General features: G+C 71.4%; 69 protein-coding genes and 3 pseudogenes. 42 read left to right on the top strand and 30 right to left on the bottom strand.

The window, feature by feature from the left end:
- The first annotated feature begins 51 nt into the window (after positions 1–51).
- The 3 genes from BCD48_RS42845 (at position 52) to BCD48_RS42835 (ending at position 3,909) form a co-directional block, all read left to right on the top strand.
- The gene (locus BCD48_RS42845) at positions 52–1,095 is read left to right on the top strand and encodes an acyl-CoA dehydrogenase family protein (protein ID WP_071054236.1); all 1,044 of its coding nucleotides are present in this window, start codon (positions 52–54) and stop codon (positions 1,093–1,095) included.
- Between the two features lie 79 nt (positions 1,096–1,174).
- Positions 1,175–2,725 carry a class I adenylate-forming enzyme family protein gene (locus tag BCD48_RS42840; RefSeq protein WP_071054256.1) on the top strand — a complete coding sequence of 517 codons (1,551 nt, stop codon included), beginning with the start codon at positions 1,175–1,177 and terminating at the stop codon, positions 2,723–2,725.
- Positions 2,725–3,909: an acyl-CoA dehydrogenase family protein gene (locus BCD48_RS42835; protein WP_071054234.1), complete on the top strand. Its 1,185-nt coding sequence runs from the start codon at positions 2,725–2,727 to the stop codon at positions 3,907–3,909. Before BCD48_RS42840 ends, BCD48_RS42835 begins: the two co-directional genes overlap by 1 nt.
- Positions 3,910–4,033: 124 nt before the next feature.
- On the opposite strand, the gene BCD48_RS42830 is transcribed toward BCD48_RS42835, so the two are convergent.
- Together BCD48_RS42830 and BCD48_RS42825 are read right to left on the bottom strand one after the other, a co-directional pair.
- Entirely contained in the window at positions 4,034–4,735 is a 702-nt protein-coding gene (locus BCD48_RS42830; RefSeq protein WP_071054231.1) for an EthD domain-containing protein, read from the bottom strand.
- Between the two features lie 107 nt (positions 4,736–4,842).
- On the bottom strand, positions 4,843–6,462 hold the full coding sequence (locus BCD48_RS42825; protein ID WP_071054229.1) for an ABC-F family ATP-binding cassette domain-containing protein: 1,620 nt from the start codon (positions 6,460–6,462) through the stop codon (positions 4,843–4,845).
- Positions 6,463–6,624: 162 nt separating this feature from the next.
- On the opposite strand from BCD48_RS42825, the gene BCD48_RS42820 reads away from it, so the two are divergent.
- A complete protein-coding gene (locus BCD48_RS42820; RefSeq protein ID WP_071054227.1) occupies positions 6,625–7,671 on the top strand; it encodes an aldo/keto reductase in 1,047 nt (348 codons plus the stop codon).
- A 97-nt stretch (positions 7,672–7,768) separates the two neighbouring features.
- Here BCD48_RS42820 and BCD48_RS42815 read toward each other — a convergent pair whose 3' ends face one another.
- Positions 7,769–8,623, bottom strand: coding sequence for a helix-turn-helix domain-containing protein (locus BCD48_RS42815; protein ID WP_071054225.1), 855 nt, complete (start codon positions 8,621–8,623; stop codon positions 7,769–7,771).
- 151 nt (positions 8,624–8,774) lie between these two features.
- Here BCD48_RS42815 and BCD48_RS42810 point away from each other — a divergent pair, with 151 nt between their 5' ends.
- Positions 8,775–9,872 carry an NAD(P)/FAD-dependent oxidoreductase gene (locus tag BCD48_RS42810; RefSeq protein WP_083420073.1) on the top strand — a complete coding sequence of 366 codons (1,098 nt, stop codon included), beginning with the start codon at positions 8,775–8,777 and terminating at the stop codon, positions 9,870–9,872.
- Between the two features lie 51 nt (positions 9,873–9,923).
- On the opposite strand, the gene BCD48_RS42805 is transcribed toward BCD48_RS42810, so the two are convergent.
- Both BCD48_RS42805 and BCD48_RS42800 read right to left on the bottom strand, forming a co-directional pair.
- Positions 9,924–10,901 (bottom strand): alpha/beta fold hydrolase, encoded by a 978-nt coding sequence (locus BCD48_RS42805; RefSeq protein WP_071054221.1) that lies wholly within the window; start codon positions 10,899–10,901, stop codon positions 9,924–9,926.
- Between the two features lie 152 nt (positions 10,902–11,053).
- A complete protein-coding gene (locus BCD48_RS42800) occupies positions 11,054–11,788 on the bottom strand; it encodes a TetR/AcrR family transcriptional regulator (RefSeq protein WP_083420072.1) in 735 nt (244 codons plus the stop codon).
- Positions 11,789–11,913: 125 nt separating this feature from the next.
- Here BCD48_RS42800 and BCD48_RS42795 point away from each other — a divergent pair, with 125 nt between their 5' ends.
- Together BCD48_RS42795 and cynS are read left to right on the top strand one after the other, a co-directional pair.
- Positions 11,914–13,512 carry an MFS transporter gene (locus BCD48_RS42795; RefSeq protein ID WP_071054252.1) on the top strand — a complete coding sequence of 533 codons (1,599 nt, stop codon included), beginning with the start codon at positions 11,914–11,916 and terminating at the stop codon, positions 13,510–13,512.
- Between the two features lie 178 nt (positions 13,513–13,690).
- Complete coding sequence (gene cynS / locus BCD48_RS42790) at positions 13,691–14,134, top strand: cyanase (RefSeq protein WP_071054218.1); 444 nt, start codon at positions 13,691–13,693, stop codon at positions 14,132–14,134.
- 106 nt (positions 14,135–14,240) lie between these two features.
- Here cynS and BCD48_RS54645 read toward each other — a convergent pair.
- Positions 14,241–14,461: pseudogene (locus BCD48_RS54645) on the bottom strand (LLM class F420-dependent oxidoreductase); the annotation flags it as partial.
- A gap of 113 nt (positions 14,462–14,574) precedes the next feature.
- Between BCD48_RS54645 and BCD48_RS42785 the strand changes: the two are divergent.
- Positions 14,575–16,599: a prolyl oligopeptidase family serine peptidase gene (locus BCD48_RS42785; RefSeq protein ID WP_071054216.1), complete on the top strand. Its 2,025-nt coding sequence runs from the start codon at positions 14,575–14,577 to the stop codon at positions 16,597–16,599.
- 1,087 nt (positions 16,600–17,686) lie between these two features.
- Positions 17,687–22,927: a protein kinase domain-containing protein gene (locus BCD48_RS42780; RefSeq protein ID WP_071054214.1), complete on the top strand. Its 5,241-nt coding sequence runs from the start codon at positions 17,687–17,689 to the stop codon at positions 22,925–22,927.
- Positions 22,928–23,092: 165 nt separating this feature from the next.
- Here BCD48_RS42780 and BCD48_RS42775 read toward each other — a convergent pair whose 3' ends face one another.
- On the bottom strand, positions 23,093–24,109 hold the full coding sequence (locus tag BCD48_RS42775; RefSeq protein WP_071054212.1) for a CobW family GTP-binding protein: 1,017 nt from the start codon (positions 24,107–24,109) through the stop codon (positions 23,093–23,095).
- 388 nt (positions 24,110–24,497) lie between these two features.
- On the opposite strand from BCD48_RS42775, the gene BCD48_RS42770 reads away from it, so the two are divergent.
- Positions 24,498–24,887, top strand: coding sequence for a VOC family protein (locus tag BCD48_RS42770; protein WP_071054210.1), 390 nt, complete (start codon positions 24,498–24,500; stop codon positions 24,885–24,887).
- An 879-nt stretch (positions 24,888–25,766) separates the two neighbouring features.
- On the opposite strand, the gene BCD48_RS55255 is transcribed toward BCD48_RS42770, so the two are convergent.
- Together BCD48_RS55255 and BCD48_RS50345 are read right to left on the bottom strand one after the other, a co-directional pair.
- Complete coding sequence (locus BCD48_RS55255; protein WP_274536638.1) at positions 25,767–25,889, bottom strand: hypothetical protein; 123 nt, start codon at positions 25,887–25,889, stop codon at positions 25,767–25,769.
- Positions 25,890–25,894: 5 nt separating this feature from the next.
- A complete protein-coding gene (locus tag BCD48_RS50345) occupies positions 25,895–26,041 on the bottom strand; it encodes a hypothetical protein (protein WP_241842424.1) in 147 nt (48 codons plus the stop codon).
- A 167-nt stretch (positions 26,042–26,208) separates the two neighbouring features.
- Here BCD48_RS50345 and BCD48_RS42765 point away from each other — a divergent pair, with 167 nt between their 5' ends.
- Entirely contained in the window at positions 26,209–26,562 is a 354-nt protein-coding gene (locus tag BCD48_RS42765; RefSeq protein WP_241842423.1) for a VOC family protein, read from the top strand.
- 31 nt (positions 26,563–26,593) lie between these two features.
- On the opposite strand, the gene BCD48_RS42760 is transcribed toward BCD48_RS42765, so the two are convergent.
- Positions 26,594–27,370: a helix-turn-helix domain-containing protein gene (locus BCD48_RS42760; RefSeq protein ID WP_241842422.1), complete on the bottom strand. Its 777-nt coding sequence runs from the start codon at positions 27,368–27,370 to the stop codon at positions 26,594–26,596.
- A gap of 82 nt (positions 27,371–27,452) precedes the next feature.
- On the bottom strand, positions 27,453–28,100 hold the full coding sequence (idi, locus tag BCD48_RS48190; RefSeq protein WP_083420071.1) for an isopentenyl-diphosphate Delta-isomerase: 648 nt from the start codon (positions 28,098–28,100) through the stop codon (positions 27,453–27,455).
- 508 nt (positions 28,101–28,608) lie between these two features.
- Between idi and BCD48_RS54640 the strand changes: the two genes are divergently transcribed.
- Positions 28,609–29,073: a SpoIIE family protein phosphatase gene (locus BCD48_RS54640; RefSeq protein ID WP_071054206.1), complete on the top strand. Its 465-nt coding sequence runs from the start codon at positions 28,609–28,611 to the stop codon at positions 29,071–29,073.
- 308 nt (positions 29,074–29,381) lie between these two features.
- Here BCD48_RS54640 and BCD48_RS42750 read toward each other — a convergent pair whose 3' ends face one another.
- Entirely contained in the window at positions 29,382–30,416 is a 1,035-nt protein-coding gene (locus tag BCD48_RS42750) for an ankyrin repeat domain-containing protein (protein WP_071054204.1), read from the bottom strand.
- A gap of 451 nt (positions 30,417–30,867) precedes the next feature.
- On the opposite strand from BCD48_RS42750, the gene BCD48_RS42745 reads away from it, so the two are divergent.
- Positions 30,868–31,935, top strand: a complete 1,068-nt coding sequence (locus BCD48_RS42745) for an NAD(P)H-dependent amine dehydrogenase family protein (protein WP_071054202.1) — start codon at positions 30,868–30,870, stop codon at positions 31,933–31,935.
- A gap of 207 nt (positions 31,936–32,142) precedes the next feature.
- Here BCD48_RS42745 and BCD48_RS42740 read toward each other — a convergent pair whose 3' ends face one another.
- A complete protein-coding gene (locus tag BCD48_RS42740) occupies positions 32,143–32,790 on the bottom strand; it encodes a flavin reductase family protein (protein ID WP_071054200.1) in 648 nt (215 codons plus the stop codon).
- Positions 32,791–33,325: 535 nt separating this feature from the next.
- Between BCD48_RS42740 and BCD48_RS42735 the strand changes: the two genes are divergently transcribed.
- Positions 33,326–35,446, top strand: a complete 2,121-nt coding sequence (locus BCD48_RS42735; protein ID WP_071054198.1) for a hypothetical protein — start codon at positions 33,326–33,328, stop codon at positions 35,444–35,446.
- A 229-nt stretch (positions 35,447–35,675) separates the two neighbouring features.
- Here BCD48_RS42735 and BCD48_RS42730 read toward each other — a convergent pair whose 3' ends face one another.
- Positions 35,676–36,101 (bottom strand): TetR-like C-terminal domain-containing protein, encoded by a 426-nt coding sequence (locus BCD48_RS42730; protein WP_198543632.1) that lies wholly within the window; start codon positions 36,099–36,101, stop codon positions 35,676–35,678.
- Positions 36,102–36,631: 530 nt separating this feature from the next.
- Between BCD48_RS42730 and BCD48_RS42725 the strand changes: the two genes are divergently transcribed.
- From BCD48_RS42725 to BCD48_RS42710, 4 genes are all read left to right on the top strand, one after another.
- Complete coding sequence (locus tag BCD48_RS42725) at positions 36,632–36,850, top strand: CbtB domain-containing protein (protein WP_083420074.1); 219 nt, start codon at positions 36,632–36,634, stop codon at positions 36,848–36,850.
- A 15-nt stretch (positions 36,851–36,865) separates the two neighbouring features.
- Entirely contained in the window at positions 36,866–37,741 is an 876-nt protein-coding gene (locus BCD48_RS42720; protein ID WP_071054195.1) for a CbtA family protein, read from the top strand.
- A gap of 163 nt (positions 37,742–37,904) precedes the next feature.
- Positions 37,905–38,423 carry a flavin reductase family protein gene (locus BCD48_RS42715; protein WP_241842421.1) on the top strand — a complete coding sequence of 173 codons (519 nt, stop codon included), beginning with the start codon at positions 37,905–37,907 and terminating at the stop codon, positions 38,421–38,423.
- A 210-nt stretch (positions 38,424–38,633) separates the two neighbouring features.
- Entirely contained in the window at positions 38,634–39,383 is a 750-nt protein-coding gene (locus BCD48_RS42710) for a GntR family transcriptional regulator (protein ID WP_071054191.1), read from the top strand.
- Between the two features lie 136 nt (positions 39,384–39,519).
- Here BCD48_RS42710 and BCD48_RS42705 read toward each other — a convergent pair whose 3' ends face one another.
- Positions 39,520–40,887 carry an LLM class flavin-dependent oxidoreductase gene (locus BCD48_RS42705; RefSeq protein WP_198543631.1) on the bottom strand — a complete coding sequence of 456 codons (1,368 nt, stop codon included), beginning with the start codon at positions 40,885–40,887 and terminating at the stop codon, positions 39,520–39,522.
- 341 nt (positions 40,888–41,228) lie between these two features.
- On the opposite strand from BCD48_RS42705, the gene BCD48_RS42700 reads away from it, so the two are divergent.
- On the top strand, positions 41,229–43,487 hold the full coding sequence (locus BCD48_RS42700) for a ribonucleoside-diphosphate reductase subunit alpha (RefSeq protein WP_241842420.1): 2,259 nt from the start codon (positions 41,229–41,231) through the stop codon (positions 43,485–43,487).
- The gene (locus tag BCD48_RS42695) at positions 43,484–44,593 is read left to right on the top strand and encodes a ribonucleotide-diphosphate reductase subunit beta (RefSeq protein ID WP_241842419.1); all 1,110 of its coding nucleotides are present in this window, start codon (positions 43,484–43,486) and stop codon (positions 44,591–44,593) included. The genes BCD48_RS42700 and BCD48_RS42695 overlap by 4 nt, the downstream gene beginning before the upstream one ends.
- Before the next feature lie 188 nt (positions 44,594–44,781).
- Here BCD48_RS42695 and BCD48_RS52805 read toward each other — a convergent pair whose 3' ends face one another.
- Positions 44,782–44,946 carry a hypothetical protein gene (locus BCD48_RS52805; RefSeq protein ID WP_241842418.1) on the bottom strand — a complete coding sequence of 55 codons (165 nt, stop codon included), beginning with the start codon at positions 44,944–44,946 and terminating at the stop codon, positions 44,782–44,784.
- 567 nt (positions 44,947–45,513) lie between these two features.
- Here BCD48_RS52805 and BCD48_RS42690 point away from each other — a divergent pair.
- Positions 45,514–46,215, top strand: coding sequence for a cysteine hydrolase family protein (locus tag BCD48_RS42690; RefSeq protein WP_071054189.1), 702 nt, complete (start codon positions 45,514–45,516; stop codon positions 46,213–46,215).
- A gap of 190 nt (positions 46,216–46,405) precedes the next feature.
- Entirely contained in the window at positions 46,406–48,061 is a 1,656-nt protein-coding gene (locus tag BCD48_RS42685) for a SulP family inorganic anion transporter (protein ID WP_071054188.1), read from the top strand.
- A gap of 150 nt (positions 48,062–48,211) precedes the next feature.
- Here BCD48_RS42685 and BCD48_RS42680 read toward each other — a convergent pair whose 3' ends face one another.
- The 3 genes from BCD48_RS42680 to BCD48_RS52800 all read right to left on the bottom strand — a co-directional run bounded on the left by BCD48_RS42680 (position 48,212) and on the right by BCD48_RS52800 (position 52,604).
- Positions 48,212–49,432: a sensor domain-containing phosphodiesterase gene (locus BCD48_RS42680; RefSeq protein ID WP_071054186.1), complete on the bottom strand. Its 1,221-nt coding sequence runs from the start codon at positions 49,430–49,432 to the stop codon at positions 48,212–48,214.
- A gap of 636 nt (positions 49,433–50,068) precedes the next feature.
- Positions 50,069–51,742, bottom strand: coding sequence for a GMC oxidoreductase (locus tag BCD48_RS42675; RefSeq protein WP_083420069.1), 1,674 nt, complete (start codon positions 51,740–51,742; stop codon positions 50,069–50,071).
- Positions 51,743–52,457: 715 nt separating this feature from the next.
- Positions 52,458–52,604, bottom strand: a complete 147-nt coding sequence (locus BCD48_RS52800; protein WP_198543630.1) for a hypothetical protein — start codon at positions 52,602–52,604, stop codon at positions 52,458–52,460.
- A gap of 2,936 nt (positions 52,605–55,540) precedes the next feature.
- On the opposite strand from BCD48_RS52800, the gene BCD48_RS42665 reads away from it, so the two are divergent.
- From BCD48_RS42665 to BCD48_RS42640, 6 genes are read left to right on the top strand one after another with little or no spacing between them, the layout of a single operon-like run.
- Positions 55,541–62,899, top strand: coding sequence for a type I polyketide synthase (locus BCD48_RS42665; RefSeq protein WP_071054180.1), 7,359 nt, complete (start codon positions 55,541–55,543; stop codon positions 62,897–62,899).
- Between the two features lie 3 nt (positions 62,900–62,902).
- Entirely contained in the window at positions 62,903–67,894 is a 4,992-nt protein-coding gene (locus tag BCD48_RS42660; protein WP_071054178.1) for a type I polyketide synthase, read from the top strand.
- Positions 67,891–68,199, top strand: coding sequence for a phosphopantetheine-binding protein (locus BCD48_RS42655; protein WP_071054176.1), 309 nt, complete (start codon positions 67,891–67,893; stop codon positions 68,197–68,199). Before BCD48_RS42660 ends, BCD48_RS42655 begins: the two co-directional genes overlap by 4 nt.
- Positions 68,200–68,201: 2 nt before the next feature.
- Entirely contained in the window at positions 68,202–69,017 is an 816-nt protein-coding gene (locus BCD48_RS42650) for an alpha/beta fold hydrolase (RefSeq protein WP_071054174.1), read from the top strand.
- Positions 69,014–70,264 (top strand): glycosyltransferase, encoded by a 1,251-nt coding sequence (locus tag BCD48_RS42645; RefSeq protein ID WP_071054172.1) that lies wholly within the window; start codon positions 69,014–69,016, stop codon positions 70,262–70,264. The genes BCD48_RS42650 and BCD48_RS42645 overlap by 4 nt, the downstream gene beginning before the upstream one ends.
- Positions 70,265–70,323: 59 nt before the next feature.
- A complete protein-coding gene (locus BCD48_RS42640) occupies positions 70,324–72,396 on the top strand; it encodes an ABC transporter ATP-binding protein (protein WP_241842417.1) in 2,073 nt (690 codons plus the stop codon).
- 159 nt (positions 72,397–72,555) lie between these two features.
- Here BCD48_RS42640 and BCD48_RS42635 read toward each other — a convergent pair whose 3' ends face one another.
- Positions 72,556–73,632 (bottom strand): alanine racemase, encoded by a 1,077-nt coding sequence (locus BCD48_RS42635; RefSeq protein WP_198543629.1) that lies wholly within the window; start codon positions 73,630–73,632, stop codon positions 72,556–72,558.
- Between the two features lie 449 nt (positions 73,633–74,081).
- On the opposite strand from BCD48_RS42635, the gene BCD48_RS42630 reads away from it, so the two are divergent.
- The 3 genes from BCD48_RS42630 (at position 74,082) to BCD48_RS42620 (ending at position 77,199) form a co-directional block, all read left to right on the top strand.
- Complete coding sequence (locus BCD48_RS42630) at positions 74,082–75,812, top strand: flavin-containing monooxygenase (protein ID WP_083420066.1); 1,731 nt, start codon at positions 74,082–74,084, stop codon at positions 75,810–75,812.
- Positions 75,813–75,875: 63 nt separating this feature from the next.
- A complete protein-coding gene (locus BCD48_RS42625) occupies positions 75,876–76,709 on the top strand; it encodes a mycofactocin-coupled SDR family oxidoreductase (RefSeq protein ID WP_071054170.1) in 834 nt (277 codons plus the stop codon).
- 58 nt (positions 76,710–76,767) lie between these two features.
- Positions 76,768–77,199, top strand: a complete 432-nt coding sequence (locus BCD48_RS42620) for a PPOX class F420-dependent oxidoreductase (RefSeq protein ID WP_071054168.1) — start codon at positions 76,768–76,770, stop codon at positions 77,197–77,199.
- A 301-nt stretch (positions 77,200–77,500) separates the two neighbouring features.
- Here the strand turns inward: BCD48_RS42620 and BCD48_RS42615 are convergent, their stop codons facing one another.
- On the bottom strand, positions 77,501–78,790 hold the full coding sequence (locus BCD48_RS42615; protein ID WP_071054166.1) for an ABC transporter substrate-binding protein: 1,290 nt from the start codon (positions 78,788–78,790) through the stop codon (positions 77,501–77,503).
- A 652-nt stretch (positions 78,791–79,442) separates the two neighbouring features.
- Here BCD48_RS42615 and BCD48_RS42610 point away from each other — a divergent pair.
- Entirely contained in the window at positions 79,443–82,511 is a 3,069-nt protein-coding gene (locus BCD48_RS42610) for an ExeM/NucH family extracellular endonuclease (RefSeq protein ID WP_241842416.1), read from the top strand.
- Between the two features lie 291 nt (positions 82,512–82,802).
- On the top strand, positions 82,803–84,755 hold the full coding sequence (gene htpG / locus BCD48_RS42605; protein ID WP_071054162.1) for a molecular chaperone HtpG: 1,953 nt from the start codon (positions 82,803–82,805) through the stop codon (positions 84,753–84,755).
- Positions 84,756–84,881: 126 nt separating this feature from the next.
- Here htpG and BCD48_RS42600 read toward each other — a convergent pair whose 3' ends face one another.
- Positions 84,882–85,619 carry a TetR/AcrR family transcriptional regulator gene (locus BCD48_RS42600; RefSeq protein ID WP_241842415.1) on the bottom strand — a complete coding sequence of 246 codons (738 nt, stop codon included), beginning with the start codon at positions 85,617–85,619 and terminating at the stop codon, positions 84,882–84,884.
- An 80-nt stretch (positions 85,620–85,699) separates the two neighbouring features.
- On the opposite strand from BCD48_RS42600, the pseudogene BCD48_RS42595 reads away from it, so the two are divergent.
- The 3 genes and pseudogenes from BCD48_RS42595 (at position 85,700) to BCD48_RS42585 (ending at position 88,618) form a co-directional block, all read left to right on the top strand.
- Positions 85,700–87,102 (top strand): annotated as a pseudogene (locus BCD48_RS42595) (MFS transporter).
- Positions 87,099–87,431, top strand: a complete 333-nt coding sequence (locus BCD48_RS42590; protein ID WP_071054158.1) for a nuclear transport factor 2 family protein — start codon at positions 87,099–87,101, stop codon at positions 87,429–87,431. The pseudogene BCD48_RS42595 and the gene BCD48_RS42590 overlap by 4 nt, the downstream one beginning before the upstream one ends.
- Positions 87,428–88,618, top strand: coding sequence for an SGNH/GDSL hydrolase family protein (locus BCD48_RS42585; RefSeq protein ID WP_071054156.1), 1,191 nt, complete (start codon positions 87,428–87,430; stop codon positions 88,616–88,618). The genes BCD48_RS42590 and BCD48_RS42585 overlap by 4 nt, the downstream gene beginning before the upstream one ends.
- A gap of 40 nt (positions 88,619–88,658) precedes the next feature.
- On the opposite strand, the gene BCD48_RS42580 is transcribed toward BCD48_RS42585, so the two are convergent.
- The 5 genes from BCD48_RS42580 to BCD48_RS42560 all read right to left on the bottom strand — a co-directional run bounded on the left by BCD48_RS42580 (position 88,659) and on the right by BCD48_RS42560 (position 95,055).
- The gene (locus BCD48_RS42580; protein WP_071054154.1) at positions 88,659–89,627 is read right to left on the bottom strand and encodes a thioesterase II family protein; all 969 of its coding nucleotides are present in this window, start codon (positions 89,625–89,627) and stop codon (positions 88,659–88,661) included.
- A gap of 252 nt (positions 89,628–89,879) precedes the next feature.
- Complete coding sequence (locus BCD48_RS42575; RefSeq protein WP_071054151.1) at positions 89,880–91,088, bottom strand: beta-1,3-glucanase family protein; 1,209 nt, start codon at positions 91,086–91,088, stop codon at positions 89,880–89,882.
- 232 nt (positions 91,089–91,320) lie between these two features.
- Positions 91,321–92,832 carry a cellulose binding domain-containing protein gene (locus tag BCD48_RS42570; protein ID WP_071054149.1) on the bottom strand — a complete coding sequence of 504 codons (1,512 nt, stop codon included), beginning with the start codon at positions 92,830–92,832 and terminating at the stop codon, positions 91,321–91,323.
- A gap of 103 nt (positions 92,833–92,935) precedes the next feature.
- Positions 92,936–94,351, bottom strand: a complete 1,416-nt coding sequence (locus BCD48_RS42565; RefSeq protein WP_071054147.1) for a sensor histidine kinase — start codon at positions 94,349–94,351, stop codon at positions 92,936–92,938.
- Positions 94,348–95,055 carry a response regulator transcription factor gene (locus BCD48_RS42560; RefSeq protein ID WP_071054145.1) on the bottom strand — a complete coding sequence of 236 codons (708 nt, stop codon included), beginning with the start codon at positions 95,053–95,055 and terminating at the stop codon, positions 94,348–94,350. The genes BCD48_RS42565 and BCD48_RS42560 overlap by 4 nt, the downstream gene beginning before the upstream one ends.
- Before the next feature lie 30 nt (positions 95,056–95,085).
- On the opposite strand from BCD48_RS42560, the gene BCD48_RS42555 reads away from it, so the two are divergent.
- A complete protein-coding gene (locus tag BCD48_RS42555; protein ID WP_071054143.1) occupies positions 95,086–95,700 on the top strand; it encodes a hypothetical protein in 615 nt (204 codons plus the stop codon).
- A 518-nt stretch (positions 95,701–96,218) separates the two neighbouring features.
- Positions 96,219–96,980 carry an aminoglycoside adenylyltransferase domain-containing protein gene (locus tag BCD48_RS42550; RefSeq protein WP_198543627.1) on the top strand — a complete coding sequence of 254 codons (762 nt, stop codon included), beginning with the start codon at positions 96,219–96,221 and terminating at the stop codon, positions 96,978–96,980.
- A 231-nt stretch (positions 96,981–97,211) separates the two neighbouring features.
- Here BCD48_RS42550 and BCD48_RS42545 read toward each other — a convergent pair whose 3' ends face one another.
- Both BCD48_RS42545 and BCD48_RS42540 read right to left on the bottom strand, forming a co-directional pair.
- On the bottom strand, positions 97,212–99,185 hold the full coding sequence (locus tag BCD48_RS42545) for an acetoacetate--CoA ligase (RefSeq protein WP_071054139.1): 1,974 nt from the start codon (positions 99,183–99,185) through the stop codon (positions 97,212–97,214).
- Between the two features lie 38 nt (positions 99,186–99,223).
- Positions 99,224–100,090 carry a helix-turn-helix domain-containing protein gene (locus tag BCD48_RS42540; protein WP_131804233.1) on the bottom strand — a complete coding sequence of 289 codons (867 nt, stop codon included), beginning with the start codon at positions 100,088–100,090 and terminating at the stop codon, positions 99,224–99,226.
- Here BCD48_RS42540 and BCD48_RS42535 point away from each other — a divergent pair.
- The 3 genes from BCD48_RS42535 (at position 100,050) to BCD48_RS42525 (ending at position 103,050) form a co-directional block, all read left to right on the top strand.
- Complete coding sequence (locus BCD48_RS42535) at positions 100,050–101,543, top strand: hydantoinase B/oxoprolinase family protein (protein ID WP_131804232.1); 1,494 nt, start codon at positions 100,050–100,052, stop codon at positions 101,541–101,543. The genes BCD48_RS42540 and BCD48_RS42535 overlap by 41 nt on opposite strands.
- A gap of 13 nt (positions 101,544–101,556) precedes the next feature.
- Positions 101,557–102,075 (top strand): acetone carboxylase subunit gamma, encoded by a 519-nt coding sequence (locus BCD48_RS42530; protein WP_071054135.1) that lies wholly within the window; start codon positions 101,557–101,559, stop codon positions 102,073–102,075.
- Between the two features lie 213 nt (positions 102,076–102,288).
- Positions 102,289–103,050 (top strand): SDR family NAD(P)-dependent oxidoreductase, encoded by a 762-nt coding sequence (locus tag BCD48_RS42525; RefSeq protein WP_071054133.1) that lies wholly within the window; start codon positions 102,289–102,291, stop codon positions 103,048–103,050.
- Between the two features lie 254 nt (positions 103,051–103,304).
- Here the strand turns inward: BCD48_RS42525 and BCD48_RS42520 are convergent, their stop codons facing one another.
- Positions 103,305–104,486: a sulfotransferase family protein gene (locus BCD48_RS42520; RefSeq protein WP_071054131.1), complete on the bottom strand. Its 1,182-nt coding sequence runs from the start codon at positions 104,484–104,486 to the stop codon at positions 103,305–103,307.
- A 1,490-nt stretch (positions 104,487–105,976) separates the two neighbouring features.
- Here BCD48_RS42520 and BCD48_RS42515 point away from each other — a divergent pair.
- A pseudogene (locus BCD48_RS42515) lies at positions 105,977–106,401 on the top strand (HNH endonuclease signature motif containing protein); the annotation flags it as partial.

Below are 106,401 nucleotides of genomic sequence, written 5' to 3'. Positions count from 1 at the left end.
CCAGCGAGCCGCGTGCGGTCGACCCTAGCGAGGCAGAGGGAGGCGTCACGTATGGACTTCCGTCTCAGTGACGAGCAGCTTGCCCTGCGCGACACTGTCGTGTCGTTCTGCAAGGGGCATTCGGACGTGGCGGCAGCCGCGTCGCGCGAGGGCAAGCCGGCGGACGCCGCGGCCTGGTCGGAGCTGGTGGGTATCGGCGTGCTCGGCATGCTGGTCCCCGACGAGACCGGCGGCGCGGCGCCCGGCGGCGCCGCCGAGGTCGCCATCGCCTTCGAGGAGCTCGGCCGGTACCTGTGCGTGGGGCCGTTGCTGTGGTCGACGATCGCCGCCCCCCTCGTGGCCGGTGCTGGTGACGGGGAGGTCCGGGTGGCGGGGGTGCGCGTCGAGCCTGGCCTGCCCGTCGGTCCCGTCGCCGTCGAGCACGCGGGGGAGAGCGATGTGCTGATCGCGCTGTACCCGGACCGCGTCGAGCGGGTCGAGACGGCCGACCTGCCGGTCTCCGTCGCCGGGGAGCCGTTCGACCCGTTGACGCCCACGGCGGTGTTCGAGACGCTGCCCGCCGGCACGGCGATCGGTGGTGCGCGGGAGGCCGCGCGGCTGCGGCTGCTCGGTACGACGCTGTCCGCCGCGCTGCTGACCGGTGTCGCGCAGGGGGCGCTGGACACAGCGGCGGGCTACGCGGCCGGGCGCAAGCAGTTCGGCGTGCCCATCGGCTCGTTCCAGGCCGTGAAGCACCTGCTCGCCGACATGTACGTGCGGGTCGCGCTTGCCCGCAGCGCGACCTACGCCGCCGCCGCGATGATCGACGATCCGCGCGCCGGGGACGCTGTGCGCGCCGCGAGTGCCGCGAAGCTCCTGGCGGGCGAGGCGGGCATCGGCAACGGCCGGACCGCGGTCCAGGTGCTCGGTGGCATGGGCTTCACCTGGGAGATGCTTCCGCACTACTTCCTCAAGCGGGCGTGGGTGCTGGAGCAGGGCTTCGGCTCCGCGGGCGACCACGCGCTCGCGCTGGCTGGCGCGCTCGCGGCGGAGGCCACGGAGACCACGGAGGCCGCGAACAGGGCCGGCAGGACAACGAAGGCGGCGAGTGCATGATCTCCACACGTCCGCGAGACCCGATCGGCGTGGCCGAGGTCAAGGCCGGCCCTGGGCCCGAGTGCCAGGCGAGGTCGCGGTGACCCCCAGCGAGAGGACTGACCGGGCCACGCTGTCCAACCGGATCGCCGACACCCTTGTCCTCGACCCGGGCGCGCCGTTCCTGGAGTTCCACGGTGAGTGGCGCACCTGGGGCCAGCTCGCGGTGACCGCCGAGGCGGTCGCCGCCCACGTTCCCAGGCCGGGCACCCGGGTCGGGGTCCTGCTGCGCAACCGGCCGGCGCACGTCGGCCTTCTTGTCGGCCTGCTGCGTGCCGGGGCCTGCGTCGTCACCATCAACCCGAGCCGCGGCGTAGACCGTGTCCGTGCCGACCTCGCCGGCCTCGGCCTGCCGATCCTCGCCGGCACACCGGACGACATCGCCACCTTCGCCGGCCGTGCCGACGGTGCCGTGACCGGGCTGGTGCTCACGACGACCGACCTTGGCGAGCCGGTCAGCGCGACGGGCGGACTCCCCGACGACCTGGGCGTGCCGCGGCCAGAGGTCGCTGTGGAGATGCTGACCAGCGGTACGACCGGGCCGCCGAAGCGGATCCCGCTGGGTTACGAGATGCTCACCCGCGGACTCGTCGGCGCCAAGCACTACGAGTCCAACCAGGACGACACCCCTCGGCTGCGGTCGGGTGTCGCGATCGTGAACGCGCCGCTGGTGCACATGGGCGGCCTGTTCCGGGTCCTGCAGTGTCTCTACGACGGCCGCGCGCTGTGCCTGCTGGAACGGTTCGCGCTCGACCCATGGGCGGACGCGGTGCGCAGGCACCGGCCGCGCACGATCAGCCTCGTCCCGGCGGCGCTGCGGATGGTGCTGGAGGCCGATCTCGACCCGGCGGTCTTCGCCAGCGTCCGTTCGGTGATTTCGGGTACCGCCCCGCTGTCTCCGGACGACGCGGACGCCTTCGAGGCGAAGTACGGCGTGCCGGTGCTGGTCTCGTACGCGGCGACCGAGTTCGGCGGCGGCGTGGCGGGCTGGAACCTGGCCGACCACCGGAAGTACGGGGCGGCGAAGCGGGGCAGCGTCGGGCGGGCGCACGCCGGCTGCGAGCTGCGCGTCGTCGACGCGGAGACCTTCGAGCCGCTGCCGGCGGGCGCGGAGGGACTGCTCGAGGTCCGCGCGCACCAGTTCGGCGACGGCGCGGGCTGGGTGCGGACCACCGACCTCGCCCGGCTCGACGCCGACGGCTTCCTGTGGATCCTGGGCCGGGCTGACCAGGCGATCATCCGCGGCGGTTTCAAGATCCGCCCGGATGACGTCCGGGTCGTGCTGGAGCGTGATCCGCGGGTGCGGGGTGCCGCTGTCGTCGCCCGGCCCGACCCGCGGCTGGGCGCCGTTCCCGTCGCGGCCGTCGAACTGCGAACGGCCACCGGCGGCGCTGCCGGCGCGACGGCGGGCGCCGACGCGCGGGAGGTGGTCGAGGTGCTGCGGGCTGACGCGGCCCGCGTGCTCGCCGCCTACGAGCTGCCGGCCGAGATCCGCGTCGTGGACGCGCTGCCGCGTACCCCGTCGGGCAAGGTCGACCTTGGCGCCGTCAGGGAGCTGCTCGCCGTACCCGTCATCGACCAGGAGCACTGATGGACCTGACCTACAGCGAGCAGGACGAGCGCTTCCGGGTCGAGCTGCGGGCGTGGCTGGCCCGGGAGGTGCCGGCCCACGGCGCGCCCCCGCCGCCTGGTGACTGGCCGGCCCGGCGTGCCTATGACACGGCCTGGCAGCGCAAGCTGTACGACGCGGGCTACGCCGGGCTGCACTGGCCGACGGCGTTCGGCGGCCGGGGTGTGGCGGTCAGCCAGCAGCTGGTCTACCTGGAGGAGTACGCGGCGGCGAACGCGCCCTACATCAGTGTCAACTTCGTCGGCATGATGCACGCCGGGCCGACGCTGATCGCGGAGGGGACCGACGAGCAGCGGGCCTTTCACCTGCCGCGGATCCTGCGCGGTGAGGATGTGTGGTGCCAGGGCTTCTCGGAGCCGGACGCGGGTTCGGACCTGGCGTCGCTGCGGACCCGCGCGGTCCGCGACGGCGACGAGTACGTCATCCATGGCCAGAAGATCTGGAGCACCCGGGCGCACGTCGCGGACTACTGCGAGCTGCTGGTGCGCACGGACCCGGACGCGCGCAAGCATCGGGGGATCAGCTGGCTGATCCTGGACATGCACCAGCCGGGCGTCGAGGTCCGCCCGATGCGCACGATCGACGGGGAGAGCCATTTCTGCGAGGTGTTCCTCGACGGCGCCCATGCCCCCGTCAGCAACCGGGTCGGCGAGGAGAACGACGGCTGGCGGGTCACGAACGTGACGCTGCGCTTCGAGCGCGGCACGGCGTTCGCGCAGCACATCATCACGCTGCGCTCGCAGGTCCGGGCGCTTGTCGAGGTCGCGATGACGACCCCGACCGGCCCCGGCGGGCAGACGCTGTGGGACGACTCGGCGCTGCGCACGCAGGTCGGGCGGCTTTCGGCGAGCGTCGACGCGCTGTGGCGGCTAACCCAGATGGGCATCGCCGAGGCCGAACGGACCGGCCTGCCCGCCCCGACCGGCTCGGCGGTGAAGCTGCGGTTCTCCGAGCTCGCCCAGGAGATCACCGAGCTGACGCTGCGAATCCTGGGCCGCCCGGTGCTCGGCGGCGCCGCCGGACGCGCCCGGGAAGCCGCGCGCGACTACCTCTGGTCGCTGCAGTACACCATCGCCGCCGGCACCTCCCAGATCCAGCGCAACCTCGTCGCCGAACGCATCCTCGGCATGCCCAGAAGCGCCTGAACCAGATTCCCCGGGCTGGATTCCCTACGTAAACGCCCTTACGTTGGGGCAGTACCTCCGACTGGGTGATTTTCGCCCAGGCCGCCGCGGCGTTCGCGTGGGCACGATCGGAAAGAGGTCCGGGTCATGATGGCGGGACAGGCCACAGAGTCTCCTCGCGGACCGCGACGAACCAGGACTTCCGGACCAGGTCGTCTTCGTTCTGGTCAAGGTTCTCGGCGAACCAGGATATCCGCTTGCGCATGTCGTCAAGGTCGTCGAAGTAGACCTCGTTCACGGCGTCGTACGGCCAGTCGGCGTCGGCGGTCAGCAGCGGGTGGTTCTGTATGTATGCCTGCCCGCGTGCGTCGGCGGGAATCGGCACGGTCCCGACCTTGCCGGCACGGTTCTTCCAGCGGTCGAAGAACTCCGCCGGTGTCAGGTCCGCCGCCCGCCGCGCAAGCGCCATGTGCTTCAGGCTCGTACCACCTTCTCGGCGCCGGTGGCGGAGCCACTCCTCGCCACGCATCACGTGCTCGTGTGCCACCACGATGCTGACGCTTCCCGGCTCGACCGCGCGGCCAAGGAGATCGTTCGCGGCTTTTGCGTCTGACGAGGCCCACCATGCTTCGAACCGCTTCAGGTGAGTGTCGTCCGCGAACCACTCCAGACCGATGCCGTCATGAGGCGGATCGGGCGTGACAGCATCCAGCACGGTGCACGCGGCTAAGCCAAGTGGTCGGGCGTCCGGCGGCGCGGTCAGCGCGGCGCCCACGCAGGCGCGCCACTCGGCGGCGAACCCGTCCCGCGCACACGCGCGGGTGACCAGCAGTATCCGCTTGATCATGCCTCTCCTCGCAGATCTCACTCCCCGAACAGCACCTCCATCACTACCAGCCGAGGGCTCTTCGGGTCGGGGAGGCGACAGGGGCAGCGGATTGCTCCGCGTTGGAGCTATCGGCTGCGCCGCACCCGTCGCTCGTCCCAGACCGGCTCGGTGGTCTCGCGGACCTTCCCGTCCGTTCCGAACACCAGGAAACGGTCGAACGACCGGGCGAACCAGCGGTCGTGGGTGACCGCCAGGGTCGTTCCCTCGTACGACTCCAGACCCTTCTGCAGGGCCTCGGCGGAGGCCAGGTCGAGGTTGTCCGTCGGCTCGTCCAACAGCAATGCGGTCGCGCCGCCGATCTCGAGCAGGAGAATCTGGAAACGGGCCTGCTGGCCGCCCGACAGCCGGTCGAACGGCTTGTCGCCGTGGCCATCGAGCTCGTAGCGACGCAGCGTGTTCATAGCCGGTCCCCGGCTCTTCGCGTGGTCGGCCCACAGGATGTCGACCAGCGTGCGCCCCACGAGATCCGGCCTGGTGTGCGTCTGCGCGAAATGGCCTGGCACGACGCGGGCTCCGAGTTTCCACTCGCCGCCGTGGGCGACGTCGCCGCCCGCCAGCAGCCGCAGGAAATGGGACTTGCCCGAGCCGTTCGAGCCGAGCACGGCGACCCGTTCGCCGTAGAAGACCTCCAGGTCGAACGGCTGCATGAGACCGGTCAGTTCCAGCCCCGCACAGGTGAGGGCCCGCATGCCCGTGCGCCCGCCCCGCAGCCGCATGGTGATCTTCTGTTCGCGCGGTGGCTCCAGCGGCGGGCCGTTCTCCTCGAACTTGCGCAGCCGCGTCTGGGCCGCGTGGTAGCGCGAGGCCATCTCGTCGCTCCGCGACGCGTACTGCCGCATGTCCAGCACGAGCTTCTTGAGCTGCGCGTGCTTCTCGTCCCAGCGGCGACGCAGCTCCTCGAACCGCTCGAACCGTTCGGCGCGCGCCTGGTGGTAGGTGGCGAAGCCGCCGCCGTGCACCCAAACGACACTTCCCGACGGCCCCGGTTCGACACTGACGATCCGTTGCGCCGCCCGCACGAGCAGCTCGCGGTCGTGGGAGACGAACAGCACGGTCTTGCGGGTGGCGCGCAGCTGCTCCTCGAGCCACTGCTTGCCCGGCACGTCCAGGTAGTTGTCCGGCTCGTCGAGCAGCAGGACCCCGTCGGGGCCGCGCAGCAGAGCCTCCAGGACGAGCCGCTTCTGCTCACCGCCGGAAAGCGTCCGCACGGCGCGCCACTGCGCCTTCTCGTAGGGCACGCCGAGCGCGGACATCGTGCACATGTCCCAGACGGTCTCGGCCTCGTAGCCGCGCGCGTCCGCCCAGTCGGAAAGGGCCTGCGCGTAGCTCATCTGCGCCGCCTCGTCGTCGCGTTCGACGAGCGCCATCTCGGCCTCGTCGACGGCGCGCGCGGCCTGCTGGATGAGCGGCACCGCGACCGAGACCAGCAGGTCACGCACGGTCCGGTCGTCGCGCACGGAGCCGACGAACTGCGGCATGACACCCAGGCCGCCGCTGACGGTCACCGTGCCGGCGTGCGGCGTCAGCTCGCCGGTGATGATCCGCAGCAATGTCGTCTTGCCGGCGCCGTTGGCCCCGACAAGCGCGGCGATGGTGCCGTCCGCCACCCGGAACGAGGCGTCGTCGAGCAGCACCTGCCCATCCGGCAGGTGGTACTCGACATGCGCGACTTCTACGTGGCTCATCGGTCCAATCCAAACCCACGGGGACCTGCCCCAGCCCGACGAGCGTGCCCACAGGCTAGCTGACCGCCCGCCATGCCAGGCGTCTGGCCATTCAGGCCATATCCGGGAGGGCGGGCGCCGGGGCCCGCCGCGATAGTGTGCCGACTGACCTGGGGAGTGTGCATGAAGTACCGCAAGTTCGGTCGAACCGGCGTCGAGGTCAGCAGCCAGTGCCTGGGCGCGATGATGTTCGGGGTCATAGGCAACCCCGACCACGACGAGTGCGAACGCATGATCGGCCGGGCGCTCGACGCCGGGATCAACTTCATCGACACCGCCGACATCTACTCCCGCGGCGAGAGCGAGCAGATCGTCGGCCAGGCGGTGAGGGCGCGGCGCGACGACGTGGTCATCGCGACCAAGTGCTTCAACCCGATGGGCGCCGATCGCAACCAGCGCGGCGGGTCCCGGCGATGGATCATCAAGGCCGCTGAAGACAGCCTGCGCCGCCTCGGCACCGACTACATCGACCTGTACCAGGTCCATCGGCACGACTGGGACACCGATCTTGAGGAGACTCTCGGCGCGCTCACCGACCTGGTCCGTCAGGGCAAGGTGCGATACATCGGCTCGTCGACCTTCCCGGCGGACTGGATCGTCGAGGCGCAGTGGGCCGCCCAGCGTCGCAACAGCGAACGTTTCGTCAGCGAGCAGCCGCAGTACTCGATCTTCGCGCGGTCGGTGGAGAAGGCCGTGCTGCCGACCTGCCTGCGGCACGGCATCGGGGTGATCCCGTGGAGCCCGCTGTCCGGCGGCTGGCTCACCGGCAAATACCGGCGCGGCCAGGACGAGCCGGCCAGCTCGCGGTACGCCGCCGGCAGCGTGTTCGCCCGGGGCCGCACGATCTCCGGCGACCCGGACTCCGAGGCCAGGTTCGACGCGGTCGAGGAGCTGTCCAAGATCGCGGCGACGGCCGGCCTCTCGCTCACCCACCTGGCGCTCGCGTTCGTCGACCGCCATCCGGCCATCAGCTCGACGATCATCGGCCCCAGGACCATCGAGCAGCTCGACGACGTGCTCGCCGCCGTTGACGTCGTGCTCGACGACGACACCCTCGACGCCATCGACGAGGTAGTGCGCCCGGGCACCGACATCGCGGGCGTCTCCCACATGACTGGAGACCCATCTCTGCGGCCCGAGCTACGCCGCCGGCCGGTCGCACAGACCTGAAGTACGTCCGGTTCGGCCAGACCGGCCTGTTGGCGCCGAAGGATCAAGGTGCTCTACGGCGGTGGCGCGTGTTGCCTCGCTGGGTGTGAGGCCTGCGTCACCGAAGGACGAGGCGTAGTGGTTGCGCTCGATCGCGGTTGAGCTGGTCGAGCGCTGTGGCGGTTGCCGCGTCGCCGGGCAGGTAGACGATCAGACGTTGGTCGTCGTCGGCGGGGAGCTCGAGGGTTTCGTAGGCGAGTCGAAGCGCGCCGGCATCGGGGTGGGTGAGGCGCAGGACGCCGCTGGTCTTCGCCAGGCTGGGAATCGTGTCGACTCGGTGTGTGAAGGCGTCGCCGGCGATGACCGTCAGCTCATCCGCGAACGCCGCCATGTCGGGGCGTGCGCGGAATGGGCCTTGCTTGAGCGCCGCGACCTGTTCGTCGGCTACGTGGGCCCAGTCGGGGTAGGTGGCGCGGGCGCGGCTGTCGGTGAAGACGTACCGGGCCAGGTTGGGCTGCGCGGCGTCCAACAGTCCCGTGGGTCTGGCGAGCCTTTCGTAGCCGGCGGTGTGCGCGAGGATGTCGGTGAGCGGGTCGAGCAGTATCGCGGGGGTGGGCTCGAGGCGGTCGAGCAGGGCCCGCACGGTCGGGCGGACGATGCGAGAGAGGTTGCCGAGGCCCCGGCAGTTGAATCCCGGGTCGGCGGCTTTCGTCAGTCGGTGCAGGTGGATGCGTTCGCTCGGGGTCAGCCGGAGCGTGTCGGCGAGGGCGGAGAGCACCTGCGGGGATGGTCGGCGGTCGCGCCCCTGCTCGAGCCTGATCACGTACTCGACGCTGACGCCGGCGAGGGTCGCCACCTCCGAGCGGCGCAGTCCAGGGGCACGGCGACGCGGTCCGGTGAGCAGGCCGACCTCGGCCGGGCTGATGTTCTCGCGGTGCGTGCGCAGGAAAAGCCCGAGCTCGTTGTGGCTCACCGTCCGACCGTAACAGCGTCCCCGCCCGTGTAGGTGTCCCCGTCACTACCACCCTCAGCGCGGCCTTCCTGAGCGTTCGCCCGCTGGCAAGAGTCGGGGAAAGAGGTTCGGCGACGTCGAGCCCGACTCTGTGTCCGCGGGAGCTGGAATCATGAGCAGTACGGTCGTGGTCGTCGGCGGGGGTTATGGAGGTGCGGCGGTCGCCAAGGCACTCGAGGCTGAGGCCGATGTCGTCCTCATCGATCCGCGGGACGCCTTCGCCAACGTGGCGGGGTCACTGCGGGCGCTGGCTCAGCCGGCCTGGGCCGCCAGAATGTTCTTTCCTTTTGCCACGCTGCTCACCCGCGGCACGGTGATTCGCGAGCGAGCGGTCTCGGTGGACCCCGACGGTGTCACCCTCTCCTCGGGGCGGCGAGTTCCCGCGGACTACCTGGTACTCGCCACCGGCTCCAGCTACGCCTACCCGGCCAAGCCGAAGGCCGACGCCACCGAGGACGCGCTGGCGGACCTGCGCGATACCCACAAGGAACTGGCCGACGCGGAGCGGGTGCTGATCGTCGGCGCGGGTCCGGTCGGTCTGGAGCTTGCCGGCGAGATCAAGGATGCCTGGCCGAGCAAGTCCGTGACCGTCGTGGACGTGGCCGCGACCCTGTTGCCGGGCTTCGAGCCGGATCTGCGCGACGACCTTCACCGCCAACTCGACGACCTGGACATCCGGCTCCACCTGGGAGCCAGTCTGACGGCGCTGCCGCCGACCGAGGCTGGCCGGGCCGGGGCGTTCACCGTCGCCACGACCGGCGGCGCCGAGATCACCGCTGACATCTGGTTCCAGGCCTTTGGCGTGCGTGTCAACAGCGACTACCTTGCCGACGGCCGGCTCACGACGCTCACCGCGCGGGGCGAGGTCGCCGTGACCGACACCCTGAATGTCGCGGGGCATGGCCATGTCTACGCGATCGGCGACCTGACCGATGTCGCCGAGGACAAGTTGGCCGCGTGCGCCCTGCGGCATGCGGAGGTTGTGGCGAAGAACATCACCGCGCAGCTGCGGGGCGAGCGGCCCACGACCACCTACCAGCCGCTGCCACATCCGATGATCCTGTTGCCGCTCGGACCGCGCGGCGGCGTCGGGCAGATGCCCACACCCGAGGGCCCGACCGTCGTCTCGGCTACGACGGTCTCCCAGTACAAGGGCGCCGACCTGTTCACCGGCCGCTTCACCGAACAGTTCGGTCCCACCGCCGCCTGAACGACCTTCGCTGACCACCGACGGCCCTACCGCCGTGGCGCCTGACCCGCGCTACGGCTGTCGGCCGCCGTGCGGGCGGACGGTGGCGGCCAGGTCCCCGTGCAGGTCTGCCAGTAGCCGGACGAACTCGTCCGCGGCGTCGAGGATGAGGTGATGGTGGGCGCCGGGCAGCGTCACGAAGGTCGATCCGGCGGGTAGCGCGGTGCGCGCGTAGGCGGCGACCTCGTCGGTGACGACGAGGCTGCGTCCCGCGCGTACGAACCACAGCGGTATCCGCAGCCGCGTCATGCTCTCCACCACTCGGTCGTTGTCGATCGGCGGAAGCCCGCGCTGGTCGAACTTCCAGGTCCAGCCCTGGGCGCTCGCGCTCGGGCGCACGGCGTACTCGGCGACCGGGCGGACCACCTCGGCCGACGGTTCCGGCTGCGGTGGCCGCAGCTGGAACCGCGCGGCGGCGATCTCCCGCGAGGCGTAGACGAGCTCGCGCCCGGGCGGGAGCGACGCCATCCGCGGCGGTGGCGCGCCGGCCGGGCGGAGCAGCGAGTCGAGCAGGACCAGCCCCCCGAACCGGTCCGGGTGGCTGGCCCCGGCGACCGCCGCGATCCGGCCGCCCATGCTGTGGCCGACCAGCAACGCGTGCCGGGACCCGACCGCGTCGAGCACCGCGATCAGCTCGGAGATCCACATGTCCACGCCGTAGCGGTCGCGGCGCCCGCTGTCGCCGTGGCCGCTGAGGTCGAGCCTGATCACCCGCCAGTGCTCCTCTAGCGCCGGCAGCACCCGGTACCACCACTTGTGGTGCGCCTGGTAGCCATGCACAAGCAGCAGGTCGCGGTTCCCCGACCCGGATACGGCGTAGCGGACCGGCACGCCGTCCACCAGCACCTCGTCCGGCAGCGCGGCCGCGGACGCCGGCGGCCCTGCCTCCACAGACGGCTCTTCCTCTGCGAACGGCCCTGCCTGCGCGGACGGCCCTGCCTGCGCTGGCACGGCCGTCCCACCGGTCACGCCGGTCTCGACCGGGCTCATCGCGCCTCCGACCCGTCCATCTCGTGCGGTAGCCAGAACCAGCCGATTGTCGACCCGCCCGGTCGGCCGGTGCGCACGGATGTGGCCAGCGTGGCAGTCCGAGGTTCTGGCCCGCGCGACAGCGTCGCCGCCAACAGATGCGGAGGCGGGGCCTACAGATCCTGAAGGGTCGGGGGGCGGCCTCGGTGGACCGTCGTGACCATGCTCTGCACGGAACGTTCGATCTGGTCCGCGGTCGGCGCGGGCGGTACCGGGTCGGTCCGAGCCGTTCCCTCGGCCCGGAAGGCGTCGAGGAGGTAGGCGGTGAAGCGGCGCCACGCGTCGGGCGCGGCCTCGTGGGTCGCGGCTGCCAGCCCGGCGTTGGCGAGCAGCAGGATGCCGATGTCGGCGGGGACGAAATCGGGCCGTAAGGAGCCGTTCCGCTGGGCCCGGGCGACGAGTTCCTCCAGCTCCGCCTTGGCCTCCGCCTTGAGCCCCTCGACCGCGCTGGACGACGGGAACCGCAGGGTGATCAGGTCGCGCAGGCCCGCGTCCGCCGCCTGCGCGCCGCAGAGGTACTCGATGAGCTCTCGGAAGCCCTCCCAGGGGCTCGGGTTCTCCAGAGCCCGGCCGACGGTGGTCCGGTAGTCGCGGATGTTCTCCTCGACGCTTGCCTCGAGCAGGTCGGCCCGGGTCGGGAAACGGCGGTAGAGCGTGGCGATGCCGACACCGGCCCGGCGGGCGATCTCCTCCAGGCCGACGTCGATGCCGCGCTCGGAGAACACCTCCCGCGCGGCCCGCAGTATGCGCTCGCGGTTGCGCTCGGCGTCGACCCGCAACACGGGACCTGTCCGCCTGGTAGGCCCGGCCGCCATCGCCTCGTTCCCGCCGAGTCGCGGACCGTCCATGTGACGAGCCTACCTTTCTATCTGGAGGTGACCCTCCGTTTACCCTGCTAGGGTTATCTGGAGAGATCTCCTCCATTTGTGGCGCGCCTCACGACGGCCGCGTGCTCGACGAAGGGATGGCCGCCATGTCACAGCACGTCGTCGCCGACGATCAGCGGACTCGCTCCGCCTCGGCGACAGGCGCGACTGGCCGGCGAGGTAATCCCTGGTGGGCCCTGGTGAGCGTCGCCCTCGGCGTCATCATGGTCGGCCTGGACGGGACGGTCGTGTCGATCGCGAACCCGCGGATCGCCGAGGACCTCAACGCCTCGTTGGCCGACCTGCAGTGGATCACCAACTCCTACCTGCTGGCCCTGGCGGCGCTGCTGATCTTCGGAGGGAAGCTCGGCGACCGATACGGCCGCAAGCGGGTGTTCCTCATCGGCGTGGTGGGGTTCGGCCTCTCATCACTGGCGATCGGCCTGGTCGGCAACATCGTCGGGATCATCGCGTTCCGGGCGGTCCAGGGCGCGTTCGGCGCCCTGCTGATGCCGAACACCCTCGCCATCCTGGCCGGCGCTTTCCCGCCCAAGGCCCTCAACCGGGCGATCGGGATCTGGAGCGGCGCATCGGCCGTCTCGATCGCCGGCGGACCGATCATCGGGGGCCTGCTGGTGGAGCACGTGAGCTGGGAGTCGGTCTTCTACATCAACGTGCCGATGGGGGCGCTCGCGCTCGGCGTGGGCCTGGCGGTGCTGCGCGAGTCCCAGAGCGAGAGCGCGGCGCAGCGCCACGACCTTCCCGGCATCCTCAGCCTGTCCGGCGGCCTGTTCGGCGTCATCTTCGGTCTGATTAAGGCGTCCAGCTGGGGGTGGACGGACGCGAAGACCCTTGCCTTCGTCTTCGGTGGCCTGGCCGTCCTGGCGCTGTTCGTGGTGATCGAAACCCGGGTGTCCGCTCCGCTACTGCCGATGCGGCTGTTCACCAACCGGTCGATCTCGGTGGGCAGCGCGGTTCTCGTCATCAACTTCTTCGCGCTGTTCGGCGTGCTGTTCTTCGTCACGCTGTTCCTGCAGAACGTCCAGGGTGTCTCGCCCATCGGGACCGGCGTACACATCCTGCCGCTGACCCTGGCCATGATGGTCATGGGGCCGATCTCCGGCCAGGTCACCGAACGCTTCGGGCCCCGCCCGCCGATGGTGGTCGGGCTCGTCCTGTCCGGGGTGGCGTTGCTCCTCCTGACCAGGCTCGAGACCGACTCCGGCTTCGGCGCGTTGTGGCCGTCACTGCTCATGCTCGGCATCGGGATGGGGCTGGTCATCACGGCGAGCGCGGAGGCGATCATCGGCAACGCGCCGGTGGACGACGCCGGGGTCGCCGGTGGCCTGCAGACCACGGCACTGCAGCTGGGCGGGGTCATCGGCACCGCCGTGCTGGGCTCGATCCTCAGCAGCAGCGTGGGATCGGTCCTGATCGACAAGCTGACCGGCGCCGGCGCTCCCGCCGACGTCGCGAACGGCCTGACCGGCTCGAACGAGCTCATCAGCCAGGGAGTCGCGCCCCGGGTGACCGGCGTGCCGGAATCGGTGCAGACCGCCGTGACCGCCGGCAGCCATGAGGCATTCATGGCCGGTCTGCACACGTCACTGGTCGTCGCGGGCGTCGCGACACTCGTCGCGGCGGCGTTGGCCCTCCTGGTTCAACGAGGAAGCCACAGCGACGGCACCACCGTCGTCGTGCACTAGGTCGTCGTGCAAAAAACGATCTGGTTGGCTCAGGCACCCCTGTAACACAGGGGTGCCCTCGCCACAGTTCCGCATGAGCGGGTTCCGGGACAGACGGTGCGTCGGGGACACTGGGGCCTGGCCGACTCCGACTCCGACGCCGGCCGGTGCCCATCGCTCCGCCCCTGGGAGGCCCCGCGTGGATCGGTCCGAACTGACTGAGCTGATCGTCACCAGTCGGCGGAGCAAGGGGCTGAGCTGGGCGTCGGTCGCCGAGGCGGTGGGCCGGAGCAAGGAGTGGGTCACCGCCGGCTGCCTGGGCCAGATGTCGTTCGACGAGTCGGAGGCGGCCACGCTCGTGGAGCTGCTTGAGCTGCCGGCCGAGGCGGCCGCGCTCCTCACCGAGCCGCCCTACCGGGGCTCGCTGCCGACGGCCGTCCCGACCGACCCGCTGATCTACCGTTTCTACGAGCTGGTCTCGGTGTACGGGACGACCTTCAAGGAGCTGATCCAGGAGGAGTTCGGCGACGGCATCATGAGCGCGATCGACTTCAGGATGAACATCGAGCGCGAGCCCGACCCGGCCGGCGACAGGGTGAACATCACGATGAGCGGAAAGTTCCTCCCGTACCGCCGCTACTGACAGCCCCGACCAGCCCGTTCCCGTGGTTCGCCGGGGCCCTCACGCCCCGGCGCGGCCCGTTCCTCGGCAGAGCCGTCACCGGAACCCATCCCAGGCGCGGGTGCCGGGCCGAGAAACCGAGCCGCAGCAGGCTGTTGGCGTATTTCGGCAGGCTCAGGTAGCCCCGGAGCCATGCGCCGCCGATCGTGTGCGCCTCGTCGGCGTCGGCGCACAGAAAGACGGTCTGCTCGGGCAGCACGAGCGCCTGGGCGCCCAGGCCTCTCGGATGCGGCTGGTGTGCTCGGGGGTGACGAGGTAGGGGTGCGCCCCGAGGGCCCGCCTCCCCGCGGGGCGGTCGTGGAGCAGGCCGGTGCCTCGGCCGTCGCTGTTGTTCACGTGGCCGAGGCCGTAGCTGACGGGACATGTCGGAATCGGCGTCCGATGTCGGGCAGACTTGAGGGGTGGCCGACGATGATCCGTACCGTTGGCTCGAGGACGTCGCCGGGGAGGCCGCGCTCGCCTGGGTGCGCGAGCGCAACGCCGAGACGTTCGCCGAGCTCACCCAGTCCGCCGGGTTCGCCGCGCTGCGCGCGGAGATCCGCGAGGTGCTCGACGCGGATGACCGGATTCCCTATCCGGTCACGAGGGGTGAGTACCTCTACAACTTCTGGCGCGACGCGGCTCATCCGCGTGGCCTGTGGCGGCGCACCTCGCTGGCGTCCTATCGCGACGCCGCCCCGGACTGGGAGATCGTGCTCGACGTCGACGCGCTCGCCGACAGCGAGGGCGAGAACTGGGTGTGGCACGGCGCGCGGGTGCTGCGACCCGACCATCGGCTGGCCCTGGTCCAGTTGTCCCGTGGCGGCGCGGATGCCAGCGTCGTCCGCGAGTTCGACCTGATCGCCAAGTCCTTCGTGGACGACGGCTTCGTCCTGCCCGAGGCCAAAAGTACGGTCAGCTGGATCGACGAGGACCGGGTCTACGTCGGTACCGACTTCGGCGAAGGCTCGTTGACCGCGTCCGGCTACCCGCGTGTGGTCAAGGAATGGCGGCGCGGCACGCCGCTTGACGATGCCGTCACGGTCTTCGAGGGCGAGCCGGATGACGTCTCGGTCGGCGCCTCCCACGACCCGACCGAGGGTTTCGTGCGCGACTTCGTCCACCGAAGCGTCGACTTCTACCGCACCGAGTTGTACCTGCGTACCCCGACCGGGCTGGTCCGCATCGACGTTCCGGACGACGCGCACACCTCGATCCACCGGGACTGGCTGCTCATCGCCACCCGGTCGGAATGGGCCGTAGACGAGAACGCCTATCCGGCGGGCGCACTGCTCGCGGCCGACTTCGACGCGTTCCTCGAAGGACGACGTGAGCTCGCGGTGCTCTTCGAACCGGAAGAGCACACCTCGCTCGACTACCACGCGTGGACCCGCAACCATCTGATCGTCGCCACGCTGCGGGACGTGAACAGCAGGTTCACCGTGCTCACTCCGACAGTCGAGGGCTGGGCGCCGGCGCCGCTGGCCGACCTCCCGGACACCGGCTCGGCCTACATCTGCGACACGAATCCCGACGTCGACGACGAGTACTTCCTCAACGTCAGCGGCTACACCCAGCCGGCGACTCTCTACCGTGGCGATATTGGCGCCGAGCCAGAGATCATCAAGCAGGCACCGGAGTTCTTCCCGACCGAGGGCCACACCGTCAGCCAACATTTCGCTGTTTCCGACGACGGCACCCGCATCCCGTATTTCGTCGTCGGCACCGGGAAACCCGGGCCGACGCTGCTCTACGGGTACGGCGGCTTCGAGGTCTCGCTCACCCCAAGCTACAGCGGCACTGTCGGCCGCGCCTGGCTGGCGCGCGGCGGCACCTACGTCGTCGCCAACATACGCGGCGGCGGAGAGTACGGCCCCGACTGGCATCAGTCGGTTGTCCGGGAGAACAGGATGCGCGTCTACGAGGATTTCGCCGCCGTGGCCCGAGACCTCGTCCGTACAGGGGTCACGACGCCGGCCCAGCTCGGCATTGAGGGCGGCTCCAACGGCGGCCTGCTCATGGGCGTCATGCTGACCCGCTATCCGGAGCTGTTCGGAGCCGTCGTCTGCTCGGTGCCGCTGCTCGACATGCGCCGCTACCACCAGCTGCTCGCCGGAGCCTCGTGGGTGGCCGAGTACGGCGACCCCGACGATCCCGCCGACTGGGCGTTCATCAGGGAATACTCGCCGTACCAGAACGTCCACCCCGACCGCCGCTATCCGCCGACGCTCATCACCACGTCGACCCGGGACGACCGCGTCCACCCCGGGCACGCCCGCAAAATGGTCGCGAGTCTCCGCGAGCTCGGCCACGACGTCCGTTACTACGAAAACATCGAAGGTGGCCACGGCGGCGCCGCCGACAACGGACAACTGGCCCACAAGTCAGCCCTGACCTACGAGTTCCTCTGGCGCACCCTCGGTACCGGCGCGGCCGCGGTCGGATAACGCGGGCGGTGGAGCAGGCGGGCGGTGGGGCAGGAGGAAGGGGGCGTCAGCTGGCTGGGATGGGTCGGGGTCGGTCATGGCCTCGGTTACCGCAAGCGCTGTTTGATGGTCCTTGGCCCGCGGACGAGCCGGATCGGGTCAGCGGTCGGGGACGAGCGTCACCTGGAGACGCGATCGGAGCCTGTCCGCGAGCTCGGCTCGCAGCGGAGTGCCGCCCGCCCTCGCCGCCTCAACGGCATCTTCCGTCATCAATACCGTTGCCGAAGCACCAGTCGTAGTAGACGTAGGCCTCGTGTGACGAGCCGCCCGCCACCAGCCGTATGGACGATCCCGGTGTCGCCCCACCTGTCCTTCAGGAGCCCGGGGCTGCCCACCGGGCGGTTGAGGTCGTACTGGCAGACCGCGACGGTGTCCACGGCGTCAAGCCGAACCACGTCGCGAACTCCGGTTCCACACGTCAGCCGAAAGGCTTGACCGACCGCCACCTGTCCTCGCCGTATGCCGGCGGCCGTATTCATGTTCACCGGCTCGCGGGATAGGGCTACCGACCGCGGGCTCGGAGACGGCGAGACGGCGAGACGTTGGGATGGCGGAGACGGCGGGGACGGCGGAGAGCGTGATGCCGCCACCGCGACCCCGCGGTTGCCGGGAAACTCCCCAGGTCATCGACCAGGCGCCGCGCGACCATCCCTCCATCCATCGGGTTCTCTACCGCCGCCGAGCTCCGCCGTGCGCTGGAGGAGGCCCGCTGACACGGCACCCTCTTTCGGTTCTACTGACCGCGCGGCGCGTTCCCACGTTCGCCGGCAGCCGGATCGCCGACATTCCGGCGGCGTGGGACCGGCCCGGCAGGACCGTATGACCCGAGCGTCAACACCATCCATCACCACGACGGCGGCGGGCCAGGCCCGCCGGCCGGATATCCACGGAAGGTGGCCATGCCCGTCCTGACCGGTGTCCCGTGCCGGCACCCTGGGGAACGCCAGCGGAAAGCGGTTCCACGACGTTCCCCTTTCCGGGTTGACCCGCATCAGTTCCCCGCCTGGCCCGCCAGGTTCCCGCGCGCCACCGAGAGGGTGATTCCGGAATGGTGAGATGGCCGCGCCGCCAGAAGAGCGAAGACGGCGACGAGGGCGCGGAGCGCCGGCGCGCGCCCGCCCCGCCGTCCCCGGCGCGGCCTCCTGGCGCCACCGTCACCTGGACCACCGCCCCCGTTGCCCCCGCCGTGACTGCCCCCGTGACCACAGCCGCGGCACCCACGTCGGCGCCGCGGCCGTCATCACCGCTCGCCGCGGACGCGGCTGACGTGTCCACGGACTGGAGGGTCGGGGAGCGGGTGCTCGGCCTGTACCACGTGCGGCAGGTCTTCACCTCCGGCGGAATGGGCCTCGTCTACCGGGTGCGCCACCTGGGCTGGAACGTGGACCTGGCGGTGAAGAGCCCCCGGCCGGAGCTGTTCGCCGACGGCGCTGACCAGGAGCGTTTCGTCCGCGAGGCGGAGACCTGGGTGGGCCTCGGCGTGCACCCGCACCTGTGCGCCTGCCACTACGTCCGTACCCTCGGCGGTATCCCGCGGGTGTTCGCCGAGTACGTCGACGGCGGGAGCCTGCGCGACTGGATCGACCACCGCTCGCTCTACGCGGGCGGGCCCGGCGAGGCGCTCCGCCGGATCCTCGACCTCGCGGTCCAGACGGCCTGGGCGGTCGACTACGCCCACGGGCGGGGCGTAGCCCACCTGGACCTCAAGCCGGCGAACATCCTCCTCGACAGCGAGGGCACGGCGAAGGTGACCGACTTCGGCCTCGCCCGGGCGCACGGCGCGGCCGGCGGGCGGCAGCCGGACAGGGCCGACCCGGCGGTCTGGAAGTCACACCACTACGCGTCACCGGAACAGGCCTCGGGCGGACAGCCCGGGCCGCCCAGCGACGTCTGGAGCTTCGCGGTCACCGTCCTGGAGATGTTCACCGGCGAGGTCACCTGGAGCGCCGGGCCGGTCGCCGGCGCGGCGCTGGCCGACTACCGCACCCGCGGCCCGGCGGGCGCCGGCCTGCCGCCCATGCCGTCTCCGCTCGCCGACCTTCTGAGCCGCTGCCTGCGGGACGAGCCCGGCGAGCGGCCAGGCAGCCTGGCCGGGATCGCCGACGAGATCGCCGGTATCTACCAGGAGGAGACCGGCGAGGTTTACCCCCGCGCCGTGCCTCGTGCGGTGGCGCTGCGCGCGGACGAACTGACCAACCGCGCGCTGTCCATGCTCGACCTCGACCGGGCCGACGAGGCCGAACGGCTCTTCGGCGAGGCCCTGGCCGCCGACCCCGAGCACCTGGAGGCGACCTACAACTCCGGGCTGTTCCAGTGGCGGTCCGGCCGGCTTCCCGACGACGCGTTCGTCGCCAGCCTGGAAGGGGCCAGGGCGTCCGCGCAGGACCCTCGCCTGGCCCGGTGGCTGCTCGCGCAGGTACATCTCGAGCGCGACGACGCGGACTCGGCGCGTCCTCTCCTCGAGGAGGCGGCTCGGGACACTCCCGGCGACCCGGAGATCCCCGTCCTGCTGGAACGAGCCCGCGCCGGAGGCACCACCGGCCGCTGCCTGCGGGCCATCGACCACGCCGACGGTGTGTCCGCCCTCGCCGTCACGGCGGGCCCGCGCCCGTTCGTCGTGTCCGGTGACGGAAAGACGGTACGTGTCTGGGATCTGGCGACGGGGGATTCCCTGCGCGCCCTCGAAGGACACTCCAACCCCGTGTCGGCCGTCGCCGTCGGCGCTGACGGGCGCGTCGTACTGTCCGGCCAGCACGCGACCTCCGTGACGTACCAGACCGAGTTCGGCCCGCAGAGCCGGCGGGAACCAGCGCCGATTCGGGTATGGGACCTCGCCACCGGCACCTGTCTGCACACCATCGACACCGAAGAGGACTCCTGGGGCATCGACTCGGCCGCCGTCAGCCCGGACGGACGTCTCGGCCTGACCGGCGGCGGCGGCGGGATGTTGCAGCTGTGGGATCTGGCCGCGGGCACCTGCCTGCGCACCCTGCCAGGTCACGGAGGCAAGGTGGAGGCGGTCGCCGTAACGGCGGACGGGCGCCTGGGACTGTCCGGTGCCCTGGACAACGAGGTCCGGCTGTGGGAGCTGCGTACGGGCCGCTGCGTGCGGGTGTTCGAGGGCCACACAGGCGCCGTGGATGCGGTCGCCGCCAGCGCCGACGGGCGTTTCGCCGTCTCCGGCGGTATGGACTACCGGCTGCGCGTGTGGGAGCTGCACACGGGCCGCTGTATGCGCGTGCTCGAAGGTCACACCGGCAGGGTGTTATCGGTCGCCGTCAGCGCCGACGGGCGTTTCGCCCTGTCCGGCGCCGCCGACCGGACGCTGCGCCTGTGGGAGCTGAGCTCCGGCCGCTGCCGGCGTACCTTCGCCGAACATACGGGCGACGTGATGGCGGTGGCCCTGGCCGCGGACGGGCATCTCGCGGTGTCCTGTGCCGGGGACAAGAGCGTGCGGGTCTGGGAGCTGCCGGACCTGGACAGCTACGCCTGCGCGTTCCAGCCGTGCCGCCCGCGTTCGCACGCCGAGCTGGCGCGGCACGAGGCGGAGCTCGACAGGCTGCTGAGCGACGCGGCTCGTCCCGTCGAGGAGGGCCACTTCCCCACCGCGCTGGCGCTGCTCAGGCGGATCAGGGAGATTCCCGAGTACGAGCGGGACCCGCGAGTCCTCGACGCCTGGCGGCGGATGGCGCTCTTCTCCGCGCGCACCGGTGTCCGCGGCACCTGGAAGGCGCGGGTCCTCGAGGGCCACACCAGCGGCGTGCAGGCGGTCAGCCTGAGCCCGGACGGCCGTCTCGTCGTCACCGGCGGCGACGAGACGATCCGGGTGTGGGAACTCGACACCGGCCGCCTTGTCCAGACGTTGACAGCCCCCACCAGCGTGGAGGCGGTTGGCCTGAGCCCGGACGGCCGTCTCGTCGTCACCGGCGGCGGCGGCAACAAGGTGCGGGTGTGGGAGCTCGCCACCGGCCGTGAGGTCCACACCCTGCGGGGCCACACCGGCCCCGCGAATTCGGTCGCCGTGAGCCCCGACGGGCGGTTCGTCGTCTCCGCGGGGGACAGCACGGTGCGGGTGTGGGAGCTGGCCACCGGGAGGAGGGTCCACGTCCTGCGGGGCGGCGGCGAGCGCGTGGAGTCGGTTGCCGTGGCCCCGGACGGCCGGGTCGCCGTCTCCGCGGGCGGCGGCGAGACGGTGTGGGTGTGGGACCTGGTGACCGGGAACTGTCTGCGCACCATCCGCGTAGGTGAACGGTTCAGTGCCACCGTCGTGTCGAGCGCGCTCAGCCCCGACGGGCGCCTCTTCGTGACCGGAGACGCGGGCGCCACGCTGCGCGTCCTCGAGCTGGCCACAGACCAGCTCCTGCACCCGCCGCGACGCGGCGGGGCGAGATCGGTCGCGCTCAGCCCGGACGGTCGCTTCGCGCTGGTGGGCAGCGACTCGTCCAACGGCGACCCCACGGCGCGGATCCGGGAGCTCGCCACCGACCGCGACATCCACACCATCCAGGGTCCCTCCGGCGGTATGGCGTCGCTGGCGATGAGCCTCGACGGGCGGTACCTCGTCGCCGGCGGGGAGGACGGGACGGTGTGGATCTGGGAGACAGACTGGGAACTCGAGGCTGTCGAGCCGGCTGACTGGGATGACGGGGCCGCGCCCTACCTGGACGCGTTCCTCGCTCTGCACACTTCCCGCCCGCCGGATCGGCCCGCCTGGGACGAGGGCGACTTCGACGGCCTGATCCGCCGGCTCCAGCACGCCGGCTATGGATGGCTGCGCCCGGCCGGCGTCAGGGCCGAACTGGACCGCAGAGCGCAGGACGCCGAGCTGGCCGCGTCGGCCGCGTCGGCCGCGGACGTCACCGCCTCGGGCACCGAACCCGCCGCGACGCCCCTCGGCGCGGATGAGGAGAGCGGGGGCCAGGCCGCCGCGCTGGAGATCGAGGACGAGGCGCAGCTGGCGGGCGTGCTGGCGGCGGTGCGGCAGGCCATCGACGACGGCCGGTTCCCGGCCGCGCGGTCGCTGCTCAGCCGGGCCCGCCAGGTGCCGGGGCGCGCGGGGGACCCGCGACTGCTCGAGGCCTGGCGAGACCTCTCCCGGTTCTCGGTGCGCATCGGTCTGCGAAGCGCCTGGCAGTCGCGTGTGCTCAGCGGCCACACCCGCGAGGTGCTGGCGGTCGCCGTGAGCCCCGACGGCCGTCTTGCTGTGTCCGGCTCACAGGACCGGTCCGTGCGGGTGTGGGAGCTGGCCACCGGCCGCTGCCTGCACACCCTCGCCGGTCATACCAATGCCGTGACCGCCGTCGCCGTCAGCCCGGACGGCCGCCTCGCGCTGTCCGGTGGCGACGACGCCGCGGTGCGGGTCTGGGAGCTGGCCACGGGCCGTCTCGTGCGTACTCTCACGGGTCCCACCGATCGCGTGCGGGCAGTGGCCGTGTCCCCGGACGGCCGGTCAGCGCTGTCCGGCGGCCTGGACAAGGAGATCCGCCTGTGGGACCTGGCGACGGGACGCCTGAAGCGCACCGTCGAGGGGCATGCCGGCACCGTGACGTCGATCGCCATATCTGCGGACGGCCGTCTCGCGCTGTCCGGGTCCTGGGACCTGACGGTCGGCGTCTGGTTCATACCGGATGGCTTCAACGTGTACCCCGTGAGTGTGCTGGAGGACCCGGATGACTTCTCGGACCTCAGGGCCAGGGTGGAGGAGCACATGGTTCAGTCCGTCGCCCTGACGGCGGACGGCCAGTTCGCCCTGACCGGCCACGGTCTCCACCACCTGGGGCGCAAGGGCGCGGTACGGCTCTGGGATATGGACGAGGAGAGGTGCGTCCGCGTGCTCAGTGGCCACACGAAGGCGGTGCTGTCGGTCGCGGTGAGCCCGGACGGCCGGTTCGGCTTCTCCGGTGGTGACGACGGGGCGGTGCGGGTGTGGGAGCTGGCCACGGGTCGCGTCGTCCACACGGCCCGCAACCAGGCCGACTCCGTGGCCTCGCTGGCGCTGGCCCCGGACGGGAACTCGCTGCTGTTCGCCGGCGATGACGGGACGCTGCGGGTATGGGACCTGGACTGGGACCTCGAAGCCCGTGAACCGGCCGACTGGGACGAGGACGCCGACCTGTATCTTCGGGCGTTCCTCGTCCGGCACGGAGGGGATCTCATGACGAGCCGGGCCTCCTGGACGGAATCGGACTTCGACGGCCTGATGCGGCAGCTCCAGCATTCCGGCCTCGGCTGGCTGCGCCCGGCGGGCGTCCAGAGGGAGCTGGAACGCAGGGTTCGCGGGGCCACGTAGGCCGCGGACCGAGCTCCGTGAGGCGCCTGGCGGCGGTCGCCTCACGGAGCCGGTAGTCCTACGGCCTGATAGCTCGTCAGATCTCGGCCGCTGTGGTGAGGGCGGTACCAGCCGAACCGAGCGTGCGTGACGGATGTGGAATCTGTGGTGGGGGTCGCTGCGTGTTCAGGCGCTCAGGCGGCGGAGCCGGGCGAGGCGGCGTACCCCGTCCGCGGCGGGGCGGTCGAGGCAGGGCTGGAGTGCTGCCTCGAGACGGGCGCGGACGGTGGGCTCGTCGAGATGCATGCCGATGGCGACGAGACCGTCGGGGCCTTCCGTCACGGGCCTCATCGCGAGGTGGGTCTGTCGTCCGACGATGTTGACCACGTAGCCGCGCATACCCCGCCCCGTGTTTACGGTCACGGTGCCCTTGAGCCGGTAGACGTTCGTGGGTGGATCCTCGAGCAGGTCGACCAGCAGGCCAGGATCGATCGGGCCGGCGGCGGGGACGGTGACCGCGCCGACGCGCGGGTGTGGCTCGTCGTCGTGGTCGTGCCTGGCCAGGGCCGCGAGCGGAAGCTCGTCTGCGGGGTCGTGCGGGCTCGCGGCGTCGAACACGAGTGCCGGGTCGATGCGGCCGTGCGTCGTGTCGACGATGTGGGCATGTGGGTTGCTCGCGCGCACCCGGCTGGAGATCCGTGCCACCGTCTCGGCCCGGTGCGCCGGCGGAACCCGGTCGGTCTTGTTGATCAGGACGAGCGAGGCGGACGCGAACCGGGCCGGCGGCAGGCCGCCTCTGTCGACGGTCGCGAAGTACGAGGCGGCGTCGATCACGTCGATGAGGCCGCCGGGGCGGACGCGGTCCACACCACTGAACCGGATGAGCCTCGCCAGTGCTGGCGGGTCAGCCACGCCGCTGGCCTCCACGATCACCGCGTCCAGCCGCAGCCGGGGATGGGTCAGTTTCTCCAGCGCCTCGTCCAGGCCGTCCGTGTCTGGCAGGCAGCACAGGCACCCGCCCGCGATCGAGGCCGGTTGGTCGACCTGACCGGTGATCAGCGCGGCATCGACGTTGATCGCTCCGAAGTCGTTGACCACCACCCCCAGGCGCGCCCCCGGCGTCTGGAGCAGGCGGTTGAGCACCGTCGTCTTGCCCGCGCCCAGGTACCCGGTGAGCGCGATCACAGGCACCCGCACCCTCATTCCGACATGCCTCCTCCCGGCCCGCCTCCAGCCGGTGCCCGGATACGTGTCGCCTGGTAAGCGGGCGCGGGCCCCGGACAACGGGCTATGAAGACCATGCCATCGCTCGCGACCAGGCACTTCGGCCGGGTGCGGAGCCCTCTCCGTCTGCTGAGACGGGTCTGTCGCGTGCTCCGACGCCGCTGCCAGGCCAGCGACCTACCGGGCCAGCCGACCTGCCAGCGGCGTGGCAGCGATCTGCCAGAGGCCGAGAGGACTGCCGTGTTCGGCTTGGACCTGTCAGGCTCAGCGCGTCGCCTGTGATGCGGCGAGCCGGGAAGATCTTGGGCGGTCGCGAGGGGTGACCGTGGGGGTGGTGTCACGGATCGACGGGGAAGGATTGATCGCCATGCGGGTCACCGGATTCGACCATCTCGTTCTCAACGTGGGCGACGTCGAGCGTTCGCTCGCCTTCTACTGCGGCGTTCTCGGCCTTGAGCCCGTCCGGGTCGAGCAGTGGCGGGCGGGCAAGGCTCCGTTCCCGTCCGTCCGCGTCAGCGGCGAGACCATCATCGACCTGGTCGCGCTGCCACGGGGCTCGGCCAACGTGGATCATTTCTGTCTCGTCGTGGACCCGCTCGACTGGCAGGAAGTCATCGACGCGGGCGCCGTCACGGTCGTGGACGGCCCGGCCACCCGCTTCGGCGCGCGCGGCAACGCGGTTTCGCTCTACATCAGCGATCCCGATGGCAACACCGTCGAGCTTCGCTGGTACCCGGCGGACGCCCCGGCGACGTGACGCCGCCCGCCCCGAGGTGCTCCAGTGACACGGAACTAAGCCGGCTCTGTCAGCTCTGCCGGCTCTGTCAGCTCCGCCGGTGGGCGCGGCCGCCGGACCCGCCGTGCCGCCGCCCCCGCGGGCCACTTCGACGCCGACGACGACGAGCGCGTGCACCACGGCGCTGACGACCGAGAACGCCACGAAGGCGCCGCTGCTCGACCAGGGATAGCGCCACATGTCATCGGAGAGGTCGGTGGCGGGCTGGATGCCGAACTGGAGCACCGCACCAGCGACGACGGTGAACGCCGCGGCGCCGATGAAACCGATGGCTGCTATGGGTATCTGGCGGACATGTGCGTTGCTGGTTGAAGACATCGTTCCTCCCGATCGATTCTGTTGCTGGTGTCGTTGTACGAGTCGGGGCCGGGGGCCGGCATCAGGGCAGGGGCTGAATCACCGATACGCGCCAGCACTGACCGTCGTTGCGCGCCAGCACCGTTGCCGGCTCTCGGCGAGGATTGGGACAATTAGCGGGCGTGATGCGCCTTCACTTGCGTGGTGGCTGGCGTCGGTGTTCGCGGCGACGCTGGCGGCAGAGGTCGTCGCGGTCGCGTTGTCGTGGGGCCCGGAGCCCGCCCACGACAGCGGGCTGTACGCGATCTACACCGTCACGCTTTCCGTCGCGGGTGCCCTGACCGTGCCGCGCCACCCGATCGTGCGGTTGGTGCAACGTCTGCGCCGCTCGAGCTTCGGCTGTTCCTCCCGGACAGTGGCGCGGCATGCCGTCGGACAAGGCGGCTCGGACAGGGCGGCGATGACGAGGTCCGCCGGACGCTCGGCAGCACGGTCGCCGAGATCATCTCGCCGTCGACGAGCACCGCGGAGTTCGCCAGCGGCCTACCCGGACGCCAGCGCGACCAGCAGCGCCAGCAAGGGCAACGACTGCCACCGCCGGCGCAGGTCCAGCCGCGGGACGGGCAGCGCCGCGAAGCCAGCCAAGATGCAGCTCCCGTCGTCCATCGACGTCAGCCCCATTCGTGGACGGCTCGGAGGTGGGCGAGTACGGCCAGTACCCGGCGATGGCCGCCCGTGCTCTCGGGGATGTCGAGTTTGAGCAGCACGTGGCGCGCGTGGGCTTCGACGGTTCGTTCGCTGAGGACGAGCCGGTTCACGAGCTCGGGCAGGCGACTACCGGGTCGGAGCCGTCGCGCGGATGTTCGCGGCGTCGCCGGAGCCGCCCGCCCGGCGCGGCGTCCGATTCGTTCAAGCCAGGCAGGGCCGCTTTCCCTACGGTCTGGGTATGCCAACGTTCTCACTGACTGGAATCGTGGTGTCCGACATGGCGCGGGGGCTGGCGTTCTACCGCCGCCTCGGCCTGGAGATCCCCACGGCGGCCGACGCGGAGCCGCATGTCGAGGTCACGACCCCGAACGGCCGCCTCGCCTTCGACACCGACGACACGATCCGCTCGTTCGACCCGAGCTGGCGACCGGGCTCCGGCTCACCGCGGCTCGGGCTCGCGTTCGCCTGCGCCGACCCGGCCGAGGTCGACAAGGTCTACGCCGACCTGACCGGCGCCGGATACACCGGCGAACGTCCGCCGTGGGACGCCTTCTGGGGCCAGCGGTACGCGACGGTGGCCGATCCCGACGGCAACCACGTCGACCTGTACGCCCCGTTGGCCGGTAGCTGAGCCAACCGGCTGGCCGGGTCAGGCCGGCCGGTCAGGAGGCACCGACGGAGTCGGCCGCCGGCATGACCAGCTCGCGTAGCGGCGCCCCGCCGAGGGCACGGACCTCGCGGGCGAGATGAGCCTGGTCGGCGTAGCCGGCCGCGGCGGCCACGCCGGCGAACGGCGACCCGGCGCGGGCCAGCGCCAGCGCGCGGCGGAAGCGGACGATCCGGGCCAGCGTCTTCGGCCCGTAGCCGACCGCGAGCTGGCAGCGGCGCAGGAACTGGCGTTCGCTGAGCGCCGCGGCCCGGGCGACCTCGGCCACCGGAGCCCCTGCGCGGATGCCGGCCAGCGCCGCCGGCGGCAGCAGGTCGGCCAGCCCGGCCCGCCGGCCACGGCGGGCGATCTCGGCCTCGAACGCCGCCGCCGGCGCCTCGGCGGCCGCGAGGCGCTCGGCGAGCCGGGTCGCCTCGGCCGCGCCCCAGATCTCTACCAGCGGCACCCGGCGGTCGCGGACCTCGCTGGCCGGGACGCCGATGCGCGCCGGGCCGACCGCCGAGTCGAACCGCATACCCAGGTGGAGCGAGCCCGGCCGCCAGAGCGCGAACGCCGGGGCGGTGTCCGGACCGGCGACGAAGACGTGCCCGACGTCACCCGGCCCGGCCCGCGACCAGATCAGGTCCATGCAGCCGTCGGGCAGGACGCGATGCTCCGCTCGCCCCGCGGAGGTGGCGTCGGCCTGGGCCGTCGTCTCGCCCGCACGATCTGGTGCGGCCGCCAACCACATGGTGGCCGCCAGCATCCGGGCCCGCTGCTCGCGATACATCATCCCGACGGTACCCGGCCACGCGTCGTCCCATTGATCGCCCGGGCCCTCTCGTCACCGCGTCCACGGGTGCCAGCACAGATTCTCAGGGGCCCGATACCGCGATCCGACCAGGTGATCCCACCGGCGAAGACTCCCGTGCCGCCGTTGGCAGCGCCTCTTCCGAGGCCGTCGGCCAGTCCCTGGGTGACGGCCCGAGCGCGCGTAGGTGCCCCACCTGCATGCGACACCACGGAGACACGCCGAGCGAACCCGACGAAACGTCGCCCACGAATGTCGACCAAGGAGTCCAGTACGCCTCGGCGACCTCCTCCGGGTTGAGCTGGAAGGGCTCCGACGTCGTGGCGGAGAAGACCGGGCAGATCTCGTTCTCGACGGTCCCGTCTTCCATCACGGAGCGGTAGCGGAAGGTGGGAAGGACCAGGCGAATGTTCTGGACACGTAGGCCCAGTTCGTCAGCCAGCCGGCGCGAAATAGCCGCCGGTATGGCCTCGCCGAGAGCCGGATGTCCGCAGCACGTGTTGGTGAGCACCCCGGGCCAGGTACGTTTGTCGAAGGACCGGCGTGTCACAAGAAGGCGGTCAGACGCGTCGAAGACGTAACACGAGAACGCGAGGTGGAGTGGCGTTCGAGGTCCGTGAACTGTTGCCTTCGGCGCGACTCCTATGGCCTCTCCATCGAGGTTGAGGAGGACGACGGTCTCGGTAGTCTCGCTACTCTCCACGGCCACCATTCTATGGTCGGACATTCCCGGCCGGCCGGCCGCGGGTCGCGATTAGCGGTGTTCTCCATCACGGCCGTTCTCCTGACAGATTTCCGACTCGGGCACGACGAAGGCTGTGATGTAAAATTGGCACCATTTTCCACCTGCCCGAACTGGACCGCGACGATCCGGGCCGCCCGGATGACGTTTTCCGGCTGCCGGCCCCTGCGCGGACGATCCGCGTCCCGACGCGCGGGACGAGGGCGAGCCAGCCGGACCGGGGCTGTCCCGGTGTGCGCCCACCACCGGCCGTCTTCGTGCGAGCGGTCATCCGACCCGCGGCGGCCCCGAGGGCGTCACAACATCACCGAGCTGCGCGGAGGACGACGCCGCACCGGTCTGTGGCGCGACGTCGCGCGACTGGCTGAACTGCTGGACATCCCCTCCCGTTCAGCCAGGAAGCACCCATCCCGGTCGCCCACGTCACCGTCGCAGGCCTCCGTCCCACAACGGGGCCGCGCCGGGATGTCCGGAACGCGTGGCCCACCCGCGTGGCCGGCGTGTCGAGCGCGGAGCGACGCATGGAGAGCGATCGCCGGCGCACTCTCCCACGCCGGGACGCGCCACAAGCCATACGCTGGACTGCGTAGGCAGGTCGGTCAGCGGGGCCCGAGAAGGGTCGGCGGCGACCCGCGGGCCGGGGCGATGCGGCCAGAGGCCATGCCACCAGCCGGCACCAGGCGTCGATCCGTCGCTCACCTACAGCCAGACCGACCTGAGCCTGCCGCCGGAATCGCGGCTCCTCCTCTACACCGACGGGCTCGTCGAGCGCCGCCACCTCTCGATCACCGACCGGCTCGACACCCTGGCCGACGTCGCCGCCGACCACGACCCACACGGGCACGGCGGCCTCACCGGCCTCTGTGACCACATCCTCACCCACGTCGCCGGGCCAGCCGGACGGGAGGACGACCTCTGCCTCCTCGCCGCCCAGACGCCCTAGTCAGGTGAGGTCGTGATGGCCGGCGACCTGGGACATGCCTACGGTGTGCTCGCCCAGCGCGATCCCGTGCTTGCGCGGGTGCAGGCGGAGGATGGGCGTCCAGCAGGTCACTGTGGCCGGCGCAGTCCAGCAGCGAGGAACTCGACTGGTCGACATGCGTCGTAGCGGTGAGTCGTGTCGGCGCCCAGGTAGATGCCCCGACGCCGCGCATGAGCTCGTAGGCATCCAGGTCTGGGCGGATCTCGCGGGAGCTGGCCACGGCGTCGAGTAGCCGAGCACACACGGGCACGAGGCGGGTCGGTCTCCCGCTATGCGGGGTCGGGCGCGGTGACGGGTTCGAGGATGTTCTCGACCTCGGCGTGGCCGGTGCCGGGGAGGTGGTGGGGGTGCCCAGCTCGGCACAGCTCCAGTGGCGTGAGCCCGTCGGCGTCCCGCAGGTTGGGGTCGGCGCCGAGGGCGAGCAGGCATCGGACGCTCGCGGGTCGGCCGTTCGCGGCGGCGAGTCGCAGCGGATGGCGGCCCCAGGTCTCGTCGACCCCGTCGACAGGCGTGCCAGCCGCGACCAGCGCCTTGATCACCGTCAACCGCTCATGGTCCACGGCCATGAGGAGCGCGAGGAGACACTGCTGCGGGCTGGCCTCCCCGAGAGGCCAGCGGCTGATGTCGCCGGCCGCCGCGCCGATGACAAGGTCCCGGATCCGTGCGCCTGCCTTCACCAGGACGTCTACCACCTCGGTCATGCCGAACACGGCCGCGTGCAGCAGCGCGTTTCCGCTGGGAACCCCGCCGGATGTCGCCGAGGAGGTGGCCTCGAGGTCGGCACCCGCCCGGATGAGGACCTCGGCGACCTCGGCATCGCCGTAGCTGGCCGCGGTGATCAGGGGAGTCTCCGGGCTGCCCGGCTCGCCGTCGACCGGTGCTCCGGCCGCGAGCAGCGCGCGTGCCAGCGCCGCGGCGCCGGGGACGTCCCGCCAGATGTCGCGGGACGTGTCGTAGCGCAGCATCGCGACGTAGTTCAGCGGCGATGCGCCCAACGGGTGGTCGCACCACTGGGTCATCTCGGCGGTGGCCAGGCGCGGCTCGCGGGCAAGCAGGTCGGCCAGCTTTGCCACGTCGACGTCGTCGAGGGTCTCGCGGCGGTCGACCTCGATCTTCAGCCGGGTCCAGCTGGTGAATCCGTACTCGCGGGCGACGGCGAGCTGGGCGTTCGCGAGACCGACCTCGGTCCCGACGGCGTGAACACGCGCCAGCGCGGTGGCGTCACCGCCTTGGGCGGCCCGTAGGAGGTCTCTGGCCTGGTGACGAAGCTGCTGGAAGTCCGGGCGGGCGGGAAGACTGGGCATGACGTCCCCTCGTCAGCTCGCGGTCCGCGCGCCGAGCTGGAAAGGAGAACGTCACCAGCCTGGGGTAAGTCATGTCGCTGGAGGTGGACTCAGTCCTGCCCGCGGACCCGGAAGCGCCCTCCCGCGCTCACCGCTCATGGTAGCGAACACGGCTACCACCCGACACGAGGACCGCCAGCCAGCCGTGTAAAGGTCACGACACCATAGGCGGCGCCGGTCGAGAACAGGTTGAGCACGGCGGCCTTGAGAGCAAGGAACGGGGTGAACTCGACACGGACAGGTGCCGAGGACTCGGGCGGGCGGTGAAACGGCGATCCGGGCCGCCTACCCTCAAGGCCCGCCGAACTTGCAGTCCGGCCGGTCATTCCGCTGGCGGGCATCCCTCGCAGCACCGATCATGGCTACCGTTCGCCGACGTTGCCGTGACTCAGGTTGTGACCGGAGGTAGCTGATGAGCCCGCTACGCGTGATCCAGTGGGGGACCGGAAACGTTGGCCTGCACGCCTTACGGGGGATCATCCGGCGGCCGGATCTCGAGCTGGTCGGCGTGCATGCCCACTCGCCGGCCAAGATCGGACGGGACGCGGCCGAGTTGTGCGGGCTGAGCGAGCCCACCGGGGTGGTCGCCACCGACGACATCGACGCGCTGCTGGCCACCGACGCAGACTGCGTGTCGTACATGGTCCAGGGCGAGTCCCGGATCGACGACACGATCGACGAGCTGTGCATGATCCTCGCCGCCGGCAAGAACGTCGTGAACACCGCGCTCGTCTTCCTGGTCAACCCGGCGTTCCTCGACGACGCGACCCGTGGCCGGCTCGCGACCGCCTGCGAGAAGGGCGGGACCACCCTGTTCACCTCGGGCATCGACCCGGGCTGGTCCGGTGACATGCTCCCGCTGCTGGTGGCGCAGATGTGCGAACGCGTCGACTCGATACGAGTCAGCGAGCTGATGAACTACGGCGAGTACGCCGACCCGACGTTCACCGGCGAGGTATTCGGTTTCGGCCTGCCGCTCGATCACCCGGCCGCGCTGTACGAGCCCGGGGCGGTGACCTTCGGCTGGGGCGGGATCGTCCGGCTCCTGGCCGACGCGCTCGGCTGGACGCTCGACGAGATCCGTGAGGAGCATGAGCGACTTCCGGCCCCGGAGACGTTCCACACGGCGATGGGACGCATCGAGCAGGGCAGCACCGCGGCCGTCCGTTTCGACGTGACTGGCATCGTCGGCGGCCGGCCCGCGATCGTCGCCGCCCACGTCAACCGGCTGCGCGACGACATCGGCCCGGACTGGCCGATCCTGGCCGGCGGCCGCTCCGGCTACCGTGTCGAGGTCACCGGCCACCCGTCGTTCACGCTCGAGCTCGAGCCCCGCCTCGACGACGGCGGCGGCCACGCCGTGGCCGGCGTCGTCGGCACCGCCATGCGCCTCCTCAACGCCATCCCCACCGTCTGCGCCGCCCCACCCGGCCTCGTCACCCCGCTCGACCTCCCCTTCTTCACCGTGGGCGGCGCCTGACCGCGCACAGGCCCGGCGAATCCACATGGAAGGACGCGGGCGGTTCGGCGAGCCGATCGCTCGGGCCGTCAGCCAGCTGAGTATGCGAACTGGCATCCGGTTACCCGTCGACCGCCGCCCAAACGAGATCCACGGAAAAGGCCCCAGCGGCCCCTCCACTGGGCGGCCCGACCATGTATCCGCTGAGCCGCGTATCCGCCGAACCGGTCAGGAGCCCGACGGCGACCGTCCGCGAATACCGAGATCGCCGTCGTTGGCCTTCCCGCCGCCGTCGCCGGCCTTCGGGCCGCTGTTCGCGGGGCCGTCGTCGCTCTTGAGGACGGTGCCGTAGCCGCCGTCGTGGTAGACGAGTGGCTCCGCCGTGGGATCGACCCGGCTTTCGAGGACCTCCGCGACCACCAGCCAGTGGTCTCCCGTGGCGGAACGGTCCCGGATCCGGCAGCGCAGCCAGGTGGCCGCGTCGAGCAGCAACGGTTCGCCGGTGTCGAGCCGGCGCCAGCGGGTGGGCGCGGCGAACCGGTCGGCACCCGGCGCGGCGAAGCGCGCGGCGAGGTCCTGCTGATCCCGGGAGAGCAGGTGAACGAGGAGCGTTTCGGCGGCGCGTAGCGTCGGCGCGATCGACGACCGGACCGACAGCGCCAGCGCCAGCAGCGGGGGGCGTTCGGACAGGGAGGCCACCGATGTCGCGGTGAAGCCCACCGGGCCGCGCTGTCCGGACATCGTCACGATCGTGACGCCCGCCGCGTGCCGCCGGAAGGCCCGGCGCATCGCCTCGGCGCCGGCTTCGTCGAGGCTGTCGCTCAGGGGCCGGGATGCTGCCCGCTGCGATGACGGCGACGGTGCGCGGTTCGGCATGTTCGGACCCTGCTCCGTTCGTGCTCGTCCACCTTGTCCGTGCATATCGGTGCGGACACACGCGACCCGGGCAGGCGCCAGGGCGCGGTGCCGACAAGACATGCGGTGTCGAGGTGAGCCGTCCACCGAACACTACTGACACACATACCAACGTTCGACCCCGCCTTTCGTTGATCCGCTCGACTGGCAGGAGGTCATCGACGCGGGCGCCGTCACGGTCGTGGACGCCCTGGCCAAGGTCTCCTGTCAGATCAGGAACGATGATCCGGTGCTCTGCGCCAAGATCGGAGACGCCTCGGACGGTGGGACGGGAGAGGCGTGGCGGGCGCCAGGAATGGTGCCCGTTCACGGACGGCCATGGTCAAGGGCCGTTTGGATCTCACGATGAACGGCGGCTCGACGGTCTGGATGATTGCGCCTTGGCGGTCTGGTATGGCGCGGGCTTGTCGGGTCGGATGGCGCACGCTGATTGGCTTGTGGTGTTATGGCACCCAGCAGAGATCATCGCCGGGGACTGATCTGAAGGAGGCCCGCGATGGAGCGGCCAGCTGAGACTGACGACGTGCAGGCCCTGGAGCCGGGCACGGGTCCCGTCGGGCCGGTCGCGTTCGTGGCATTGGGGGCGGCAGTGGCGCGGGTGATGCCGTCGTTGGTCGCCCGTGTTCCACGGGAGCCGGCCGCGCGGCTCGGGCGGCTCGGGCTCGCGGGGCCGGCCGGGATGACGGTGGTGGGAGCCGTCGGGAGGCTGCCCGCCACCGCGCTGAGGCCGGGTCGCCCCGTGCCGTGGGCGGCGACCGAGCCCGTCTTGTCCGGCCAGATGCGAGGTCAGCTCGCCGCCGCCGGCGGGCCGGTGCCGTCGGCGCAGCCAGGCCCGCCAGCGCCACCGCCGGTTATGCGGTCCGGACCGATGCCGATGCCGATGCCGATGTCGGTGTCGGTGTCGGGGCCTCCTGGGGCGCAGCAACCTCCACCGCCGTTTGTGCCGTCGTTCCCGGCCGGCCCGGCCGAGTCGCCGGTGCTGCGGGAGCTGCGCCGGCTCGGGTCGACGCTGACCGCCCGGCTGCACGGCGCGCTGGAGGTCGCGGTCGACGGCCTGGTGTTGGCCGACGTCCCGCCCGGGCTGACGGCGGGTGTGCCGCGTCCGCCGGACGGGGCTCGAAGCGTCCTGCTCTCGGCCGCGGACGGCAGCGATCTGGAGAACGCCGTCATCATGCTCGATCAGTTCCGCTGGGGGATCACGATCCTGGTGGCGGAACTGGTGCGGGCGCTGCGCGCGCATCCCGGCGTCGCGCCGCTGCTGACGCCGCCGGAGGTCGAGGGCGATCGGACGCCGGCTGAAGCGGAGACAGCCGTCGCGGCGTGGCATGGCCGCGCGCACCTGGCGCTGGGGGTGGCGACCGCGGTGGCGGTGCTGGCCGAGCTGGCCCCGCCGGCGGTGGCTGGCGGGGAGGCGGCGGTCATCGGCGTCGGGCTGGGGGCGGCGGCGCAGGTCCTCGCGGTGGCGCCGATGCCGGCCGCGTACGCGGCGGCGGCCCTGGCGCGGCGCCGGGCCGAGTACCTGCTGCCGCGCAGTGCCTGGGGACATGTGGAACCGGCGGACCACCGGATCGGCCTGCTGGAGAGCGAGCTACCCGAAACCGACGCCGGCGCCTTCGCTGGCAACGGCCTGGTCACGGAGGTGGCCGGCGGCGCCGTGATCCGCACCGGCACGGACCATGGTCTCGTCTCGGTACGGCTCGAGGTGCTCGCCGGCGCCCCGCCGGACGTGGACGTCCTGGTCTGGGACGAGGTCGTCGAGATCAGCTGGACGTCCATGGCCGGCGCCGCGAGCGTGCTGGGCCGGCCGTCGGTGGAGGCCGGTCACATTCCGCGCAGCGCCAACCTGCGCGAGCAGGCCCCGCCGTGGCCCGGCGAGCTGCGACTGCGGGTGCACGCCTCCGGTCGGGACGACTCGCCCGGCAGGGTCAGCGTGTCGGGTGTCGTGACCGACGAGCGGTACCAGCTGATTGTCTGGGAGGCGCCCCGCGAACCGGAGATCGTGTACAAGCGCTCCGACCGGCTGGGGGCGCGGCTGCGTGGCGAGCCGGAGCCGCCGCTGGTCGACCGGCCCGAGTATGCCTACCGATGGTTCAGGCACACGTCGATCTCCGAGGGCGCGACGATCACGGTCATCGCCGGGCCGGCGGACACCGACGCCGTGCTGCGCGCGTTCGGCGCCGACCCGGCGGTACCGCGGTCGTTCTGGGACACCCGCGCCTCCGACGACCTGACGATGCGGGCACTGGCGGTCATCGCCGTCGACGGCGCGGTGGTCGCGATCGAGGACAACGCCTTCCGGGGCAGCCGTCCCGAGGTTCTGGCCGCGCTCTCCCGGCTCGGCCGGACCGGGAGCGTGTTCTGGAACGTCAGCGCGGGCCCGCGGCTGGGGCTGGCTGAAGGCGGTGAGGCGCTCTTCCACGGGTTCGAGCCCGGGCTGTGGCAGCCGACGCCCGCCGCGGCGGAGCCCTACCTGGCGGGGCTCGACTTCAAGGACTACCGCGACAGGACCGAGAAGTGCCTGGTCGCCGTCGAACGGTTCACCGGGTACACGGTCCAGGCTCGCGACCTGGAGCGCATCGAGGCCGCCGACGTGGCGTACGAGATTCCGGACCGGTAGGCCGGACCAGTAAGCCGGGACGGTGGTCCGAGCAAGCCGGTGGGCTTAGCAAATGGGCCGGGACTGCGCGGTCAGCCACGGTCGTAGGTCTTGGTGTTAGTCAGTATGTCTGCCAGCCTTGTGGGTCGACACCGCCGGGGATGTCCGCGTTCGGGTCGTACGGCGTGCGGGTGAGAAACGCCTTCTGTCGGTGGTTGAGGGTGACGGGTGCTCAGCCCGCGCGACCGTGCTACCCGACACGGGCCAGGAGGAGCGCGAGCCTGCGGTGGTGGTGATCGCGGGGGAGCCGGCCGCCGCGCATGAGCGTGACCAGGCCGTGCAGGGCGGCCCAGAGAGTCTCGGTCAGGACACCTAGGTCGTCGCCGTCCGCGTGCGGGCGGACGGTCTCGGCCAGTTCGCCGAAGGCCGCGTGCAGGGCGGCCGGCGCTCCCGGGGTGGCGAACGGCAGGTTGACGGCCTGCGCGAACATCGCGTCGTAAAGCGCGGGGCGCTGGTCGGCGAACGCGGTGTAGGCCAGGCTGACGTCGGCGAGGGCACGGTCGGCGTCCGGCGCCTCGGTGCGGGCCGCGCGCAGGACCTCGGCCAGCTCGGCGAAGCCTTCGACGGCGACCGCCGTCATGATCGCGTCCTTGCCCTTGAAGTGGGTGTAGAGCACCGGCTGGCTCCCTGCTGTTCGCCCTCTGACCCCGTTCACCCGCTGACCTCAGGTCCGCCCACTGGCCATCGCCCAGAAAGCAGGGATCCGAACATGTCGCTGGTCGCCCCCGACCTCACCGAGTCCGTCAGAGAGTCGTCATGGCCGACCACCGCGAGGTCCGCGGGGGGACCGGACGGCCTCGGACCGAGGTGTCTGCCAGATCGCGGATGGAGCCCGCTCCCCGGAAACGGCCCGGCCGGGACCTTCGTCGTCCCGCCTGACCGTCCGTGCGTCGGAGGGGCCCAGCGATGCCGCCGGGCGGACGCGGCCGGCACAGGTCGTGTGACCTGGTTGATAGGGCGTTGACATGTTCTGGCGTGCCCCGCACACTGCGAACGCGATCTGTGGGTGGAAGCCGGTGCGAATCCGGCGCGGTCGCGCCACTGTGATCAAGCTGTCCCGCCCGTCCGGGCGGTCGCTTGGGAGTCAGACCCACCCGCGGGTCCAGTCCGAATGTTCAGGGACGCGTGATCCCGAAGGGGGCTGCTGTGAGTACCAATGCGCCTGTTGTCGATGCGCACGACCAATCGATCTCCTCACCCATCAGCGCGCGGGCGCTGTGGCTCGGGGGAGTCCTCACTCTTTCGCTCCTGCTGTACTACTTCATCGGTATTGACCAGGGCGCGACGTCGCTGTTCGGTCAGGACAGCCACATCCATGAGTTCGTCCATGACGCGCGGCACTTCCTCGGCTTCCCCTGTCACTGAGAAGCCGGAGCCATCATGGAATCACGTTTCATTTACCGTGCCCTCGGCGTCGGCGCTCTCGGCGGCCTCCTGGCGTTTGTCTTCGCCCGGATCTTCGCCGAACCGTTCATCCAGAACGCGATCGACTATGAAGCGGGCCGCGACGCCGCCCAGAACGAGCTCTACAAGGCCGCGGGCCTGACGGTCGATGGGGAAGAAGCGGAGATCTTCAGCCGGGGGCTCCAGCGCAACCTCGGTATCGCCACCGGGATGGTCCTCTTCGGCCTGGCGATGGGCGGCCTGTTCGTCGTCGCCTACCTCGTCGTCTCCCGCCGCTTCCCCGGCATCCGGCCGCGGGTGCTCGCGGCTCTGCTCGCCGCTGCCTGCTTCCTCGGCTTCTACGCGGTGCCGTTCGTCAAGTACCCCGCGAACCCACCCGCGGTCGGCCACTCGGAGACGATCGGCGACCGCAGCGCGGTCTACCTGGCGATGGTCGGCATCTCCGTCGTCGCGCTCATCCTCGCTGTGGTAGCCGGCTACCGCCTTGCCGGACGCTTTGGTGCCTGGTACGGCAGCCTGCTCGCGGCGCTCGGCTTCGTAGTCGTTGTCTCCGTCGCGATGGCGCTGCTGCCCGCCCTGGGTCACTTCCCGCTCAACGAGTCCCAGTACGGCAAGCACGCCACCGAGACCCCGCAGCCGCTGCTCGGACCAGACGGGAAGATCGTGTATCCGGGCTTCCCGGCCGACGTCCTGTTCAAGTTCCGGCTGTACTCCATCATCGCCCAGATGATCATGTGGGCGACGATCGGTCTCGCCTTCGGCGCGCTAGCCGAGCGCGTCACCGCCAAGGTGAAGGCTCCCGCGTCGGCTGCCCGCCCAGCGGCGGCCGCCACGCCGTCCCCGGCATCCTGACGGTCGCATACCCACCTCATACCGGCCTCGGCCGAGCCCGGCGGGTCGCGATCCGCGACCCGCCGGGCTTGCTCGCGTCTGGCCCGGCTCCGCCAGTCCGGTGCGCACGCCCGGTTCAGTCGATGCCTTGACATCTGATATATCAATCCGGCAGGCTGCTCTAGTGACAAGTGCGGCAGAGGCCCCCCGTACCGACATGACGGACGACGCGACGCGGCTCTTCCGCGAGGCCATGGCGCTGTTTCCCAGCGGCGTGACGATCGTGACGACAACGGACCACACCGGGCGCTGGTGGGGTTTCACCGCCAGTTCGTTCTGCTCGGTCTCCATGGACCCGCCGCTGGTGCTCGTCTGCCTCGCGGCGAAGGCCGAGTGCCACCCGGCGTTCGCCGCTGCCGAGCGGTTCGTCGTGCACGTGGTGCACCCCGAGCACGCGGACCTCGCCGTCCGTTTCGCGACCAGGGGCGCCGACAAGTTCGCGGACGCGGGCTTCCGCGCAGGCGAGCACGGTCTGCCCGTCCTCGACCGGGCGAGCGCGACGTTCAGCTGCGTCACCCATGCGGTGCAGCCGGCGGGTGACCACTCGATCCTGCTCGGCCGGGTCGAACGGACCTCGGTCGGCGAGGAGCATCCCGCTGTCTATTTCCGGCGCCGGTTCCACCTCATCGGGGATGTCGCCTGAGATCCCCGATGGCCGCCCGTCGACAGACCGAGGAGCCGGTTTCGGAGTCCGGTGCGCCGAGTCTGGCGCGCCGGACTGCCCCGCGGCGCGGCGTGAGACAGTCCTCTCTGATATACGCTGATTGCCGTGCCCACGCCGAGTCATCTACATCCGCACGATGACGGAGCCATCAAGGGTGGCAGTGGCGGAGCCATCAAGGGTGAGTAAGCGGTGGTAGTAGACGCCCCGGCCTCGGCGGGGTCGGCGGGAGACGCCGACGGAACGGGCCTTCGCCGGCTCCGGCTGGGGGCGACCGCCCGGGACAGGGTGGCCGACGTGCTGCGCGACCAGATCATGAGCGGCCGGTTCGGCCCGGGGACACGCATCGACCTGGACGAGACCGCCTCCTGGCTGGGCACGAGCCGGACCCCGGTTCGGGAAGCGTGCCTGACGCTGCAGTTCGAGGGGCTGGTCCACGTCGCCCCCCGCAGCGGGGTCACGGTCATCGGCCTGCGCCAGCGCGACGTCGAGGACAACTTCGCCCTGAGCGCCCAGCTCGCGGGCTCCGCGGCGGCCTGGGCGGCGGAGCGGATCTCGGTGCCCGCCCTCGACGAGGTGCGGCGGCTCGCCGACGGCGTCCGCGCCGCCGTCGAGGCCGGCGGGGACCCGAAGATGCCGAACTTCCTGTTCCACCGGGCGATCAACCGGGCCAGCGACTCGGTGCGGCTCATCGCGCTGATCCGTCAGACCGGGCGGATCATCCCGTGGTCCTTCTTCGACATGGTTCCCGAGCAGGTGGGCTGTGCCCTGCGGGAGCACGACGACATCGTCGACGCGCTCTCCGCCCGCAACGCCGCCCGCGCCCGCCGGGTCTCGGAAGAACACGTGATCAACGCCGGCCGGCTGCTCGTCGCCCGCATGTTCGGTCCTCAGCCGGCCGGCGACGCTGATTCCCTGCCGGACACCAGCGTCGCCAGTTAGCGGCTTCCCGCGGATCTTTGTTGGCCGGGTGTGGAAGCAGCGTTCGCCGGACTGTCGCCGCGGAGGATCGCCAGGACTGTATTCGGATCCGAGCGCTGAGCCCCCGCTCGCCCGGATCCGAATACGGTCCCGCTGATCAGGCTGTCGGCTTCGCGAAGCTGCTGGTGGGACGGGCGAGGCCCAGGTTCTCCCGCAGCGTCGAGCCGCTGTAGCTGGAGCGCATCAGCCCGCGGCGGCGCAGCTCGGGCACGACCATCCGGACGAAGTCCTCGAACGCCCCGGGGAAGTGGGTCGCGGCGAGGACGAAGCCGTCGCAGGAACGGGACTCGAACCACTCCTGCATCTGGTCGGCGATCTGCTCGCCGGTGCCGACGAACCGCGGGCCCTGCAGCAGGGAGGCCCGGTGGCTGGCGAGGGTGCGCAGGGTCAGCTTCCCGCCGCCGAGGTGCCGCTTCACCCCCTGGACGAGACCGCGGATGCCGGAGATGGAGGCGATGAGCTCGTCGGTGATCTCGTCGTCGAGCGAGTAGCCGGAGAAGTCGTGGTTGGTGAGCTCGGACAGCAGCGTCAGCGACGCCAGTGGGTGCACGAGCTCGTTGAGGAAGATGTTCTCCTTCTCCCGGGCGATCGCCTCGGTCTCGCCCACCACGGCGTAGACCATGGGCAGCATGCGCACAGCGCCCGGGTCGCGTCCCTCGGCCGCGATCTGCTCCTTCTGGGCCTTGTAGTGCTCAAGGGCCACGGCCTGGCTCGGGTCGGCGGTGAAGATCAGGTCTGCCCACCGGGCGGCGAAGCGCTGGCCGCGGCCCGACTGGCCGGCCTGGATGATGGGCGGCCGCCCCTGCGGCGGGCGGGGCACCGTGAGCGGGCCGCGCACGTTGAAGTACTTGCCCTCGTAGTTGATCTCGTGGACCTTGGCCGGGTCGGCGAAGATACCCGCGGCGCGGTCCAGGACCAGCGCGTCATCCTCCCAGGAGTCCCACAGCTGGGTGACGATCTCGATGAACTCCTCGGCGCGGTCATAGCGCTCGTCGTGGGCGAGGTGCTGCTCGACCCCGAAGTTGCGCGCCTCGGCGTCGTTCACCGACGTGACGACGTTCCACGCCGCCCGGCCGCCGCTGAGGTGGTCGAGGGTGGCGAAGGTCCGCGCGACGTGGAACGGCGGGTAGTAGGTGGTCGAGTAGGTCGCCCCCAGGCCCAGGTGCGACGTCGCCGCGGCGGCGGCACCCAGTACGGCCGTCAGGTCCATCTTGACTGGGCGGGCGCCGTAGCGGACGGCGTCGTCGGGGGACCCGCCGTAGATCGATGGCATCGCGAGGCGGTCGTCGAAGAACATCAGGTCGAACGTGCCGTCCTCGAGCACCCGCGCGATCCGCTGGTAGTAGCGCAGGTCGAGAAAGTCGGGCGCCGAGTTCGGGTACCGCCAGGAGCCCGAGTACACCGACACGTTCGAGGCCTGCATGAAGGCGACCAGGGTGAGCTGGTCGTCGCGTCCGGCGGACACGTCCACCCCTCTCGTGAGTTGATATATCAGAGATATGGTCACAGTAGACGCCGCCGGACGCCGCCGGGTCAACCCGGGTCAGGCACGGCCGGCGTCACGGACCCGCGGTGCGGTGGTCTCCAGCCGCATGCGGGCCGGCGGCGAGTCGGTGAGCTGAGGCGGAAGCCGGCCGCGGACCGCCACCTGGACGCGTGCCGGCGCCCAACACGTACGGAGCGGCCGTCGCGTACGACGTGCCCCGAGCGACCGGCGCGTACGGCACGGCCGGGCGAGAACGGTGCTCCGCGCACCGTCCGCCGCGGGCCGGGCCGCCGCGATGTGGTCGGGTCCGGTGGCTCGCCGTGCAGACGGCCGCGGACCTGATCGGTGAGGAGCCGCAGTACTCGCGGCTCGCCGCCCGCCTGCTTGCCGGGCTCATCGCCGACGAGGTCGCCGGCCAGGGGATCACCTCGTTCAGCGAGGGCGTCGCGAACGGCCACCGCCTCGGCCTCGTCGGCGACACGACCGCCGTGTTCGTCGCCGCGCACGCCGCCGAGCTGGACGAGCTCGTCGACCCGGGCGCCGACCGGGCGTTCGAGTACTTCGGCATCCGCACCGTGCAGGACCGTTACCTGCTGCGCCATCCGCGCACCCGGCTGGTCGTGGAGACGCCGCAGCGCTGGCTGCTGCGGGTCGCCTGCGGGCTGTCCCACGACGTCGCCGAGGCGGCCGAGCTGTACCGGCTGATGGCGTCGCTCGCCTATCTGCCGAGCTCGCCGACGCTGTTCAACGCGGGCACCGCGCATCCGCAGATGTCGAGCTGCTTCCTGGTCGACTCGCCTCGCGACGAGCTTGAGTCGATCTACGAGCGGTACGGCCAGGTCGCCCGGCTGTCGAAGTTCGCCGGCGGCATCGGGATCGCCTTCTCCCGGGTGCGCTCCCGCGGCGCGCTGATCCGCGGCACGAACGGCCGTTCCAACGGCATCGTGCCGTGGCTGCGCACCCTCGACGCCTCGGTCGCCGCCGTCAACCAGGGCGGGCGGCGCAAGGGCGCCGCCTGCGTGTACCTGGAGCCCTGGCACCCCGACATCGAGGAGTTCCTGGAGCTGCGGGACAACACCGGCGAGGACGCCCGGCGCACCCACAACCTGAGCCTCGCGCACTGGATCCCGGACGAGTTCATGCGCCGGGTGCACGCCGACGAGGCCTGGTCGCTGATCGATCCCGACGAGGTCCCCGAGCTGACGGACCTGTGGGGCGACGAGTTCGACCGCGCCTACCGGGCGGCGGAGGCCGCGGGGCGCTACGTCCGCCAGCTGCCCGCGCGTGACCTCTACACCCGGATGATGCGCACGCTCGCGCAGACCGGCAACGGCTGGATGACCTTCAAGGACGCCGCGAACCGGACGGGCAACCAGACCGCCGAGCCGGGCAGCGTCATCCACCTGTCGAACCTGTGCACCGAGATCCTGCAGGTCACCAGCGACGCCGAGACCGCCGTGTGCAACCTCGGCTCGGTGAACCTGGCCCGGCACGTGCTGGCGCCCGGGGCCGCCGACGCCGAGTGGTCGGCGTCGGCGGGCCCGGTGGGGGACCCCGCGGCCCGGATCGACTGGGCGATGCTGCGGGCCACCGTCCGCACCGCGGTGACCTTCCTCGACCGGGTGATCGACATCAACTACTACCCGACCGCCGAGGCCGCCGCGAGCAACCCGCGGTGGCGGCCGGTGGGACTCGGCGTGATGGGGCTGCAGGACGTCTTCTTCGCGCTGCGGCTGCCGTTCGACTCGGCCGCCGCCCGGGAGCTGTCCACCAGGCTCGCCGAGGAGATCGCGCTCACCGCGTTCGAACGGTCCGTGGAGCTCGCCCGTGAGCACGGCCGGCATCCGGCGTTCGCGCGGACCCGGGCCGCGCGGGGGGTGCTGCACCCGGACCATTTCGACGTGACGCTGACGCAGCCGGCGCGATGGACGGCGCTGCGGGCCGGGATCGCCGAGCATGGCCTGCGCAACTGCCTGCTGGTCGCGATCGCTCCGACCGCGACCATCGCGTCGATCGCGGGCTGCTACGAGTGCATCGAGCCGCAGGTGTCCAACGTGTTCAAGCGCGAGACGCTGTCCGGTGAGTTCATGCAGATCAACAACTACCTCGTCGAGGAGCTGAGGCGCCGCGGGCTGTGGACGGCGCCGGTCCGGGAGCGGATCAAGTCCGCTGACGGCTCGGTGCAGGAGCTCGGTGAGCTGCCGGACGACATCCGGGCCCTGTTCCGGACCGCCTGGGAGCTGCCGCAGCGGGCTCTGGTCGACCTGGCCGTGGCGCGGATGCCCTACATCGACCAGAGCCAGTCGCTGAACCTGTTCATGGCGGACCCGAACATCGGACGGCTGTCGTCGATGTACTCCTACGCCTGGTCGAGCGGCCTCAAGACGACGTACTACCTGCGGTCGCGGCCCGCGACCCGCATCCAGCAGGCCACGGTCACGGCCGCCGCCACGTACACCATCCCGGCCCAGGAATCCCCGAGGGAGGAATCCCCGAGGGACGGCGGGACCGACGGGGACGCCGCCACGGCCGTCGCCTGCTCCCTGGAGAACCCGGAGATCTGCGAGGCCTGCCAGTGACGACGCCCGCCCCGGCTCGGCCCGTCCCCTCCCCACCCGTCCACCCGGTACCCGGCCCGGCCGTGCCCCTCCAGGCCGGGCCCGCCGCCGAGGTTCTGGAAACGCGGCCGATGCTGCTCGACCCGGGCATGAACCTGACGCTGCGGCCGATGCGCTACCCGGCCTTCTACGACCGCTACCGGGCGGCGATCCGCAACACGTGGACCGTGGAGGAGGTCGACCTGCACTCCGACCTCGCCGACCTGCACCGGCTGAGCCCCGCCGAGCGGCACCTGGTCAACCGGCTGGTCGCGTTCTTCGCGACCGGCGACACGATCGTCGCGAACAACCTGGTCCTCAACCTCTACCGCCACATCAACGCGCCGGAGGCGCGGCTATATCTCTCCCGACAGCTGTTCGAGGAGGCCGTGCACGTCCAGTTCTACCTGACGCTGCTCGACACCTACCTGCCCGACCCGGACGAGCGGACCCGCGCCTTCGCCGCCGTCGAGAACATCCCGTCGATCCGGGCGAAGGCGCAGTTCTGCTACCGGTGGATCGACTCGCTGGGCGACCTCGACCGCCTGCGCACCCGCGAGCACCGGCGGGCGTTCCTGCTCAACCTCATCTGCTTCGCCGCGTGCATCGAGGGGCTGTTCTTCTACGGCGCGTTCGCCTACGTCTATTTCCTGCGCTCCCGCGGCCTGCTGCACGGGCTCGCCTCCGGCACCAACTGGGTGTTCCGCGACGAGTCGATGCACATGGAGTTCGCACTCGACGTGGTGGCCGCGGTGCGGGCGGAGGAACCCGACCTGGTCGACGCCGGGTTCGAGGCGGACGTGCGCCGGATGCTCGCCGAGGCGGTCGACGCGGAGACCGTGTTCGCCGAGGACCTGCTCGCGGGTGGGATCGCCGGGATGACCGCGCAGGACATGCGCCGTTACCTGGAGCACGTCGCCGACCGCCGGCTCGGCCAGCTCGGGTTCGCGCCGATGTTCGGCTCGGCCAACCCGTTCTCGTTCCTCGACCTGCAGGACGTGCAGGAGCTGTCCAACTTCTTCGAGCGGCGCGTGTCCTCCTACCAGGTCGCCGTCGAGGGCTCGATCTCCTTCGACGAGGACTTCTGACGCGCGGCGAGACGCCGCGAACATTCATGATCGCCGCAGGCGTGTCGCCGGGGTCGCGATCTGGCCGGATTCGCGACCGCGACGACACGGGCGTGGTGATCTGCCAGCCGCGTGCCGGTGGGCGAACGTGAGCAGGGGCGGGGACAGGCACTAGGCGTCGTCCTTGTTACCGGCGAGCGCGGGCGCGGTCATCGGGCCGGCTTCCGGCGGGTCCGGGCCAGGCCTCGGTCCAGGTCGAGATGAGGTCGCCGTCGCGGGGGGACGGCGAAGAACTCCGTGACGAGGACGGCGCCGACGTCCGCGAGCGTGGGCGGCGACCAGCGCGGCGAGCGGTCCTTGTCGATGATCTGCATCGATGATCCGCGCCCGGATGGCCTCGGCCAGGTCGGGGTGACGCAGGCAGGCCAGCGCCGCGACGTCGGACACCCCGACCGGACGCCCCGACGCCGGATATGAGCTGCCTGACGCCGTCGACCAGGTAGAGGTCGCCGTCCCGGCGCGCATGGGTGCTGATAGCGGCAGCGTCCGATCCGGTCGATCCGGTCGATCCGGCCGACGGCTGGCTACTCCGCGTCGCCGGCGCCGCCTCGCCCGGATCTGTATACGACGCCGGATACGAAATCGTATACGTCATTTACTGCTGCGTTACACAGGGACACGCGGCCCGAAACCGGACGGCCCGACAGTCGTCGAAGGCAGCTAGCGCCCGGGGTATCCAGCCCCAAATCCCAGCCAAACCGCACGTAGAAGACCCGAATCCGGCCGTGCCGGCCGGCTCGCCCCTGTCCCGGCGCAGACCCCCGTCCGCCCGGCGATCCGCGAGGTGCGCCGACGGGCGCGCTGGCCAGTTCGGTTTCTCCGGGTCACCGCAGACCGTCCCCGTCCCCGTCCCCGTCTCCGCCGACGACAGGACCCCTGGCATGACGAGCGCACAACTCACCGTCCCGGCCCGTCCATACGACTTCACCTTCGACCCAGCCACGACGGCCCTCGTCGTCATCGACATGCAGCGCGACTTCATGGAGCCGGGCGGTTTCGGCGAAAGCCTCGGCAACGACGTGTCCCAGCTGCGGAGCACCATCGAGCCGCTCACGGCGGTTTTCGCCGCGGCCCGCGCCGCCGGCCTGACCGTCATCCACACCCGGGAAGGCCACCAGCCGGACCTCTCGGACCTTCCCCCGGCCAAGCTGAACCGGGGTAACGCGACCCTGAAAATCGGCGACGTGGGCCCGAAGGGGCGAATTCTCATTCGCGGCGAGTACGGCCAGGACATCATCGACGAGCTCGCGCCGATCGAGGGCGAGATCGTCATCGACAAGCCCGGCAAGGGCGCCTTCTACGCCACGTCGTTCGGCGACATCCTGGCGGAGAAGGGCATAAGGAGCCTCGTCGTCACCGGGGTCACGACCGAGGTGTGCGTACACACGACGGTCCGGGAGGCCAACGACCGCGGCTACGAGTGCCTGGTCCTGTCCGACTGCGTCGGCAGCTACTTCCCGGAGTTCCAGCGGGTCGCCCTCGAGATGATCGCCGCCCAGGGCGGCATCTTCGGCTGGGTCGCGCCGTCGGTCGCGTTCATCGACGCGCTCGCGCCCCTCTCGGCGGCGTCGGCCGCCCAGTGACCGCCGCCGGACCGCCACCGGGCCGTCGGGTGACCGGCGGCCAGTGAGGTAAGGACCGGCCGGTCAGCACCGGCCGGTAACGCAGGAATCCGGCCGCCGCATGCCGGACGGACCACGACCAGCCCGCCTTTGAGGCCGGCACCCGGGCAGCCGCGCCGCGGCTGTGCCCACCGTCATTGAGGAGTCTGTCATGGTGAAGTTTCCAGGGACGGGCGGCACAGCCACCGCCGGTCCGCCACTGTGGGTCCGGGGGGACCTCAACGCGTTCTTCGGGCTCGGCATCAACGTGCTGGTCAACGTCCTGGTGCTGACCGGGCTGTGCATCGGCGTCGTCGCAATTCCCAAGGGCGACGTGCTCGGCACGATTCTGCCCGCGCTCGGGATCGCACTGATCCTCGGCAACCTGTACTACACCTACCTGGCCCGCCGGCTCGCGGCGAAAGAAGGCCGGTCGGACGTCACGGCGATGCCCTACGGCCCCAGCGTGCCGCACATGTTCATCGTCACGTTCGTCATCATGCTGCCGATCTACCTCAAGACGAAGGACCCGCTCAAGGCGTGGGAAGCCGGCATGGCGTGGGCCTTCATCATCGGTGTGATCGTCATGCTCGGCGCGTTCGTCGGGCCGACGATCCGCCGCTACGCGCCCCGGGCGGCCATGCTGGGCACCCTGGCCGGCATCTCGGTCGCGTTCATCTCGATGCGGCCTGCCGGGCAGATGTGGGAGGCGGCCTGGATCTCGCTGCCGGTCTTCGCCCTGCTCATCGTCGGCCTGCTCACCGACATCAAGCTGCCCTGGAACCTGCCGATCGGGGCGGTCGCGCTGCTGGTGGGGACGGCGATCGGCTGGATCGGCGGCTTCATGCACACCCCGGACGTGACCTCCGCGGCGAAGGACATCGCGCTGGCCGTACCCGACTTCCGGTTCGACATGCTCTTCTCCGGGCTGAAGGATCTCTCCCCGCTGCTCGCGACGGCCATCCCCCTCGGCGTCTACAACTTCACCGAGGCCATGACCAACGTGGAGAGCGCCGCCTCGGCCGGTGACAACTACAACCTGCGCGCGGTCCTGCTGGCTGACGGCTTCGGCGCCGTGGTCGGCTCCTGCCTGGGCTCGCCGTTCCCGCCCGCCGTCTACATCGGCCACCCGGGCTGGAAGGGCGCCGGCGGCCGCACCGGCTACTCGCTGGCCACCGGCGTGATGATCGCGATCCTGTGTTTCTTCAGCCTGTTCAGCCTCCTGGGCGCGATCCTGCCGCTGCCGGCGATCGTGCCGATCCTGCTCTACATCGGCCTGTTGATCGGTGCCCAGGCGTTCCAGGTCTCGCCCCGGGCGCACGCGGCGGCGGTGGTCGCGGCCCTCCTGCCCAACATCGCGTCGTGGGCGGTCGGTCTGATGGACAACGCGTTGGCGGCCGCCGGTACCAGCGCGACCGAGGTGGGTTACGACAAGATCAACCAGGCTGGGGTTGTCTACCACGGATTGATGATCTTCGGGCAGGGGGCGATCCTAGCCGGCCTGGTGCTGGGCTCGGTCGTCGCCTTCATCATCGACAAACGGTTTGTCTCGGCGGCGGTCTTCGCGGCGGTGGGATCGGTGCTGTCGTTCATCGGCCTGATCCATGGCGAGAAGGTCGAGTGGAACGCCAACGGCCAGGTCGCCCTGGGCTACCTGCTCCTGGCCGGCATCTGCGTCGCCTTCGCCCTGACGAAGCCGGCGCCGCGCGTGCCGGACGCCGACGAGATCGAGCTGGAGCGCATCCACGGGGTGCCCCAGCAGACCGGGAAGAAGGACAAGGACAGCGAGGCTGCCCCCGCGGCGGAGGTGCCGGCCGCCGCGAGCTGATCTGGCCGGCGGCGGGGCACGCGCGACTGACCCGGGCGCGCCCCGCCGGCGGCGCGGTGCTCGACTGACGCACCGTGCTCGACTGACGCACCGTGCTCGACTGAGGCGCGGTGCTCGACTGAGGCGCGGTGCTCGACTGAGGCGCGGTACTCAGGCGGCGCAGTGCTTCGGAAGTGGCAGCGGCCCCGGATAGCCAAGGTAGAAGCCTTGGGCATGGTCGACGCCGATGTCGGCGAGAACGGCGAGTTCGGCCGCGGTCTCCACTCCCTCGGCCAGGACCTGGGCGTCGATCTCGCTGGCGAACCTGACCAGGGCGGCGACGAGAGCCTGGCGGGCAGGGTCCGCGTCGATCCTCCAGGTCAGCTCCCGGTCCATCTTGAGGATGTCCGGTGTCAGCTGCAGCAGCCGGTTCAGATCGGCGTTGGCGACACCGACGTCGTCGACCGCGATCCGCGCTCCTCGCTGTCGCAGGTCGTCGAGCGCGGCGCGCATCGCCTCGTAGTCCTCGATGCACTCATGCTCGGTGACCTCGATGACGACCCGGCCGGTCGCCACCTCGGCCACGGCGTCGCGGATTCGGCCGCAGGCGACCACCGTCGGGGACGCGTTCACCGACAGCCACAGGTGGTTCGGCAGGAGGGGCAGCACGGCGAGCGCGTTCGCGATCGCGGCGAGCTCAAGGTCGGCGCGCAGGCCGACCGAGGCAGCGGCGGTGAACCACGCCTCCGGACCGCCGGATCCCGGGGGGAAGCGCGCCAACGCCTCCGCGCCGATTATCTGCCGGGTTCGGATGGCGACGACCGGCTGGAAGATCATGGTCGGGCGTTCGTGGATCACCGACGTGATCCGCTGGACCAGCAGGTCACGGTCCTCGCGCTCGTGAGCGAGATGGGAGATGAACCGGGCGAGTACCTCGGCCAGCAGGGCCAGGAAACGCGCGTCACGGCTGGAGAGCCCCGGCCTGGCGTCGTGGCTCAGGCAGCACAGCATGCCGTGGAGGCGTCCGTCGTCGAGCACCACCGGAGCGCCGATGTAGGCCCCGATGCCCCACCGGTGGGTCAGCACGAGGGGAGCGGTCCGCTCGTCCGCCCGCGCGTTGGGGATGACCGGTGGGAGGCGTCCGTCCAGGACCCGCGAGCAGTAGGAGTCGGCGTAGCAGGTGGTGGTCCCGGGGCCGATCCCGAAGGACTCCGCATCGCCGTGCAGAGCCTCGATGATCTGCAGCTCCGGGGTCAACCGGGACAACCAGGACAGTTCCATCATCAAATGGCGGCGAGCCAGCGACAGCAGCCAGGACACCACCTCCTCCGGGTCGAGGGCGGCTTTGCGAGGGCTACGCAGCGCGCGCCCGCAAATGTCGGTCTCGGACATAACAGATCCCCCCGACGCCCTCACGACGCGGCGTTCCCCGCCTTGACCCGGCCTAACCGGTCCCCGCCCACGAGCCCGTTCGGCTCATGCTGTTCCGGATGGCTGTGCCCACGTGTCTGCGCACCTTCCGGCGGCGCCCGCCGTCAACCCGGCCGGGCGGTAATTCCCGACCACCCGACCACCGGACACCGCGGCACGTCGCTTCCGGCCGCCGTGGACCAGACGGCAAGCCGCGATCAGGACGGGCGCGGTCCACGCCACCGCGAGGCTCGGCGGTTCCTCCGATCGCGCCACCCTCCGGGGTCGGACTCTCGACCTATAGTGACCAATAATCTTCCTCGTGGACCGCGGCGACACTCCGTGCGTCGTCCCGTCGGTCGATCCCGTGCGTCATCGCCGCTCTGGCGGGCGACCGGTGCGGCCGGGCCGCGACGCGCCGGTTCCGCGGGCGGGCAGTCGCCGCCCGGGGAACCGGCGCGCCGCGGTGATCACGCCGGCCCGGGAACGGTCGAGGGGCCGTGATGGCGGCGCGGCGCGTGGCGTCGGCCGGTCGGAGCGGAACCCACCCGAGGAACGCCGCTCATATCGGCCCTCGGCCGGGCACCAGTCGCGGCGCTCAGAGGACCCTCCCGATATCTAGAAGACCTGCCCGATGTCCTGACTGACGATCCTTGCCATGCTGTGCTCGGCGAGGGCCGCGATGGTCATGGACGGGTTGCAGGCGCCGGTGGAGCCCGGTATGCGGGCACCGTCGAGGACATAGAGGCCGCTCTGCCCGAGAACGCGGCCATAGAGGTCGACCGCCGATCCCATGGGAACGCCACCGAGAGCGTGCCACGTCGACGCCTGGGTCGCGTTGGTGTCGACCATGGTGCCGCCGCCGGCCTGGGCGATGGCGTTCACCTTGTTGCGGATCAACGTCTGGAGCGCGGCGTCGGCGTTGGTGGGCCAGGTCAGCTTGGCGTCGTCCGTGGTCGAGTCGTAGGCCCAGGTGCCGGACCCGGGGACGATGCCGAAGCCGACCAGGGTCATCAGCCGCTGGCCGGCGAGGGCCGCCGGAGGTGCGCCGGCGTGGATGATCCGCAGCGGGATCGCGCTGAAGGGGTCGGTGCCGCCGACGGCGGCCGGGCCGCCCTGCGTCGTGCCCGGGTCGTCGTTCATGCCGATCCAGGTGTAGATGCGGTCGCCGTTGTTCCCCCACTGGGTGCCGACCGCGTCCGGCAGGTTCGGGATGAGGTTCTTGCCCTTCGCCTTGACCAGCAGCCGCGTCGTTCCCGGCGAGCCGGCGTTGAGGAACACCGCGCTCGCAGTAATGTTCTTGTGCTCCTGGACGACCCCGGCGGTGTCGATGCGGTCGACCGACAGCACCCATTTCTTGTTGGCGCCCAGTTTGATGTCACGGACGACGTGGAGCGTCTGCACCTGCACCTTGCCCGTCGCCTCCGCGGCGGCGAGGTAGGTGACATCGATCGAGTGCTTCCCGCCGTTGTTGACGCCAAAGGCGATGTCGCTGTTGGTGTAGGCGGCGTTGTACTGGCCGCCCAGCTCCCCGCGCACGAAGTTCCAGTCGACCGGCAGCGGCACGCGGAACGTCTGGAGGCCCGCCTTGGGGGCGACGTCCAGGAAGATCCGGGAGGAGGCGTACGGGCTTGCGTTGAGAATGTCGTCGGGAATGGTGGAGATGCCCAGCATCGAGGCGACGGTGGGATACCACTTCGAGTTGAGCTCGGGATAAAGGCCGGTCGCCAGCGGCATGGACCGGGCGAACTCGACTATGTTCGGCTGCAGCGTCATGCCGTGGTACATGATGGAGCCGCCGCCGACGCAGGCGCCGCAGTTGACGGTCATCCCGTTGCCGTTGATGACCTCGAGGACACCGGTGTAGGGCGGCCAGAGCGGGAAGGGCGGGGCGCCCGGTACCGGTGCGTAGGGGGACAGCCAGGCCGACCGGCTGTCCAGGTTCGCGAGGGTCGCGAAGGTGTTCGAGTTCGGGCCCGTCGGCCACCGCAGGCCGCGTTCCAGGACCAACGTGGTCACCCCGGCCTTGGCCAGCCGAAGCGCGGTCACACCCCCGCCGAAGCCTGTGCCGACGACGACGGCCCGTGCGGTCACCTCTGTCGTCGTCACCGCGCGCGCCGGCGTGGCGCCGGCTACCAGCCCGCCGAACGCGACCGCTCCCGCGCCCGCGGCGGCGGCGCCCATGAACCCCCGGCGGCTGAAGCCGGTGGAAGATGTCGGGCTGACCGGCTCGGGTAATGCCGACTCGGATGATGCCGGCTCGGATGATGCCGCGGATGCCTCGTCTGACATGTTCGCCTCCAATTTTCGTGCGTTGCGGTCTCCGCCTCCGCGCCTGGCCCCGACAGGCGCTCACGCCCTGCGGTGACCCCGCTGCGACAGCGTTGGACCAGGTGCTGGATCCATCGCCAAATCGTGCGGGCCGGACCAGGTGGATGACGGCATGAAAAAAGATGGCCGGCTATTCGCAAACCATCTCAAGAAGTTTGGTGAAAAGAGGGGGAAGGCGGCCCGGCGTAGCCAGCCGAGCTGGTGCGTATGCACCGGCCAGAAACGGTGTCGAGCCGGGGCTCGCACGATACCGGACATATGGATAGCATCCGGTTGTCGCGCTGTCAAGAAGACTCGTGGCGTCATCGTATACAAAATACATTCGCGTGGTCCGGCGGCGTGAATGAGGCACGGAGACGTCGTGGCTGGTCCTTCGAAACGGCGTCATGACATGCTCCTGTGGGCACCCGAAACCGGTCGGCAGCATCCAGCCGAGCTCGGCCCGCCAGAGTCTCGGCGGCTAGGGCCTGAATCTGGGCGGTTAGTCAGCTCGATGCGCCGGGCTTGTCCGTGGATCTTTCGGAGCGGTTCTCGGCGGTCAGCCGACGCCAGTTCCCGTGCGCCGCCGGCGATCACCGCCCCTCGGCTGACGAAGCCGGCCCATGATCGACGAGTGGGTCTGTGGGCCGGCGTCTCGTGCCCCCTTCTGTTCGTCTTGCGCATACCCGCGGCGCGATCAACGGATGGTCCACCGCCTGGACGCGTCGAAGATCACCGGCGGGCCTGAACGAGTGATCACATCGGTGACGATGCCCAGGGCCGCGGACGACCCGGCGTGGACGTGGTGGCCGCCGTCGAGTGCGCGCCGAGCCGGGTCTTCCACGCCGGGTTCCAGGCGGCCGAGCTCACCGCGAACGGCCGTGCGCAGGCGATGCCGGGCGGCCCGTCGGCCATCGTGGGGCAGAGCGCGACGTTGCCCCGCGATCCCAGTACAGAAGAAAAGACGGCGGGACAGACCGCCGGGGGCTGTGCCGATGACAACAGGCCGCAATGTGCTTGGCGAGGTCGGCCCGTGGTGGGTGAACGAGATGACGTCATTCGCCGCCGCCGCCAGCGTGCCGGCCACACGGTCATTGGTCGCCGATGACGATCGGCCCTTGGTTCGGGGGCATCAGTTGGTCGGATCGTCGTTTCCGACGGGTCGTCGCCGGCGTTTGTATCGTCATGCCCGTTCGCCGTCCGGTCGCCGGACGCGGCGGCTCTGGTGGTACCGGTCCGCACGGCGATGCGGGCCGATAAAGCCGCCTCGACGGTGAAGTCATTTTCTGTACCTGTCCTTGAGTTTTTCCCGACGGGCACCTCTCCTCCCTGATCCAGCCTTCGCCGGCACAAGCGTGCCGTCTGTCGACCCGAGGAACCCTGAAGACAACCGGTGCGGCATTTGCCTCCACCTCTGTGATCTTCGCGTTCAGCAGCATCAAGGCGACGCGCCGCCGGGGCAACTTCTCCGCGCGGCGCCGGAACGTCCGCAGGGCTGTGACCCCGGCGAACACCGTCGCGCGTCGATGGCACTTTGGTGCCATCGGCGTGGTCGGCGTGCCTAGCCTCGCGGCGGGAGGCGCGAGGGATCCGAGCTGTGAGACGGATGACTTCCGCTCCGGAAGGGGGCGGCAGCGGCCGCGCGGGGCGGGTCGTCTCCGGCTGAGGCGGACGTGGGGGAGGAGCTCCATCTCCGCCGCGCAGCGCCAGCCGGGCGGGCTCGACAGGCCGCTCGTTGGGATTCGTCCTCATTTGGTCCCATGAGCATCGGTACATTTTTTGACATCGACATCGATAAACAGTTCCGTGTCCATCACATCGTGCTCGGGCTGGGGAATCCGGCCTTCGCGGCCGTGCGTCCGCTGGGGAATCCGCGTTGTGGGAACGAGGCGCCTGGTTCCGTGACGCCCACCCTCTGTGTCGCTAGGGCAAAAATTGTGAGTGCTCACTCATCTAGATGGATGGTGTTCGTCGCCGTGACGCGCAGTAGATGATTCGCGACATCTGTGACTCGATTTGTCCGAAGTGGAGGTGCTTGGCGCGGCTCCCTGGGGCGGACCCGCTCCCGGGCCTCGCTCGCGGGCGCCTGCCCGAGATCCGGCGATGCGAGCCGAGCGTGGCGCGTCGCGGAGCGGGCCGCCCGAGAGCTGCCGCGCATGCGCCATCGGGGTTCCCGCTGATCGTCGCGACCGGGCCCGGCCGTGGCCGCGCCGCTGGTCCGCGCGAAGCGCTGCAGGTGGTGGCCCATCTGGATCTGGAGGGCGGCCTGGGTGTTCCGCGAGATCGAATGTCGACTATGGTTCAGCGCCGCCGCGCTGGCGGCGAACGGCCGGGGGCTGTGGGCGTGCCAAGGCGCGCCGAGTGGGTTGTGGCCATGTGGAGGCATGCCAGGTGGTTCGACCGCCTGGCGTGGGCTCAAGGGAGCCTCAGCGGGCGGCGGTAACACGGAGCGACGATCGTGCGTAGTCGGGTGACCTCGGGACGTAATCATCCGTGGTGGCGACGGTGCGTGTAGCCGCCCCTTACTCATCGCTCCTCATCAGTAAGTGCTCACTTGCGCAGATGTGTCCCGTCGTTTACTGTCTGTCCTCGTCAACGGCGGATGGATGGCCGAGAGGGGTACTTGCTGGGTATGGCCAACGCGGCCGCGGGCGACGGTTCCAGGTGATTCGTCTTTTTGTCGAACGCTAAACATCTGCATATTTCCGACCCCTCGGGCCTGGTTGCTCCGGCAGCTCTCGCATCGAGGGGCCGGGCGTCGCCCGGTGGGCGGGGTGGCGGGAGCCGGTGCGGGGACGCGGGACCCACGGTGCCCTGACCGCCTGGGGCGCCGTTGAAGGCGCCTGCCGGCGGTGGCCGTTCATGTTCGCCTGTCGACGGCGAGACAGGCGGCATTACCACACCCAAGATGATGCGTGCAAGCTGTTCCTGCACAGTGGATATCGACGGCCTCTTTCGTTCGACCGCGAACTGGTTCGGCCCGTCGTCTCCTTCATGCGCACGCCGGCGTTGTGAGGCGGCACGCGCTGATGCGCCGCCTCGCGGGCTGACGCCTATTCGCTGACGAACTTTGTGGTTCCCGGCCGCGTCGCAGCCAGGCATGCTCGCGCACCCGCGGGCGTGTCGTTGACCGCAGCCACGGCCGCAGGCCAGTTAGGCGCGGCCGGTTGACGCTCGTTGGACCGTGTCAAAGTGCGGCTGTCATCGTGTTGACGGAGCACCTTGCGCCCGGTCCTGCCGGCCGCGCCATTCGAATGCGTGTGCCGCGCCCGTGCTGTATGAAAGCGGAGACGCTGGACAAAGGATTGGAGGTAGGCCGCCGGTCCACGCGGATCGCGCTGGGAAATGGCCTGGTCGGGAGCCGGACGACGTTGGCTGGCGCGTGACACGGGATCATACGGCGGACCGCTCACCGCCCATCCGGCGACGGGAGGCCGGCGGCGGTCCGCACGGTCAAGAAGTCCGTACTCGAGATGGCGTTCGCCAAAAGCATCATCTGAGATGGCGTTCGCCAAAAAACGGAAAACCAAGCTCATTCGCTGGATACGTAGGTGGCGAGCACCGCCGGACTCGCTGCCCGACGCCGGTCGCATGTCACGGCCCCTCCGCCCCCTTGCCGGCGCCCTCTCGTCGCCGGTCCGCCCAGCCGAAAGCCCCTCGGCCGCCGGGCCGGCGACGCATCACCCACTCCCTGGCCGGCATCGCCGGCCCCATGGACACCTCTGGAAGTGATCTGTGAAGCACAGTGCTACGCGGAGCCCGGTTGTCGGCGGCCGCGGGGTGACAGACGCGCGACGCCGCGACGTCGGGAGACGGGACCAGGTCATCGGGGTAAGCCCGCTCGGAGAACCGGACCCCAGGCTGGCCGCGGCGGTCAGCGGCGCCGGAGCGCTGGGCGTGCTGGATCTGGGATCCGACCCGGCCGGCGCGACCCGGGCGCTGCGATTGACCGCTCGACTGACCGAGTCGTCGTTCGGCGTGTGGGTCTCCCGGCTGGACGCGGTGGACACGGACGAGCTGGCGCGGCACCGCGACCGGATCGACACCCTGCTGGTGGCCGGCAGCGCTCTGGCCGACGCCGCCAGCCAGCGGCTGCTGGACGCGCTGCCCGATGCCCGCGTCCTGGCCGAGGTCACGAGCGTGCGCGAGGCGGTGGCGGCGGTGGCCGCCGGTGCCGACGGCCTGCTGGCCCGGGGTAACGAGGCCGGCGGCCGGGTCGGCGAGCTCAGCTCCTTCGTCCTGCTGCAGCAGGTGCTCGAGGAGCGGGAGCTGCTCGGGGACGAGGGGGCGGCCCTGCCCGTCTGGTGCTGGGGCGGGATGGGCGTGCGCACGGCGGTCGCGGCGGTGGTCGGCGGTGCGGCCGGGATCGTGCTGGACACCCAGCTCAGCCTGCTGCGCGAGGCCACGGTGACCGAGCCGGTCGGCAGCGCGCTGCGCCGCATGGACGGCACGGAGACGGTCGTCGCGGCCGGCTACCGGGTCTACCAGTCGCCCGCCGGCCGGCGGGCGAGCGGCAACGCCGAGGACTGGCCGGCCGAGGCGGTCGCCGCCCGGCTCGGCGGCCAGGACCCTGGTCGCCAGCTGTTGCCGGTGGGGCAGGATGCCTTCCTCGCCCAGCTGTTCGCCAACCGGTTCGGGACCACCGCGCGGGCCGTCCAGGCGATCCGCGCCGCCCTGCGCGCCAGCACGGGCTCGGCGGAACTCGCGGCCGCCGAGTCCGTGCTGGCGACGGACTCGCCGCTGTGCGCCTCCTGGGGAACGACCCGGCCGGTCGCGCAGGGGCCGATGACCCGGGTGAGCGACCAGGCCGGGTTCGCGCGCCGCGTCGCCGTCGACGGCGCGCTGCCGTTCCTGGCGCTGGCGCTGGCGGACGCGGAGCAGTCCCGCCGGCTGCTGCTCGAGACCCGGGACCTGCTCGGCGAGCGCCCCTGGGGGGTCGGCCTGCTCGGCTTCGCCCCTGAGGATCTGCGCGCCTCCCAGCTGGAGGTGGTACGCGAGATCCGGCCGTCCTGTGTCATCGTCGCCGGCGGCCGGCCCTCCCAGGCGGCCGACCTTGAGGCGATCGGCATCCCGACCTTTCTGCACGTGCCGTCGCCGACGCTGCTGCGGCAGTTCCTCGACGCGGGCTGCCGGCGCTTCGTCTTCGAGGGCTCCGAGTGCGGCGGCCACGTCGGCCCGCGCGCGAGCTTCCCGCTCTGGGAGGCACAGCTCGACGTCCTGCTCGACTACCTCGACAGGACATCGCCGGGCGCCAGGACCGCCGGTTCCGGGCCGCGGGCCCAGACCGGCCTGGGCCTGCAGGTCCTGTTCGCGGGCGGGGTGCACGACGCCCGCTCGGCGTCCATGGTGGCGGCGATGGCGAGCCCGGTGGCCGCCCGCGGCGTCGGCGTCGGCGTGCTGATGGGCACCGCCTACCTGTTCACCCGGGAGGCCGTGGAGCTCGGCGCCATCCAGGACGAGTTCCAACGGCAGGTGGTGGCCGCGCGGGGCACGGCCCTGCTGCGGACCGGGCCGGGCCATGCCACCCGCTGTGTGACGAGCCCGTTCGTCGACCGGTTCCACGCCGCCCGCGACGAGCTACGCGCGCGGGGTGTGCCGGACCAGCAGGCCTGGGAGGCGTTGGAGCGGCTCAACGTCGGCCGGCTGCGGGTGGCCAGCAAGGGCCTGGAGCGGCACGGCGACGAGCTGGCCGCGGTCGACGGCGAGCGGCAGCGCGCCGAGGGCCTGTTCATGGCGGGGCAGGTCGCCGTGCTGCGGTCCGCCGCCACCACCATCCACCACCTGCACGACGACGTCACCTCGGGCGCCCGCCGGTTCCTGCGCGACCAGGCCGAGTGGCTGTGGGACGGGCATGGCCCGGCGGCCGCCTCCCGGGCATCCCAGACGGCGCCCCTGGACATCGCCGTCGTCGGCATGGCCTGCGTGCTGCCAGGTGCCGCCGATCTGGCGACCTACTGGGCCAACGTCGTGTCCGGCAAGGACGCGGTCTCGCTCGTGCCACCCGAACGGTGGGACCCCGAGGTCTACCTCGACACCGACGCCGACCATGACGGCGGCCCGAGTGGGGAGAAGACCCGCTCGAAATGGGGCGGGTTCCTGCCCCGGATCCCCTTCGACCCGTTGCGCTACGGCATCCCGCCGGCGTCGCTGGCGAGCATCGAGCCGGTCCAGGCGCTGGCCCTGGAAACCGCCCGGCGCGCGCTCGACGACGCCGGTCTCGATCCCGACCGCGTCAACCACATCCGCACGGGCGTGGTGTTCGGCACCGAGCCCAACAGCGACCTGTCCGCCGCGATCACCCTGCGCGCGCTGCTGCCGGCGTACTACGGCGAGGTTCCACCGGAGCTGCGGGACGTGCTGCCCCGCATCACGGCGGAGACGTTCACGGGCATCCTCGGCAACATCGTCGCGAGCCGGATCTCCAACCGGCTCGACCTGGGCGGCCCGGCCTACGTCGTGGACGCCGCCTGCGCCTCGTCGCTGGCCGCACTGGACATGGCCTGCAAGGAGCTTCGGTTCGGCGGCGCGGACGTGATGATCTGCGGTGGCGCGGACCTGCACAACGGCGTGCTCGACTATCTGCTGTTCTCCTCCGTCGGCGCGCTGTCCCCGACCGGCCGGGCCAGGCCCTTCGCCGCCGACGCCGACGGGACCACCCTCGGCGAGGGCGTCGCCTGCGTCGTCCTGAAGCGGCTCGCCGACGCCGAACGTGACGGCGACCGCGTCTACGCGGTGGTCAAGGGCCTGGGTGCGGCCAGCGACGGCCGGTCCCTCGGCCTGACCGCCCCCCGGCCGGAGGGCCAGCAGCTCGCGCTTGAGCGCGCCTACCACAACGCCGGCCTCTCGCCGGCCGACGTGGGGCTCGTCGAGGCGCACGGCACCGGCACGGTCGTCGGCGACCGCGCCGAGCTCACGACCCTCACCAGGGTGTTCACCGAGGCGGGTGCCCGGCCGGGCACCTGCGCGCTGGGGTCGGTCAAGTCCCAGATCGGCCATACAAAGACCGCCGCCGGTCTCGCGGCCCTGGTCAAGACGTCGCTGGCGCTGCACCACGGAGTCCTGCCGCCGACCCTGCACGTCGAGACACCCAACCCGGCCTGGGAGCCGGACGACAGCCCGTTCGTCCTCGCGGGCACGGCGCGGCCGTGGACGCGGCCCGTCGCCGAACGGGTGGCCGGGGTCAGCGCCTTCGGTTTCGGCGGGGCGAACTACCACGCCGTCCTCGCCGGTCACGCCGGCGCGGTCGACGCCCGCCACGCCCTCGACCAGTGGCCGGCGGAGCTGTTCGTGTTCCGCGGCGCCGACCAGGCGGCTGCCCTCGCCGGGGTCGCCGAGCTGCGGCGGCTGCTGGTCGCGAACGACGCCGGCGGGCGGCCGTGGCCGCTGCGCGACCTGGCCGCCACGGCCACCCGCCGGGCGCGGCCGCGGCGAGGGCTCGTCCGGATCGCGGTCGTCGCGCGGGACCTGGACGACCTCGCCCACCTGCTGGAACGGGCGGCCCGCGGCGAGTCGGACCCGCGGGCGGGGCTGTTCGCCGTCGGCGGCCCCTCTCCGGGTGCCCCTGACGGCGTGGGCGGCGGGGGTGTCCCGGGCGGCGCGGGCGCGGTAGCCGTGCTGTTCCCCGGGCAGGGCAGCCAACGGCCGGGCATGCTGGCCGAGCTGTTCGTCGCGTTCCCGGAGCTCCGGGACTACCTGCGGCTCGGTGAGCCGTGGCGGGACGCCATCTTCCCGCCGTCGACGTTCGACGGGCCGCCGGGATTGTCGCCGGGTGGCGCCGGGTCGGCCGAGGAGCGGCTGCGGGACACCCGGGTCGCGCAGCCGGCGCTCGGGATCGCGGGTCTCGGCGTCTACCATCTGCTGTCCCGGCTGGGCCTCGCGCCGGACATGACCGCCGGCCACAGCTATGGCGAGCTGGTCGCGCTGTGCGCCGCGGGCGCCTACGATCCCGAAACCCTGCTCGACCTGTCCGCCGCCCGGGGCGAGGCGATCGTCCGGGCCGTCACCGGTGTCGCGTCCCAGGCGTCCGCCGGTGGCACCGAGCCGCCGGACCAGGGCGCGATGGCGGCTGTGCGGGCACCGCTGGCGGTCGTCGCCTCGGCGCTGGCCGAGACGCGCCTCGCCGAGCAGGTGGTCGTCGCCAACCACAACGCACCCGACCAGGTCGTGATCTCCGGGGCGACACCGGCCGTGGAGGCGATGATCCGGCTGTTGCGCGACGCCGGGCACAGTGCCATCCGGCTGCCCGTCGCCTGCGCGTTCCACAGCCCGCTGATCGCCGGGGCCGGCCCGGAGTTCGCACAGCGGCTGGCGGGCGCTCCCCTGTCCGACCCGCGTTTGCCGGTGTGGTCGAACCGCACGGCGGAGCCCTACCCGGCCACCGACGGCGTCGGCGCGGCGGGCGACGCCGTCCGGGCCGAGCTCGCCGCGCAGGTGGCGGCGCCGGTGCGGTTCGTCGACCAGATCGAGGCGATGTACGCCGCCGGCGCGCGGGTGTTCGTCGAGGCGGGCCCCGGCCGGGTCCTGACCGGCCTGGTCGACTCCATCCTCGGTGACCGGCCGCACCTGGCCGTGGCCTGCGACGGCCGGCGCCGTGGGCTGACCGGCTTCCTGGACGCGGTCGCGACGCTCCTCGTCGCCGACGTACCGCTGTCCGTCGACTGGCTGGTCGACGGCCGCGACGCCGTCGACCGTGACGGCGCGACGGCGCCGACGCCGCCGCGGTGGAGCGTGGACGGCCGCAGTATCTGCCGCGCGGACGGCGAGCCGCTGCCAGGCGGCCTGCTGCCCGCTGCCCGGGTGCGCCAGGCTGGCCCACCGACGCTCGTGGCCGCGACGACCACGCTGTCCCTGACCGGTGTCCCGACGCCGCGCCACGCGGCGGCGGACGAGCCGGCGGTGGGCCGTCCGGCCGCCGCGCTGGCCGCTCTGGGTGGCACACCGTCGCCGGCCGGCCAGGCGATTCCGGCCGGCCAGGAGACGTCGACCGGCGGCGCGGCGAACCACACGATCGCCCCCGCGACCCGGGAGGCGCTGGTCAGCCAGTTCCTGCGGACCTCGCGGGACAACCTGGCCGCGCAGCGCGACGTGCTGCTGTCCTACCTGGGCGCGGGCCGGGACGCCGCCACGGCACTGTCCACGGCGGCGCGCATGCCGGCGGCCGACGGGCTGGTCGCGTCGTCCGTCGCCCACAGCTGGACGGGTGGGCCCGGTCCGGTCGACCTGCTCGCCAGGCCAGGTACGGCCATCCCCGTCGGTCCGCTCGCCGCGCCAGCCGACACTCCCATCGCCATTGCGGCCGCCGCCGCCGTGGTGCCCTCCGCGCCAGCCGGCGCGCAGGGGGACGTGACAGCCACCGTTCTCGACCTGATCGCCGAGAGCACCGGCTACCCGACCGACATGATCGAGATCGACCTGGACCTCGAGACCGACCTGTCCGTCAACTCCCTGAAGCGCACCGAGCTCGCCGGCCAGTTCGTCGACCGCTTCACGCTCACCGGCGCCGGCGGTGTCGATGAGCTCAGCCGCCTGCGCACCGTGCGCGCCATCGTGGGCTGGCTCACGGAGCACACCGGCACCGCTGCCGGCTCACCGGAACCGCCGACCATACCCGCAGAGCCGGCGGCGCCCACCGAGCTGACCGCGCCCGCACGGCCCGCGGGCGGTGCGCGCAACCGTGGCCCGACGCGGTTCGTCCTCACCCGGCGGCCCGCGTCTCCCGCCGCCCCTGGCCGGGTGGACCTGACGGGAACCACCTGGACGGTGTTCGGCCGCGCCGCCGACGTGCCCGGCCGGAAGCCGATCATGCACCTGCTGGCCGAGCTCGGCGCCGAGGCGCGCTTCAAGCTGGTCGAGGAGCTGGCTGACGGCGACCAGACGGCCCCGGATGGCGCGGTATACCTGGCCGGCTGGGGGGACGGCGGTGGGGAGCCGGAGCTGCCGGACGCCTTCGGCGCGCTGCGCGCCGTGGTGCGCGGTGGCCCGCGCTGGCTGTTGGCCGTGACCCCGCCTGACGCCATGCGGGCCGCCGGCCTGCGCGGCCTGTTCCGCACGCTCGGCCGCGAGTACCCGACGACCACGGTGAAACTGGTGGAGACCGACGCGGCCGCGGGCCCCGCCCTCACCGACGCCGTCGCCGCCGAGCTGGGTGAGCCTCCTGGCGGCCCGGTGGTCGTTGTCCACCGCGACGGCGCGCGCCTGGCCGAGGAGCTGACGGCGGTGTCCGCCGGAGCGCTCGCGACGGCCGGGGCGGGGCCGGCCGACGACGGCACCGCCGAGGCCACGGCGCTCGGCCTGGACCGCGACGCCGTGGTCGTCCTGGTCGGCGGGGCCCGCGGGATCACGGCGGGGTTCACCGCCCTGCTCGCGGGTGCCGCCGGCTGTCACCTGGAGCTGGCCGGGCGCACCCCCGAGCCGGTGAGCGAGGAGGACCCCCGGCTCGCCGCCGCGACTGACCGGGCCGCCCTGCTCGACGCCGTCCGGGAGCTCGGGCACCGGTCCGCGAAAGAGGCCAGCCGCGCGGTCGCGCAGGTCCTGGCACAGCGGGAGATCCGGGCGACGCTGGCCACCGTCGCGGCCCGGGGCGGCGACGCCCGCTACCACCAGCTCGACGTGCTCGACACCGAGGCGGTCCACCGGTTCGTCAAGCAGGTGTTCGCCCACCACGGCCGGATCGACGCCGTCGTGTACTCCGCCGGGGTGATCGAGGACCGTCTGGTGGCGGACAAGGAACCGGAGTCGTTCCGCCGGGTGTTCGACACGAAGGTGGCCGGGGCGCGGGCGCTGCTGGCGGCGTTCGACGAACTGCCCGTCCCGCCACGCACCCTGGCGTTCTTCGGCAGCATCGCCGGCGTCATGGGCAGCCGGGGCCAGAGCGACTACGCCGCGGCGAACGACGCCCTGGAGACCCTCGGCGCGGCCTGGGCACGGCGGACCGGGTCGCGGGCGCTCACGGTCCACTGGGGCCCCTGGGCGCCGGACGCGAGCCACCCCGGCATGGTCAGCGCCGACCTCGAACGGGACTTCGCCCGGCGCGGGGTCGACCTGATCGACCCGGAGGAAGGCCACCGGTGCCTGCTGCGCGAGCTCGCCTGGGGCCCGCGGGACATCCATGGTGTCGTCTACACCGCGTCTGGCTGGTAGGCGATGCCCACCTCCTCCGCCCCGGACTCCTCTTCTCCCTCGGACTGGCGGCCGCCGCCGGTCGCCATCGTCGGCATGGCGGTGCTCCTGCCGGGCGCGCCCGACCTGGAGACGTACTGGCGGAACCTGGTCGACGGCAACGACGCCATCGCCGAGGTCCCGCCGGGCCGCTGGGACCCGGCGTTCTACGACCCGCGGGGCGCGTCGGGGCCGGCCCGCGCCGACCGGATCTACTGCCGGCGCGGCGGGTTCGTCGACGAGTTCGCCTACGCCGACCCGCTGCGCTTCGGTATCGCGCCGAGCGACGTGCGAAGCATCGAACCCGACCAGCTTCTCGCGCTGCGCGTCGCGGCGGCCGCGATCGACGACGCCGGCGGCCCGTCCCGGCTGGGGGACCCGGCCCGGGTCGGGGTCATCCTCGGCCGCGGCGGCTACATCGGCGCGGGCATGGCCCGCCTCGACCAGCGGCTGCGCACGGCCCACCAGCTGGTCCACACCCTCGGGACGCTGCTGCCGGCGCTCGGCCCGGACGACCTCGACCAGGTCCGCGCCGCGTTCACCGACCAGCTCGGGCCGGAGGCGCCGGACGCGGCGATGGGCATCGTGCCGAACCTGACCGCGGCCCGGATCGCGAACCGGCTCGATCTCGGCGGACCGGCGTTCACCGTCGACGCCGCCTGCGCGTCGTCACTGGTCGCCGTGGACTGCGCCGTCAGCGAGCTGGCCTCGGGCCGCTGCGACACGGTGCTGGCCGGCGGGGTCCACCACTGCCACGACATCACCCTGTGGAGCGTGTTCACGCAGCTACGGGCACTGTCGAGGGCGCAGCGGATCCGGCCGTTCGACCGTGGCGCGGACGGCACCCTGATCGGCGAGGGAACGGGCGTCGTCGTCCTCAGACGGCTGGCCGACGCCGAACGCGACGGCGACCGGGTCTACGCCGTGATCCGCGGGACCGGCGTGTCCAGCGACGGCCGTGGCGGCGGGCTGGTCAGCCCGGATCCGGCCGGACAGCAGGTGGCCGTCGAGCGGGCCTGGCGCGCGGCCGGTCTCAACCCGCGCGAGCCCGGCGCCGTCGGCATGATCGAGGCGCATGGCACCGCCACGCCGGCCGGCGACGAGGCCGAGCTGACGACGCTGGCCCGGGTGTTCGGGCCCGGCCGCGACGACGAGGCGGCCCCGGGCGGCCTGGGCGCGCTCGGCTCGGTCAAGGCGATGATCGGGCACGCGATGGCGGCCGCCGGGGTCGCCAGCCTCGTCAAGGCGGCCCTGGCGCTGCACCACCGGGTCCTGCTGCCGGCCGTGAACTGCGACGACCCGCATCCCGCGGTCGCCGCGACCCGGTTCCGTCCGCTGCCGGCCGCCGTGCCCTGGGAGTCGGCCGGCCCTCGCCGGGCCGGCGTCAACGCGTTCGGCTTCGGCGGCACCAACGCCCACGTGCTGCTGGAGGAGGCCTCGGCCGCGGCGGCCGCGGCATCCGACGGCCCCCTCGGCGCACCTGCGCGGGTGGCGGCCGGCGCGCGGGTTCTCGACCCGCCGGTCTCGGCCTCCCCGGTCTCGGCGCCGGCGGCCGCGCGGCTCGCCGGCTCGGTGGCGGCCACGGCCACGGTCGTCGAACCCGAGCTGGTGCTGCGGCTGGCGGCGCCGACCGCGGACGAGCTGGGCGTCCTGCTCGAGGTCGAGGACGCGGTGCTGCGGGCCCAGGCCGCCACCACACCCGTGTACACCGGGGCCGGGGCGCGGCTCGGACTGGTGAACCCGACCGCGCGGCGGCTGGCATCGGCGCGTTACGCGGTCGGCGGGATCCGCCAGGGCGCCTGGAAGGCCTGGCGCGGCCGGAGCGAGGTGTGGGCCAGCGCGGAACCGCTGCTCGCCGGCGGGGACGCGGGCCGGACCGCGTTCGTCTTCCCCGGGCTGGAGGCGGAGTTCTCGCCGCGGCTCGACGACGTCGCCCGCCACTTCGGTTTCGCCGTCACGACGGACCTGTCCAGCGCCGACCTGGGTCACCACGGCACCGGCGTCCTGCTGGTGAGCCGGCTGCTGGACCGGGTGCTGCGGCGGATGCGGGTCAAGCCGGACGCGCTCGCCGGGCACAGCATCGGCGAGTGGAGTGCGATGTTCGCCGCCGGGATGTTCGACGACGACGCGGTCGACGCCGACATCTTCGCCGCCGATCCCTACGAGGGCGACGTCCCCGACGTCGACTACGCGTCGCTGGCCTGTTCGAGCGACCAGGCCAGGCAGGTCCTCGCCGACTACCCCGAGATCGTCCTGTCCCATGACAACGCTCCCCAGAGCTCGGTCGTCTGCGGGCCGCCGGGCGCGATCGCGGATCTGGCCGGCCAGCTGCGGCGCAAGAACGTGGTCGTGCGGGTCCTGCCGTTCCGCTCCGGCTTCCACACCCCGATGCTGCTGCCGCACCTGCCGGCTCTGCGGGCGCGGACGGACCGGCTTCGCCTGCGCAGGCCGGCGCGGGTCGAGCTGTGGTCGGCGACGACGGCGTCGCCGTATCCCGCCGGCCTGGAGGCGGTCCGGGAGCTGTTCGTGCGCCACCTGGTCGAGCCGGTGCTGTTCCGCCAGACCGTCGAGGCGATGTACGCGGCCGGTGTGCGGGTGTTCGTCCAGGTCGGGCCAGGGCGGCTAGGCGGGCTCATCGACGGCGTCCTGGAGGACTCGCCGCACCTGACGATCGCGGCGAACTCGGCCCACCGCGACGGGCTCGGCCAGCTGCGCCGGCTCGCGGCCGCGCTGTGGGTGGAGAACGGGGACCCCGACTTCGCCGCGCTCGACGAGCCCAGCGCCGACCGTGCCGGTCACGGCGGCCAGCCGGGCGCCAGCCTCACCGCCCACGCGGCGGACCCGGCGCCGGACGGTCCCCGCGCGCATCCTGTCCGGCTCGACCTCGGCGCGTCGACGATCATCATCGACCCCGGCAGGCTCCCACGTGTCGGTCTCGTCGGCGCCGGCCCGCCGCGACCAGGCGATGCCCCGACCGGCGTCGGGCAGGCCGGCGAGCCATCGGGGTGGCCCCTGCCCGCCGACCACCCGCTCACCACCCGGGCGGACCGGGACCCGCTGGCCAAGGAGCTCGTGGCGCTGCTGGCCGAGACCGCCGACACGGTCGCGGCCCTCCTGACCTACTCGGCCGGCGACGTCCCGACCGACGGGGTGTCCTCCGCTACCACCGGGATCGCCGCCGGCACCGGGACCGCTGGCACGGTCCTGGGAGCCGTCGTCGGCCGCGGGGCGGCCTCGTCCGGGGGACCGGCCGCGGCGCCGGTCCTCACCGGTGCGGACGACCTGCGCGAGGAGCCCGGGGGAGCGGGCTGGACGGCGACGCTGCGGGTGTCCACCGCGGCCATGCCGTACCTGCTCGACCACGCGCTGACACCGCAGGCGCCGGGCTGGCCGGACCTCGCCGACCGGCGCCCGGTGGTGGCCGCGACCACCACCGTCCGGCTGATGGCCGACTATGCGCAGCGGGCGTCGGGCCGAACCGCCGTCGGCGTCTACGACGTGCGCTTCGACGACTGGCTTCCGGCGGAACCGGCCACCGACGTGGCCGTCACCCTGCGGCCGGAGGGGCCGGACCGGTACCGGGTCACCTTCGCCGGGTACGCGAGCGGCCTGGTCCGGCTGGCCGACGCCTACCCCATGTCGAGGCCGCCGCGGTGGCCGGTCGACGCCGACGCCGAACAGCCGCCGGCCATGACCGGCCGGGACATGTACCGCGAGCGGTGGATGTTCCACGGCCCCGCCTTCCAGGGCGTGACCACCTTCCTCGGCCACGGGCCGTCCCACGTCCGCGGCGTCCTCACCGGCTCCCGGACGCCAGGGGCGCTCCTGGACACGGCCGGTCAGCTCATCGGCTACTGGGTTCGCATGCGGGAGTCGGACCGTTTCCTGATGTTCCCGGTCAGGATCGGAGGAGTCGAGTTCTTCGGCCCCGAGCCCGCGCCGGGCAGCCCGGTCGCCTGCCACGTCTGGGTCAGGCAGTTCGACAACGAGTGGGCCGAGGCGTACATGCAGCTCGCCGCCGGCAACCAGGTCTGGGCGAACGTCTATGGCTGGGTGAACCGCAGGTTCGACCTGCCCGTGGAGCTCGACGAGGCGTTCCGCTGGCCGGAGCGGCGGCCGTTCGCCGACCTCCGCCCCGGTGGCTGGGTCATGGCCACCGAGCGCTGGTCCGACCTGGCCGTCCGCGAGATGGTGCTCAGCCGCTACATCGGCTCGGCCGAACGCGCGCAGTACGACGCGCTGCCGCCCGGCCTGCGCCGGGAGTGGCTGCTGCGGCGGATCGCGATCAAGGACGCCGTCCGTGTCCGGCTCTGGGGGCCACGGCACCCGGCGATCTTCCCTGCCCAGATCGAGGTGTCGGACCCGTTCGGCCCCACCGCCGGACGGGACGGCACCGGCCGGCGGGCCGGCACTGCCGCCGGCGCCGCCGCGGGCCTGCCGGTGACCGTGTCCGGCGCCCACGGCTTCCCGCTCGCGCCCTTCGAGGTGCGCGTCGCGAGCGTCCAGGATCTCGCGGTCGCGCTCGCCGTGCCGCTGGACGGGCCGACGCGGGGCGGGCACGCCGTGCCGGGCTGGCAGGCAGCCGTCGGCCTCGCCATCGAGCCCGTCGCGGCGGAACCGTCGAACCCGGCTGCCGGCGCGGCCACGTGGGAGGCGCCGGCGGGCGTCGATCCCAACGACCCGTGGTGGCGCTGCCGCCTGGCGGCCGTGACGAACGCCGCCGCGCGGGCGGCCGGCGTCGACGCGTCCCTGCCACGGGTCACGGCGGCGGCGCGGGCCGCCACCGACCGGGACACGGTGACCGCGGCCGTCACCGCGGACGGCACCCGGTACTCGGTGAGCTGCGTCGAGGTGGCCACCAGCCCGCCAGGGCTGCCTGCCCGCGGATACGTGGTGGCCTGGACGACCGGTGCCCGGCCGGAGCACGACGAGAGAGACGACAACAGGCACATGGAGCGGAGGGGAGTCGACGCATGACCGTGGACGACAGCCGGACCAGCGAGGTCCTGGGCGAGGTCAACGACATGATCAATAAAATCACCCGGAAGTACGGGTCGCCGCCCGTCCAGGTGACCATGGACACGTTCTTCCACAGCGAGCTCGAGCTGGAGAGCATCGACCTGGTCACGCTCGGCGTGATGCTGGCGGAGCGGTACGGGGACGACGTGAGCATGGCCGAGTTCCTGGCCGACAAGGATCTCGACGACGTCATCGCGCTGCGGGTCGGCGAGGTCGTCGACTACGTCGTGTCCTGCCTGGACGTCCCGACCACCGTCGACTGAGCATGCCGACCATCCGCGTCCACGACACCGACATCCACTACCTGCACACGCCGGGCAGGCCGTCGGAGAACCCGGCGCCGACCCTCGTCTGCATCCACGGCCTCGGCACCGACAGCCTCGCCAGCTTCTACCTGACGCTGGCCGCGCCGCTGGCCGCCGCCGGCGTCGACATGCTGTTCTACGACCTGCGCGGCCATGGCAACAGCGGACGGCCATCCAGTGGCTACCAGGTGGGCGACTTCGTGGCGGACCTCGAAGGGCTGCTCAGCGAGCTCGACGTGCGGCCGCCGGTGCACCTGATCGGCAACAGCTTCGGCGGCACCGTCGCGTTCGGGTTCGCGGCGGCCCACCCGGACAAGGTCGCCAGCCTGGTCTCGATCGAGTCGGAGCCGCCGACCGAGCAGTGGGCGCTGCGGGTGGGCGAAGTGCTGGAGAACTCCAAGCACGAGCTGTCGCGCGCAGAGACCTACCAGTTGATCTCGTTGCAGTTCGGCGACCATCACGCCCGGCTGTCGCGGCAGGCCTACCGGCGCCTGGCGGAGACCTCGATGGTCGAGGAGATCCCGAGCGGGCCGATGCTGGACCTCACGGACCTGAGCCGGATCACCGTCCCCGTCCTGAACATCGTCGGCAGCGACGGGTTCCAGTCCGACGATCCGTACCTGCTCGAAGGCGTGCTGCCCGACTGCCAGACCGTGGTCATCCAGGACCAGGACCATTCCGTCCTCGTCGAGGCCCACCGGCAGGTGCGCGACCTGCTGCTCGACTGGGTCTTCTCGCACCATCCCGTCGCGGCGGCGCCGGGAGCGCAGGCGTGAGCACCTTCCTGCTCGTCGTCCCGCCGCTCGCGGGCCACATCACCCCGCTGGTCGCGGTGGCCGAGCGGCTGGGCGCCCTCGGCCACCGCGTCGACTGGTGCGGCGAGCCGTCGCTGATCAGGCGGCTCGCCAGCCCGGACGCGGTGGTGCACCCCGCCCTCGGCGGCCCGGCCGACCCCGAGCGCGGTCTCGGCCTGCGCGGTTATGCGGCCGTCAGGTTCCTCTGGGAGGAGTTCCTCATCCCGCTCGCCGAATCCGCCCACGAGGCGGTCGCCGACGCGGCCAGGCGGTCCGGCGCCGACCTCGTCGTCGCCGACATGCAGGCCCTGGCCGGCCCGCTCGCCGCGGCCCGGCTCGGGATCCCGTGGGCCACCTCCGCCACGACCTCCACGTCCTTGCGGGACCCCTTCGGCGCCACGCCGAAGGTCCGGCAGTGGCTCGACGGCCTGTTCGCGGACCTGATCGTGCGGCTGTGCCCGGGCGCGACCGTGCCGCTGACGCCCGCGACGCTCGAACGCTCCCCGCTGCTCGTGCTCGCCTTCACCACCGAGGCGCTCGCGGGCCCGGCCGACCCGGCCGGCCCGGCGGAACCACCGATCGCCTGGGTCGGCCCGGCGCTGCGCCGCCCGACCGCCGCGGCGCCGCCGGACGCTGTCGCCACGGTGTCGCCAGCGGGCGCCGCCCCGGCGTTCGACGAGCCGTTCCCGCGGTCCTGGCTCGACCCGGCGAGCTCGCTGGTCGTCATCAGTCTGGGCACCGTCAACGGTCCGGTCGGCGGCCGCTTCCTGCTGGCCTGCGCGGACGCGCTGCGCCAGCTCGGCGGCGGGGTGCAGGCCGTGATAGCCGACCCGGCGGGCGCCATCGCGGGGGCACCCGACAACGTCCTCGCCCGGCCGTACCTGCCGATCCAGGAGCTGCTGCCCCGCGCGGCCGCCGTCGTCTGCCACGGCGGTCACAACACGGTGTGCGAGGCGCTCGCGCACGACCTGCCGCTGGTCGTCGCGCCGATCCGCGACGACCAGCCGGCCGTCGCGCAGCAGGTGGCCGACGCCGGCGCGGGCATCCGGCTGCACTTCGGCCACGCCACGGCCGACCTCATCGCGGCCGCGGTCAGCGATGTCCTGGACGACCCCCGGTACCGCCGGGCCGCCCGGCAGGTCGGCACCTCGTTCCGGGCCGCCGGCGGAGCCGTCGCGGCGGCCGACCACCTGGTGCGGCTCGCCGCCAGCCGCGGCCGGCGCGGATGAGCGGGAACGGCGAGCTGGGCCGGAACGGCCAGCTGGGCGGGAACGGCGAGATGGGTGGCATGAGCGAGACGGGCGGGATGAGCGCGACGGGCGAGATGGGTGGGATGGGTGCGGGCGAGCTCGGTGCCCCGGCCCCACAGCACCAGCCGCGCGGCCCCTTCGACCTTGTCCTCCGGTACACCGCCGGCTTCCGGGCCCGCCTCGTCCTCGGCGGCGTGCTGACGCTGTCGGGCACAGCGCTGTCACTGGCGCAGCCACTCATCGCGCAGCGCGTCCTGGACCGGCTCGCCCGCCACCAGCCGGTCACCGGTCTGCTGCTGATTCTGGCCGGCGCCGTCGTTCTCGGAACGGCCGTCGGGGCCGTGGGCTACTTCCTCGTCGAGACCGTCGGCGAGTCCGTCGTCCGGACCGTGCGGCGACTGCTGGTGGCTCGCATCCTGCGGCTGCGGCCAGCCGCGACCGACGAGGTCGGCCCCGCGGACCTGATGTCCCGGCTGGTCGCCGACACCACGCTGCTGCGCCAGGTGACGACCCAGTCGATGGTCGCCTCCGTCACGGCCGTGCTCGCCCTGCTGGGATCCCTCGTCCTCATGGGCCTGATCGACTATGTGCTGCTGGCGGTCACGCTCACCGCGGTCGTGACGATGAGCGTCTCGGTGCGCTGGTCCGCGGCCCGGATCGGGCGAGCCACCGGCAGGACGCAGGAGTCCGTCGCCTACCTGGCGATGCTGCTCGACCGCGACCTGGGGGCCTTCCGGACTGTGAAGGCGGCCGGCGCCGAGGCCCACGAGGTCGGCCTGCTGACCGACGCGGCGGACGCCGCCTGGCGCCGTGGCCTGCGGGTCGCGGGCTGGCAGGCGGCCAGCGGAGCGTCCGCGGGCCTGCTGATGCAGGCGTCGTTCCTCGCCGTGCTCGGCGTCGGTGGCGCCCGCGTGGCGTCTGGGCGGCTGCCGCTCGCCGACCTGATCGCCTACCTGCTCTACATGTTCTTCCTGACGCAGCCCGTGACGACCCTGGTCAGCGCCTGGGGCCAGCTCAGGGTCGGCGGGGCCGCCGCCGAGCGCATCGAGGCCGTGCTCCGGCTCGCCGTCGAACCCGTCGCCGTGCCCGTGCCCGCCGAGCCTCGGCCTCCCTGGAGCCGTTCCGGCAGCCGGCCTGCCGGCGCGCGCCATGCCCGCGCACGACGGCCCGGCGCCGGCAGCCCAGACACCGACGCCGCCGCGCCTGCTCCCGTTCCCGCCGTCGCACTGGCGGCCGCCGGTGCGAGGACGAGGGCCGGCGGGAGCGACCAGCCGGGCGCGAGCGGCCCGCCGGGCGGTTTCCCGTTCTACGGCCGGCCTGATCTCGCCCGTCCCAGCACGGGGGAGGCCGGCCACGGCGTGGCGGACGCCTGCGCCACCGTCGCGTTCCAACAGGTCGTGTTCAGCTACCGGCCAGGCCTGCCGTTCGTCCACCAGGGCGTGACGTTCACCGTCCCCGCCGGCGGCATGACCGCCGTCGTCGGACCGTCCGGGGCTGGCAAGTCCAGCCTGTTCGCCCTGCTCGAGCGGTTCTACGACGTGACGGCCGGCCGGGTTCTCGTCGACGGCCGGGACGTCCGCGACTGGCGGCTGACCGACCTGCGCCGCTCGATCGGCTACGTCGAGCAGGAGGCCCCGGTCCTCGCCGGCACCCTGCGGGCGAACCTCACGCTCGGGCTCTCCGACATCGAGGAGGAACACCTGTGGGAGGTGGTCCGGCTGGCTCGGCTCGACGACGTCATCCAGATTCTCCCCGGCGGCCTCGACGGCTGGATCGGACATCGCGGCGGCACCCTGTCCGGTGGTCAGCGGCAGCGGATCGCGATCGGCCGGGCCCTGCTGCGCCAGCCGCGCCTGCTGCTGCTCGACGAGGCGACCTCGGCACTGGACGCGGTCAACGAGGCGGCGCTGCGCGACGCGCTCGCGACCGCGGCAGAGACGACCACGGTGATGGTCGTCGCCCACCGGCTGTCCACCGTGGTCAACGCCCGTCAGATCGTCGTCCTGGAAGCGGGACAGGTGCGTGCCGTCGGCACCCACGCCGACCTGCTTGACCTCGACCCCGTATATCGGGAGCTCGCCACAAACCAGCTTCTCGTGCCCGACGCCTGACCCTGGCCGGCCGTTGCCGCGAGGTGCCGGCCACGACCGCGCTGGTGCATCGCCGGAGTGGCGCCGGGCGTGCCGAGTTCGACGCGCGCAGACGATCCGCGGAACGCCCACGACGGGTGCGTCGGCGCCGCGCGGGGGCTTGGCGCGTCAGGTTTCGGGTCAGAGGTTGGCACCGCGGGCGGTGACCGGCCAGTGGCCGGCCACGACGCCGCCACGGGTGACCACGAGGTGATCGACCAGGTTCACGGCGGCGCAGACGTGGTTGGGCACGATGAGAGTGGTGCTCCCGATCGAAGGAACGGGGCCGCCTGGCGCGACGGTGACCACGGCATGGTGTTCGGACAAGGACGTCACGGTGGCATCCGGAAACTCCGGGAGATAGCCGAATCCGGGTGTCCAGCCAGGACGGTCGGCCCCGAGGATCTTGCTGCCGGCGTCGAGCACGAACCGGTCGGGAGCCGGTGCGCTCACCACCGTCGTCGCGGCGGCCAGCGCTATCTGATCGGCGGTGCACGAACCGAGCGCGAGCTGCTGCGCGTCGTTGAAGACGTATACCCCGGGGCGGAGTTCGGTGGCCGTCCCAGGACGGGAGTACGCCAGGCTGGGCGTCGACCCGCCGCTGAGCACCGTGATGGTCAGACCCGCGGCGCCGATGGTCCGCGCGGCGATGGCGAGCGCGGTCTCCTCGTCGCGCGCCGCCTGGGACCGTGCATCGGGGTGGTAGGCGTGTCCGGGGAAGGTGAACACGCCGCGAACCCGCAGACCGGCGCCCGCGGCCGCGAGGGCGACCTCGGCTGCGGCGTCGGGCGCGACTCCGCTGCGGTGATGACCGCTGTCCACCTCGATCATCACCTCGACGGGCGCGTTCGCCGCGCCGAGGCGACGCGCGGCCGGGATGGAGTCGACGCCGACCGCGACCCGCGCGCGGTCGGCCAGGCGCCGCAGCCGTTCGGCCTTGGCCGAATCAGCCCACACCGGATAGGCGATGAACAGGTCATCGAACCCGGCCGCCGCGAACGCCTCGGCCTCACCGATGGTCGCCACGGTCAGGCCGACGGCTCCCGCTCTGCGCTGCAGGTCAGCGAGCCGCGGAGTCTTGTGCGTCTTGGCATGAGGCCGTACCGCGAACCCGCCGTCCGCGGCGGCGGAAGCCAACCGGCCGATGTTGTCGTCGACGACATCAAGATCCACCACGAGTGCGGGCGTGCTGATCCCATCGGGAACCGGGAAGATCACAGATGCCCTCGCAATACGCCCTCGCCACGTCGGGTTCGCTTCCGCGGCGCCGACCCGCCGGTGCCGACATCGGGTCAACGGATCGGCCGGGCCCATTGTCGCCTCGGCCGCCGATCGTTTTCCGGACGTTCGCCGCTCGACACCTGATCGTGGATCTCGCGCACCGGGCCACCAGTGGTGGTCTGCTGGCCGCCAGGTCACCGCCGGGCTCGTGGCAGGGATTCTGCGGTCAGAATGGTATACGTTATCCAATTGAGTCTCGGCGAGGCCCGGCCGAGCGGGGCAGCCGACGCCGGTGGGTCTGGCGTCACCGCTTGGGTCAGGTGGCCTGCTCGCGCTGCTCTCCGCCGGGCTCGGGATCGTCCGAACCGGCGAGAACAGGAGAGGGGGCGGGACGGCGTGACGACAGCGACTGGCACCGCGCCGAGCGACCATGGCGGCGTGACCGGATGACCGCCGACCTGAACCTCCCGGCCGACCTGAACCTCCCGGCCGACCTGAACCTCCCGGCCGACGTGAGCCCCGCGGCGGCGCTCGAACCCACGCTCGACCACGAGGTCGTCGTCATCGGGGCCGGGTTCGGCGGCCTGTATGCCCTCCACGAGCTTCGCGAAGCCGGCTTCTCGGCCCACGCGTTCGAGTCGGGCGGCGGCGTCGGCGGCACCTGGTACTGGAACCGTTACCCGGGGGCCCGCTGCGACGTCGAGAGCGTCGACTACTGCTATTCGTTCTCTCGCGAGCTGAACGCGGAATGGGCCTGGTCGGAGCGGTTCGCCGGCCAGCCCGAGATCCTGCGGTACGCGGAGCACGTCGCCGAGCGTTTCGACCTGCTGCCGATGATCACCTTCGACACGCGGATCACCTCCGCGCGCTACGACGACGGCGACCATACCTGGACCGTCGAGACCGACCAGGGCCGGCGATTACGCTGCCGGTTCCTCGTGGCGGCGGTCGGTGCGCTCTCGGCGACGCAGGTGCCGGAGATCCCCGGCCATGACCGCTTCACCGGCCCCACCCACCACACCGGCCGGTGGCCGCACGAGGGCGTGAACCTCGCGGGCAAGCGGGTCGGAGTGATCGGCACCGGCTCCTCGGGCATCCAGGCCATCCCTGAGATCGCCGCCGAGGCCGCCCACCTCACGGTCTTCCAGCGCACGCCGAACTACAGCCTGCCGGCGCGCAACCGGCCGATGTCCAGCCGGGAGATCTGGGTCGCCCAGCGCGACTACGAGGGACTTCTCGCGTCCGGCAACGCCACCAACGCGGGCGTGTACAACGTCGGGACCGGCCGTCCCGCCCTGGCCGACCCGCCCGAGCGACGCGCCGAGGAGTACGAACACCGCTGGGCCGTCGGCGGTACCGATCTCATGCGTACCTATGGCGACACCGGGCGCGACGTGGAGGCCAACGAGACACTGGCCGAGTTCGTCCGGGGCAAGATCCGCGAGATCGTCGCCGACCCGGCCACCGCGGCGTCGCTCGTCCCGACGGACCATCCGATCGGCTCGAAGCGGATCTGCCTCGACAGCGGCTACTTCGCGACCTACAACCGCGACAACGTCACGCTGGTCGACCTGCGGCGCGAGCCGATCGTGACGATCACCGAGACCGGGATCGACACCGACGCGGCGTCCTACGACCTGGACGTGCTGGTCTTCGCGACCGGGTACGACGCCATGACCGGCCCGCTGACCCGGATCGACCTGCGCGGCGCGGACGGCGACTCGCTCGCGCAGCGGTGGTCCGGCGGGCCGCGCAGCCTGCTCGGCATCGCCGTCGCCGGCTTCCCGAACCTGTTCACCCTGACCGGGCCGGGCAGCCCCTCGGTGCTGGCCAACGTGATCCGGGCGAACGAGCAGCACGTCGACTGGGTCGTCGCCTGCCTCACCTACCTGCGCGAGCGGGGCCTCACCCGGATCGAGGCCGACGCCCAGGCCCAGGACGCCTGGGCCGCCCACGTGCACGAGGTCGCGACCTACACCCTCTACCTCCACGCGAAGTCCTGGTATCTGGGCGCGAACATCGACGGCAAGCCCCGGCAGTTCATGCCCTACATCGGCGGCATGGTCGCCTATCGCAAGGCGTGCGACGACTGCGCCGCCGCCGGCTACCCGGGATTCGCCCTGGCGGGCGCCCCGCGCGGCTCCGCGGCCGCGACACCGGTCACGAAACCAGCCTGACCAGTCTGGCCGGACCCACGAACCTGATCAGCGAGCTTTGATCCACGAGACGGGAGTTCACTCATGGGGCGGTTCGACGGACGCGTCGTCTTCATCTCCGGGGGAGCCCGCGGCCAGGGCCGCTCGCACGCACTGCGGTTCGCCTCGGAGGGCGCCGACGTGGCGATCTTCGACGCGCCTGGGCAGCCCGGGTCCATCGTCTACCCGCTCGGAACGCGCGAGGAGCTGGCCGAGACCGCCAAGCTGGTCGAGGACCTCGGCCGCCGGTGCGTGACGATCGTCGCCGACGTCCGTGATCCGGCTCAGGTCGCCCAGGCGGTCACCGAGACGGTCGGGGAACTCGGCCGCCTCGACTTCTGCCTGGCCAACGCGGCCGTTCTCAGCAAGAGCTCGATCGCCAAGATGACCGACGACACATGGCGCGACGTCATCGACATCAACCTCACCGGTGTCTTCCACACCCTGCGGGCGGTGCTGCCGACGATGGTCGAGCAGCGGTTCGGCCGGATCGTGGCGACCTCGTCGCTCGCCGGGCGCACCGGCCAGCCGTACCTGGGGCACTATGCCGCCGCCAAGTGGGGCGTCATCGGCCTGGTCAAGACGCTCGCCCTGGAGGTCGCCGCGCAGGGCATCACCGTCAACGCGGTCCTGCCGACCTCGGTCGACACGCCGATGATCCTGAGCCGGGAGATGCTGCGCGAGATGGTGCCGGGCGAGAACCCGACGGTGGCCGACGCCGCGGCCGCGTACGGCTCGAGCCACGCCATCCCGGTCCCGTGGGTCGAGGCCGCCGACATCTCGGGCGCCATGGCCTATCTCTGCTCGGACGACGCCCGCTACGTCACCGGCGAGACGCTGTCGGTGACGGCCGGGGCGATGGCCCGGAACTCGGCGTAGGGGAGCCGGGGCTCCGGCAGGCGGAATGCGTCGCACGGTGGAGCTCCTTCTACCGGGCATGACCACCACGTCGTTCGACCCGCACGCGCTGCTCGCGGAAAGCCGGCTCGGCGTCCTCGCGACGATCAAGTCGGATGGCCGCCCGCAGCTTTCACCCGTCCTGCCTTACTACGACCATGGGGCCGGCGTCCTCTACGTGTCGATGACCGAGGGGCGCGCCAAGACGGCGAACCTGCGCCGGGATCCACGGGCGGCGCTGGAGGTGACCAGTCCCGACGGCAGGGCGTGGGCCACCGCCGAAGGCGGCGCGACGCTCATCGGGCCGGGGAGCGACCCCCTCGGCCCGGAGGTCGATGCCCTGGTGGACTACTACCGTCTCGCCGCCGGCGAGCATCCAGACTGGGACGAGTACCGCTCGGCGATGGTGTCCGACCGCAGGGTGCTCATGACGATGACGGTTGACCACGTGTACGGCACCAGGCTCGGCTGACGACGGCTCGGCTGACGACGGCTCGGTTGCCGCCGCGCGGGTATCGCCGAAGGCGGTGCGACCCCGGCCTGGGCCACTGGTGGGACCGTGGCCCAGGCCCGGGCCGAGGCCGGTCAGTAGCAGGGGAGACGCAGGTCGTAGGGGAGTCCCAGGTCGTTGAGGACCCTGCAGTAGGTGTCGCGGCTCACCTGCCAGCCGGCACGCCTCGTCTCCCTGGGAAGGCCCAATGTTGCCCCTTCCCACGCGCATCCGGCTCGGCCCACGATGCCTCCGGATGTCAGGCGGGCTTGTGCCTGAACCGTCAGGGCTGCTGGAGCAGGGTGCTCATCCGTTCCGGGGTGATCTTGACGCCGCATTCGGGCTGGGTGTCCGGCTCGAACCGGTCGCCGGCCTGGCTGATCCGGATGACGTCGTAGCAGACCGAGACGTTCTGGTAGTTCGTCGACAGGCTGATGGTGTCCTCGGGGGTCATTCCCGCGCTGTCGTAGTCCTTGACGCCGCGCAGGCCGGAGATGAACGACTCCCTGGTCGGGCACGGACCGGCCTCCTTGAGGCCGCGGACGAACAGGTCCGCCGACAGCCAGCCCTGGACCGCGCTGTCCTGCGTCGGTGGCTGGACCTCCGGGGAGTAGGTGGCCATCGCCTGCCTGAACTTCTGCTGCCCTTGAGTGTTGATCTCGAAGGGCTTGACGTTGGTGAAGATCGACACGCCGGCCAGCGACTGGCCGTACTTCGCCAGGTTGCTGCTGTCGTAGCCCGTCGGCATCAGCACGACCTTGAGCTTGCCGCCCAGCGCCAGGCCGACCTTGCGGAGCTCCGGCAGCAGGTTGGCCGCCATGTCCGGAGGCAGAACGCCGCCGATGGTGTCGGCGCCGGCTGCCTTGATCTGCTGCGCGACGCTCCGGTAGTCGATGACGGTGCTGGTGGTCTGAAACGTCTTGACGACTTTTACGCCGCGGGCCTTCAGGCTCGCGACGAACTGCTGCGTGAAGTCTCCGCTGGTGGCGCTCCCGTCGATCGCGAAGACGGCCGCGCGTGTTCCGCCCTGCCTGTAGACATACTTGCCCCAGGCGGTGCTGGAGCCATTTCCCATGTAGAACCACGAGAACATGTTGTTCTTGCCCTGCCAGTCGGGGTCGCTGGCCAGGCCCGTCACCGGGACGTTGCGCTCCTGCAACAGGTTGGCTGAATCCTCGCTGGCGCCGGACCCGTAGATGAATCCGAAGATGTTCTCCTGGTCGAGGAGCTCCTGGACCAGGGTCACGTTGAGCCTCGGGTCCCCCTGGTCGTCCCGCCAGGCGTAGGTGACCTTGCGGCCGAAGACGCCGCCCTCCTCGTCGTTGGCGACGTCGAGCCGGGCGTCCACGCCGGCCCGGAAGGCAAGCGTGCTGCTGGCCGATGGGCCGGTGTCACTCCAGGTCATGCCGGCCTTGACCTCGGTGGGCGTGACGCCCGGCGCGGTGTCGCAGACCGCGCCACCGGCCGCGCCACCGCCCTCGGCACCGCAGGCGACCAGCCCGACCGCCAGGCTGCCGGCGCTGGCCGCCAGCGCGATGGCCCTGAGTGTTCGCCGACGAAGTGGTAGCGGCATCGCGGGCAGGCTCCTCTGAGCGACAACGGCGGCCGTTCGGCTTCGTGAATCTCGTGTCCGCCGCCTCGGAAGACCCGCTGCCGAATGTTGTCCATGTCACAGCTGCCCGGCATTGCGCGGCCCGCCGTGCTCTGGATCCGCCGCTTTGGATCGATATCGGGCGCAATGCTATCGACCCACGCCGCCGTCAAGATAAACGGGTGCAGGCAAACGCCCGGTAAACATTGAGTTTATTTATCGGGGTTGCCTAATGTGGTCGCGGTCTCGCTGATTCTGTTGGTGCCGGTGGGATGGGTGTGGCCGAGTGCGTGCGCGTCCGGGCGTGGCGCGGGCCGTCGCCGGGCGGGTCGGGCTCGGTCGGGGACTTGTCACTGGACGCGAGGGGCCCGACCTGGCCACCGCACCCGGAGGCGTGTCCCCGAAGAGCGCCAGGCAAGGCGGCCCGAACCGTCCGTGCCCGGTCTGACCGAAGATCAAGAGAAGTGCGAAAACATAGTTGGACCTGTCACCTGGCGTTCAGGCTCCGTCCCCGGCAGGGCGAAGGCGCGGCCCTAGCGTCCATAGATCGGCCCGCTGGACGGCGGAGCCGAGTCGTTACAGTTGGAGGCCCGGGTCAATGCCGCGTGCGCCGATCAGGCGAGTCGCAGTCGCCATGTTGTCCGCAGGTATAGCCAGCGTGTCGCTCGCCGCGCCCGCGTTGGCGAACCCGGCGGGGACGGTGCTGGTCATCAGTGAGGCCTATGTCAACGGCGGCTCGTCGGGAGCCAGCTACCTCAACAAGTTCGTCGAGCTCTACAACCCGACGTCGAGCCCCGTCGCCCTCACCGGCGACACCCTGCAGTACCGCGCTCCCACGAGCACGGTGACCCCGAGCGGCTCGCAGGTGTTCGCGCTGTCGGGGACGGTGGCCCCGCACGGCCACTTCCTCGTCCAGCTGCCAAGTAACAACGCGGGCACCAGCCCCGGCGCCCCACTGCCCACGGCCGACCTCAACACCGGGGGCAGCATCAACCCGGGCGCCGGCGGCGGCACGCTCTTCGTCGCGGCCAGCGCGGCGGGCGTGCTTCCCACCGACAGCTCCGTCATCGACAAGATCGGCTGGGGGACCAGCAACTCGCCCGAGGGCACCGCCCCGACCGGCAACTCGGTCATCCTGAGCTACCAGCGGAACACGACCGGCGCCGACACGGACAACAACGCCGCCGACTTCCAGGTCGCCACCCCGACGCCGCAGAACGCGGCGTCCGACGGCGGCACGGCCGCCGTCACGGTGGCGAGCCCCGGCACCCAGAGCGCGACCGTCGACACCGCTATCACCCCGCTCACCCTGACCGCCTCGGGCGGCACCGCGCCGTACACGTGGACGGCGACCGGCCTGCCCGCGGGCCTCGCGATCTCCTCGGACGGCGTCGTCTCCGGTACGCCGACGGCGGCCGGCACCTCATCGGTGACGGTGACGGCCACCGACTCGACCAGCGCGGCCGGCTCGGCGTCCTTCACCTTCCAGGTCACGACGGCGCAGGCGACGGTCGTCCCGATCGCGGCGATCCAGGGCACGAACACCGACACCTCGCCGTACGCCGACCAGACCGTGACGACCGAAGGCGTCGTGACGGCGGTCTACACGACCGGCGGCTTCAACGGTTTCTACCTGGAGACCGGCGGCGCCGGCGGCACCCCCGCGAACGACGCGACGCCGGGGGCCTCTGACGCCCTGTACGTGTTCGGGTCCGCGGCGGCCAGCCAGGTCGCCGTCGGCGACAGCCTGCGGGTCAGCGGCACGGTGGAGGAGTTCCAGGGCCAGACCGAGATCGACGGCCCGACGGTCACCAAGCTCACCACCGCGCTCCCGGCCGTGGTCCCGGACGCGATCGCGTGGTCCGACCTCGCGACGGACGCGCAGAAGGAGGCCCACGAGGGCGAGCTGATGGCGCCGCAGGGCCACTTCACCGTGTCGGACAACTTCGACACGAACTTCTTCGGCTCGTTCACGCTGGCCGCGGGTGACACGCCGCTGCGCCAGCCGACCGACGCCGGGCGCGCCGGAAGCCCCGAGGCGCAGGCCGTCGCCGCCGACAATGCCGCGCGGATGGTCACCCTCGACGACGGGGCGAGCTGGAGCTTCAGCACCACCAGCACGCACACCGGTGACCCGCTTCCCTGGCTCACCCCGACGCATTCGGTGCGGGTCGGCTCGGCGGTCACCTTCCACGCGCCGGTGATCCTCGACTACCGGTTCTCGCTCTGGAACCTCCAGCCGACGCGGCAGGTCACCGACGACGGCGCCGCCGTGGCGACCTTCAGCGACACCCGGCCCGAGAACCAGCAGCCGGCCGCCGCCGGCAGCGACGTCCGCCTGGCGACGTTCAACGTCGAGAACTACTTCCCGATGACCGGCGAGAAGTACGTCGCGGCGGGCCTCGGCACCTGCACCTACTTCACGGACCGGCAGGGAAACCGGATCGCGGACAACTCCTGCTCCGGTCCGAACAACGCCCCCGGCCCGCGCGGCGCGGCCAATGACGCCAGCTTCGCCCGCCAGCAGGCGAAGATCGTGACCGGTATCAACCGCCTCGGCGCGAGCATCGTCACCCTGGAGGAGGTCGAGAACTCGGTCTGGTTCAACCAGTCCCGGGACACCGCGCTGTCAGGCCTGGTCGCCGCGCTCAACGCGGCGGCGGGCTCGAGCGTGTGGGCCTATGTGCCGTCGCCGGCCGCCGACCAGCTGCCCCCGCTGGACCAGCAGGACGTCATCCGCACGGCCTTCATCTACAAGCCGGCGGCCGTGAGCCTGGTCGGAACGTCGAAGGTGCTCGCGAACGACTCCGGCCCGGGCCAGCCCTTCTCGATCGCCCGTGAGCCGCTGGCGCAGGGCTTCAAGAAGGCCGGCGCCACCGACGCGGACGCCTTCCTGGTGGTCGTCAACCACTTCAAGTCGAAGGGCGCCGGCCCCGCGCTCTACGACGGCGACGCCGAGGACACCTCGTCCCCGGCCGTCGACCAGGGCGCGTTCAACGCCACCCGCGTTCGCGAGGCGCAGGACCTCACCGCGTTCGCGTCCCAGACGGCGGCGGGCCTCGGCACCAACCGGATCTTCCTGGCCGGTGACTTCAACGCCTACACGCACGAGGACCCGATGGAGACGCTGTACGCGGCCGGCTACACCGACCTCGGCAGCACCTTCGACCCGACGGAGCACTCGTACTCCTTCAACAGCCTGCAGGGCTCGCTCGACCACGTGCTCGCCAACACGGCCGCGAAGGCGATGGTGACCGGGGCGGACGTGTGGCAGATCAACGCCCAGGAGGCCGTCGCCTACAACTACAGCCGCTACAACTACAACGTCACGCAGCTGTTCAACGGCACTGACCCGTTCGCGGCCTCGGACCACAACCCGGAGATCGTCGGACTGAACCTCCCGGCGACCCCGGCCGCGCCGACCTGGAACGCGTCGACGATCTACAACACCGGCAACCTGGTGACCTACAACGGGTCGACCTGGCGGGCGCTGTGGTGGACGCAGAACCAGAAGCCGGGAGACCCGTACGGCCCGTGGGAGCAGATCGCGACCGCGCCCGACGGCACCGCGTTGTGGACCCCGTCGCGGATCTTCACCAGCGGCGACGTCGTCATCTACCAGGGCAAGAAGTACATCGCCAAGTGGTGGACCCGCAACCAGGCGCCCGGCGATCCCAACGGCCCCTGGCAGCTCTCGAGCTGACCTGGGCCTGACCCCCGCGGGGCCGCCTTCGGCCTGAGCCGAAGGCGGCCCTGTGCCGTTCTGACCCCGGAGGTAGCCCGGCGGTGGCGCCACCGCTGATCGTCAGGTCAGGCGGGACCCGTCGCCGGCACGGCGATGCCGCGGGGATGGCGACGGCGATATGATCTAGGCTGCCGGTCCCGTCGCCTGACAGTGACGGCGGCGAGTGCGGATGTCGCGACGCTGCCCGCCGCCCGCCGGACCGGTCCGACAACCGTTGTGCAGACTGCTCGTGTGCATGGAGGAGCCCCCGTGAGCAGCCGGGTCGAGACACTGGAGTTTCAGGCCGAGGCGCGTCAGCTTCTGCAGCTGATGATCCATTCGATCTATTCGAACAAGGACATCTTCCTGCGGGAGCTGATCTCCAACGCGTCCGACGCCCTGGACAAGCTGCGTATCGCGTCGTTGGTCGACGACGGCCCGCGGGTCGACGCCGCCGATCTGCGCATCGAGATCGAGGCCGACAGGGAGAAGCGCACGCTGACCGTGCGCGACAACGGCATCGGGATGTCTCGCGACGAGGTCATCGGGCTCATCGGCACCATTGCCAAGTCCGGGACGGCCGAGCTGCTGCGCAAGCTGAGGGAGTCCAAGGACGCCCGGGCGTCGTCCGATCTCATCGGGCAGTTCGGCGTCGGCTTCTACTCCACCTTCATGGTCGCCGACAGGGTCACCCTGCTCACCGGGCGGGCTGGCGAGAGCGGCGGCATCCGGTGGGAGTCCGACGGCGAGGGCACCTACGTCATAGAGGCGGTGGACGACGCGCCCCGGGGCACCGCGGTCACCGTCCACCTGAAGCCCGAGGACAGCGAGGACCACCTCTTCGACTACACGGACGAGGGCAAGATCCGGGAGATCGTCAAGCGGTACTCCGACTTCATCGCGTGGCCCATCCGGCTGGTCTCGGAGCCCGGCGAGAACGGCAGGAGCGCGGAAGGCGACGAGACGGCCGAGGCCGGCGAGAGCGGCGAGAAGGCCGACGACAAGCCGCTCAACTCGATGAAGGCGCTGTGGGCCCGGTCACAGAGCGAGGTCGACAAGGCCGAGTACGACGAGTTCTACCGTCACCTCAGCCACGACTGGACGGACCCGCTCGAGGTCATCCACATGAAGGGCGAGGGGACCTTCGAGTACGAGGCACTGTTGTTCATCCCGTCCCGCGCACCGTTCGACCTGTTCACCCGGGACGCCAGGCGGGGCGTCCAGCTGTATGTGAAGCGCGTGTTCATCATGGACGACTGCGCGGAGCTGCTGCCGAACTACCTGCGCTTCGTCAGGGGCGTCGTCGACGCGCATGACCTGTCGCTCAACATCTCCCGGGAGATCCTTCAGCGGGACCGCCGGATCCAGCTGGTGCGCCGCCGGCTGGTCAAGAAGACGCTGGCCTCGGTCAGGGCCCTTCAGGAGAACGACACCGAGCGGTATCGCACCTTCTGGAAGGAGTTCGGCGCCGCCGTCAAGGAGGGTCTCGTCGACGACGTCGACAACCAGGAGGCGATCCTCGACATCGTCTCGGTGGACTCGACGCGCGACGCCGAGCAGGCGACCACCCTGCGCGAGTACGTCGATCGGATGAAGGACGGCCAGAACGAGATCTACTACCTGACCGGCGACTCCCGGGCGATGGTCGAGAACTCGCCGCACATGGAGGCCTTCCAGGCTAGGGGCTACGAGGTCCTGATCCTGACCGACCCGGTCGACGAGGTCTGGGTCGAGCGGGTGGCGCAGTTCGACGGCAGGCCACTGAAATCGATCGCCAAGGGCCAGGTCGACCTCGACACCGACGAGGAGAAGAAGAGCGGCGAGCTTGAGCGGGAACAGCGGCGCAAGGAGTTCGCCGCCCTGCTGCCCTGGCTGGCGGGCAGGCTTCAGGACGACGTGAAGGAGGTCCGCCTGTCCACCCGCCTCACCACGTCGCCGGCCTGCCTCGTGGGCGACACGTTCGACATGACCCCGGCCCTGGAGAAGATGTACCGCGCCATGGGGCAGAACGTGCCGCACCCCCGGCGCATCCTGGAGCTCAACCCCACCCATCCGCTGGTCGTCGGGCTGCGCAAGGCACACGAACAGGACGCGGACTCCGACGTTCTCGCCGAGACGGCGGACCTGCTGTACGGTCTGGCGCTGCTCGCCGAGGGCGGAGAACTTCGCGACCCGGCTCGCTTCACCCGCCTCCTCGCCGACCGCCTGGCCAGCGCACTCTGACACGGTTCCGCTTATGGCGGTGGTGTGGCTGGGACCGGGCTGACGAGGTGGCTGGGTAGGTATTGCGCCTATGCGCCGTCACCAGCTGTGGCTGGACATCCGAGCCCATGGGATGTCTGTCGGCCGTCAGTGAAACGGGGTCTGGGAGGGGGCCGGGGGCATGAGGCCGAGGGACGCGATGAGGTCGCGCATCTCGTCGCGGTAGACGGTCGCCGGATCGTGCATGAGTGTGCGCAGGTGGCCGTAGATCTCGAGGGCCATGAGGCCGTGCATGCGGCCCCACACGCGCAGGGCCAGTGCCACTGCGGCCGGCGGAAGATCCGGGAAGTCCGTCTGGACGTGGGCGGCTAGACCCGGGTCGAAATCGGTCCAGATGTACTGCCGGTCGTTCGGCTGAAGCGCGTGGGCCGCCGGCCAGGCGCCGGCCACGAGACCGATGAGTCCGGTGCAGGCGCGCAGCTCGGCGTCCTTGGCGGGGCCGTCGTCGGGTGCGTGGTAACCGGGCACCGGGTCGCCGTAGATGAGCCGGAAGCCTTCGGGATTCGCGAGGGCCCACGCGCGTATGGCCTGCGCCCAGGCCATGATCCGGCCGCCCGGATCGCTTTCCGGCATGGCGTCCCTGGCGGACTCGAGGGTCTGGATCGCGGACGTGTAGACGTCGCCGATCAGCGCGGTGATCAGGTCGTCGCGGGTGGCGAAGTAGCTGTAGATCGCGCCGGCCGTCATGCCCATCTCGCGGGCGATGGCGCGCAGCGAGATGGCGTCGGGGCCGCCGTCCGCCATGAGCTTGAGCGCGATCGCCTTGATCTCGGCGCTGGTCTCCGCGCGCAGCCGGTCGCGGCGGCTCGGGGTGTGGTCGGTCACCCTTGACACTCTACAGCGTTCCGTTACTGTACGGCGCATCGATGCTGAACACCGTGTAGTAAATCTTCTGCGTGTAGAGAATGAGGATCATGGAGCGAGAACGACTTCGCCTCGCGCTGCTGGCCGTGACCCAGCTGATCGTGGCGCTTGACTACAACATCGTGTACGTGGCGCTGCCCGACATCGGGGACGCGCTGGACTTCAGCCCGCGGTCCGTCCAGTGGGTGGTCAGCGCGTACGCCGTCGGGCTTGGCGGCCTGCTGCTGTTCGGCGGGCGGGCCGTGGACCGGCTGGGGCCGCGCCGGATGTTCATGACCGGGCTGGCGCTGTCGGCGTCGCGTCGCTGGCGGGTGGCCTGGCTCCTGGTCCCGAGGCACTCGTCGCCGCCCGCGCGGTTCAGGGGGCGGGTGGGGCTCTGCTGACTCCGGCGACGCTCACGCTCATCTACCGGGGGTTCGCGGAGGGGCCCGCGCGCAACCGGGCGCTGGGCGCCTGGGGTATGGCCGGCAGCGCGGGGCTGGCCGCCGGGTCGCTGCTGGGCGGGGTGCTGACCAACTACCTGGGCTGGGAATGGGTGTTCTTCGTCAACGTGCCGTTGGCGTTCGGCTGCGTCCTTGCCGGGTCCCGGCTGCTGCCCGCCGACCCGAGCCGCACCGCCGGTGGGTTCGATGCGCTGGGGGCTGTGCTGGCCACGGCGGGTGCGGCACTACTCGTGTTCGGCCTGGCGTCCGGCCCGGAGGCCGGATGGGCCTCGGTGCGCGGCACAGGTGCGTTGGCCGCCGGGGTGGTCATGCTCGTGCTGCTGCTGATTGTGGAGGCCCGCGCCCGCGATCCGCTGATACCCCTGCGGCTGGCGCGGGGCCGGAACCTCGCCACCACCATGATCGTTATTGCCGTCTTCCAGGGCACGCTCGGCGGCGGCTTCTACATCCTCACCACCTACCTGCAACCCGTCCTCGGCTACAGCTCGCTGCGGGCAGGACTCACGTTCCTGCCGCTCACGCTCGCCTGCATGGTCGCCGCCATCAAGGTCACCCCGCCGCTGCTCAACCGCTGGGGAATCCGCGCGACGCTCGCGGTGTCGACGGTCGGAACCGGCGTGGGCATCGCTGTCATGGTCGCGGGCACCTCCGCCGAGGGCGGTTTCTGGACCCTGCTGCCCGGCAGCGTGGTGTGGGGCCTGTTCGGCGGCGTCGCCTTTGTCACGCTGTTCGCGTCCGCCGGATCCGGCGTCGCGCCCCATGAGCAGGGCGTCGCGTCGGGGCTGGCCAGCACCGCCAAGGAGGTCGGCGGCGCGCTGGGCCTCGCGGTCTTCGTCGCGATCGTCACCGGCTCGCCCCACCCGCTCCACGGCCTGCACGCCGCCGGATGGACGGCCGCCGCCGCCACCGTCGTCGGCGGCCTGATCGCCCTCGCGCTCAAGCCATCCCAGCCCGCCGCCGAAACACCGCGGACCCCCGTTCTGGAAGGAACCAGCGCGTGAGCACCACTGACCTGATCCTCAAGTACCTCGACGTCTGGAACGAGCGGGACAGCGCGGCCCGGGAGACGCTCATGACATCTGTCCTGACGGAGGACTCGGTCTACACCGACCCCGACTACGCCGGCCTGCGAGGCCACGACGCACTGTCGGAGGCGATCGGCCAGGCGCAGGAAAGGTTCGGCGACCTGCGGTTCACCCTCGACGTGGTGCTCGGCGCCCACCACGACCGCGCGCTGTTCACCTGGCGGCTAGGCACCGTGGCCACCGGCTACGACCTTGTGGAGTTCGCCGAGAACCGGATCCGCACCGTCGTTGGATTCTTCGCATGAGCGGCCAGAAGCACCGCTGGACGGCCGCCTGGACCACCTCGCCGCAGCGGCCCGGGGCCGGCTTCGCCCCTAACTGGTCCGAGGAAGGCTTCGCCGACCAGACCATCCGCCAGGTTGTCCGGCTCAGCATCGGCGGCGAGACGCTGAGAATACGGCTGTCCAATCGCTACGGGACCCTTCCCCTGCGCGTCACGGGCCTTACTGTGGCAGTCACTGTGGGTGGTGCCGCGGTGAAGCCCAACACCCTGCGGGAGCTGACCGTGGGCGGCAATGCGACATTTACCGTCCCGGCCGGCTCCGACCTGGCCACCGATGGGGTCGCCTTTCCTGCCGATGCGCTGGACTCGGTGACCGTCACGGCGTACCTGGCCGAGCCTTCCGGGCCCGCGACCTACCACGCCCAGGCGCTGGCGACGGCCTACCGGGCGACGGGCGACCACCGCGCGGACCCGGACGACACGGCGTTCACTGAGACCTCCCAGTCCTGGTACTACCTGGTCGGGGTCGACGTGGCCGGAGCCCAACACGACGGCATCCACGACGACGGCAACCACGACGACGGCATTGTGGTGTTCGGCGACTCGCTCACCGACGGAACCGGCAGCACCCAGGACACCAACCACCGCTTCCCCGACCAGCTCTCGCGGAGGCTGGTGGCCGCGGGCATGCCGCGGGCGGTGCTGAACCAGGGGATCGGAGGCAACCGCGTCATGGTCGACTCGCCCTGGCTGGGCGACCGGGCCACCACCCGGTTCCACCGCGACGTGCTGACCCAGCCGGGGGTGAACACAGTGATGATCTTCGCCGGAATCAACGACATCGGGATCAGCGAGGTGGCGCTGGACTCGCCTTTCCCAGTCCTCGCGCCATTTACCGAGGTCTCGGCGGAGGAGGTCATAGCCGGACACCGGGACATGGCCCGGCGGGCTCGAGCCACGGGCCTGCGCACGGTCGGGGTGACGCTGCTGCCCATACGCGGCTCGGCGTTCTCCACCCCGAGCAGCGAGGCCAAGCGCACCACGGTCAACGCCTGGATCCACGGGTCGGGGGAGTACGACACGGTCATCGACCTGGCCCTGGCAATGGGCGACGCGCTCGACCCAACCCACGACTCCGGCGACCATCTGCACCCCAACGACGCCGGCTACCAGGCAATGGCCGACGCCATCGACCTCACCCTCCTATAGTGATCCTGGGGACAACGGCCGCCGGGTGTGCGAAGGAAGATCATTTTCGCACACCCTTTGGCCCTCTAGCGCGGCAACCGACCACCATCTCATCGACGCTGTCGCCGGATGGCCGGCTGCTTTCCCAGGTCGGCTCAGGAGTCGACCGTGCCTCACGCGACGGTTCCCGCTGATCGACGAGTCGCAGGTGTCGTACGAGTTCGGTGATGACCGGGGCCGGGTTCTCGCGGAGGTAGAAATGCCCTCCGGGGAAGATCATTCCGTCGAAGGAGGCCGTTGTCACGTCGGCCCAGGCCAGGACGTCCGCCACCCGGACCGTCGGGTCGTCCGCGCCGGCGAACGCGAGGATGTCCACCGGCAGCCGGTCGTCCGACGGCGGCCGGTAGGTCTCGATCAGCCGGTAGTCGTTGCGGATGATGGGCAGCAGGTAGTCCAGCAGGTCCTCGTGCTCGAGGATCGACTCGTCGGTGCCGCCCTGGCCGCGGAGCACCTCGAGGAACCGCTCGCGGGACAGCAGGTGTTCCTGGCCCGGGCTCGCGACCGACGGCGCGGCGCGCGCGGAGACGACCAGCAGCCGGACGAGGCCCGGCCGGCGTTCCCGCAGGCGGCGGGCCGTCTCGTGGGCGACGGACGCGCCCATGCTGTGGCCGAACAGCACCAGCGGCACTCCGGTCCTGGCGGGATCGGAAGTCCCGGCACGGTCGGGAGTCCCGGCAGAGTGAGGCCTGACCGCGGGAGCCTCGGTGTCCCACGTCTGGGCCTGGTCGGCGATGGCGGCGGCGATGCCGTCCACCAGCGGATCCATGGCGTCCACCAGCGGCTCGGCGCTCCGGTTCTCCCTGCCGGGGTACTGCGTCATCCACACCTCGCAGTCGGCGGGGAACTCCGCTGCCCAGGTCCAGTACGCGTTGGCGGTACCGCCGGCGTGCGGAAAGACGACGACCCGGTACCGGGCGTCAGGACGCCGCCCGCGGCACCGCAGCCAGACCGAGGAACGCGGGGCGGTCATGCGCCAGCCGGGTGACGTGGGGCGGCGCCACCGCTGGCAACGCCCGTCATCTGCTGCACCGCGTCCTCCACTATGGTCCCTCTGCATTAGGTTTGCCTAACCTAATGGAGGGGGTCGTAGGTCACAAGCCCGTGGCGCTGACCGTTACTCGTGGCGGTGAGGGCCGCCATGGGCGGGCGGCGCGGACAGCGCCGGCCAGTCGCGTCAAACCCGCGCCCGGGGCCGCGGGCCGCGGCCCCGGGTCAGAACGGGTCAGAACGGGGTCAGTACGAGGGTGAGCTGCGACGGCGCGTGGTCCTCGACGTAGGAGGCCTGGCCGGCGACGTCGTCGAAGGCGAAGCCGTAGGCGCGGTGGCTGTCGGTGTGCTCGTGCAGGACTCGTGCGTAGTGGTTGGTGACGGCGTCCTGGTAATACGCACCCGGGTCACTGGCGGGCTGCTCGGCGCTGGTCAGCAGTGTCGAGCGGTTGAACCCGGCCCCGAGCACGGCCGCGACCGGCCCGGTGACCCCGTCGTTGGGTGCCCCGAGAGCGCCGTCGCAGAAGAAGACGTCGCGGGTGCTTGGCCGGGCGAACGGGGCCACCCCGCCGTCGAAGGCCAGCGCGCCGCCGGCCACCCGGCCGGTGACGCGCCGCCCGGCGGCGTCGACGGTGAGCCCTCCCGAGGCGTAGCGGTTCCACACCGCGTCGATGTAGGGGTCGTAGTACGTGGCCGGGAACAGCCCGGCGTCGATGCCATGCCCCGGGGCGATCACCCGGACGTCACCGGTCACCAGCGGGGCGAACGCCGGGTTCGCGCGGAGCGCGGCGAAGATCGCGTCACGGCCGCCGGGCACGACCTGGCCGGTGGTCTGGTCACCGTCGCCGTGCAGCCGCAGCAGGAGCGGGACGCTGAACATGTCGACCATGGTGGTGTTGCAGAACATGCCGGCCGCGTTGTGCGTGAACTCGACGAAGTCGTGCAGCACCGCGTATCCGGGCGCGTCCCGCACCCAGCCGGCCGGGTACTGCAACGCCGGCCTGCCCGCCCCGTCGGCGACGATCCGGAAGTCGAGCCTCGCGCCGATCGAGACATAGATCCGCCCGGACATCCCGGTGGGGACGGCGGCCACGGTGTCGCCGTCGGCCACCAGTGGGATCGCGATGCCACCGCTGTCCGCTCCCAGCGCGACCTCGGCGACGCTTCCGTCCGCTCGGCCGTAGACCTGCCGGCCGGTGCCCAGGTCGGTGCCGACGATGTAGAACCAGATCTCGCGGTTGGCGTACCGGTAGGTGTGGTTGACGATGACCAGCGGCAGCGGCGTGCCAGGGGTATGGGCCGGGATGTCGACCGCCACCTGGCTGGCGGCGAGCAGCGTGGCCTGGCCCGCGCCGCCGGCGCGGGTGGCCGCGACGGCGCCGCCCATGCCGGCGCCGGCCAGCGCGGCGGCGCCACCGACCAGCAGGGCGCGTCGGTTCAGCATCACGGGTCTCCTCAGGGATGACTTGATGGTGAGGATCGGGTGGCGTCGGCCGCGCCGGCGCCACCGACGTTGACGTTGACTGCACCGGCACCGGCAGCAACACCGGCACCGGCGGCGTCGACACGAGTGGTGCCGACGCCGCCGGTGGTGTCGACGGCGCCCCGGGAGGGGGACGGAGGAGGCCACCGTCGACGCCGGCCGCGGCGGCAGCGTGGCCGCGGCCGGGGCCTGCTCAGCCGGTGGCGCCGGCGGCGAAGATCCGGGTGAACTCCAGCGGCTGCTGGTCGAGGCTGCTGCAGGTCGCCTGGGCGAAGTCGGCCGGGCCGCCGGGGCACGGCTGGTCGCGGGTCAGCGACCACATGGACCACCAGGCGAGGCCGTGCTGCGCGGCGAACGCGGCGACCTGGCGGGCGTCGGACTGCCGGAACACCTCGGTGCGCACGTCGTTGACGCCGATCATCGGGGTGACCGCGAGCCGCGACCAGGCCTCGGTGTCCGACAGCCCGAACACGCCCTTCACCTGGGCCTGCGTGGCGGTGACCGAGTCGATGGCGTAGCCGCCCATGCGGCCGTCGGGGTTCGGCGCCACGCCGTCGCCGAAGTCCATCGCCATGACGTTGACCGCGTCGACCGTGACCCCGCGCTGCCGCGCGTTCTCCAGCAGCGCCACGCCCGTCTGGGTGAGCCCGGAGGGGAGCACCGGCAGCGTGAACGACACGTCGAGGCGCCGGCCCTGGGACGCCGCGTCCCGCTGGAGCTGGGCGATGGCCTGGGCGCGCCGGTCATTGGCCGCCGTGTCGGACAGCGACGAGCCCTCGATGTCGAAGTCCACCTGGCTCAGCCCGTAGGCGCTGATCACCTGGCCGTAGGCGGCGGCCAGCGCGGCCGGGCTGCCGCAGGCGTGTGCGAGCTCGGTGCCGTTCGCGCCGCCGAACGAGACCCGCGCGTCACCGCCCAGCTCGCGCAGCCGGCCGATCTGGCCGGGCACACCGTCCTGGTTCAGCTCGGACACGCCACCCCACCTGGGGGTGCAGCCGCCACCGCCCGCCAGCACGAACGCGAGCGTGTACGTCTTGACCCCGGTGGCCTGCGCGGCCGAGACCAGGTCGAACGGCGGGTACAGCGAGGTGTCGATGTAGGGGGCGAAGTGACCGGCCCCGCCGCCGGGCGCGGTGGTGGCGGGTGGCGCGGTGGTCGTCGCCGGAGCCGACGGGGATGCGGCCGGAGCGGACGCCGTCGGCGACGACGAGGACGGCGGGGCGGACGTGGTGACCGGTGGCGCCGAGGTCGGCTCCGCCGGATCGCCGGCGGGCACGCACGGGCTGCCGTCGATCCGGCACTGGGTCGGGTCGACGACCCCGCCCGGCGTGCTCACCACGAAGCCCACGTCGACCGCCGCGTCGGGGGCGAGCTCGCGCTGCCACGACGGCGGGGTGACGGTCACGTGCTGGCCGTCGACCCGGTGCTCGGCATTCCACAGCGAGGTGAGCCGCGCGCCGGCGGGCAGGTCGAACTCGAGGGTGAACCCACGGACCGACCCGGACGTGTTCGTCACCCTGTACTGGGCGGAGTAGCCGGTCTCCCAGGCCGCCGTCCGTGTGTACGCCGCCCCGAAGACCGACGCCGAGGCGGTGCCGGGAATGGTGAGTGCCAGGACGAGCCCGGCCACGGCCGCGAGCGCGACCGCCGTGCCGGAGATGATCTGCCGGCGGCGTCGGCGGTGCCGGCCCTGCTTCGACGACATCGTGTTAATGACCTCCTTGGGGAACCCCCGCGGCGGACGCTAGCCAGCGTGATGGCCGGCGCCGCTCGGCCTGAGGCAGCCGAGAAGGTCTCTTAGGACTGGCTTAGGGAAAGGCGGCCCGATACCAGCGCCGCCTTCGCCGTGCCTGCCGCCGCGTCCGCCCCGCGCCGGGGCCGGCGGTGGTACGCAGGCGCAGCCGGATCTCCGCGCCGCCCAGCGCGGACCGCCCGACCGTCAGCTCGCCGCCGGTCGACGTGGCCACCCGCCTGGCGATGTCCAGGCCCAGCCCGGTGGAGCCGGCGCCGCCGGCACCGGCGCCGCGCCGCATCGCCTCGGCCGGGTCGGCGATGCCGGGACCCGCGTCCGCGACCGTGATGGTGACGGCGCCGGGGGCGGCCCGCAGCGTGACCGCGAACCCGACGCCCTCGCCGGTGTGCTGGAAGACGTTGCCCAGCAGCGCGTCAAGCGCGGCGACCAGCTCGGCCCGGGCGACGGGCACCGGCGCGCCGCCGCCATCGCCGTCCTCGTCCTCGGCTCCGGCCAGCCACCAGGGGCGGCCCTGGTCCTCGGCGAGCACCGACCAGAAGCCGACCCGGTCGCGGACCACCTCGGTCGCGTCGCAGCTCGCCGCGGCCGGCCCGCCGGCGCCACGGTCGCGCGCCGCGCGGATGATGTGGTCCACCTCGCGCTCCAGCCGCTCGACGGCCTGCTGGACCTGGTCGGCCGGCCCGGCGTCGGCCAGCGCGGCGTCGGCCAGCGCGGCGGTGTTGAGCCGCAGCACGGTCAGCGGGGTCCGGAGCCGGTGCGACAGGTCGGCCGCCAGCTCGCGCTCGGCGGCGACCAGCTGGCGGACCCGGTCGGCCATGGTGTTGAACGCGACGGCCGCGTCGCGTAGCTCCGGCGGCACCCCGGTGCCCGAGGTGGGCACCCGGGCGTCGAGGTCGCCCGAGCCGAGCCGGCGGGCGGTGGCGGCGAGCCCTCGGGTCGCGCGCACGGTGCGGCTGGCCAGGCGGTCGGCGACCAGCACCGAGATCGCCACCAGGACCACCGCGAGCCCGCCGAGCACCAGCCAGGCCGTGCGCACTCCCTGGCTCATCGACGAGGCGGGCACGAACACCTCGACCACCGCGATCCGCGCGTCGCTGACGGCCACGGGACGCAGCAGGACCGAGCCGCCCGGTGCGTCGACCACCGCGGACTGGCCGCTCGTCGCGGCACCGGCCAGCTGGTCCGGCGTCACCCGCGACGGGCCGATCGTGGTCAGGGCCCCGTTCGCGGCCGGCAGGTGGACGGCGGCCAGGCCGTCGGCGCCGTCGCGGGTGGTGGCCAGCGCCCGGTCGAGGGCGAACGGGTCGGTGGTGATCGCCAGGGCCGGGCCGAGCTCGGCCGCCGTCCGTTCCGCCCGGACGAAGGCGCGGTCGCGCGCGGTCTGGGCCACGATCAGCCCGAGCGGGATGAGGAAGGCCAGCGCCACCATCGACGTGACCGCGATCGAGACGCGGATCAGCTCCCGCCTCATGACGCGGGCGCCTCGAGCTTCACGCCCACCCCGCGCACGGTGTGCAGGTAGCGCGGGCTGGCGGCGGTCTCGCCGAGCTTGCGCCGCAGCCACGACAGGTGCACGTCGATGGTCTGGCCACCGCCGTACGCCTGGTGCCACACCGCCGAGAGCAGCTCGTCGCGCGTCACCACGACCCCGGGGCGGGCGGCGAGGTAGGCCAGCAGGTCGAACTCGCGGCGGGTGAGGTCGAGCGGCGCGCCGGCCAGCGTCGCCGTCCGGCGACGGATGTCGACGAGCAGCTCGGCGACCCGCAACGGTGGGCTCGCCTCGGTCGCCCGGCCCGCGGCGTCCCGTCCGGCCGGGCTCGTCCGGCGCAGCACCGCGGCGACCCGGGCGTTGAGATGCTGCGGCGTGAACGGCTTGACGAGGTAGTCGTCGGCGCCGCTGTTGAGCAGCCGCACGATGCTGGCGTCGTCGTCGCGCGCGGTGGCGACCACCACCGGCACGTCCGTGATGCCGCGCAGCATGCGCAGCGCGGCGGCGCCGTCGAGGTCGGGCAGCCCCAGGTCGAGCACGACCAGGTCGCAGCCGACCTGCGTGACCTCGCGCATCGCGTCCAGGGCCGCGCCGGCGCTGCGCACCGCGTGCCCGGCGGCCGTGAGGTGACGGACCAGCGCCGCCCGCACCGACGGATCGTCCTCGACCACGAGCACTGTCGCCATACCGCCGTACCGTAGAGCCCGCCGACCGATATGTCCGCCCTGTACCATGCCCAGGTGGCCAGGACGCTGCGCCGCCTCGCCCTGTGGACCATCGGCACCGGGCTGGCCGTACTGGTGTCCTGGTTCGGCGTCCAGCGGGTGCTCCCCCTGGACACGGCCGCGGGCATACCGCGGGCCGTCCCGGTCGGGCCGTTTGTCTCCCCTTCCGCTTCCGCGATTCCGGGCGCCGCCGCGCCCACGCCCGGCGCGTCGGCGACCGCCTCGCCCGGCGACGCCGCGGCGAGATCCGCGACGTCCGAGCCGGCGGGGGACACGCCAGGGACCGGGGCTGGAGCAGTCGGGGCGACCGCCGCCGGCCGCCCGGCGGGACCCGCGGGCGGGCAGGTCTCGCGGCCGCCCGCGTCGGCCCCGGCGACCTCTGGCGGCGCCGCCGTCCGGAGCTACCAGCTGACCGGCGGCCGGGTCGTGCTGGAGATGACCGAGACCTCGGCGCGGCTGGTGTCCGCGACCCCGGAGCCGGACTGGCGGGTCCAGGCCTGGGAGGCCGAAGGCTGGCTGCGCGTGGACTTCAGCCGTGACGGCGCGGCCACGTCCTCCTGCTTCGTCACCTGGAACGGGCATCCCCCGACGGTGCAGACCACCTGAGCGAGGGTCGCAGACCACGCTGGGCGGGACCGTCCTCGGCGGCCCACCAGGCGTCCGCGGCGCCTCCCGCACGGCGTACGAGGCGGGCACGCTGCGCGGGCTGCTCGGTCTTTCCCGGCCCGCCAACGGCTACGCGGCCGCTCGCTGAACCCGTGACAGTGACCCCGCCGACCCGCGACGTGACTCCGTCGACCCGCGATTCGAGGTATCCGGCATGAGCGGCCCGCGCAAGCAGATCATCCCCGGCGCCTATGCCGCCGGCGTCCTTCAGCCTCGATCCACCAGGTAGTCATTTCTCGCCCCGCTTGTCGGGCCGACAGGTCGGGCGGCCGACAGTTGTCGCCTTTCCGGTCGATCCGGACAGTTGGCTGCGCTCGCGGAGCTGACTCGACGTATGGCCGTCGTCGACGCGACGTCCGTGGCACGGTTAAGTGGCACGGTTAACAGGAGAGCTTGCTCGGTTGTCCGACGGTCGGTGACCGGATCCACGGGCCGACGACATGATGGGTGGGGCCACCGTGCTGCCTGAACGGGAGACTCAGTATCTGCGCCGCGTTGTCGAGTTACTCCGGGGGCTGTTCGCCGAGCGGCTGGTGGCCGTCTACCTGTTCGGTTCGGGTTCCTATGGCGACTACGACCCGGGACCCAGCGATCTCGACGTTCAGGTGGTCATCGATGGCGCCCTCGAACCAGTCGAGCTGACCCGGCTCGTCGAGGGGCTCGACCATGCGGTGTTCCCGTGCCCGGCCCGCCGTCTCGAGTTCGTGTGCTACGACATCCAGAACGTCTCGCGGCCGGCCCGCCACCCTCGTTTCCAGCTCAACCTCAACACGGGCTCGGACATCGCTCGCCACGTCTCGACCGATCCCGCCACCGAGCCGAGCCACTGGTTCCTGCTCGACCTGGCGATCGGCCGCGACCTTGGCCAGGCCCTGCACGGCCCGCCGCCCGCGGACCTGCTGACGGAGGTCCCCCGGGCCTGGCAGCTGTGCGCGATCCTCGACTCCCTCTCGTGGCACGACACCAGCGAGCCGGCGACGCCTAACCGCGTCCTCAACGCGTGCCGTGGCTGGCGGTATGCCGAGACTGAGATCTGGGGCTCAAAGCGGCAGGGAGCGCGCTGGGTCGCCAGTCGTCATCCGGATCTCACCGTGGTAGCCGCGGCACTCTCGAGCCGCCGCGGCTACGGCACCGTCACCCCCGCCGCCGCCGATGATCTCGTCACCCGAACGCGTGCCGCGGTCAACGCCGCGATCGAGACGACCAACTGGCCCCGCTGACGCAACTCCTTGTTGCGGGCGGCGTGAATTCCGGCGAGAGCGACGACGAGCCGGGCCGCGGGACCGGTCGCGGCGTCGGGCCGATCGTCAAGTATTGGCACGGCCCGCTCATCAAGACCCCTGCGGACCTTCCGTCGTGGGCGAAGGTCCGCAATCTCAGTCGGATGGTGAGCCGATATCTATATCCTGTATTTCGCATGGCTATGATGGTGGTGTCGTCGAGCTGGGCTCCTAGCCGATGCCCGGTCGGCGGCGGCTGATGTACCAGTCGAGGAGTTCTGGGCGGTCAATGGTCGCGGGGTCGGCGACGGAATCGATGGTGGCGCCTTGTAGCAGTCTTTTGATGGGGATTTCGAGTTTCTTTCCGGTCCGGGTGTGGGGGACGCCTGGAGCGTGGATGATCTCGTCTGGGAGGTGTCGGGGGGAGACGTTGTCGCGGATCGCCGCGCGGATTCGGGCGGTGAGCTCCTGATCGAGTTGTCCGCCGTCGGCGAGTTCCACGAACAGGGGCATCCAATACGTGCCGTCGGGTTGTTCGGCGCCGATGACGAGGGCCTCGATGATTTCGGGGAGTTGTTCGACGGCGTGGTGGATATCGGCGCTGCCCATCCGTACTCCGTTGCGGTTGAGGGTGGAGTCGGAGCGGCCGTGGACAATGATGGTGCCGCGGGAGGTGACGGTGATCCAGTCGCCGTGGCGCCACACGCCGGGATAGACGTCGAAGTACGCGCCGTGATACCGCGAACCGTCGGCGTCGTCCCAGAAGGACAGCGGCACAGAGGGCATGGGGCGCGTGACGACGAGCTCTCCTACTTCATCACGGACGGACCTGCCCTTCTCGTCCCAGGCGTCGAGGGCGACGCCGAGGCACGGGGCGGATATCTGCGCCGGCCAGACCGGCATGGTTCGAGCGCCGCCGGCAAAGCCGGTCACGACATCCGTCCCCCCGGTTGTCGAGGCGAGCTGGACGTCGGATCCGACCTGCTCATGTACCCACTGGTAGTCGGTGGCGGGCACGGTTGATCCGGTGGCGCCGAGCAGGCGCAGTCGGGTCAGGTCGTATTCGGCGGCCGGGTGGACGCCGGCCTTCTGGCAGGACTGCAAGTGTGCCGGGCTGGTGCCCAGCACCGTCACGCGGTGGCGCGCGGCCAATTCCCACAATGCGTCCGGGCCTGGGTAGGTGGGATTGCCGTCGTAGCAGACGATGGTGGACCCGACGAGCAGGCCGGCAACCTGGAAGTTCCACATCATCCAGCTGGGCGAGGTATACCAGAAGTAGATGTCCTCGGGGCCGAGATCCAGATGCAGCGCGGCGGATTTCAGGTGCTCGAGCAGCACGCCGCCGTGGCCGTGGACGATGCCTTTAGGTCGGCCTGTGGTGCCGGATGAGAACAATACCCACAGCGGCTGGTCGAACGGCACCGGTGTCGGAATCAAAGGGTGGTTCCCGGCGCTGGCGGTCGCCCAGCTCGCGACCTGCTCCGACGGGCCGTGGTCTAGGCCGAGGCGGGGAATGACAATCGTGTGACGCAAGGTGGGCATGCTGCCGCGGAGCACGTCGACCTCCGCGCGGCGGTCGTGATCCTTGCCGCCGTAGCGGTAGCCGTCCGTGGTGACGAGCACGACGGGATCGAGTTGCCCGAGCCGGGCAGCCGCGGCTGCCGCGGCATAGTCCTGTCCGCAGACCGACCAGATCGCACCGATGCTGGCGGTGGCCAGGAAGGCGATCACAGTCTCGGCCACGTGGGGTAGATAGCCGACGACCCGATCTCCCGGCTGGACACCCATCCCGCGCAATGTGGCCGCGACGGCGGCGACCTGGCGCAGCAACTCCGCCCAGCTGTACTCGCGGACGCCGATCCCGCCTGGCTCGCTGTGGTCGATCAGCGCCGGCCTGTCCGCTCGGGCGTGGCGCAGGATCTGGTTGACGTAGTTCAGCCGCGCGTCGGGAAACCATCGAACACCGGGCATCTGGTCATCGGTGAGGACCGGTGTTGGGGCTGGGGCTCTCTCGACGTCGAAGTATTCCCACACCGCGGCCCAGAAAGGCTCCGTATGCTCCACCGACCAGACCCACAACCGGTGGTAATCCTCGCCGACATCGACGCCGCGCTCGCGGCTGAGCCAGGTCGTGAATTGGGTGATGCGCGCCCGTTCGATGGTCTGCGGAGTGGGTGTCCACACCGCCTGGATATTATCGGGCATGCGGGACTCCTGGGTGGGGCGGAAACCGAGGGTCTGGTTTACGCGGCGAGTCGGTATTGCCGTGGGGTGACGCCGAGGTGGCGTTTGAAGACCCGGGTCATGTGGGACTGGTCACAGAAGCCGCAGTCCAGTGCGATGTCGCGGATCGGCATCCGGGAACGGCTGAGCAGGCGCTGGGCGTGCTCGACCCGCTGCTGGAGGACGAACTCGTGCGGGCTGCACCCACGAGCGACGCGGAACTGGCGGGCGAAATGGTAGGGGCTCAGCGCCGCGCAGGCCGCCAGCTGGGCCAGGGACATGCTCTCACCGATGTGCGCGGCAACGTAGTCCCGCACTGCGCGGAGCTGGAGACACGTCAGGCCTCCGTCTGTGGGCCGCCCGCGGAAGGTGACGTCGGCGTGGCGGCGGATGAGGTGCACGATGAGCTGCGCGGACAGTGATTCCACCAGCAAGCGGCTGCCGAGGCCGCCGGCGGCGGCCTCGGCGGCGATGAGCATCGCGGTCCGGTGGATGGCGGGGTCGTTCGCCTTGAGCAAGTCGCGGAGCTCCACGTCGCCGATATCGCGGTCGAAGACCTGACCGCACACCGACGACACTGCCTGTTGAGTCAGGTACAGGTGCACGACCTCGATGGGTTCGGGCCAGCGCCAGTGCGATTCGGACGCCCGCGTCAGGAGCGACACGTCGCCGGGCGCGAGGTCCTCGTAGGACCAACGTGAGTCGAAGCGGCGGTGCATCGCGGTAGCGCCGCGCCGGTAGGCGACGATCATGTAGTCCCGCATCGGCGGGACGGGCACGTCCGATCCGGCGTATTTGTAGCCGCGGACCGAGATCCCGTCCCAGCCAGCCTCCGGGCTCTGCACGGTGAGCGTGCCGGGAACCCAGGGCCGACTCAGCTTCCTCAAGCGGGTCCGCGCCACGATGGTGCCCGGCACCTACCGCGGCCTGACCATGCCCGTGCACATGCGCACCCACGTTCCCTACGTGCATCCGCTGGCCAAGAACGACTTCATCGACCTCGTCCGCCAAGAGATGACCGTCACCGGCGAGGGAAAGCTGGAACTCGACTACGAGGGCTCCACCGGCTGGAGCTTCCATCCGTTCAACTGCGCGCCCGGCCCGATGAACGGCGGCTTCTGGATCACGCTCACCCAGCTGCTGGCCTACGACGGACGCGTCAACGACGGCGCCTACCTCGGAGTGAAGCAGTACCTGCCCGAAGGCACCATCGTGAACGCCACCTACAAGGGCGTAGCGACCTCGCTGGCGTGGTGGACCCTCATTCCGATCTTCGCCAACATCTGGCGGCTGATGGGGATCAGCTGGTACGCGCGGGGGTTCCCCGAGGAGATCATCATGTCCACACCGACGTGCATGGTGGGGGTGGCCGGCTTCGACCAGTTCGGCGGTCCGACCGGCTACCAGAACTTCGAGATGGCCGGCGAGAGCTTTGGCGCTCGCGGTGTCGCTGATGGGATGGACTGTGGCAGCCCGATCTGGAACTCCGAAGGGATCCAGGGCGACGCCGAGACCTGGGAGATGGTCGGTCCGAACGTCTACCTCGGACGCAGTTTCGTGCCCGACCACCACGGCTACGGCCGGTTCCGCGGCGGTGCCGCCTGGCAGTCACTGTGGACCGTGCGTGGCTCCGAACTGGTCAACGTGACCCTCTCCGCGTCGGGCGCGATGAATGGCGGGGTGTTCCACAAGGGCCTGTTCGGCGGCTACCCGCCCGCGGGGTGGAAGTGCCTGTGGGTCGCCGACACCAACGTCAAGGACCTCATCGCGGCCGGGGAGAAGTTGCCGTCCTCGGTCGACGAGGCCGAGGAGATGCTCAAAGACGGACGGCTCACCGCCCGCGAGTGGTACTGCGGCCCGCTTAACCAGTGGTCACCCAACCTGAGTGAGGGCGACCTGTTCGGCATCATCTACTACGGCGGGGTCGGGTACGGCGACCCGCTCGCCCGCGACACCCGCGCGATCGAGGCGGATCTGGTCAAGGGCCTGATGACCGTCGACGGAGCGAAGGCCGCCTACGGCTACGGCGGATCGGCCGAGGCGACCACGGCCAGCAGAGACGAACGCCGCGCGGCACGGCTGGCGAAGTCGGTAACCGCGGGGGAATGGTGGGAGTCCGAGCGCGAGCGCGCCAGGACCGGTGACGTGTCCGATCTGGTCGCGCACATGTACGCGCGTTCGGCGAAGCTCTCGGACTCGATCGTAAACCAGTACAAGGCCTTCTGGCAGATCGCCGAGTTCCCCTACGCCGACACCGGCGAGCCGACCTTCACCGCGCCCGCACCAACCGACTTCTACTTCCCCAACTCGTCCAGCCGCCCCAAGCCGACCACCTCCTGAAGGGCGAACGACCATGACCCACACCGCACAGGGCTCGACCGGCTCCGCCGAAGTCGTCAACGCCCTGATACGTAACAAGCTGAGCTGGGAGGAACTGCTCGGACTAATGCGGGCACCGAAGTCCGAGACCCGCTTCGAGGAGACCATCGCCGCGTGGCAGAGCCTCGTAACCTGGGACGAGCAGATCCTGCTTCCACTCGGGGAAAACCTGTTCATCGTCGCCAAGAACGGCAGCGCCATCGTCAAGACGATCGCCGGCGCCGAACTCGGGCCATGGGACGGCAACTGGAAAATGCAGTGCCGCATGATCGTGCGCCGCACACGGGAAGACCTGCTCGAGATCTACCCCGAGAACGACATGACCATCGATCCAGGCCTGGTCGAGATCCGCGAATTCCTCTGTCCCGTCAGCGGAACCCTGCTCGACACCGACTGCGTCCCCCCGGGATTCCCTGTCGAGGTCGACTTCACCCCCGACCTCGGCACGTTCTACCGAGACTGGCTCGGTAAGGAACTGCCCGTTACCCTCTGACGCCCGGTCGAGGGACGGTCGGCTACGGCCCGCCGCCCCTCTGCCGCGCGTTCCGCCCTGGCGACGCATCGAATCTGTCGGGCACTGGTGCGTTGGCGGACGCCACTACCGAGCCGGGAACTGCCCGTCGCGCTATGAAAGCGAGTCGTGCCTGCCCGACTCACCGACACCGGCCGGCACGGCAGCCCGGAACACACCACCAAAGGAGCAATCATGGGACGACTCGAAGGCAAGGTCGCTGTCGTGACCGGCGGCGCCAACAACATCGGGCTCGCGATCGCCACCCGAATGGCGGACGAGGGCGCCACGATCGCGATCCTCGACCTCGACGATGCCGCAGCGTACGCCGCAGCGGGCAAACTCGGCGGTGCGAATACCTCGTTCGCCTGCGACGTGACCGACGAGAGCCAGGTCGCCGCCACCCTCGCTGCGATCGCCGACCGGCACAACCGGCTGGATGTCCTCGTCAACAACGCCGGCATCGAAGGAAGGAACAAACCCACCCACGAACTTGAGTTAGCCGACTGGGAACGCGTCATGGCCGTCAACGCCACTGCAGTCTTTCTGTGTACAAAGCACGCCATCCCGCACCTGAAACGCTCGAGCGCCGGGAGCATCATCAACATCTCCTCTATCTACGGCCTCGTCGGCGGCGGAGACATTCCGCCGTATCACGCCTCCAAAGGCGCCGTGCGGCTGATGAGCAAGAACGACGCGCTCACCTACGCACCGGACAACATCCGGGTCAACTCCATCCACCCCGGTTTCATTTTCACCGACATGGTTATCCGCTACGCCACCGACAGCGGACTTCCACTCGACGACGCCCGGATCGCTCTGAACGCTGCCCATCCGCTCAACGGCACCGGCGACCCCGACGACGTGGCATGGGGAGCGGTCTACCTGGCCTCTGACCAGGCCAAGTGGGTCACCGGCAGCGAGTTGGTCATCGACGGCGGCTACACTGCCCGCTAACGTCAGCCACTGCCTTCCATCCCCCGGGTACCTAGCAGCCGTGGATTTGTGGTCAGTTGGTTTTGGCTGTTGCGGCGGGCTGGCCAGGTCGGCATGCGGGCGTGGTGGTTCGGGACGCAGGGTGGCCACCAGTTGATCATCGCGGGTGGTGTGGACTCTTGATGATCTCCTGGTGGCCGCGGGCCTCGGCCCGATCGCGGAAGCCAAGCCTCCGACGATCATGCACGAAGAAGAGTGTCCCCGGGGTGAGGCGGCTACACGTCCTCCTCAGGGACGTTGAAGTACTTGGTGTACCGGGCCGTGTGGGCCCGGACCTCGGCGAGGTCCAGCCCGGTGTCGGCGAAGTCGTAGCTGTGCCCGCTCGTGCCCCGTTTGTTGCCCCGTACGAAGTCCGCCATCCGGGTCTCGCTCTGGGGGCTCAGCTCGAGGCCGAAGCGGTCGTAGATTGCCCGTACTGTCGCCATCGGGTCGGCCATGAGGTCGGTGAACTGGATGTCGATGACCTGGTCGGCCGGGACGGTCCCGTCGAGCCGGGCGTCCACGGAGCGTTCGACCCCGTCGAGGAGCAGCTCGGCGAACAGCGCCGCGGTCTCCTCCCGGTCGACCTGGTCGGAGTGAAGGCCGCGCAGCGCGGCGGACAGGCTGGTGTTCGAGGCGACCAGCCTCGCCACGTCGCGGTGGGTCTGCACGAGCAGGGCATTCGGGTACTCCGCCATCAACTGCGGCAGCGTCCAGATGTGCGACGGCCACTTGATCAGCCAGCGCTCCCCACGGTGCTCGCTCTGCAGCACCTCGAGAAAACGCCGGTGCCAGACGTACGCGCCCGCGATGTGGCCGTCCCTGACAGCGTCGTGCAGCCACCAGTGCATGTAGTTGGGCACGTGGTACTGGTAAGGGAAGATCGTACTGATGAACGCGGTACCCATGATCCGGCCGCATTCCTGCGCGAGCCGTCCACCAAGCTGGTGGATCTTGCGGAAGCCCGGGATGAGCGCATCGGTGGCGGCGTAGAGCTCGTCGGCCTCGGCGATGCGCGGGTCGGTCTCAAAGGTCTCGGTCCGCGGCGGCGGTACCGGCTGCTCGACCTCCCAGGTCATCGGCGCCCGATGGGCCCGGTCCTGGGCGAGGGCGTCGTGCAGCAGCGTGGTGCCGGTGCGGGCCTGTCCCACGATGATCACCGGCGGGACGATGTCGAGATCCCGGATCTGCGGGTTGGTGCGGTGGTAGTCCACGATCCGCAGCCGGCGGCTGAGGTAGGCGCCCATCTCGAGCCCGAGGGCCACATGCCCCAGCTCGTTGAACCGTGCCCCCGGAAGGTCGTCGAGCAGTCGGGCAAGCCCGTCCCGCCACCCGTCCCCGCCGAAGACCTCGTCGTCGCCGAAGTCGGACAGCCCGGTGCTGTCCACGGCCGCCGCGAGTAGCTCGTCTGCGTGCACGCCTCAACCTCTCGCCGTGGGACGACCCACATGGCAAGGGGCCTATGAGGCAAAAGATAACAAAGGTCGCATCGACGGTCGCGGGGGGTTGGCCCAGCCCGGACGACCCGACAGCCAGCGGCCCTCGTCGCGCGGCCGCGGGACGCCCGCCCGGTGCTCGCCTTGCCTCGGTGCCTCGGTGCCTCGGTGCCTCGGTGCCTCGGGTCCGGTGGTCCCATGCCGACACCCTCGTCCGTCGCCGGCTGATGGCTTTCGGCTGCGGCCGCCCCGGATCAGGCCGGTCGGGCTGTCCGCGCGGCCGGTGCGGTGAGCGCGGCCGGCCGGCATGCGCCAGATCGAGACGATCTCCGGTGGCACGGTCGGTCCCGTCGACCTCTGGCTGGGGCAGACGCCGTCGCCGCCGCGACGAGGCCGGCGAACCATCACCATGGCAGCTCCGGGACCGGGATCGACGTCGTGAAGGCCATCCCCAGCTGCGTCTCCCTGGAGGGCGCGGAGGAGATGCGGATCGAGGCCGGTCCTGGTGACTACATCTACGCGCCGTGGTGGGTGCCGCACCGGGAGGGAGAACCCTGATCTCGACGAGGAGGCGGTGGTGATGACGGTCGGGACGCGTGTGGTGCGCTCGAGGTCGGCGGTCTTGCCGGTGATGGCGGGCAGGTAGTGGAACGGCCCGCTGACTTTCAGGACCGTCAGCGATGTCGTCGGCGAGCCTCTCTCTGATCAGCACGAGCACGGGGTGACCCGGGTGGGCGCGGCCAGGACGCCGGTTGCGAGGTCCGTGGCGCCGCGGTCCGAACTGGGGCGGTGATGCGGTGTGTAAAGGGACGTGGCCGTCTGTGGGAGGTAACCGTCCTCATCGCGTTCCCGGTGCTCTGCCGGCCGGTTTTCATATACGTAGAAGAATATCGGTACCAGCTTCTTGGTAAGGCTTCTTTTCGGGCCTCCTGGTGTTTAACTTCTAGGTGCGTCGGGATTGAATGCGAAGGCCTCGTGGCTGTTTATAGGTGCGCGGTTGGCGGTTTGTGATATTCCGTTTTCCTGGCTAGGATGAACGCATGTTTGAAATGCGCGGCGACGGTCCGGGCGGTGGCACTGTGCCCTTGTCGCAGAACTCCTCGACCGCGGACGGCGCCGCGGCTGTCGCGACCGGCTCGGCGCGGTCGGATCGGGCGTCGCGGCTGGCGGGTCCTGGGGGTGGCCGGTCGGCTCTGCGTGTAACACCACGCCGTCCGGCATCACGTGCCGACACGCGGGCACGGTGGGCCGGAACGGGGCCAGCGGAGGGCACCGCGAATCCGGTGAAGATCCCGGACCCGCGGCGTCCCGCCGACTCGCCGACCACCAGCGACACCTCCGCTGCCCCGGCGACGTCCGTTCCACCTGGTGACAGGCCCGTCGTCGGCGTCGCTGACTTCGAAGGGCCGACCACCAGCGGGCGGGCCGTCGATGGGTCCGCTGTCGATGGGCTTGGGGCGGGTGGTGGGTTGGTGGCTCGGTTGGCTGCGGTGGGTGGGGTCTTCGACGAGCTGCTGGCGGGTCTGGGGGCGTGCGGGGAGGCGGAGGCGTTCGATCTGGTGGTAGGTCTCGTGCGGCTGGCGTCGCGGTTGGAGGGGCTGGCGATCCGGGCGCAGGTGCGGCTGGCACAGCTGCACCCGGCCGCCGGCCGGTGCCTGGACGGCGACGGGGAGGGTGAGCCGTTCTCGCCGTATCTGGGCGACGAGCTGGCGGCCGAGCTGGGTCAGTCGCCGCGGACGATGACCAGCCGGCTTGACCAGGCCTGGGACCTCGCCCACCGCCTCCCGGCCGCCCTCGACGCCCTGACGGCCGGCGAGCTGGACCAGACCCGGCTACGCGCGCTGCACGCGCTGACCGGTGTCCTGTCCGATGGGCAACGCGCGACAGTGGAGGCACA

Source organism: Pseudofrankia coriaricola (assembly GCF_001854805.1).
GTDB lineage: Bacteria > Actinomycetota > Actinomycetes > Frankiales > Frankiaceae > Pseudofrankia.
This window is presented reverse-complemented; position numbering and strand designations above follow the sequence as displayed.

Bases quoted from the DNA above. Each gene is read 5' to 3' on its own strand.
- BCD48_RS42845 (WP_071054236.1), top strand. From the start codon at position 52: ATGGACTTCCGTCTCAGTGACGAGCAGCTTGCCCTGCGCGACACTGTC.
- BCD48_RS42835 (WP_071054234.1), top strand. From the start codon at position 2,725: ATGGACCTGACCTACAGCGAGCAGGACGAGCGCTTCCGGGTCGAGCTG.
- BCD48_RS42830 (WP_071054231.1), bottom strand. From the start codon at position 4,735: ATGATCAAGCGGATACTGCTGGTCACCCGCGCGTGTGCGCGGGACGGG.
- BCD48_RS42825 (WP_071054229.1), bottom strand. From the start codon at position 6,462: ATGAGCCACGTAGAAGTCGCGCATGTCGAGTACCACCTGCCGGATGGG.
- BCD48_RS42820 (WP_071054227.1), top strand. From the start codon at position 6,625: ATGAAGTACCGCAAGTTCGGTCGAACCGGCGTCGAGGTCAGCAGCCAG.
- BCD48_RS42810 (WP_083420073.1), top strand. From the start codon at position 8,775: ATGAGCAGTACGGTCGTGGTCGTCGGCGGGGGTTATGGAGGTGCGGCG.
- BCD48_RS42805 (WP_071054221.1), bottom strand. From the start codon at position 10,901: ATGAGCCCGGTCGAGACCGGCGTGACCGGTGGGACGGCCGTGCCAGCG.
- BCD48_RS42800 (WP_083420072.1), bottom strand. From the start codon at position 11,788: ATGGACGGTCCGCGACTCGGCGGGAACGAGGCGATGGCGGCCGGGCCT.
- BCD48_RS42795 (WP_071054252.1), top strand. From the start codon at position 11,914: ATGTCACAGCACGTCGTCGCCGACGATCAGCGGACTCGCTCCGCCTCG.
- BCD48_RS42780 (WP_071054214.1), top strand. From the start codon at position 17,687: ATGGTGAGATGGCCGCGCCGCCAGAAGAGCGAAGACGGCGACGAGGGC.
- BCD48_RS42775 (WP_071054212.1), bottom strand. From the start codon at position 24,109: ATGAGGGTGCGGGTGCCTGTGATCGCGCTCACCGGGTACCTGGGCGCG.
- BCD48_RS42770 (WP_071054210.1), top strand. From the start codon at position 24,498: ATGCGGGTCACCGGATTCGACCATCTCGTTCTCAACGTGGGCGACGTC.
- BCD48_RS55255 (WP_274536638.1), bottom strand. From the start codon at position 25,889: ATGGACGACGGGAGCTGCATCTTGGCTGGCTTCGCGGCGCTGCCCGTC.
- BCD48_RS42765 (WP_241842423.1), top strand. From the start codon at position 26,209: ATGGCGCGGGGGCTGGCGTTCTACCGCCGCCTCGGCCTGGAGATCCCC.
- BCD48_RS42760 (WP_241842422.1), bottom strand. From the start codon at position 27,370: ATGATGTATCGCGAGCAGCGGGCCCGGATGCTGGCGGCCACCATGTGG.
- idi (WP_083420071.1), bottom strand. From the start codon at position 28,100: ATGGTGGCCGTGGAGAGTAGCGAGACTACCGAGACCGTCGTCCTCCTC.
- BCD48_RS42750 (WP_071054204.1), bottom strand. From the start codon at position 30,416: ATGCCCAGTCTTCCCGCCCGCCCGGACTTCCAGCAGCTTCGTCACCAG.
- BCD48_RS42745 (WP_071054202.1), top strand. From the start codon at position 30,868: ATGAGCCCGCTACGCGTGATCCAGTGGGGGACCGGAAACGTTGGCCTG.
- BCD48_RS42740 (WP_071054200.1), bottom strand. From the start codon at position 32,790: ATGCCGAACCGCGCACCGTCGCCGTCATCGCAGCGGGCAGCATCCCGG.
- BCD48_RS42735 (WP_071054198.1), top strand. From the start codon at position 33,326: ATGGAGCGGCCAGCTGAGACTGACGACGTGCAGGCCCTGGAGCCGGGC.
- BCD48_RS42720 (WP_071054195.1), top strand. From the start codon at position 36,866: ATGGAATCACGTTTCATTTACCGTGCCCTCGGCGTCGGCGCTCTCGGC.
- BCD48_RS52805 (WP_241842418.1), bottom strand. From the start codon at position 44,946: ATGCAGATCATCGACAAGGACCGCTCGCCGCGCTGGTCGCCGCCCACG.
- BCD48_RS42690 (WP_071054189.1), top strand. From the start codon at position 45,514: ATGACGAGCGCACAACTCACCGTCCCGGCCCGTCCATACGACTTCACC.
- BCD48_RS42685 (WP_071054188.1), top strand. From the start codon at position 46,406: ATGGTGAAGTTTCCAGGGACGGGCGGCACAGCCACCGCCGGTCCGCCA.
- BCD48_RS42680 (WP_071054186.1), bottom strand. From the start codon at position 49,432: ATGTCCGAGACCGACATTTGCGGGCGCGCGCTGCGTAGCCCTCGCAAA.
- BCD48_RS42675 (WP_083420069.1), bottom strand. From the start codon at position 51,742: ATGTCAGACGAGGCATCCGCGGCATCATCCGAGCCGGCATCATCCGAG.
- BCD48_RS42660 (WP_071054178.1), top strand. From the start codon at position 62,903: ATGCCCACCTCCTCCGCCCCGGACTCCTCTTCTCCCTCGGACTGGCGG.
- BCD48_RS42655 (WP_071054176.1), top strand. From the start codon at position 67,891: ATGACCGTGGACGACAGCCGGACCAGCGAGGTCCTGGGCGAGGTCAAC.
- BCD48_RS42650 (WP_071054174.1), top strand. From the start codon at position 68,202: ATGCCGACCATCCGCGTCCACGACACCGACATCCACTACCTGCACACG.
- BCD48_RS42640 (WP_241842417.1), top strand. From the start codon at position 70,324: ATGAGCGAGACGGGCGGGATGAGCGCGACGGGCGAGATGGGTGGGATG.
- BCD48_RS42630 (WP_083420066.1), top strand. From the start codon at position 74,082: ATGACCGCCGACCTGAACCTCCCGGCCGACCTGAACCTCCCGGCCGAC.
- BCD48_RS42625 (WP_071054170.1), top strand. From the start codon at position 75,876: ATGGGGCGGTTCGACGGACGCGTCGTCTTCATCTCCGGGGGAGCCCGC.
- BCD48_RS42620 (WP_071054168.1), top strand. From the start codon at position 76,768: ATGACCACCACGTCGTTCGACCCGCACGCGCTGCTCGCGGAAAGCCGG.
- BCD48_RS42615 (WP_071054166.1), bottom strand. From the start codon at position 78,790: ATGCCGCTACCACTTCGTCGGCGAACACTCAGGGCCATCGCGCTGGCG.
- BCD48_RS42610 (WP_241842416.1), top strand. From the start codon at position 79,443: ATGTTGTCCGCAGGTATAGCCAGCGTGTCGCTCGCCGCGCCCGCGTTG.
- BCD48_RS42585 (WP_071054156.1), top strand. From the start codon at position 87,428: ATGAGCGGCCAGAAGCACCGCTGGACGGCCGCCTGGACCACCTCGCCG.
- BCD48_RS42580 (WP_071054154.1), bottom strand. From the start codon at position 89,627: ATGACCGCCCCGCGTTCCTCGGTCTGGCTGCGGTGCCGCGGGCGGCGT.
- BCD48_RS42575 (WP_071054151.1), bottom strand. From the start codon at position 91,088: ATGCTGAACCGACGCGCCCTGCTGGTCGGTGGCGCCGCCGCGCTGGCC.
- BCD48_RS42570 (WP_071054149.1), bottom strand. From the start codon at position 92,832: ATGTCGTCGAAGCAGGGCCGGCACCGCCGACGCCGCCGGCAGATCATC.
- BCD48_RS42565 (WP_071054147.1), bottom strand. From the start codon at position 94,351: ATGAGGCGGGAGCTGATCCGCGTCTCGATCGCGGTCACGTCGATGGTG.
- BCD48_RS42560 (WP_071054145.1), bottom strand. From the start codon at position 95,055: ATGGCGACAGTGCTCGTGGTCGAGGACGATCCGTCGGTGCGGGCGGCG.
- BCD48_RS42555 (WP_071054143.1), top strand. From the start codon at position 95,086: ATGTCCGCCCTGTACCATGCCCAGGTGGCCAGGACGCTGCGCCGCCTC.
- BCD48_RS42545 (WP_071054139.1), bottom strand. From the start codon at position 99,185: ATGCCCGATAATATCCAGGCGGTGTGGACACCCACTCCGCAGACCATC.
- BCD48_RS42530 (WP_071054135.1), top strand. From the start codon at position 101,557: ATGACCCACACCGCACAGGGCTCGACCGGCTCCGCCGAAGTCGTCAAC.
- BCD48_RS42525 (WP_071054133.1), top strand. From the start codon at position 102,289: ATGGGACGACTCGAAGGCAAGGTCGCTGTCGTGACCGGCGGCGCCAAC.